The sequence below is a fragment of the Flavobacterium sp. NRK F7 genome (assembly GCF_024054195.1).
In the GTDB taxonomy this organism is placed as follows: domain Bacteria; phylum Bacteroidota; class Bacteroidia; order Flavobacteriales; family Flavobacteriaceae; genus Flavobacterium.
The window spans coordinates 1,079,646-1,194,988 of the sequence record NZ_JAMXLB010000001.1 but is presented as its reverse complement, the minus strand read 5'-3'; the positions used below and the strand labels follow the sequence as shown (position 1 = coordinate 1,194,988).

The following is a 115,343-nucleotide window of genomic DNA, read 5'->3' as shown; positions in this document are numbered from 1 at the left end:
TAACCTTAACTATTAACTACTTTTTTGCTTTATCGTCTTTCTTACTTTGAACTTTTACTTTGTCATTGGTGTTCAAATCTTTCGAAACCATTAAATATGGTCCAGTAATAATTTCTTCTCCTTTTTTCAAGCCTTCCATAATTTCGATATTGGTATCGTCTTGAATTCCTGTTTTCACGACTCTTAATTTAGCCTTATCTCCTACTTTTACAAAAACACATTCAAACTTTTGATCTGGATTATAGGTGCCTTTGTTTTGTTTTTCTTCCTTCTCTAATTCGGCTACTATGTCTTTTTTAGTAGAAGTGGTATCTTCTTTAACTACTACAGCACTAATAGGCACTCCAATTATATTTTGTTTTTTAGTGGTAATAATATCAACCGTAGCAGTCATACCTGGACGAAAAGGAGAATAGTTAGGTGCTTTTCCTTTTAACAAGTCTTCGTAAGATTCTTTTAAAATTCTAACTTTAACTTTAAAATTAGTTACCTGATCTGCTGTTAATGCAGAACTAGCCGAATTAGAAATACTGGTTACAACACCTTTAAATTCTTTCTTTAAATAAGCATCTACTTCAATTTTTGCAGAATCACCCACAGTAACTTTTACAATGTCGTTTTCATTTACATCTACTTCAACCTCCATATTATTTAAATTAGCCACACGAAGAATTTCAGTTCCAGCCATTTGTTGGGTTCCTAAAACACGCTCTCCTAATTCTACTGATAACAAAGAAATAGTTCCATCAGCTGGCGCATAAATGGTAGTTCTACCTAAATTATCACGCGCTTCTGTTAAAGTAGCTGTTGCACTTTGTACATTAAAATAAGCCGATTGTTTATTCGCTTCTGCAACTTCATAAGCCGATACAATTCGATCCCATTCTGATTTTGAAATCACTCCTTTTTCAAATAAAGGTTTGTTTCTATCGTAATTTGCTTTTGCTTCTTTAACTTGTGCTTCTGCTTGGCTATAACCTGCTTTAGTAGTTGATAAACTTGCAGCCGTTCTATTTACTCCAGAAACGTAAATGTCTGGGTTTATTTTTACCAATAAATCTCCTTTTTTAACTTGTTGTCCTTCTTTAATAGGCAATTGAATAATTTCACCCGATACTTCAGAAGAAATTTTTACTTCAATTTCTGGTTGAATTTTTCCTGTAGCAGAAACAGTTTCTACGATGTTCATTTGGTCTACTTTAGCAACTTCAACCTCTTTACTATCATCATTATTACCTATAACGCCTCCTTTTTTTAAGGCAATTAAAAGCACGATTAAACCTACAATGCTTCCTAATAAGATGTATATCGATTTCTTTGACATGGTTTATTGTTTTTGAATTAATGGTATTCCGAAATAAAATTCTAGTATCTTGGTTCTAAAAATATAATCATACTTGGTTCTTAAGACTTCAGATTGTGCATTTTCTAAAGTAATCGAAGACTGAGAAAAATCAAAACCGTTCATTAAGCCTACTTCATATCTTTCTTTTGCAAAATCATAGGCTAATTTTCTAGCTTCTAACGTCTTTTGAGCCGCTTCAAAAGATTTTTGTGCATTGATGACATCATTGTATGCTTGGTACACATTTCTTTCTAAATCTAACTCGGCTTGTTTCAATTGAAACTCAGAACGTTGCAAATTAATTTTAGAACGTTGTACGCGACCTCTAGTTGAAAATCCATTTAAAATAGGCACATTTAACTGTAAACCTATAGCAGTACCATCAAATAAAGACAACTGATCTGAAAAACTTAACACCGCACTTTCTGACCATCTTGTATTATAACCTACAAAACCGGTTAAAGTTGGCAAATAAGAAGATCTGGTAATAGATAAATCTTTTTTTGCTATTGAGACATTAGATTCTGCGATTTTGATATCATTTACCGCCTCTCTAGCTTTCGCTAAAATAGCTTCCTGACTTTCATTTACAATATCGGTCATTGGAATTTCAATTTCTTCATCTGAGATATCAAAAGAGGCATAATTATCTAACAACAACGTTTGACAAAGCGCTATTTTTGAAATTATTAATGCATTTTCTGTACTTATAATTTGTTGTTCTTGAGTGGCATCTGTAGCTCTTAATTCATAAATATCACCAGCTGGAACAGATCCTGCATCAATTAATTCTTGTGTTCTTTTAAGATTGTCTTTGGTAATCAAATTCTGATTCTTTTGAACTTTTAATTGCTCTTTATTGAATAAAATTTGTAAGTAGGAATTTGCAACAGATAAAGCAATATCATCTTTCATTTTATCCAAACGATATGCATTTGCAATCTTATTTAATTTGGCTCTTTGATACGTTTTCCAATTTGCCAGTCCGTTAAAAAGTGTAATATTGGAATTTACAGAAGCGGAAAAAGATTTAAAAGTCTGATTTTCGAATTGGTTAGTCGCAGGATTAATGTTGGCTCCTGTATTAATACTATAATTAGCATTTCCATTCAATGAAGGTAAAAACCCTCCAATTGCCTCTAATTTCTCAACCTCTGTTGTTTTTAAATCGAGTTCCGATTGTTTTACTGAAATATTATTCTCAATCGCATAGTTGACACATTCCTGCAACGTCCATTTTTTTTCTTGTGCAAAAATGGGTATCCCTAGGAGTAAGAAAAAAATAAGTATTCTTTTAGTGATCATTTTAGATGAATTATAAATGAATTTCTTATAAGACCAAAAAAAGAAGTTTTTGTTACACTAATCATATAATATTTTATTTTTGTAATCAAATTCTCTGAAAATGAAATACATCTTTAGTCTTATTCTTTTAGTTTCTATCTTATTTTTGATTGTTTCGTGTAGTTCTGCTCAAAAAATTGAAGCTTTAAAACCACCTTTATCAGATGATAGCCCAATGGTTTTTAAAAATAAAACTTCCTTTATTTCTTTACCAACTGAAATTACCTTAAAAGATATTGAAACACTTTTAAACAAAAATATGGAAGGCTTAATCTATGAGGATAATGAGCTTTCAGATGATAATACTGAGATGAAAATTTGGAAAACAGCCCCTATTCGTTTGACAGAAAAAAACGGTGAGATTCTTTCAGTAATTCCTTTAAAAATTTGGACTAAAGTAAAATACGGAACCAGTTTCATGGCTTTAAACGATACTAAAGAAATCAATTTAAATGGAACTATTACTTTAAATAGTAAAGCGCATTTATACAATTGGAAACTTACCACGCAATCCTCTATCACAAATTTTGAATGGAGTGAAAGTCCAAATATAGTTATTGCAGGTAAAAAAGTACCAATTACCTATCTCATCAATCCGACAATTTCTATTTTTAAAAACAAGATTGCCAAAACGATTGATGAAGCTATTGATACCTCTTGCGATTTTAAACCCATGGTTTTGGATGCGATGGAAAAAATCAGTACACCTGTATTAACTAATGAAGCTTATGAAGCTTGGTTCAAATTAGTTCCCGTAGAATTATATGTGACCGAAGCAGCACTAAAGAATGGTAAAATTACTTTAGACATGGGATTAAAATGCACCATGCAGACGATGATTGGTCAGGAACCTAAAAACACCTTTGATAAAAACAAATTAGTCTTAAAACCTGTTAAAACCATACCTAACGAATTTGAAGTAGCTGTAGCAGCAGTTTCTACTTACGAAAGTGCTTCTAAAGTTATTACAAAGAATTTTCAAGGTCAAGAATTTGGTTCAGGAGGCAAGAAAGTAAGTGTTCAAAAAGTGAATTTATGGCAAAATGAAGGCAAGTTAATTATTGCTTTAGATTTGTTGGGCTCTGTAAATGGCACCATTTATTTATCTGGTTATCCACAATATAATTCAGTTACCAAAGAAATCTTTTTCGACAAACTGGATTATGTTTTAAATACTAAGAGCGTCCTTTTAAAATCGGCCAATTGGTTAGCCCAAGGTACTATTTTAAGAAAAATACAAGAAAACTGTAGGTATTCCATTCAAGAAAATATGGATGAAGGGAAAAAAAGTATGGCTAGTTATTTAAACAATTACTCGCCAATGAAAGGCGTTTTTATTAATGGAAACATGAACGATTTTACTTTTGAAAAAGTAGAATTAACCAATAAAGCTATTATTGCGTTTATTTCTACCAATGGGAAAATGAAAATTACTATTGACGGAATGGAATAACCTAAGGAGTAACTTCTTTTTTCTTAGCAAATTTCAATCGATAGATAGCATAACCTGCCACTGCGACTAAAATATATGGAATAACCATAAGATAGACAATTCCATCGTTGATGGCTTCTGCTTGCACGCCACTTTCTTCACTTTCTAAAGCGGCTCTACACATGGCACATTGTGCTTCTACGAAGAAAGGCAAAAGTAAAAAGATAAAAGAGAAAAGTATTTTTTTTAAAACACCCAACTTTTTACTTTTTACTTTTATTTTTTTACTTTTTATTCTAATTTGCATAATAAGGTGAAATCATAAGATATACTATAACGCCCGTGATAGCAACATATAGCCATATTGGAAATGTAATTTTTGCTATTTTTTTATGCTTATCAAAACGTTGTGCCAAAGCTTTAACATATGTAATTAAAACTAATGGAATAATAGCTATTGATAAAATGATATGCGTAATTAGAATAAACATATACACATAATAAATGAATCCGGTTTCTCCAAATGAAGCAGTCTCAGCAGACATATGATAGGCCACATACATCAACAAAAAAGCAACTGAACAACCAATAGCTGTTTTCATAAGGTTTTCATGCAACTTTCTCTTTCCGTTTTTAATCGCTATTACAGCAATTACTAACAATATTGCAGTAATTCCATTAATCGTCGCATAAATAGGCGGCAAAAAAGTAAATGGTTTTACATCTAATCCTAAACGTTTAAAACTAACTCCAAAAAGAGCTGCAACTGCTAAGGGTATAGCTATTGACAATACCTTTATTAACTTATTATATTTTGTTTCTATTGTAGTATTATTTTCCATTGATGGAATGTTTAAATTGTAAATTTTATTCTTCTAATAATTTCTTGATATCTTCTTGAATGGCAACTACACCCTCATCGGTAGTACCATCATAATACAATATAGGATTACCAAATTCATCTTTTCGACAGCGAATGTTTCCGTCTTTATCTATTAAAGCAAACAAGCCTGAATGTTCAAAACCACCCGCTACTTTTTTATTTTCACCGGTATAAATATTAAATCCCTTATTCGCTAAATTGTAAATATAGTCTTTATCGCCTGTTAACAAATGCCAATTATAATGTTTTACCCCTAGCAAATCGGCATGATCTTTTAAAACTTTAGGCGTATCAAAAGCTGGATTAATAGTAATAGAAGCAATACCAAATTTTGGATTTCCGTAGAATTCCTCTTGTAACTTCAACATATTTTGATTCATGATAGGGCAAATAGTTGGACACGTAGAAAAGAAAAACTCTACTACATACACTTTCCCTAAATAATCTTTATTGGTAATTGTTTTATTGTTTTGATCGGTCAATTCAAATATGGGAACTTCTCCCATTAAAAAAAGACTTTCACTTTTACCTTCTTTCTTATTTAAATTATTATCATAAGTTGTTTCTAAATTACCGTCATCATATCTTTTTTGAAACTCCTTAACTGTCCAAATTCCAAATATCAATATAATTAATGATATCCCTATATACGATTTATTCTTCATTTTTATTACTTTTTATCTTGCGAACTCTTTTCTACACCATCTACAATATGATCTCTAAATTCATCTTTTCGCTTGTTCTTTTTTAAAGCCAGACGGTACTCTCTTAAAATAATCTTGACATCATCTGTCATTTCATTGTGTAAATCGGCTGCTGAAGAAGCGTTATAGCTTTCTCTGTATTCTTCTTCTCCTTTTTTATTCTTACCTTTTCTTCCTCTAAGGTTTTTATTCTTATCCAAAATAAATACTTGAGAAGTTCCTTTGGTTGTATCTAAGGCTGTTTTAAAATTAAAGCCATCATAATAATTTTCAATTTCATCAGGAGTAGCGAAAACAAACTTCCATCCTTTCATATCCTCTGTAATACGATTTAACTCCACTATCATTTTTTCAATTTCGTTTTCCGTTCCACTAGGTGCTATCATTACCATTTGAAAATCCTCAAACCCAAAGTATTTGTGATATATCTTTTGGTTTAAATTAAACATATTGGCTTTAAACTCCTTCATATCGGTACCTGTAAAGCCTAGAATGGTGATTTTATCTTGCAGGTGTACCTTTTCATTTCCTAAAGCAGTCCAATCGGAAGGAATTTCCGAATTATTTTCAGACAAAACAGGTAAAAACAAAGAATTATGCTTAGCAGATGCAAAAATTAAATAGGTAACTATAGGAAAGATGAATAGAATAACAAGGATTATTTTATTTTTCATTAATTATACTTTTTGATCAAATTGAGTAGTACAAAAGTAAAAAAAATCCCGATGAAAATCGGGATTTACTATATCTAAACAAAGGTTAAAATATCCATTTTAAGTGACCGTCTTTAAATACTTCATAAATGTAATCACCTTCTACAAGAACAATAAAACATAGATAAAGAATTAAAAACACTAAAGGAGCTACTACAGACCAACGTAAACTAGCTTTTTCACCTTCTAAGTGCATAAAAGCCCACATAATATAGTATGCTTTTACTAAAGTTAGAATAATAAATATCCAGTTCAATAAACTAGTTGATAATAAATGTCCTCTGAATAAAAAATCAGGTTTAATAATACCTAAAGCAACTTCAACTGTAGTGATAACTGAAAGTAAACCAAAAACGATCCAGATTCTTTTTGTATTTGATTCGTGTGCGTGTGCCATAACTTTTCTTTTTATATAATTATACTAAGTAGAAGAATGTGAATACAAATACCCAAACTAAATCTACAAAGTGCCAATATAATCCAACTTTTTCAACCATCTCATAACTTCTTCTCTTTTCATAGGTTCCTAAAATCACATTGAAGAAAATAATTACATTAATGATTACTCCTGTAAATACGTGGAAACCGTGGAAACCAGTAATAAAGAAGAAGAAGTTAGCGAATAATTTATGACCGTATTCATTTCTAATTAAATTAGCACCTTCAACCACATATTTGGCATCATTTATTCTTTTTAATGATTCTTCTCTTGACAAAGCTACTTTTTCTTTGTCATGAATTTTTTCAGACAAAATAACTAAATCTTTTTGAGTTTTGAATCCTTCGATAACTTCGTTAACTGAGTAAGATGGTAAAGAAGATTCTTCCATAAACCAAAAACCTTTGTTACGTGTTAACTGCTCTCTTTCTTCTGGCAATACCAAAGCAAAATCAGCTAAAGCTACTCTTTCAAAATGACCTTCTTTATCCATTTTACCAAATTGCAGAATAGAACCACCTTTCGTTTCTACAGCTCCATATTCTCCTTTAATGAAGTTTTTCCACTCCCAAGCTTGAGAACCTAAGAATATTAAACCTCCAATAATCGTTAAAAACATATAGAAAGCTACTTTACTTTTCTTTAACTGATGTCCAGCATCAACTGCCAATACCATCGTTACAGAAGAAAAGATAAGGATAAAAGTCATTAATGCCACATAGTACATTGGTGCATCTACACCGTGTAAAAATGGAAAGTGTGTAAACACTTCGTCGGCAATAGGCCAAGTTTCGATAAATTTAAATCTTGAAAAACCGTAAGCTGCAAGGAATCCTGAAAAAGTTAATGCATCTGATAAGATAAAAAACCACATCATTAATTTACCATAGGTTGCTCCCATTGGTCCTGGTCCTCCGTCTAGCAAAGCGTGATCGTCATGTATAGTAACTGTCGCTCCCATAAAAATTTAATTGTTAAAAAGTTCCCAAATTTATTACTTTTTTTCTATTTGAAAAAATAGAAAAATAAAAACAAATATACCCAAATAAAATCCATAAAATGCCAATACATTGCACTTAGTTCAATACCAAGGGTTTGTACCGCATTATACTTTTGTTTATAATGATTATAAATTACCACAATTAAGGAAATAAATCCTCCTAAAAGGTGTGCCAAATGTACTAAAACTACAATATATAAAAAAGAAGTGGTTACATTACTTTGACTTCCCGTAAAAAAATAACCGTTCTCAATAACTTGACCAAATCCTTTAAATTGAAAAAAAACAAACAAACATCCTAAAACAAAAGTAGCCCAAAGCATGATGCTTGTGTTTTTATGATTTCCTTTTTTAATATTACGTTGTGCAAATATAAAGGTAACACTACTACTCAACATCGCTAAAGTACTCCACAAAAAGGCATTTGGCAATTGAAATTCATTCAACCAGTCGGGTCTAGACTTACTTACTACATAAGCACTTGTTAAACCTGCAAAAATCATAATAATGCTAATCATACCAAAAATCATCAACATTTTATAAGTTCTTGATTTCCTAGCATTATATTCTTCTAAAGTCATTTTTGTTTCCATCTTATCTTAAAAATTTATCCAAAATAAATACAATTTGTAATAATGATATATAAGACACACTTACAATCATTAACTTTCGAGCCGCTTTAGCATCCATTTCTTTATACAGTTTTACGGCATAAAACAACATCCATAATCCCAAAATGAATACAATTCCTGCTGAAATTTTAGTTAAGAATAATTTCCCTGTAAAACCAAATGCTGGAAGTACAGAAGCTATAATCATCCAAATGGTATACAAAATGGTTTGCAAAGCTGTTTTCTTATCTCTTTTACCCGTTGGCAACATAAAGAAACCTGCTTTTTTATAATCGTCGTATAAAAACCAGCCAATCGCCCAAAAATGAGGAAATTGCCAAAAAAACTGAATAATAAATAACGTCCCAGCTTCGATTCCAAAATGTCCTGTTGCGGCAACCCATCCCAACATGTAAGGAATAGCACCTGGAAAAGCACCTACAAAAACAGACAATGGAGTGATTGTTTTTAATGGTGTATACAAACTTACATACATAAATATAGAAATCGCACCAAACATAGCAGTTTTAGCATTGACATAATATAAAATTGCCAAACCTAAAACAGTAAGTACCACTCCTAAAATAAAGGCATTTTGTTTGCTAATCGTACCAGCTGGTAGCGGTCGATTTTTAGTCCTATCCATTAAAGCATCTAAATCTTTTTCAATAATTTGATTAAAAACATTAGACGCTCCTACCATACAATAACCGCCTACCATTAAGAACAATAAAGTAATCCAATTTTGACTTGACCAATCAGAAACACCTAATAAATATCCCGCCAAGGTAGAAAAAACTACACTTAAGGCCAATCTAGCTTTGGTAATAGCAACAAAACTTGAAAAAAGTGATGGTTTTGTAATAGTATGATTTAAAGTATCCAAAATGAACAGATATCCTTGTTTAATTGGGCGCAAAGATACAAATAAGATTTTTGATTTATGTGTAATTTTTAAGAGAAAAAAACTTAAAACTGTTAATAATCAAAATACCAATTAAATAAATCACTTCTTAAACCTATTGAAAACCAACTTGTATTTGTTTTTTGAAGTGTTTCAGTTTGAAATTTAGGATTAAAATCTCGAAACATGGCATTCGCAAAAACCTTTAAATTAGAAGCAGGATTAACAACATAACCAATTTGTAATTCCCCAATAATTACTGTTGTTTTATTTCCTTGAGCTATAGCTACACCTGAATCAAAAGGTCTATTTTCATCATAGTTCAAGTAAATATTTCCACCATAATTATAAGTATCTGTTACCGAATTAAAATCAAAACCTCTTTGTCCATAAGTAAATTTAGCTTCTCCAAAATATCTTGTTTTAGCATAACGAGCAATTCCAACTAATTCTCTAAAATTAGCACCCCATGCATGCCCCATACTTTGGTTATTATGTCCATAATTAGTCAGCGGATTACTATGCGAATACACATAAGGTCTCACTTGATTATATTCCAGTTGCAACATGAAGTTTTTTACTCCAAATGCATTATAATATTTAGTTCCAATTTGATATCCAAATTTATTTCTCCAACTCTTATTACCTTCTTTCACATCACCAATTGCAAATTCATCCAATAAGAATTGCCCGTAAAAATTAACACTGTTGCTCCATTTGTATTTAGCTGTTGCTCCCAATACAGCATTTCCGCTTTTAGAAGAAGAAGAAAATTCTACTGCTCTATAAAAAATAATAGGATTCACAAAGTTCACATCAAATCCTCTATCATTTGTATTGGTCCAAACCACATTTTCAAACAAACCTATATTCAATCTTTTAGAAACATTATAACTTAAATAATGACTCGCCATATATTTGGTTGCGTACGTTCCTTCTAAAGTTACTTCAGGCCTTACATCTTTCAACCACATATAGGTATTGGTATATTTAATTTTCCAAAAGGTAGTATTAATTTTAAAATAAGGATACGGACTTGTAGCATCACTCTGTAAAAGCGAACGATAACCATCTCCAATAAAATTTCTTCCATAACCTAATTGCAAATCAATAAATGAATTAGGCTTATACTTTAAATTAGCTTCTGCCATTGGAAAATCAAAAGCATCTTCTTTAAATAACTTTGCAATTCCTACTCCAGGAATGATTGCAGGATTTCCTCCAGAAGGCCTTAAACTCACAGCATACGCATTATAATAATCTGCAAAGCGCCCTTGACTTTCGTAAATAGACGAAGAAAAAGTTAATGTTTCCCCTAAAGCTCCTTGTACCTGCACTCCTCTAGTATTTACAAATGTACTAGACAAATCGCTTCCTGTATCTTTACCAATTCTAAGATCAAAAATTGGATTTACCGTAAACCAATATCCCTCACCTTGAATCGCTACTAAATTTTCATTCCAAAGCTTTCTTCCCCACCAAGATTCTTTTTCTTTAAGCAACTGCTTCTGAGCTGCATCAAAGTCATAATATTTAGCTACCTCGCTGTAAGAATAGGGCTTTGTAGCTGTATGATTATTACTTCCAACTTGATTTAGTACTGCCTCAAAATTGTAATAATTTAAATGGGTAAAAGCGATATTTAAATTACTTCGAAAATTAGGATTATCAAATGGCTTATACGATTTTTCAACGTCCTCAAATTCTGTCAATTCTTTCTCATTATTTGCAACAAGTTTAACTGAATGGCTATTTTCAGCAACAACCAAATCTTCTTGTTTTAGATTGGGATCAACCAAAGGAATTGCAATTTTTAAAGTAAATTTACTGTAGGTTGGCCTTCCTGAATAAGTAGCTGGCTGAATTACAGGTAATTGTTCGAATACATTTTGTGTTTCTTGTCTCAAATCATTGGAAATTGCATCAATATAAAGCGTATTAAATTGACCAATAGTATCCACTTCAAACACCACAATAACATCACCTTTATAATTTTCTTCAACAACCTCGCTTGGAACCTTAAATTTAGTGTAAATAAAATTTTGTAAGGTCACATAAAAACAATTTTCCTGCTTTTCAGGAAGTTCATTTTTACATTCAGAAAAAACGGGAAACGTTTGCTTTTCAACTTGAGCGAATGTTTGAAACCCCATTAAAAAAACAAAAAGACCAATATATATTTTCATTTTTAATACTCTGAATTAGATTCTTTACCTTCCACTATTGCCTTTGCCGCAGAAGTTCCTATTCTTTTTACACCTAACTTAATCATCTCTATAGCTTCTTCATAATTTCGAACACCACCAGCAGCTTTAACAGGCAAAGGAAAGGCATTCTCCAACATTATTTTAATGGTTTCAACAGTAGCTCCATTTGGTAAACCATCCTGCGTTTGATAAAAACCTGTAGAAGATTTTACAAACACATGATCGTAAAAAGATTCTTTAAAATTCGCAATAATCACATTCTTTATCAAAACACATAGTTGAATAATTTGATGATGAGACAAAGCCGCTACTTCAATAATCCACTTTACGACCTTATTGTTCTCAAGAGCCAACTTTGTGCACGTTAAAACCTGCTCTTTTACCATTGTCATTTCACCTCTTTTAAAAGCTTCGTAATCCAACACAAAATCCAATTCATCAGCACCATCTAGAATTGCTTTTTTAGCTTCTACCACTTTAAATTGAGTAGAATTATCTCCTTTTGGAAAGTCGATAACAGTTCCGATACATAATTTGGACTTCGCCTCTACAATCCTCGTTTTAGCTAACGAAACAAATTCAGGTCGAATCATAATCAACTTAAAATCATACTGTATTGCTTCTTGAATATTTTGCTCCACGATGCGTACGTTTTCTTTTTTAGAAATTCCAGCCTGTGCAGCAGTTTTTAAATAAGTCGCATCTAGATATTGTTCGAGAGACATAGCACTTCATTTTGAATATACGGTAAAAATAAAAAATCCCATTGATATGGGATTCTTTTTTTAGTAAATATTCCAATTAATTTAATCGAAAGGTAATTGGAATCGCGTATTTAATTTTAACATTTTTAGTTCCTTGTTTCGCAGGAATTAATTGAGGTATTTTTTTAACTGCTTTTTCTGCTGCTTTTTTCATATCCTCTGTAGCACGATTGTTTTCTAATGGTTTAACATTTGTAATATTCCCGTTTTCATCTATTATAAATTCAATCAGAGCCGTACCTTGTTTTCTATTATCAAAATCCCTTTCTGGGTATACTAAATTTTTAGAAATTGCTTTGGCCAATTGTTCATCAAAACAAGCTTTTTGTTCTGATCTTGCTAGACCTTTACATGCTTTAAACATTGGCAATTGCTCAACAGTAAAAGGATTCATAGGTTCCGTAGTTCCTCCAGTAGTTGTAGCAGTATTTGAAGCAACTGGATTGGTATCAACAGGAGTATTATCAACTTCAGGATCATCTTGAGTACCTAAATCTTGTTTGACAACTTTCTCATTATCATCTTTTACATCAAATTTGTCGACTAATTCCACTTTTGGTCTTGGTTCAACACTAGCTATTTTCTTAGGAGCTATAAGTTTCACTTTTGCAGGAGCTTCAGGTTCTGCTGGATTGTAAACAAAAGTACTATCATAAACAGGTTCCCAAATTGTACCTGTATCCGATTTTTTAATTACCTCTTTGAAATTAGACTCTAAAATAAAAAGGGTAACGACCATGGCTGCGATTAGACCTAATTGAAAATAGATAAAACTATTTTTTGTCTTTCTTTTAAAATCATCTTTTGCTCTCATAATTATATAGTATTTAATGTTAACAGCTTGTTAACAAATACTACACAAATTATATGCCAAAAAAAATTCCAATCTTTTCGATTGGAATTTTATATATAAGAATTACGTAATTACTGTAATTTAAATGTAATTGGTAAACCGTATTTTACTCTTACCGCCTTACCTCTTTGTTTACCCGGAGTAAATTTAGGTAATTTAGAAATAATACGTTGTGCTTCTTGCTCTAACAATTCTGCATCTTGTTTAATACCTCTACCTCTTACTTGAATGTCTTTTACAACACCATCTTTATCAATCATAAATTGAACTGCTACAGATCCTTGAGATCCATTTTCAGCTGCTCTTTCTGGATAACTGAAATATTTTTTGATGTGTGCATTCATTTTTTCGTTAAAGCAATCCATTTGTTTGCTTTTTGCAACACCTTCACATCCAGGGAACATAGGAATTTGCTCAATAATAGCAAATGGCATCTCATCAGGAATATCATCTAAGCTAGGTCCTGTTTCACCTACTTCAGAAGCTTCAACCACAGTTACTGGTTTATTTTCTTCAATCTCAGTAGTTTCGATTTTCTTTTCTTCTAATTTGATTTCATTCTTAACCACTTCAATTACTTCTGGAGCTGGTGGAGGTGGTGGAGGTAGTCTTTGTACTGGAGGCATTGTTAACACAACATCTTCTTCATCCAATACTAAATTATCTGTTAATGCAAATTTTTCGTTTTCAACTCTTGGATCTTCAGATTTCATTTCAATACCCAAGTAGGTAAGTACTAAAACAGCTACAAGTCCTATTTGAAAAAACAGTCCGCTGTTTCTTTTAGGGTCAACATTAGGATTTTTCTTTACTTCCATAATTTTGTTTTTGAGGTCGCTAATATAATTAATAAAAAAATAGTTTTAAAATTTTTTTAAGTTTTATTTATTAACAAATCTTAAAAAAACCAAAGCGGTAACAGCTCCAAGAGCGTTTGCTATAACATCATAGATGTCTGCATGACGATCCTTGGTAAACATCCATTGAAATACTTCAATAATTATGCCATACACCACTAAAATAAGAACTAATTTTAATTGTCTTTTAAATTCATACACATTTAAAGCTTTTTTCCAAAAGTAAAACAATACAAAATAAAATATAAAATGTACTATTTTATCTTTATTAGGTATACTGACTAAAGATGGAGTTCCTTTTATTGACACCAAACACAGGTACAATATAATGACACTCCATAAAACAGCCAAATATAGAAACTTACGCTCCAATAAGTGCTGCGTAATCTTCACTAGATAATAGTTTTTCTAATTCACTAGCATCTGTAAATTTCACTTTTACCATCCAACCTTCTCCATAAGGATCTGAATTTACTTTTTCAGGCTCAGATTCTAAGCTATCGTTAAATTCAATTATTTCACCTGTTAAAGGTAAAAATAAATCTGATACCGTTTTAACTGCTTCAACTGTACCAAAAACTTCATCTTTATCTAAAGTTTGATCCAAAGTTTCTACTTCAACATAAACGATGTCTCCTAATTCTTTTTGTGCAAAATCTGTAATTCCAATAGTTGCTATTTCTCCTTCTACTGCAACCCATTCATGATCTTTAGTGTACTTTAAGTTTGATGGTATGTTCATTTTGTGTTATTTTTTAATCTTTATACAAATGTAGTTTTATTAATTTAATTCTAAAATAAGTTCACAAATATTTTTAAAAGATTCTTTTCCATAAAAAAATCCGCTTGTATTAAGCGGATTTAATTTATAACCGTATTATTATGACTTAATTTCCAAAGTTGTAACGAATAGTAAAACCTGTTCGCACATTTGTAATTGGGAAAGACGTTGAAATTACAGCTTTTGAAAATTGATGATCGTAGAAGAATATTGCCGTTAAATTTTTACTAAACGAATAATCTGCCGATAATTTAATAGACCATAAATTTTGTCCACCAGCTAATTCATTATTATCATAATCCAAATAACGAACAATGGTATTATTCTTACGTAATGAGAAATCTGTCTTAATATTGATATCACTTTTAATTACTCCCGTTGGATTATCTGCCAATTTAGAGTTGATGATTACGTCTTTAATTCGATATCCCAATCCAATTGTATATTCATTACCGCTCACTTCCGTTAAGAGATTATTGTCAAAACTCATATTTAAAGTTCGATCTTTTTTCATTTCGGCCAAAATCTTAATCGAATTTTTCATTTCAAAATCTACGCGAAGTAGTGGATTAAATTGTTCGCTTAAATTCACATTTGAAATAATCGTGCTTGCATAAAAATTTCCATTCGCATCTACTGGGGCTTCATTCAAATTAGATCGGAAAGAATTGACGTTATAACTTGCTCTATACCCATGTTGTAATGAAAAACGCTTGAATTTATCTTTAAACCATTTGTATCTCATTAAACCTGTATATTTTAAATTCCAATTTGGCAAAGGAATATTTTTAAAAACACCTACCGACTCTTTACCTACATCTTTACCAGAATACGCAGCTCTAAACGAAGGTAATAAAACTTGCTGACTATTTTTACCAAAACCTACTGGATAGCCTTCTGCATCTCTAGGATAATTATTTGTTCCATAATGAGCCGTTGCCAATTTATCTGCGACCAAAAGACGATTTGCTCTAAAAGTATTGAATGATTCTGAAAAATTTTCATCACTTTGGCTGAAAGCCGTTTGTATCAATATAGTTGAAATACTGAAATTACCAAAGTTATAAGGAGAACGCGAATTATACTGTCCATTCGTAACATCATATTGTTCTGAATAATTTTCAGCATACATTCGATCCGCTGTTAGATCAATTTTTACATCTGCAAATGGTTCTACTTGAGCTGTGAAATTCATCTGTTTGTTCACTACTTGTGTAAAGTTTTGATTGAAATCAGGGAAAGAGGTCAACCAACCTTGTCTTGCTGCTTCATAACGAACGTCGGATTGGCTTCCAAACACAAACCCTAAAGAAGGTTTTGACGTTCCAAAGAAACCTAATCCTGGTAAATAACCTGGTAAAACCGTACCACTGGTTTGTGTATAATTTGCTTGAATATTTTTAACACTCGTTACAATTCCAATTAATCCGTTTACAAAAATATTGCCTTCGTTTTTAGTTGTTTTTCCTTTTGCAGTAATCTTCTGACCTGGTTTTGGCAAAGTTTCTTTTGTCCCTTTATTTGCATCCTTTTTATTTTTACTCTTACTTTTTTTATTTCCTGTTAAACCAACATAGCGATATAACAAATCCATATTAAAAGTAGTATTGAGTTTATGTGAATTGGCGTTTTGAATCGTGTTTCCTAAATCATACACTTCATTACCTACCTGAAAATCTCTTAAGAAATCAGAAGAACGTTGCCAGTTAAAATCTCCCGTATAACTATAGGTAGACTTTACAAAACTTAAAGCTGGAATTTTATTAATTGGTAAATCATAATTTACAACGATTTGCTGATTATGCTGATTGGATTCCCCAACATTCCAATAGTCGTCCCAAATATCCAAACCATCTACAGGCACATCGTTCTCATCTAAATAGTTTCTAACAATGTTATTCGTAGCCGCGGTATAATTGACGCGTAGTGATTTTGTAATATTATAATTAAATCCATATTGATAATTAAAGAAATAATTTCTTCTATATAATGGATCCAATCCAATACCTTCCACATCAACTAATCTAAATTGTTGTCTATTAAATTGTCTTACAATATTTGAACTAAAAGAAACACTTGCTGGTAAAAAATTAAAATTAAAGTCTTTTAACATCTTATAATAGCCGCTTTTAGCTAATTTATTAGATTTTTTAAATGGCTCAATCGTTAATGGTTTAAAGGCGTATGCATAATCAAGAGAAGTTCTATTTTGCTGATCCACTAAATTTTCAATTTCGTAGTCATGATGTTCTGTTTCATTAAACGAATACGATAAAGTTAAGTTTTCAACATCATAAAAATGTTGTTTTTGTTCTTCACCTCGTTCTTTTCTTACTCCTATAAAATTAATACTTGTTCTTTTTGTATAATCAATAGCTCTATTTTTGATATTCTCTTTTTCAGCTTGATCTTCCGTATTGTCAATTAGTTGTTGTAATTCAATATCCTGATAAAAAGGGTCATATTTTGGTGTAATAGTTTCTTCACCAACTGCATAATTAAATGGCAAGGTGATTCCCCATTTTTTTGGTAATAATTTACCTAAATTCAAATTCGTCACCACGTCGTATTGAAACACATCTTCTCTGCTTCTTTCATTTGGCCCTTGCTCAATTCCTCCAAAACCGATGGTACTCACTCTACTTGTAGCCGATAAAGTGGCAAAATCAGCAACATTAGTATCCATATTTGCAACAGCTGCATACCCTCCTTTATTATCTAAATCAGATAATCGCAATTCATTAAACCAAACTTCTCCTCTAATAATTTGGTTGGTATTGTTTTTAACACCTACCATCAATGTTCTTACCAAACCAAAATTTGGATTTCCTTTTATACCAATAGTAAGTTTATTATCGGAAGAACCTAAATCTTGTTCATTTACAAAACGAATACCGTTCACATCTGGAGTGATAGAGTTCGGATCACTAATTATTTTTGACTTTAACGCAGTTAAAATACTTAACGCCACTTCTATTTCATTTTCGGAAGGCCAAATTGCTTCAGGAGTAGCCGCATTTTGAGCGGAAACTTTTAATGGTATTTCAATTTGATAAAAGTTTTCCGTAAAGTCGTTACCAAAACGAAGAAAGGCTTTCATCTCATTATCTTGTAATGGTTGCGTTTCAGGTGGTGTAGGTAATGATTCTGCATGTAAAAACATACGCAATTTTTTAAACTGCCTCATATCTACACTCACGTTTTTAAATACGGCCCGAGCATCATTTGGTTCTAAACCATCATCATAACCAGAGTCTTTATCATATACACGTAATGACAATGATTGTTCGTTCTGATTAATAACGGTATTATTATTATACAATTGTTCGCGAGTTACCCCTGGAGGTGAAACATAAGGAATAGGAGTTCTACTTCCGTTTTCTTGAATATTTACCGCTACTACATCAAAACCAGTATTATCGTCTGTTGTAACTTGATCGTTAAAATCTAATGAACTTGCATACCTTCTCCATTCCCCTCTCACCAAATCTAAGGAACCAAAACGTAAGGTAATTTCGTCATTAAAGCCCGTCATATACATTCTCATGAAACGAATCGATCTAAAATCAGCTATTGAACCAACTACATTATCATTAGTAAACTCTAAAATAGGAATTTTATATTGAATCCATCTTGCAGAAACATTACTACCATTTGGTACAGATTCACTTACAGTTCTAATGTCTACCACATAATCTTGACCCACTTGAGGAGAGGCATTAATGGGCACTTCAAACTTAAAATAAGCATTAATCGTATTCATTGTTTGATCGCGATTCACATCTTCTACGTCTGGTTTTGTATCATTACCACGATTGGTATCGGTAACATTTACTGGTGAATTACCTTCAAAATTATTGTAATTTTTATAACGATTAATAATATCACCAGAAGCACTCAAGTAAAATTGATAATTATCTGCTGAAGGATCACTATAGCCAGCGTAATCAGTAAATTTTGCAGCCTCACCTGCATCATTTAAACCATCATATCCAACATCTTGAATCGTTCTATTTGCCTCATTAGTATCAAAAGCATACACTAAAGACTGAGCACTGGGAACTTGCCCCCAGTTAGTTTGTAAAGCTGGAATAGTAGCCCCTACTTCTGGCAATCCGTTTTCGAATTGTTTTCTTCCGTCTTTTAAAATATCTTCAGAAATCTCTCCAAGATTAATGACTAGTTTTCCAGCGTTAGCAGGATTAACAACATCTGGAGCGTTTCCATAGTAAGGATCTAGAACCCAAAACTGAACATACTCTACGTTAGATTGTTCAAAATTTGTAGAATTAATAGAACGCATAATCCCAGCCCAATTGTCTGGTGCTTCTGTTGCAGAAAATTGATTTGTTGCAGCTATACTTTGATTGTAATTGTAAGGACCTCTATCTCTTGGGAAATAGGTTAAATCTAAAGTAGTTATCACATTTGTATTCCCTTGAGCAATATCGACATTTGGATACAATTCTCTACTATAAATCCTTCTCGTTCTATTTAATGACAAGTCATCATTATTAATTCCACTTGGTGCTTGTGTATAGAAAATTGGATCTATAGAATACCAAGAAAGTTTCGCTCTTTTATCACCTACTCGCAAATCATTTGAAGAAGGTTCAGTAGTGTCAGGATTCCCGTCAAAATTATATTCTAAAGGAACAGATGCTAAATCCCACGATTGTGGCGAACGCAAATCGATAGAAGACTGAGACCCTTCAAAATCATCTACATAAGTGGTTGCTTCTCCATTAAACTGATCAGCTTTAGAAGCTCCTGGTAACAAGTACGCAATTTCACCTCTAAAAGATAAATTGGAAGGCACGTCAGTATCAATATTTGGTAATTTGTTAACCAAACGCGTTAACAAAGGCACTTCAGTTGAAAAATTAGTATTTAAACCAACAATAGTGTTATTAACAGATTCCTGGCCATAATTTGACTTATTCGTAAAAGGACGTTCTGATAAGTTTAAAATGGTTCCTCCAACAAGAAAGTTTTTATTGAATTGATGCTCTACATTAACACCCCAAAAACGCCTAGTTTGTTGCCCAAAAACAGAATTGTTTTCTACTGAAATTTCTATAGGTGTATTAGAAGCCTGTAAAGAAGGATCTAATAACTGTACTTTTCCCAACTGATAATTTACGGTGTAATCCACTCCCTCGACTAAAACTCTACCTCCCGATTTAACCACAACCGACCCTTGAGGCACGTTGAAAGCACCAATTGAAATGCCATCACCACCCGAAGATTTAAAACGACCTCTTAATAAAAATTTATTTTTTTCACTTTCCTGTAAAGCGGCAGCTTGTGTAGATTTATATAATGTTCTAAAAACATACTTTTCTTGGTTGGCATTATAGGTGTTTTCATCATCATAATCCTCGGTAGCTGATGCATTCAATTTATCAAACAATAATTCTCCAAATGGCTCTTTAGTGGTAAAGATGATTCTGCCATATTGTGGATCAATCGTAATTCCTGAAACATAATCAAAAAAACCATCACCACCTGCCTGTGGATCATTGGTATAATTCAATTTATCAACATTTAATACTTTCAACAAAGGAGTATCTTTCACATTCGCAGGTAAATCCGGACCTCCATCTGCTTTTGTTATATAATTTAGAGGAGATGGATCTGTATATAAAATATTGAATTTAAAATCTTCTTGTTGCAATTGATATCCTCCAGGAATTTGATAAATATTTTTCATCATCAAGTTCCATGTTGGCATAGTCAATTCCTGATTTGGTGTTTTTTGTTTGACCGCTGTTAAATTACTTTTCAACAACTTAACCAATAACGCTTGAGAAGAAGGAATACCTGAATTATCAACTTGAGTTGCCTCTACTCCATCCGTTCCAAATTCTCCTACTTGATACACCTGATCTCCAATAGTATATTGATAGGCAACCCCTAAAACCTCGTCATTTGCTAAACGTTGGTTTAAGGAAATGTAACCCAATTGTGGATGATACGTAAATTCAGACGCCGTTAATTTTCTAGCATTTTCTAATTTAGCATAATCTAAACCTTCATCAACACCAATAGTAAAACCATTATTAGCAGTAGCCACTTCGCGAATGGCTTGTGTTAAAAAACTGGAAGCTGTTCCAATTTTATTCGGATCAAATTTATTGTTTTTATTATCTGAAGGACTATCAGGACTAACTGCATTAAAAAAGTTAGGATTACTTGCTAAATTCACTCCAACCACTTCTTGAGGTGCAACATTCGTTAAAGGTGCTTCCCCAATATCTTGTAGCGCAATTAAATTTCTTAAGTTATTCTCATTTGAATTGATTCGGTTTTGTTTATTGGTCACCCAAACTTCAATCCTTGTAATTTGAACACGACTATTGATATAAGGGTAAGTTTCTAAAGCTGCATCATATTTATCTCTAAAAAATTGAGATAAGAAATAGTGCTTATCAGAATCATATTCTTGAGCAAATAATTGAAAATCTTGTAAGGTACCTCCTCCTTGAGAAGTAACTGTCTTAGTTTGTGATTTTTGTTCGGAAAAAACACCTGTTACCGTTGTTTTCCCAAATTGCAATTGTGCTTTTACTCCAAATAAACTCTGAGAACCTCTAATTAAAGAATTGGAAAGTGGAAAACTCACATTACCAACTTCTAATTTTTGAACGATATCATCTTCTGTAGAACTATATTCTAGTTTGATTAAATTTTGAAAAGCAAAAGTAGATTGGGTATCGTAATTAATATTAACGTTTAATCTTGTTCCTACTTTACCTTGTAATCCTACACTAATACGTTGATCAAAATCGAAGGTAGTAGTAACCCTATTTCTTGGAGAAAAAGCAGGATTATCTTGTTTGGTATAACGAAGTCCTAAGTCAACTTCAACAGAACCTGTTGGCTTTATATCGATAGTATTGCTACCAAAAATACTTTCAAAGAATTTAGAGTTGACATAGTATCTTGGCAACAAATCTTTTTTCTTTTCCTCACTTCCTTCTTTCTTTCCGTCTACTGCTGCTGATTTTTCACGATAATATTTACGCATTTCTTCGCGTAAAACTAATTCTTGATATTGTTGTGGAGTTAATACTAAGGGATAGTTCACATTAAAACCATCAAAAGTATTCGTATAGATATAACGATCTGTGGTAACATCATAAGTATAAGCTTCTACTATGCTTTTAGGATTTGGCACTTTAATTTTACCTAAATCTGCCCCCGTTTGTATAGAGTCATTTTCCTGTGCTTGTCCTTCAATATTTAGGAAAAAAAGAATGCCTACTAATATTCTTTTAACCCCTTTAAATCGCCTACTTAAAATATTCACTTTTAATTTCTTTTCCAAGTCTTATAAGTTTTTTAGTGCTTGTTTAATTAAATTTTCTACACTTGCATTAGGATCTTCTTTGACTATCTTTTCAATTACTTTTTCAGCAGATTTTCTAGCAAAGCCTAACACCTCCAAAGCAGATAACGCTTCTTCTTTATTAGTATTGTTTGAAACCAGAGAAACTTCATCTAAAGCATACACTTTTAACACTTTATCCTTTAAATCAAGGATTACTCTTTGTGCTGTTTTAGCTCCGATTCCCTTAATACTTTGTACAGTCGCTACGTCATTTGATGCGATGGCATGAATAATTTGTTGGGGCGCTAATGAGGATAACATTGTCCTTGCTATACTTGCTCCAATTCCAGAAACAGAAAGTAATAATTTAAACAATTCTCTTTCTTGTTTTTCTACGAATCCATAGAGCGTATGGGCATCTTCTTTTATTTGCAAAAAAGTAAAAAGTTTAATTTTTTCTTCATCTGGTATGAGTGAAAAAGTATGCAAAGATATGTTGACATGATAACCAATTCCGTTACAATCAATTACAACTTCTGTTGGTGTTTTTTCAACTAATCTTCCTTGAATATGAGTTATCATGTTTGTTAATAGTAGTTTATATAATAATTATTTCAATATAGTCTGTTTAAATCTTCTTTCTTTTTCTTGAGCATCAACTACAGACACTGCTGCCATATTCACCATTTCTTCTACGCTCGCTCCTAATTGAAAAATATGAACGGGTTTATCCAATCCTAACATAATAGGCCCAATAGAATCCGATTTATTCAATTCCTTCATTAATTTATAAGTAATATTTGCAGCATCTAAATTTGGAAAAATAAGTGTATTTACTTTTTTATTTGCTAATTTAGAAAAAGGAAATTTACTTTTTAACATTTCTGGATTTAAAGCAAAATCGGTTTGAATCTCACCATCAATTATTAAATCAGGATAATATTTATGCAAATAAGAAACGGCCTCTCTTACTTTCTTTGGGTTTTCGTTTTCAGAAGATCCAAAATTTGAAAAAGAAACCATAGCAATAACAGGTTCCATACCAAACATACGGACGGTTTTGGCTGTCATTAAAGCAATCTTAGCTAAATCTTCTGCTGATGGATTTGGATTGATTGCAGTATCCGAAAGAAAAATAGGTCCTCTGGACGTCATCATCATATTGGTGGTTGCAATTCGGGTTACACCAGGAGCTTTTTCAATTAACTCCATTACTGGTTTTACAACTGTAGGATAACTTCTCGAATATCCAGTCACCATGGTATCTGCTTCACCCGAGTTCACCATCATTAATCCAAAATAATTACGCTCTCTCATCCATTTTTCAGCATCAAGTAAGGTAACCCCTCTTCTTTGTCTTGACTTCCAAAATGCTTTTGCATATTTCTTCCTGCGTTTATCTTCTTCTGCTGTTTTAGGATCAATTATTTCCACATCAGCATCAAAACCGATCTCAACTTTTAATTCTTTTATAATCTCTTGATTACCCAAAAGAATTGGTTCGCCAATACCTTCTTCATGTACAATCTGAGCTGCTTTCAAAACATCTAAGTGATCCGCTTCTGCAAAAACAACGCGTTTTGGATTCGTCTTAGCACGATTTACAAGCATACGAATCATTTTGTTATCAGAACCTAAACGTTCTAATAAATCTAATTCATATTTTTCCCAATCATTAATTTCTATTTGGGCTACACCAGAATCTATTGCCGCTTTTGCTACGGCAGGTGCAACAACACCAATTAATCTAGGATCAAAAGGTTTTGGAATAATATAATCGCGACCAAAATTTAATTTGGTTTCTCCATAAGCTATATTTACTTGTTCTGGCACGGGGCTTTTAGCCAATTCAGCAAGTGCTCTAACCGCAGCCATTTTCATTTCCTCATTAATTTTTTTAGCACGAACATCTAATGCGCCTCTAAAAATATAAGGAAAACCAAGAACATTGTTTACTTGATTAGGATGATCCGAGCGACCAGTTGCCATAATTACATCTTCTCGGGTTGCAATTGCCAAATTATAATCAATTTCTGGAACGGGATTAGCCATAGCAAAAACTATAGGATCATGATTCATAGAAAGCAACATCTCTGGAGTAAAAATATTTCCTACAGACAACCCTAAGAACACATCAGCTCCAACAATCATCTCTTTCAACGATTGAGGCTCACAAGATTTGGCATACACTCTTTGTAAATCCAAGAGATCCTCTCTGCATGTCGTTAACATTCCATCTTTATCGAACATAAAAATATGCTCCACTTTTACGCCTAGTAACACATATAAATTGGCGCAAGCTAATGCCGCTGATCCAGCTCCTGAAACAACCACTTTTACTTTATCGATATCTTTTCCTGCTAATTCTAAAGCATTTAACAAAGCTGCTGAAGAAATAATCGCTGTTCCATGCTGATCATCATGCATGACAGGTATATTTAATTCTTCTACTAATCTTCTTTCAATCTCAAAAGATTCTGGAGCCTTAATATCCTCTAAATTTATTCCACCAAATGTTGGTGCAATATTTTTAACGGTTTGGATAAATTCTTCTATATTTTTAGTCCCAACTTCTATATCAAAAACATCAATATCGGCAAAAATTTTAAATAATAATCCTTTACCCTCCATTACTGGTTTTGATGCTTCTGGACCAATATCGCCTAATCCTAAAACTGCAGTTCCATTAGAAATAACGGCAACTAAGTTTCCTTTAGCGGTATATTTATAGACATTATTGATGTCTTTCGCAATTTCTAAACAGGGCTCGGCTACACCAGGAGAGTAAGCCAATGACAAATCTCTCTGGGTTGCATATTTTTTTGTAGGTACTACCTGAATCTTTCCAGGAGTAGGTTTCGCGTGGTATAATAAAGCTTCTCTTCGTTTTGTATCCTTGTGCATATAATCACTTTTATATGAACTTACAAAGTTAAAATAAGCAATGAAAGAAAAAAATTTTAAGGCTACTCTTTTGTGAAAATGTAAAAAAATATTATTTCTGTTATCTTTTTAATGAAAAATGGCCTTTTTGCACTCTTCCGTCTAACATATTAATCGTATACCAATAATCCGAGGCTGGCATGGCAACATTGTTAAAAGTTCCATCCCAACCTAGAGAAGAAGAAGAGATTTGCTTAATTAATTTTCCATAGCGATCAAAGATGGAAATCGTAGTTTGACTTCCAAAACGACTGTCAAATCCTTTTACATTCCAAAAATCATTGATTCCATCTCCATTTGGAGTAAAAAATTGAGGTATTCCTAAAACACTTATGGATTTATTTGAAATTCCACAACCATTTAAATCATATACATAAACTGTTAGAGTGCCTGGTAGCACATCATAAAAAATAGGACTGTCTTGGTAGTTTTCACCATCAATACTGTATTGATAGTTTCCATCTCCCGTTACTATAACTGTAACGGTGTTGTTTTCTTCTAAATCTACAATAGCAATATCATCAATTATTGCAATATTAGATGGATTTACATGTATTATTCTTGTGCTTGAACATCCAATATTATTTGTAACCTCTACACTATAATCACCAATAGTAGTAGCTTGAAATGTATATAAATTTGCACTAGTAATTGCTTGATTATCTAAATACCATTGGTACGTAAAATCGCTTATAGTTGCTTCATCTACTAGTCCCGCATTTAAAACTACAGAAGAATTTGGAGTATCAGTACAAATCACTTCATCACTACCTTGCGCGTTAATTATTGGTTTTGAATTAACCACAAACGAAAGAACAGTAGTTGCTTCACACTCTGTATTGTTACTATTTGTTAATACAACAAGAACATCTTGTGTACCTGTTTCGTAAGCGCCTATAAAATTAGGAATTGGATCATTATTGGCATCAAAATAAGCAATACTTACGCTTGTTTGGTTGCCAATTATTGTGTTTTCAAAAGATGATGTGTCAAAAATTTCAATACCGTCTTGAGCTAAAGGATCTTCTGTTTCACAAGCGACTAATAAATTTGGATCAATTGGATTAATTATTGGAGTTTCATAAACTACAAACTCTAAAGTTGTCGAAAAAGTACAGGCATTTGGAGTGGTATTCGTTATTGTAACCGTCATGGTTTGCGAACCCGAAGGAAAAGGATTTGGTAAAACAGTATATACCACATTATTAGCATCAGTGTAAGTTATTGCAACATTTGTATTCGATAATTCGCTTAAAAATTGGCTTTCCACAGTTGTAGTATCAAATTCCACAATACCATCATGATCATCGTCACAACCTCGTAATATTTTCTCAGTAACTATTGGTAAAGTCTCTACCTGTAAAGTGACATACTTACCTAGACCCACACAATCGTTATTAATATTACTATCTACTCGCACAAATAGCTCTTGAAAGTTTGGGCTTGAAGAATTGGTATAATTTGAAAGATTTGTAATGGCATTTATCTCAGCCAATGCATCGTCTATATTTTCATAAAAAGTTACTTGAACGATTTGACCTGCAAATAAATTTGAAATTTGGTTGCTTGCATTTACTAAGCTAAATTGAGCTATTCCATCATTATTAGTACCAAAATTATCGTCGCACTCTGTAATGAGGATAGGATTAAAAGAAGCTGGTACTTGAGTGGCTGCGACCGTTAAATTTAATTGACCCGTTCTATAACAACCATTACTGTTGCTCACTCTATAGTAAAGAGTTTGAACATTTACGGTTTGATTAATAAAATTAATGTCATTTAGAATTGGATTTGTATTGTTTTCAGCATCTATTAAATTGAAAAAATAGGTAAAAGTCAAACCAGTAGTGGTATTACTAATTAATTCATTTGCTTCTGTTAAATTAAAAGCACTAAATCCATCAGTATCATCATCGCATTGTTTTAAATTTACCATATTATTTATAATTGGTCTTTCTACTACTTCAATACTTAATTCTGCAATATCAAAACATGTCCCTTTTTCTACTCTTACATAAAACAGATGTGTACCAACACTTAAATTAATATTTTGCCAATTTACAATAGCATTCAATGAGTTTGTTGCCTCACTTAAGGTATTGTAATAACTAAAATTTACAGTTTGTCCACCAGAATATATCTGTGTATCAAGAGTGCTTAAATTATAATCAATTGAAGCCGTTGCGTTACTTTCACAAACAATCGTATCAAAATCATTAGCTGTTATCGCATCAAAAATAACCGTTACAGGTTTTATCTCTGTACATTGTGCTGATACAGAATTAATTCTTGCATAATAAGTTCCCTGACTTATGTTTGTTGAACCAACTAAAGCATTATTGTTTAATGCAGCATCTTGCATTGTTTCAAAATAGGTAATAAAAAAACCTGAAAACCCACTTAGATAAGAAGCATCCAACATAGAAAAATCATACAACTCTATATTATCATTACCTTCATCACATAGAACCACATCAGGAAAAGTTGGAAAATTTAAATTGGCAAAAGGATTTAAAATAGTAGCCGTTCCATTCCAATTTAGAGAAAAAGGAGAACTTCCTACCGGACGATCAATTACAACAAAATAACTTTCTCCAGACAAAACGCTAAGCTCCCTCACAAAGCTATCTCCACTTGGACCTGGTCCTTCGCTTGTATCAAAAGACGAATCATTCAGTCCTGTATGATTATTAGTTAATCCGGCTGCTGCAGGGTTAGTTGTAGAACATCGAATAGGAGCTCCTAAATTTCCACAAGTAGAAGCAGGTCCAAAAACCCAAAAATCATAATCTTCATTAATATTATTACTATCTGGGACAATAGTAAAACCTAATGTACCCGGTTGATCAATAGTAACCCTTAACCACAAAGAATTATTTTCTTGACTACTACAAGAAGGAGGATTAATTTCCTGAACTCCTGCACCTGAGACATCATACGAAACACTTTGATTATCACATGCTTGAATATAATTTTGACAATCATTTGGTAAGTTTTGGGAGAAACCTATCGCTAGAGAAAGTAGGAAAATAGCTAAGAAGTAATTGTTTTTCACGAGTTTATTTAAATTTTGTCAAATATAAATAATTTGCTTCACTATTTCTTCACTTTTTAGTCCTTAAGAAAAGTAATATTCCGTTGAAACCCCTCGAACTTAGTCCTTTTAATAGCAGATTTTTGAAATACTTTAGTAAAAGTTTCTTTTGTAATTTCTTGCCAATCTTTTTTAGTAAAGTTCAAAAGTGATTCATTCGGATGAAAAAGCGGTTCATTGTGAGGCTTTGCAAAGCGATTCCATGGACAAACATCTTGACATACATCACAACCAAAAACCCAATCTTGAAATTTCCCTTTCATATCTACTGGTAAATTATCTTTAAGTTCAATGGTAAAATAAGAAATACATTTACTACCATCTACCACATAAGGGGCAACAATAGCTTCTGTAGGGCAAGCATCGATACAAGCAGTACAGGTTCCACAATGATCCGTAGTAGCGACATCATATTCCAATTCTAAATCAATAATTAATTCTGCAATAAAATAGAATGACCCTACCTTTTGAGTAATTAAATTAGCATTTTTTCCAATCCATCCTAATCCACTTTTTGCAGCCCAAGCCTTGTCTAGAACGGGTGCGGAATCTACAAAAGCTCTACCACTTACTTCTCCAATTTTTTCTTGAATAACACTTAACAATTCGTTTAATTTTCCCTTAATAACAAAATGATAATCTTGACCGTAAGCATATTTAGAAATTTTATATGAATCTTTTTCTTGTTTTTTTGATACTTCTTCAGCAGGATAATAATTAAGCAACAACGAAATTACACTTTTAGCATCATCCACTAATAAGGTTGGATCTAAACGCTTATCAAAGTGATTTTCCATATAAGTCATTTTTCCATGTCTGTTTTGGTTTAACCAATTTTCCAAACGTGGTGCCTCTTGCTCTAAAAAGCCTGCTTTTGAAATTCCGCAAGATAGAAAACCTAGGCGATTTGCTTCCTGTTTAATAAAAGCTGTATATTTCTCTTTGAGGCTCATGCTCTTTTTTTAAATTCTAAAATGGATTCAAAAGGTTTTAAAGTAATTAAAGGTTTTATTTGAATTGGGGATTTTTTCTCCACAATCTCATACCGTTCTACAACACTCAGTATAGCTAAAATCATTTCGTACATAGCAAAATTATTCCCAATACACATGCGTTGTCCTGCTCCAAATGGATAATAATTCTTAGAAAATTTTACAGTTTCATCCGAAAAACGTTCAGGAATAAATGCTTCTGGATTAGTCCAAAAATCAGGGTGACGATGAATTTCATAAACTGAAAACAATAGATTAGATTCTTTAGGTAATACAAGTTCCTGAAAAGAATCTTCTTCTTTGTTCACTCTATCAATAAAATAAGCTGGCGGATATAACCGCATGGCTTCTTGAATAACCCATTTGGTATAAGTTGCATGGCTAATTCTATCCATTAAATCGAATGACTCCTTTTTATTTTTTTGAATTTCCTCCAAAATCTTCAATTGTGCTTGAGGATGTCTCGCTAATAATTCACAAGTAAATGTCAGTGCATTAGAAGTTGTTTCATGTCCTGCAGCAAATAAAATTAAAATCTCATCTAATAATTGAGTTTCTTCCATAGAAGAGCCATCCTCATATCTAGCATCTAAAAGCATGTCTAACAAATCATTATACCTCATTCCACTTTGCTTTCTTTGGGTTACCACTTTATGCAAAATAGCTCTAGATTGATCAATTAAATTAATGTGAAATTTTATTTTCCCTGAGAGTTTGAACCACCAACCTAAATAAGGTTGTCGCAACTCTTTAACTAACATTTTTTGAGTGATTTCAGTTGTATGCTGTAATTGTTTAATAGCTGCATCTTCAATTTCAGAACTAAATAAAGATTTTACAACCGTTTGAAAAGCTAAATCATTAAAGATTGGAAAAATATCAAAAGGTTTATCCGTTTTAATTTGATCTAACTCACTATCTATAGTTCTTTGAATCGTATCTAGCAATTGTATCAATTGGCTTTTATGAAAAGCAGGTTGAATCAGTCTTCTTTGTTTTTGCCATTTTTCACCTTCTGCTGTCAACAGTCCTTTTCCAATATACTTTGCTAAATCTCTAGTTTGAATAGGCGATTTTAGGTAATTCTTTTGATTCTTTTGCAAAACATAACTCAATAATTCTGCATCTCGTGTAAAAATTACCGATTTTCCAAAACCCACATTTAAACGAAATGAATTTCCATATTGATTAAAGTTTGCTCTATGAAAAGGAAGTGGATTTCTTAATATAGAAAGAGAATGCCTAATAAATTTAGGCAAGGATACTTCAGGAATGTTTTTTACAGAACTCATATCAATTTATTATTCAAAAAGACCTCCTTGAATATTGCTTTTTATCTTTCCTAAATGACGATAAGCCTTTTCAGTCACTTCTCTACCTCTAGGTGTTCTCATTATAAACCCTTCTTGTATTAGGAAAGGTTCGTAAACTTCCTCAATTGTTTCACCATTTTCAGAAACTGCTGTCGCTAAAGTGGTTAAACCTACTGGACCTCCTTTAAATTTATCAATAATGGTGGATAGAATTTTATTGTCCATTTCGTCCAAACCATTCGCATCTACATTCAACGCTTTTAAAGCATATTTAGTAATTTCGACATCAATTCTACCATTACCTTTAATCTGAGCAAAATCTCGCACTCTTCTTAATAATGCATTTGCGATACGAGGAGTACCTCGACTTCTACCGGCTATTTCAATAGCTGCGTCCAAATCTATTTCAACACGTAATATGGAAGCACTACGCTCGATAATTGTAGCTAATAATTCTGTATTATAATATTGTAGCCTACTTTGGATACCAAAACGGGCACGCATTGGTGCGGTTAATAAGCCAGAACGTGTAGTAGCACCAACTAATGTAAATGGGTTGAGATTAATTTGAACCGTTCGTGCATTTGGTCCGCTCTCTATCATAATGTCAATTTTGTAATCTTCCATTGCAGAATACAAATATTCTTCAACTATAGGACTCAAACGATGAATTTCATCTATGAACAAAACATCTCTTTCTTCGAGATTGGTTAATAACCCAGCTAAGTCTCCTGGTTTATCTAAAACAGGTCCGGATGTAATTTTAATACCAACCCCTAATTCATTGGCTAATATATTAGCTAAAGTAGTCTTTCCAAGACCTGGAGGACCGTGAAATAACGCGTGATCTAAAGCTTCATTCCTTTGATTAGCCGCCTGAACGAAAACTTTTAAATTTTCCAAAACATGATCCTGACCTGCAAAATCATCAAAAGATAATGGGCGTAATGCTTTTTCAATATCAATTTCCTGTGGAGAAAATCGTTCTTTATTAGGATCTAAATTTTCATTCATATCGCAAAGATAAGCAAAGTTAAAAACAAAAAACCTTTCCAAATTGGAAAGGTTTTTAATTATATCTATAAAATCTTAATGATGTAACTCTTCTTCTCCTTCTTTCATTGGAGTAATTTGAGATACGAAATCTTCATCATGACCTGGTTTGCTATAATCATAAGCCCAACGGTGTACTTCAGGAATTTCACCTGGCCAGTTACCATGAATATGTTCAACAGGTGTAGTCCATTCTAAAGTATTAGATCTCCAAGGGTTTTGAGAGGCTTTTTTACCATAGAAAATACTATAGAAGAAATTCCAGAAGAAAACTACTTGGAATACAGCTCCTACAATAGCAAAAACAGTAATTAAAACATTCACATCTGCTAACTCATCAAATAACGGAAAAGCAGAATTAGTATAATAACGTCTTGGTAAACCAGCCATACCTATAAAATGCATTGGAAAAAACACACCATAAGCACAAACAGCAGTTACCCAAAAGTGAACATATCCTAAAGTTTTGTTCATCATCTTACCAAACATCTTAGGGAACCAATGATATACACCTGCAAAGAAACCATATAATGCAGATATACCCATTACTAAGTGGAAGTGAGCAACTACGAAATAAGTATCATGAACGTTAATGTCTAATGTAGAATCTCCAAGAATAATACCCGTTAAACCACCCGTAATAAAAGTAGAAACCAAACCAATAGAGAACAACATGGCTGGATTAAGCTGTAAATTACCTTTCCATAGTGTGGTAATATAGTTAAATGCTTTAACGGCTGATGGAATGGCAATTAATAAGGTTGTAAATGTAAATACCGATCCTAAAAATGGATTCATACCTGATATAAACATGTGGTGACCCCAAACAATTGTAGATAAGAAAGCAATTGCTAATATAGAAGCTATCATTGCTCTATAACCAAAAATTGGTTTTCTAGAGTTCGTTGCTATAATTTCAGAAGTAATACCCAATGCAGGTAACAATACAATATAAACCTCTGGATGTCCTAAAAACCAGAATAAATGTTCAAACAATACTGGTGAACCTCCTTGATAATGTAACACTTCTCCTTGAATAAAAATATCAGACAAGAAGAAAGAAGTACCAAAGCTTCTATCAAAGATTAATAATAATGCTGCTGAAAAAAGAACGGGGAAAGAGATAATACCAATAATAGCTGTAACGAAAAATGCCCAAACTGTTAGAGGTAATCTTGTCATCGTCATCCCTTTTGTTCTTAAGTTAATTACTGTTACTACATAATTTAATGATCCCATTAAAGAAGAAGCAATAAATATAGCCATAGAAACTAACCATAAAGTCATACCTAATCCTGAACCAGGAATAGCTTGTGGAAGCGCACTTAATGGTGGATAAATTGTCCAACCTGCAGAAGCTGGCCCAGACTCAATAAATAAGGAAGCCAACATAATTACTGAAGAAATGAAAAACATCCAGTAAGAAAGCATGTTCATAAATCCTGACGCCATATCTCTTGCTCCAATTTGCAAAGGAATAAGTAAGTTACTAAATGTACCACTCAATCCAGCAGTTAATACAAAGAAAACCATAATTGTTCCGTGTATTGTAACTAAAGCAAGGTAAATATCGTTACGCATTACACCTCCAGGTGCAAAATTTTCACCTAAAAGAAATTTAAATATACCAAAAGATTGTTCTGGCCAAGCAATTTGCATACGGAACAAAATAGAAAGTAAAACTCCCACAATTCCCATTATTAAACCTGTAATCAGGTATTGCTTAGCAATCATCTTATGATCTAAACTAAAAATATATTTAGTAATAAATGTTTCTTTATGATGACCGTGTTCGTGTGCTGACATAATCTTATATTATTTTAATATCTTAATCTATTTAATAATTTGAGCTACAACTTTTGTAGTATCTATTACAACATCCATAGGCTCTGTTACTTCTACTTCTGGTGTTGGAGCTGGTGCTGGCGCATTTGCTTCAGCCCATTGAGAAGAAAGAGTTGGTTTTTCGCTTAACCATGTTTTAAAATCTTCAGGTGTATCAACTACAATTTTCATTTGCATATTGTAATGAGAAGCCCCACAAATTTTGTTACATAAAAGTAAATAATCAAAAGTATAAGGCTCTAAAGCTTCTTCCCCTTTGGCAACTAAATCGATGCTCTTTTTAGCTCTAATTTTATTTATTTTATCAACCTTTGCAATAATTGCTTCGTCTTCACGCATCTCAGCTGTAGTCATATTAGGAACAAACGCAAACTGAGTTATCATTCCTGGAACACAGTTCATTTGTGCTCTAAAATGAGGCATATAAGCTGAGTGAAGCACGTCTTGAGAACGCATTTTGAAAACAATTTTTTTACCTTTTGGTAAATGCAGTTCATTTACGACTTTATCATCTTGGGCAGCAGGATCAGAAAGATCAACTCCTAAAGTGTTTACCCCTTCAATAAATCTAACATTAGCTTTACCTAGTGTATTATCTTCACCAGAATATCTTACTTCCCAACCAAATTGCTTCGCATATAACTCTACATAAATTACTTCTTCCTCATCGTCATAATACATGATGTTATTCCATGTATATAAACCGTATAAAATTAAACCTGCTAAAACAATCACAGGGATAATTGTCCAAATTGCTTCTAATTTATTATTGTCAGCAAAATATAAAGCTTTTTGACCTTGTTTACCTCTATATTTAAAAGTAAAATAGTGTAATAAAAATTGTGTTATTGTTTGTACAAAGAAAATTAAGTACATTGAAATAGCCATTAGATTATCTACTTCCGCGCCATGTTCTGATGCAGGTGTACCTAATACTAAATCACTCCATTTTACCAATGAATAAATAGTAAAGATGTAGATAAAACCAACAAAAGCAAACATTAAGTATCCATTAATACTATTATCTTTATCGTTTGCAACTTCAGAATCACCTGAATTTGAACCTACTTGAGTTAAATCGAATATTTTAGTCAATTGCCAAATAGCAATTCCAATTAAAACTAAAACAAAGAATATCAATAAACTTGTCATTTGTTTATTTCTTTAAATATTAATAATGAAAATGTTTGCTTTCTTCCATCAAAGGATTACCCTTCGCTATTAAAGACTCTTTAGATAAAGTAGTAAATACTACAAAAATAAACAACCCTAAAAAGAAAGCTATTGAACCTAATTCAGAAACTCCGATAAACCATTGATCACCTACAGTAGCTGGCATAATCATATTATAAAAATCAATGTAATGTCCACAAAGAATTACAATTCCTGCCATTACCACAATCCATGATAAACGCTTGAAATCTGTATTAATTAAAATTAATAATGGGAATACAAAATTCATAACAAGCATACCAAAAAATGGTAGTTTATAGTTTTCAATTCTAAATACGAAATAAGTAACCTCCTCAGGAATATCAGAATACCAAATTAACATAAATTGAGAAAACCATAAATACGTCCAGAATATACTAATACCAAACATGAATTTAGCTAAATCATGAATATGACTTGTATTTACATATTCTAAATATCCTTTAGATTTTAAATATAAAGTAATTAAAGCAATCGTTGTAATTCCACTTACGAAGAAACTTGCGAATACATACCATCCGAATAATGTACTATACCAATGTGGATCAACAGACATAATCCAATCCCAAGACATAATAGATTCAGATACTATAAAGAAAACTAGGAATCCAGCTGCCCATTTAAAGTTCTTTTTATAATTGCTAATATCATTAGATTCATCTTGAGCAAGAGAGTTTTTTCTTGAAACATATCTGTAAAGATTCCAACCTCCTAAAAAGATAACTGCTCTTATTAAAAAGAAAGGAACATTTAAATATCCAGCTTTAGCCTGTAATAAATGATCTTTTGCAACTACTGATTCATCCATCCATACAAATAAATGATTCATATGAAAACCAGAAAGAAGTAATACTACGAAAAATATGATAGAACCTGGTAATAGGTAACCAGTAATACCCTCCATTACTCTGAATAAAATAGGAGACCAACCTGCTTGAGCTGCTTGTTGAATAGCATAAAAAGCAAGAACTCCAACTGTTAACAACATGAAAAAGATACAAGCAACATAAAACGCAGACCACGGCTTATTTTGTTGTTGATGCAAAACATGGTCAATATGAGCATCGTGCTCATTTGTTTCGTGTTTCACCTCAGATTTATGTGTATCATGAGAAGCTGGAGCTACCTCATGATGTGTTGCATGTGAATCATGAGCTGTTGCTTTTCCATGATGACCATCATGAGCATTTTCTATCATTTCTTTAACTTCTTCTTTATTTGGCACAGTCATAAAACCAATACCAATTCCTATGATTCCTAAAACCATTAGGACAATTGAAAAAGTTTTTAATTTACTTGAAAACGTATACATATTAATAATTTTCAAAAAAGTGTTTTACAATTATAATTCGGACTTCAGTTTTAAAACGTAATCAGCAACTTGCCATCTCTCTTCTTGCGTTAATTGATTAGCATGTGAACCCATAGAATTTAATCCATAAGTTACTACGTGATAAATACTTCCTTCTGTTATTTCTCTATCTTTATAGCTAGGAACCCCTAAGAATTTCTCTCTTTTTACTAAATTTCCTTTACCATCTCCTTTTTCTCCATGACAAATAGCACAATAAATATTGAATAATGCTTTTCCATTTTCAGGATTACGAGATAAAGAATCTAATGGCGATTTTAAAGTTTCCTTAGCCAAAGCATAACCTTCAGTTGTATTAGGAATTTCGTAAGTAACAAACCCTCTTTTTATGGTACCTGGTGCAGGCAACTGTCCTTCTTTACCATTTTTAAACACTTCATGCTCAGAATACGTTTCATAAGGAACGGCTTCATACATATTTGGAAAAAACTGATAGTTAGGCTTTGCATCATCATGGCAAGAAGTTACCATGAAAGAGAAACCTGCTATTGCTACTATTTTATATAAGCTTTTCATATCTTGTATTAATGCTTTTCAATTACTTTAACTTCTACAGCTCCAGTTGATTTAAAAAACGAAACCATATCATCTTCGTTTCCGTGAACACCAACTTCCATTAAAAAATGATCATCTGTAGTTCTTACATCTGGATTTTCAGCTTTTTTGAAAGGCCATAATTTACTTCTCATATAAAAAGTAATTACCATTAAGTGAGCTGCAAAAAACACCGTCATCTCAAACATAATTGGAACAAATGCTGGCATATTATCGATGTAACTAAAACTTGGTTTACCTCCAATATCTTGAGGCCAATCTACAATCATGATGAAACGCATCATAGTAGTTGCGATTGATAAACCAACTAATCCATACAAAAATGAAGCTATTGCAATTCTTGTTGGAGCTAATCCCATAGCTTTATCCAATCCATGTACTGGAAAAGGTGTGTAAACTTCTTCAATATGATGATGTGCTGCTCTTGTTTGTTTAACAGCATCCATTAAAACATCATCATCATTATATATAGCGTGTATAACTTTATTACTCATGATATTAATGATTGTCTGAATGATTATGTCCGTGTTCTTCTCTTTCTCTCTTGTAATTATCACCAGATGATTTTAAGATAGTCTTAACTTCAGCTTGAGCAATAACAGGGAAACTTCTAGAGTATAATAAAAACAATACAAAGAAGAAACCAATAGTTCCAATAAAAATTCCTGCATCTACAAATGTAGGCTGAAACATTGTCCAAGATGATGGTAAATAATCTCTATGTAATGAAGTAACGATAATTACGAATCGTTCAAACCACATTCCTACGTTTACAACAATTGAAATAATAAATGAGAAAGCAATACTAGTTCTTAATTTCTTAGACCACATAAATTGTGGTGAGAAAACATTACAAGTCATCATTAAGAAATAAGACCACCAGTAAGGTCCCGTAGCTCTATTCAAGAAAGCATATTGTTCATATTCTACACCTGAATACCAAGCAATAAATAACTCTGTTATATATGCACAACCCACGATTGAACCTGTAATCATAATAATGATATTCATTAATTCAATATGTTGAATGGTAATGTATTCTTCTAGATTCGATACTTTTCTCATGATAATCAATAACGTATTTACCATTGCGAATCCTGAGAAAATTGCTCCAGCTACGAAGTAAGGAGGAAGGATTGTTGTATGCCAACCAGGAATTACTGAAGTTGCGAAGTCAAAAGATACAATTGTATGTACAGAAAGTACAAGAGGTGTAGCTAAACCTGCTAAAACTAATGATACTTCTTCAAAACGTTGCCAATCTTTTGCTCTACCACTCCATCCAAAAGACAAAGTTGAGTAGATTCTTTTTGTAAATGGTGTAATAGCTCTATCACGTAACATAGCAAAGTCAGGCAATAAACCAGTCCACCAGAAAACTAATGAAACTGATAAATACGTTGAAATTGCAAATACGTCCCAAAGTAAGGGAGAGTTAAAGTTAACCCATAACGATCCAAATTGATTTGGAATAGGTAATACCCAATAACCTAACCATGGACGTCCCATGTGAATGATTGGGAATAAACCTGCTTGCATTACCGAGAAAATAGTCATAGCTTCCGCTGAACGGTTAATCGCCATTCTCCATTTTTGACGGAATAATAATAATACAGCTGAGATTAAGGTTCCAGCATGACCGATACCAACCCACCAAACAAAGTTAGTGATATCCCATGCCCAACCAACAGTTTTATTTAATCCCCAAGTACCAATCCCTGTAGAGATGGTATAAATCATACAACCTAATCCATAAAGGAAAGCGGTTAAGGCAATTGAAAATACAATCCACCATTGTTTATTCGCTCTTCCTTCTACAGGTCTAGCTACATCAACAGTAACATCGTGGTAAGATTTATTTCCTACTACTAAAGGTTTTCTAATGGGTGCTTCGTAATGAGACGACATAATCCTTTATATTGTTTCTTTAATTAATACTTATTTAACGTTTCTTACTTTAACGTGATAGAATACATTTGGTTTTGTACCAATATGCTCTAGTAAATGATACATTCTTTCGTCTTCAGCTAATTTAGCCACTTGACTCTCTTTATCATTTACATCACCAAATACCATTGCTCCACTAGTACAAGCAGCAGAACAAGCCGTTTGGAATTCACCATCTTTTACTAATCTACCTTCACGTTTTGCTTGAAGTTTTGTTGCCTGTGTTTTTTGAATACACATCGAACATTTTTCCATTACCCCACGAGAACGTACGTTTACATCAGGGTTTAATACCATACGACCTAAATCATTGTTCATGTGGTAATCAAACTCACTGTTTTTATTATATAAGAACCAGTTAAAACGTCTTACTTTATACGGACAGTTATTCGCACAATATCGCGTTCCAACACATCTATTGTAAGCCATATGGTTTTGACCTTCTTTTCCGTGAGAAGTTGCTGCAACTGGACAAACTGTTTCACAAGGTGCGTGATTACAGTGTTGACACATTACAGGTTGGAAAGCCACTTGGGGATTTTCTGAAGGGTCTTCCATCTCTGAAAGTGTGCTTACAGAATTTAATAAACCAGAAGTACCTTCTTTTAATTCAACATCACCACTGAATGTCTCTTCATGAGAATAATATCTATCGATACGCAACCAATGCATATCTCTACTTCTTCTCACTTCAGATTTACCTACAACAGGAACATTATTTTCAGCATGACATGCAATCACACATGCTCCACATCCTGTACATGCATTTAAATCAATAGACAAGTTAAAATGGTGACCAATAGTTCTATCAAAAGAAGTCCATAAATCTACTTCAGTAGTAGGTGTTTCTTGATGATCTAGAGACACCATTGGAACAGGATTCCAAACTTCAGCGTCTTTTGTATTAAATATTTCAAGAGTCGTTTCTTTGATAATATCACCACGACCCATTAATGTTTTTTGCAATTGAACACAAGCAAATTCATGCTCACCAGCTTCTTTCGAAATAGAAACAATTTGATTTGCTGTTAAGTTTTTATACAAACTATAAGCATTCACTCCTACTTGCATTTCTTGTTTTAAGGCTGCTTTTTTACCATAACCAAAAGCCAAACCTAAAGTACCAACTGCTTGTCCTGGTTGAACCACCACAGGTACATTATTCAAGGTTACATTACCCACTTTTAAAGTAACGTAATTTCCGTTCATTCCTCCGTTAGCTACATTCCAGTTTTTCAAATCATAGCGTTCCGCATCCTTTTTAGAAATGGTAACATAATTATCCCAAGAAACTCTTGTGATTGGATCTGGAAACTCTTGTAACCAAGGGTTGTTTGCTTGTTGACCATCTCCCATTCCAGTTTTAGTATATAACACTAAATCTAAACCTGCATTTTTAGCTTTTGCTAATTGAGAGGCTGCAACAGAAAAATCAACAGTATTAGCCACTAATGGTAAAGCTTCAGTCATTACAAAACCATCATGAACCATTTGATTCCATGATTTTCCACTTACATTTGAAGAAGCAAATCCTTTTAAATAATCATAATAACTAGCACTATTTTCAGTCCAAGTTAATAAAGCTTCTTGGAATTGTTTCGTATCAAACAATGGACGAATTGTTGGCTGAGCCACACTATAATGTCCTCTTTCAATAGTTACATCTGACCATGACTCCAAATAATGAGGAGCTGCAGCTGCAATAGTTGTTATTGAAGCAGTTTCATCTTCTTTCATTGAAAACGAAACTGATAATTTTACTTTTTTAAGTGCTTCAGAAAAGTCTTTTGCATTTGGTAAAGTATAAACAGGATTTACACCACTCATTATTAAAGTATGTACTTTTCCTGCTTTCATATAATCCACTAACTGACTTACTTCTTTAGCATTTCCTTTTCTTACTAATTTAGCATTTGTTGGATTAAATGCTTCAGAAGCAATAGCAGTATTAATAGCTAAAACTACTAATTGCGCATTCACATCATCCAAACCAGTAACTACTACACCTTTAGATTTAGCAGATTTTAACTGATTCACAACTTTAGCTATTTCAGCATTTTTAGGAGTTGCACCATTAACTACAGCATTGTAAATATCAGCCAAAGCCGATTTTTGTTGAGAAATGGTCATTGGCATTCTCTTATCAGCATTTGCCCCTGCAAGAGACATATTTGCTTCAATTTGAATATGCTTGGACATTTTTCCGTTTTTAGGAACTCTTCCTTTAGCATAGCCTGCATCATATCCACCACCTTGCCAATCTCCTAAAATATCAGCACCAACAGAAACAATAACATCTGCTTTAGAAAAATCATAATTTGCTAAAGCACGAACACCGTATACTTGCTCAAAAGCATCTAATGCATTTGAATCCGATACTGCATCGTAAATAATATGCTTAACTGTAGGATATTTTGCTTTTAACTCATCAATTAAAGCATCTGTTGAAGGACTTGCCATTGTATTTGTTAAAAGAACCACAGCACCACCTTGTGTATTAGCTTCTTCTAAACCAGCCTTAACTTTTGCGTTTACTTCACCCCAAGTTGCGTTATTACCAGCAATTTTTGGTTGTTTTAAACGAAGACTGTCATACAATGAAAGTACAGAAGCATGCACTCTTGCATTCGCACCTGTTCTTGCTCCTTCTAAATTATTATTCTCAACTTTAATTGGACGACCTTCACGTGTTTTTATAAGAATATTTGCAAAATCATAACCATCTGCAATAGTAGTTGCATAAAAATCAGCTACTCCAGGAATAATTTCTTCTGGTTGCACTACGTAAGGTATTGATTTCACAACTGGACCTTCACAAGCCGCTAAAGATGCAGCAGCTGTACTAAATCCAACGTATTTTAAAAAGTCACGACGAGATGTTGCACTACTTGATAAAGCTTCTTTGTCTCCTAAAAACTCATCAACAGGAATTTGTTCAACAAACTCATTGTTTCTTAGCGTCTCAACAATAGAACTATTTTCGTTTAGTTCCTCAACACTTTTCCAGTATTTTTTGTTTGATGCCATATTGTATATTGATATTAGCTTCTTAAATTATATTAATTAATAGTGGCATTTACCACACTCTAAACCTCCCATTTGTGCTGCAGTCAACTTTTCAACTCCATACTTTTTAGAAAGTTCTTCATGAATTTTTGCATAATATGCATTATCTTCAACCTTAACATTTGTCTCTCTGTGACAGTTAATACACCATCCCATAGTTAAAGAAGAATGCTGTCTCATGATTTCCATTTCTTCTACTGGGCCATGACACGTTTGACATTCTACCCCAGCAACTGTTACGTGTTGTGAGTGGTTGAAATACACAAAATCAGGTAAATTATGAATTCTAATCCATTTTACTGGCTCTGTTTTACCTGTATAGGTTTGAGTAGTTTTATCCCAACCTACAGCATTGTATAACTTTTGAATTTCGTTATTATAATTTACACCATATTCGTTTCCTTCTGCTAAAGTCTCTTCTGCTACTTCAGAAATATTTTTATGACAGTTCATACAAACATTTAAAGAAGGAATATTAGAGTGTTTACCAACACGAGCTGCAGAGTGACAATATTTACAATCTATACCATTATCTCCAGCATGAATTCTGTGCGAATAATGAATTGGTTGAATTGGCTCATATCCTTGATCCACACCTACTTGCATTAAATATCCATAAGCAAAATATGCTGCAAATAATAAGAATAAAATAGCCGTAACAACTAATAAGAATTGGTTTTTAATAAACGCTTTCCAAATTGGTAACGACTTACTATCTTTTTGAACCTCAATACCATTTGCTTTAGCAATCTTTGTTAATACGTTATTCACTAAGAACAACATTACGATTAACATTGTCAATACTAATGCTAATGCTCCAAGAATTACATTGTTAGAAATTCCTGAATCATTTGAAGTAGCTCCGCCACCACCTGTAGGAGTTGTAGTTACTACTGGTTCTGGCTTAGGCTGTGAAGTATACGCTAAAATGTTATCAATATCTGTATTAGATAATTGAGGAAAAATAGTCATTGCTTTTTGACCATTTTCATTGTAAATTTTTAACGCAGTTGGATCACCAGCTTTAATAAGTTCTGTGTTGTTTTTGATCCACTTGTAAAGAAATTCTTTGTCATACTTGTCAGCGACACCTCTTAAAGCTGGCCCTGTCATTACTTTATCTAAAGCATGACAAGCAGCACAATTAGCATTAAATAGCGCTTTACCTGCGTCTGCATTACCACCTGTAGCAGGTGCAGCAGCAACATCTACTGACGTTGAATCTTGAGAAAAAACAGATAAAGAAAAAGATAGCGTTAAAGCTAAACTGAAGAAAATCCTTGAAAACGATTTATGGTTACCCACCTTTTTCATATTTAATTAATGATTATCGACTAGATTTGGTACGATTTTAGATATATAACTTACACCTTAAAAGCATACATTATTTTAAACTCCGACAAAAATACGATATTAGAACTATTCTAAAAACCTTAATTTTATCTTAAAATGTAATTTATATTTATTCTAAATAATTTATCCTATTTTGTTTCGTTTAGATTATTGTACTTTTGCTTTAAATTTTATTCATTATGAGAAAATTAACTTCAATAAATTATTTTTACATCGCTATCATTAGCTTATTTATTACTTCTAAAAGTTTTTCACAAGATGACAAAACAACTGTAATTCAAGATCCAAGATTTAGTAAATTGTTAAAAGAAAAGCAACTTTTAAACGCTTCTAATGATTCGGATGACAATTACGCTATCCAAATTTTTTATGGTGATAAAGAAGCTGCAAAAAAGACTTTGGTAAACTTCAAAAAAGACTTTAAAGACATAGATGCTACCTATTTATACACGAATCCAACTTATAAAGTATGGGTAGGCAAATACAAATTAAGAATTAACGCAGAAAAAGACTTGGTAGAAATTAAAAAGAAATACCCAATGGCTTTCTTAATTAAACCCAATCGTTAAACTGCTAATGAAAAAAATTTTGTTTACTGGTATTCTCTTTACCAGCATTTTAAGCTATTCTCAAACTACAAAAGACTCCATAAACACAAAAAGTCTTGAAGAAGTTATTGTGACTTCAAATAAGGTTTCAAAAAACAAAAAAATTCTACCCATTCAAGTAGAATCCATTTCTAAAAAACAAATTGAATTTCAAAACTTTCAGTCCACTGCTGAGATGTTATCCAATTCGGGCTCTTTGTTTGTGCAAAAATCACAACAAGGAGGTGGAAGCCCTGCAATTAGAGGATTTGAAGCGAGTCGTGTGTTACTTTTAGTAGATGGTTTCAGAATGAATAATTTGATTTTCAGAACAGGTCATTTACAAAATGTAATCACTATTGACGAAAACATGTTAGAAAATGTAGACATTTTTTACGGTCCAACTTCGACTCTTTTCGGGAGTGATGCTTTAGGAGGAACTGTAAATATGACTACCAAAAAAACGTCATTTTCTGACACATCTAACAAAACGATTTGGGGTCAAATCAACACCCGTTACGGAAGTGTCAACAAAGAAAAGTCGGTTTCTTTTGACTTCAATTACGCTACAAAAAACTTTGCTTCTTTAACTATTTTCTCTTATAATGATTTTGGAGATTTAAAAATGGGGAAAAGAAAAAACCCACATGGAAATTATTTTGGAGAAAGACCTTTTTACGTAGCTACAATAAGTGGTGTGGATCAATTAGTAGCTAATGATGACAAATATGTACAAAAGTTTTCGGGTTACACCCAATATAATGCCTTACAAAAATTGAGTTATAAAACCGAATCAGGTTACTTACACGGGTTAAATTTACAATTTTCAACTACAAGTAACATTCCAAGATACGATCGTTTAACTGACCCTTCCTCTTCAACAGGTCTACGAAACGCAGTTTGGTATTATGGTCCGCAACAACGCATACTAACGGCTTATACATTAGAAAAACAAAAGGCCTTTTTAGGTAGCGATTTAACGCTTGCATTAGCTTTCCAAAACATGAAAGAAAGTCGTCATAACCGACGTTTTTCCAATTATAATTTACAACATAGAGAAGAAAACGTAAACCTATACTCCTTTTCTACTGATCTTAGTAAAAAATTCACCAAAGGAGAGTTATTTTATGGTTTTGAATCTTATTTTGAAACTTTACAATCGACTGCTTATGCTCAAAATAGCAATACAGGTGAACAAAATGGTATAGACTCGCGCTATCCTAATGGCGACAATCATATGTTTCGAAATGATTTGTATGTTTCCTACACTGAAAAAACAACCCCTAAAACAGCTTGGTCTGCTGGTGGACGTTTAGGCTACACTACTTTAAATAGTAACATTGCAGATGACATCTATTTTCCACTACCTTTTTCTAAAATCAAACAAGGTAATTTCACCTACAGTGGTTCGCTAGGTATTGTACACAACACTTCACAAAATGTGGCATTAAAAGCGAATATCTCCTCTGGATTTCGAGTACCCAATATAGATGATTTTGGCAAAATATTTGAATCAGGTGGTGGTTTTTTGATTGTCCCTAATGAAGATTTGAGTCCGGAAAAAACCATTACGGGTGATTTAGGATTCGTAATTCAATCGAATAACAAGCGTTTCAAATTGGAACATACCTATTTCTACACGCGTATGTACGACGCCATTGTGACGGATACTTTTACTTATCAAGGTCAGAATACTATCGATTACAACGGCGAAACCAGTATCGTTTTAGCAAATCAAAACAAAGGAAAAGCATATATTACAGGAATTTCAACTTTAATCAAAGGCTATCTTATAGAAAATTTACAATTCAATGCAACTTTCAATTATACTTATGGAAGAATCGTAGAAGAACAAGAACGTCCTTTAGATCATATTTCACCCTATTTTGGTAAATTAGGATTGCAGTATGAAAAAAGAAAATGGCAAGCAGAAGCTTATGTGCTGTATAATGGTAAAAAACACAGTAAAGATTATTTCCCAAATGGAGAAGATAATGAACAATATGCTCCTGAAGGCGGAATGCCAGCTTGGGAAACCTATAATTTAAAGGCCAGCTATACTATTTTAAAAAATGCTACATTATATGCAGGTGTAGAAAATATTCTAGATACGCAGTACCGTGTTTTTGCATCTGGCATCAATGCTCCAGGTCGTAATATATATGGCGGTTTAAAATATACTTTTTAATCATTTGGGAGCACAAAAAAAATAGTTCGTTTTAAATCCCTCCTGCTATCCGCTAAATCTGTCATTGTACCACATTTACATTGATATAAAGAATCGCTTACAATGACAGGATATCGCTTCTATCAGGGCTCTATTGAAAAACCTACTCTATTACCTACTCTTCAATACCATCAAATAAAAAAACCAAGCTAAAATCGCTTGGTTTTTTATATCAAATGAAATTTCTTATTTCAATTTTTTCTTCACTTCTACTTCTTGGAAAGCTTCAATTAAGTCTAGCTCTTTAAGATCGTTGTAGTTTTTAATCTGCATACCACAATCATATCCTTTTGACACTTCCTTAACATCATCTTTAAAACGTTTTAAAGTAGCTAATTCCCCCGTGTAGATAACCACCCCTTCTCGAATCAAACGGATTTGTGAATTTCGGTAAATCTTACCATCAGTAACCATACATCCAGCAATAGTTCCCACTTTAGAAATTTTGAATAACTCACGAATTTCAGCAGTACCTGTAATTTCTTCTTTTAATTCTGGTGAAAGCATTCCTTCCATGGCATCTTTTAAATCATCGATAGCTGCATAAATAATAGAATAATTACGGATATCAATTTCTTCTTTCTCAGCCAATGCTTTAGCATTTCCTTGCGGACGCACGTTAAACCCAATAATAATTGCATCAGAAGCAGACGCTAATAATACATCCGATTCAGTGATGGCACCAACACCTTTGTGAATAATATTAATTTGAATTTCTTCGGTAGACAATTTAGAGAAGGAATCCGATAACGCTTCTACCGATCCATCTACGTCTCCTTTTAAAATTATGTTTAATTCTTTAAACTGACCTAAAGCAATACGACGACCAATTTCTGCTAATGTAATGTGCTTTTGCGTACGAACCGATTGCTCACGTTGCAATTGCGTTCTTTTTGCAGCAATTTGTTTCGCCTCTCTTTCATCATCATATACATTGAATTTATCACCGGCAGTAGGAGCTCCATCCAAACCTAAAATTGATACCGGTGTTGAAGGTCCAGCTTCTGTAACATTATGTCCACGCTCATCAAACATAGCTTTAATCTTACCATGATTTTTACCTGCCAACATATAATCTCCAATTTTCAAAGTACCCGCTTGTACTAAAATGGTAGTTACATAACCACGTCCTTTATCTAATTGCGCTTCTACAACCGTTCCTAGAGCATTTCTATTTGGATTCGCTTTTAATTCTAGAACTTCAGCTTCTAACAATACTTTTTCTAATAATTCTTTTACTCCTAAACCTGTTTTAGCAGAAATATCATGAGATTGGTATTTACCACCCCAATCTTCTACTAACAGATTCATTCCTGCTAATTTTTCTTTAATTTTTTCTGGATTTGCGGTTGGCTTATCCACTTTATTAATGGCAAAAATCATGGGTACTCCAGCAGCTTGTGCATGACTAATCGCCTCTTTCGTTTGTGGCATGATATCGTCGTCAGCAGCAATTACTATAATAGCAATATCTGTAACTTGAGCACCACGAGCACGCATTGCCGTAAAGGCTTCGTGACCAGGAGTATCTAAGAAAGCAATTTTTTGTCCGTTATCTAATTCTACACCATAAGCACCAATATGTTGGGTAATTCCACCAGACTCCCCAGCGATAACATTTTCTTTACGAATATAATCCAATAAAGATGTTTTACCATGATCTACGTGGCCCATTACCGTTACGATTGGAGCCCTATGTACTAAATCTTCTGGATTATCTACAATAACTTCTGCAGCTTCTTCAATATCCGTTGTAATAAACTCTACTTCATAACCAAATTCATCCGCAACAATTGATAATGTTTCAGCATCTAATCGTTGATTCATGGTAACCATAATTCCAAGTGACATACACGTTCCAATCACTTTTGTAATTGGCACATCCATTAAAGAGGCAATCTCACCTACAGTTACAAACTCGGTTACTTTTAAGATTTTACTTTCTAAGTCCTGTTGTTGTAACTCATCATCAACACGCTGACGGTGTGATTCTCTTTTATCTTTTCTATATTTAGCCGCTTTAGAACCTTTTTTACCTTTCCCTTGAAGTCTTTCAAGAGTTTCTTTAATTTGGTTTTTTACTTCTTCTTCAGTTGGTTCCGTTTTTTGAACAACAACTTTTTTACCTTTATTAAAACGATCTTTAGAGAAATCTTTTTTAACGCCTCCACCAGCTTGGGGTCCTGTAGCGTTATTATTATTTGCACCAGGAACTGGTTTTGTTATTCTCTTTCTCTTATTCTTATTCGAATTGTTATTATTATTGCTGCTATTTGCTCCACCTACATTAGGTCCTTTAGCATCCCCTGGTTTTTTAATATCTTTACGTGGTTCAATTTTCTTTTTAGGCTTATTGAACTGACTTAAATCAATTTTTTGTCCAGTAAAAGTAGCTCCAGAAAGTTTTTGATAATTGGTTGCAATTTTATCATCCTCAGTAGATTCTTGAGTTGGATTGTTTTTCTCAACAGAAGAATTAGTAACCACTTTAGGTTGCTCAGCCTTTTCAACCGCTTTTTCAACTGTCTTCAAAACTGGTTTTTCAGGCGCTACTTTAGGCTGCTCTTCAGCCACCACTTTTGGTTCTTCTTTTTGTTCTTCAACAACGACAGGTTTTTCCTCAACAACGGGAGTTTCTTGTTTAGGTTCTACCTTTTTTGGATTTAAATCGATTTTTCCAACCGCTTTAGGACCTGCTAAAGAAGCTCTTGCTTTAATTACTTCTTGTTTTTGCAGTTCTTCATGCTGACGTTTAATTTCAACCTCTTTTTCTAGCTCTTTTTTAAGCGCTTCTTTCTCTTTTTTCTTTTCTTCACTTACTTCAAGAGAGGCTACTTTCTTGCCTTTATCGGCAGAAAATTGACTGCATAAGACATCGTATTCCTCTTGAGATATTTTAGCATTTGGACTTGCTTCAATTTCATGATCCTTTTCTTTTAAAAAGTCCACAGCTCTATCTAGAGAAATGTTTAACTCCCTTAAAACTTTATTGATTCTTATAACTCTTTTGTCAGACATATAATCTTTTTTCTAATTCTTTTTGTTTTGTGTGTTGTTGTCCAATTTTTAAGAATTAATCTTCTAATTCTTCTTTTAAAATTCGAATAACATCTAATATTGTTTCTTCTTCTAAATCAGTTCTTCTTACTAAATCTTCTACATCCTGACCTAAAACACTTCTTGCTGTATCTAAACCAATCTTTTCAAATTCTTCAATTACCCAAGCATCAATTTCATCTGAAAACTCTCTTAATTCTACGTCGTCAACTTCAACAACACCTTCTCTAATAACATCCAACTCATAACCCGTTAATAAACTTGCTAATTTGATATTATATCCTCCACGACCAATGGCTTTAGAAACTTCTTCAACTTTTAAAAATACTTCTGCTTTTTTAGTTTCTTCATCAATTTTAACGGAAGAAACTTTAGCAGGACTTAATGCTCTTGTAATATACAATTGAACATTGTTGGTATAATTAATTACATCAATATTTTCATTTCCTAACTCACGAACGATACCATGAATTCGAGAACCTTTCATTCCCACACAAGCTCCTACTGGATCAATTCTATCATCATAAGAATCCACAGCTACTTTTGCTTTTTCACCAGGAATTCTCACCACCTTCTTAACATTGATTAAACCATCAAAGACCTCAGGTATTTCTTGTTCAAATAATTTCTCAAGAAATTCAGGAGCGGTTCTCGACATCATAATTTGAGGCTTGTTTCCTTTTAGTTCAACACTCTCAATGATTCCCCTTACATTATCTCCTTTTTTGAAATAATCATTTGGAATTTGTTTTTCTTTAGGCAATACTATTTCATTCCCATCATCATCCATCAAAACAACCATTTTTGGTCTAACATGATGCACTTCTGCAGTATAAATATCGCCAACCAAATCTTTAAATTGTTTATATAGATTGGTATTATCATGTTCATGAATCTTGGATATCAAGTTTTGACGAAGTGCTAAAATAGCTCTTCTTCCTAATTGAAACAACTTCACTTCTTCAGATACCTCTTCACCAACTTCAAAATCGGGCTCAATTTTTCTTGCATCTGCTAATGAAATCTCAGAGTTTTCATCTTCAACCTCTCCATTTTCAACAACAGTTCTATTTCTCCAAATCTCCATATCTCCTTTATCAGGATTGATAATAATATCGAAATTATCGTCTGAACCGTATTTTTTCTTCAATGCATTTCTAAACACATCTTCTAAAATTGCCATTAAGGTAACTCTATCTATGAGCTTATCGTCTTTAAATTCTGAAAACGATTCTATTAACGCAATATTTTCCATGTCAACTCTTTATTTAAAATAATACTATTACTGTAGCTTCTTTAATTTCAGAATAAGGCAAATTTACAGATTTTTCTACTGTTTCTTTCCCTTTTCCGATTTTTTTTGGTTCTCTTGCTTTCCATTCTAATGTAATACCATTATCATCGGCAGCAGTAAGTAAGGCTTCAATTTCTTCAGAAGAAGTTGTTTTTACTTTTAAATTACGACCAATATTCTTTTTATACTGCCTCACCAACTTTAGCGGACTCGAAAGTCCTGCTGAAGCCACTTCAATACTAAAATCATATTTTTCGGCATCTAAACTAGCATCTATAGCACGATTCACATCGATACAATCTTGCAAAGTAACTCCTTTATCGCCATCTAAAATAATATTAATTTTATAGGCATCATCTACTTTTAAATCAATCAAAAAAAGCGAAGGGCGCTCTTCAAGCGCTTTGTGCAACAATTGATTTACTTCCTCTTTAAATGTCATATTTTTATAAAAAGAGGCACGCGTTGCGTGCCTCATTATTTAACTACTATATAAATAATCGATGCAAATATACATAATATTTTTTTTAATTTAAAATAATTGTTTAATTAGAATATAATCAGTAACTTTATGATGTAAACTTTTACAATTCAAACTAAAAAATATATTTTATGAAAAAAATTTTAGTACCCACAGATTTTTCCAAACATGCCGAATATGCCTTAAAAGTTGCTGCTCAAATTGCCAAAAAAGACGATAGTGAAATTATACTTATTCACATGTTAGAACTTCCTACTACCGGAAATGACGCTATAACTTCTTCACACGAAATACCCGAACTAATGCTTTTTAAAAATGCTGCAATTGCCAAATTAGACAATTTGATGAACGCTCCTTATTTACAAGGCATAAAAACTACAAAAGTAATTCAGTTTGAAATTGCATTTGACGGTATCATGAGCAATCAAAAAACACACAATGCCGATTTAATTGTAATGGGATCTCACGGAGCAAGTGGTTTTCAAGAAATGTTCATTGGCTCAAATACCGAAAAAGTAGTTCGAAATGCCGAAATACCCGTTTTAGTTATCAAAAGAGAAGAAACCGACTTTAGTGCCAAAGATTTTGTATTTGCTTCCGATTTTTCAGACGAAATAAAAAGTCCGTTTGAAAAAGTAGTGGATTTCGCTAATAAATTTAATTCTCACATTCATTTGGTAAACATAAACACCCCAAACAATTTCAAATCAACTCGTGTAGCGCAAAAAATCATGGATGATTTTGTTTCACATTTCAACATCAATAGCTTTTCAACACACATTTATAACGACATCAATGTAGAGAAAGGAATCCTTCATTTCGCTAAAAGCATTGATGCAGATATTATTGGAATGAGCACACATGGAAGAAAAGGGCTTTCACACTTCTTTAATGGAAGTATTAGTGAAGATCTTGTAAATCATGCTAAAAGACCTGTTATTACCTTCAAAATATAACTTAAAAAAACATAAAAAAAAGCCTCTCAAATGAGAGGCTTTTTTTGTTGGCCCACAAGGACTCGAACCTTGAATGACGGTACCAAAAACCGGAGTGTTACCATTACACCATGGGCCATATTTCCTGAATGCGAGTGCAAATTTAAAACATATTTTTTAATCTGCAAGTTTTTCTAAAAAAAATATTAAAATTTATTTTAAATCTTTTCTACTAACAAAAAAGTAGTTTCTTTGTATTACAAATTAAAAAAGACAAATATACATTTTATGACTGCATTTAATTTTAAAAAATGGAATACGATTATTGGATGGCTCACTTTTGCAATTGCTTTGGTAACTTTCTCTTTAACCGTTGAACCTACAATGAGTTTTTGGGATTGTGGTGAATATATTGCTACTTCTGCCAATCTCGAAATCGGACATCCTCCAGGTGCTCCCTTATTCCAAATGTTAGGTGCTTTCTTCGCCATGTTTGCAACCAGTACCTCAAAAATTGCTTTAATGGTAAATATGATGTCGGTATTCTCAAGTGCTTTTACCATACTGTTCATGTTTTGGTCACTGACACTTTTAATGAGAAGAATTTTTATAAAAGAAGAAAATGCCTCAACAGAGAACGCTATTATGATTTTAGGTAGCGCCTTTGTAGCTTCATTAGCATTTACGTTTTCAGATAGTTTTTGGTTCAATGCCGTTGAAGCAGAAGTATACGCAATGGCTTCATTCTTAATTGCAATCTTATTTTGGTTAGGCTTACGATGGGAACAAGACATGGATAAGCCCAAAGGAAATAAATGGCTTTTAATTATATCCTTAGTAATTGGATTATCATTTGGAGTTCACTTTATGACATTATTAACTTTACCTGCCATTGGTTTTCTTTATTTTTTCAAGAAATATAAAAATATTACTTTAAAAAGTTTCCTCATTGCTAATGTGGTCATAGTTGCAATTTTGCTTTTTATTTTTAAATTATTACTTCCCTATACTTTAGCTTTTTTTGGAAAAACAGAAATCTTTGCAGTAAATAACTTAGGACTACCTTTTAATTCAGGAACTATAATTGCTTTCCTTGTATTATTATCTTTATTTTATTTTGGTTTGCGATATACAAAAGCGAAAGGTCATGTGTTTTACAATACCATTATTTTATCCGTTTTATTCATATTAATTGGATTCTCAACATGGTTAATGCTCCCCATTAGAGCCAATGCAAATCCTCCTATAAATGAAAATAAACCTTCTGATGCAGCTGAAGTCTTAGCCTATTACAACAGAGAACAATATGGAGAACAGCATCTTTTTTATGGCCCTCAATTTTCTGATAGTTATTCTGGATTAGACGAAAATAATCCTTATACAGATGGAAAACCAAATTATGAAAGAGATTACAAATCTGGAAAATATATAATTACTAATAATTATAAAAACGCCAATCAAAATACTGACGACAACCACAAAGCTTTTTTGCCTAGAATGTGGAGTAGCGATCATAGTGAAAATTACATGCTATTTACAGAACCGTTAGATTTCAGAATTAAGCCGGAATATGCAGACGAACAAGAATTGATTCAAATAGTTGCTGAATTTAGAAGTGCATTTAACAGCCACCGTTTAGATTATGAAGATTATGATAAATTTTTAAAAGGATATGGAGACTATTTAATCGTTGAAAAACCAAGCTTCTTTAACAATATGAAATTCATGTTTGAATACCAATTTGGCTATATGTATTGGAGGTACTTAATGTGGAATTTCACTGGAAGACAAAGCGACAATCAATGGAAAGGAGACAATACAGATGGAAACTGGATTAGCGGTATCAAACCCTTAGATGCTATACGTTTAGGCTCTCAAGACAATTTAACTTCTGACATGTTGAACAACAAAGGAAGAAATACCTACTTCTTTTTACCTTTTATTTTAGCAGTAATTGGTATCATATATCATGCAAAAAAAGACATTAAAAGTTTTTACGTTTTACTTGTTCTATTTTTATTTACAGGTTTAGCACTAAAAGTATATTTGAATGAACGCCCATTTGAACCTAGAGAAAGAGACTATGCTTTAGTTGGATCTTTCTATATTTTTGCAATGTGGATTGCTTTTGGAGTCTATTCTTTATATGATGGAATAAAAAAATACCTGAGCCCAAAGCTTACGATTCCTATTGTTTTAGGATTAACTTTATTAGCTGCACCTGTGCTTATGGCTTCTCAAAATTGGGATGATCATTCTCGTGCTAACAAATACACTGCATTAGCAAACGCAAAAGCGTATTTAGATTCTTGTGATGAAAATGCCATTCTATTTACGATAGGCGACAACGACACTTTCCCTTTATGGTATGCACAAGAAATTGAAGGTTATCGTACGGATGTTCGAATTGTAAATACGAGTTTATTTATGACCGATTGGTACATTGATCAAATGAGGAGAAAAGCGTATGAATCTGATCCGATTCCACTGACTATGTCTCGCGACTTGTATAAAGGTAGTAATAGAGATTATAGTTTCTTTATTGAAAAAACGAAAGACTCTATACTCTTACAAGATCTAATTCGTTTTCTATCTTTAGAAGATGAAAGAGCCAAAATCGAACTACGAAGTGGTCAATCTGTAAATTATTTCCCATCGAATAAAATTATCATTCCGATTGATAAAGAAACCATTATAAAAAACAAAGTTGTTTCACCAAAATATTACGATTCAATTGTACCGTACATCGAATTCAAAATCAAAGGAGATGCTTTGTACAAAAACAGATTAATGATGTTAGATATTATTAACGCAAATAATTGGGAAAGACCTATTTATTTCACTGGTGGTAGCTTTGGAGATGATGATTATTTATGGATGAAAGATTATCTGGAATTAGATGCTATGTGTTTTAAATTGGTTCCGATTAAAACCAAAAAGAATAATGACGGTCCAAATCCATTAGAAATGGGATTCATTGACTCCGACAAAATGTACAACATTATTCGCAAATGGGATTGGGGCAATAGCGGAAACACAAATATGTATTATGATCCAGAAACGCGTAAAAACGGGATAACCTATAGAACGAATTTAGCTCGTTTAATGGAAACTTTAATTAATGAAGGCAAAATGAATCAGGCAGAAAAGATAATTGATTTGGCGATGGAAAAAATGCCAATTGATTATTTTGAGTACTATACTCTAGTAGACCCATTTGCAGAAGGCTATTATGAAGTTGGAAAAAAAGAAAAGGCACAAGCAATCATTAAAAAGCTAATTACGAAGTACCAAGAAGAATTAACCTATTACAAAGGCTTAAATAAAGCAAATATGGAAAGAGATGATATGATGGTCATCATTTCAAATATTGAGCGCTACAGAAGTCTCTTAAAAATTATGAAACGAGCGAATGACACCTCTTTTTATAATGAAGAAAAAGTTAAATTCAATAATTACAACAAGATGTTTCCTGAGTTTGACAGAGATATGGAATAAAACTAAACATACCTCATCATCCTAAATAAAAAAGTGAGATCTTATTTACAGGTCTCACTTTTTTATTTTTACATTTACAAAATGAACCGATTTTGGATTAAAACACCCTTTTTTTTTGAATATGTATTTCCTAAATACCATTGGAAAATTAAAAATACGTCACGAAAAATTTTTCTAACTTTTGATGACGGACCTATTCCTGAAGTTACCGAATGGGTATTGGATATATTAAAAAAGGAAAATATAAAAGCTACGTTTTTTTGTATTGGGGAAAACATATCAAAACACTCCGATATATTTCTTCGTATAATAAAAGAAGGGCATAGTATTGGCAACCATACTTTTAATCATCTTAATGGTTGGAAAACGAATTCAAAAGAATATATTACAAATACAGATTATTGCCAGGAAGCAATTAAAGATCAATTTAAAATTTTAAAAAAAGAATATGATACTTCTTTTCTATTTCGTCCCCCATATGGCAAAATAAAAAACAAACAAGCAAATAGACTTAGAGAAAAAGGATTTAAAATAATAATGTGGGATGTTTTAAGCTATGACTTTGATCAAAGTACTAGTCCTGAAAAATGTTTAGACCATGTTTTAAAAAACACTACAACTGGAAGTATTATTGTTTTTCACGACAGCTTAAAAGCTAGAAAAAACGTAGAGTACGCTTTACCTAAAGCAATACAAAAATTAAAAGAAAAAGGGTTTACGTTTGAAACGCTTGATTAGGCTTGCTCTTGAACAAGAGCAATTAAAGTATTTGCATCCATTTCACCGCTTTGTCTCCAAACCATTTGACCTTCTTTATAAATCATCAGTGTAGGCAAACCTTTTACTCGTAAAGCTTCCGCAAGCTCTCGATTTTTATCCACATCAATTTTTATTACTCTAGCTTTATCTCCTAAAGCCGCAGCAACATCACGAATTACTTCATTCATAGCAACAGAAGGTTCATTCCATTCTGTAAAAAAATCTATCAATACAGGTACACGTGCATCGATAAGTTCACCAAATTTTGACATAAATCGAAATTTTTAAGCAAAAATAATATACAAATGTAGCATTTTTACTGAATTAAGCCACATTTTAACCTTTTTTTAGTTCTATTACAGTTATTTCAGGCATAATTCCTACTCGACCTGGATAGGCATGAAATCCAAAACCCCTATTCACATAAATATATTTTCCTGTATTTTCATATAAACCTGCCCATTGCTTGTATACATATTGTACAGGACTCCATTTAATCCAACCTGGAATTTCAATTCCAAACTGAAACCCATGGGTATGGCCAGAAAGTGTTAGATGATAATGATCTTCATGATGTTGAACCTCAGCATCCCAATGACTAGGATCGTGACTCATTAAAATTTTAAAATCTTCTTTTTTCACATCTTTTGAAGCCACTTTTAAATCTCCAGCTTTTTTAAAATGCCTTCCCCAATTTTCAACACCTATTAATTTTATGCTATCATTTCCTTTGGTAATCGTTACATTTCTATTCAACAATAAATCAAAATTAATTTGACGATGCAGATCTTTGATAGCATCGAAATTTTGTTGTTTCGCTTCATTAGAATCCCAATCAAAATATTCTCCATAATCATGGTTCCCTAAAACAGAATATTTTCCCAATTTTGGATTATGAATTTTTTTAAAGGTATCAATCCAAGGTTCCATTTCTTTCGCATGGGTGTTTACAATATCTCCCGTAAACAAAACCAAGTCCGATTGCTGTTGATTAATCAAATCAATAGCATATTCAATTTTTTCTTTATCATCAAAGCTTCCACTATGAATATCAGATATTTGTGTAATCGTAGTACCATCAAATGACTCTGGTAAATCTGAAAAATACAATGTTTTTTTTCTAACTTTAAAATTATATTTTCCTATTGTCATCCCATATAACAATGACCCAAAAGGAATTGCAGCTAAACTAAGTGCAATTTGACTAACAAATTTTCGCCTTTGCGGGAAAAAATAATCGCTATTATTATTTCCAATAAAATAATTCAAACAGCCCGCCAGTAATCTGTAAATGTCTTCTCCTAAGAGAATGACTGTTATAAAAATTTTTGGCAAAAAAGTAATCAAAAACAAACCAACAGTAAACAAAGATTGCTTATTTTGACCCGATCCTCTATCGTGAGTTAAAAAGAAATAGGTTATATATAGGATAACACTTAAAGAAAGTAAAAGATAAATTCCAAGTACCCATTTTGACTTTATTACTGTTTTTACAGCCTGAAAAGAATAAAACTCTAATAAAGAAATTAATAACAGCGGTATTAACCAACGAAGCATTTTCTATTTTTTAGACAAAGTAACGAATAATCAAGCAGTAGCAAGTAGGAATTATTAAAACTTTAACGAACGTAAAAAAAGCACTACCCTTTCGAATAATGCTTTCTATTTTTAAACTTTAAAAAAGTCTTTTTTAGTACACGAGTAAGTTTAGCGATACAATAAAGATACTTCCGCTACCTCCTCCATATTTTTCAGCATAAACTTCTAAATAGTCATTCGGACTTAATTCTGTAATCGCATTAATTGGAGTTGCAAGAATATCTGAAGTTGAATTCGCTTTTACATATACTTTAGATTTATTAATTACTGTTCCATTTTTTGCGATATAAAGTATATAGACAATACCATTTGTAGAAGATTGAAATGAAACTGATCCACTAACTTTAAAAAACCGCTTTGCTTTCCCTAAATATTGCAATCTATTGTCTGTTCCACCCCTTGAAAAACGAAAAAGATTATCTGATGTAGTCGTACCAGCTAATTTCGCAGGACTCCCTGAAACCGTAGTTGATACTCCAGAACCTACAGGATAATCGTAATTGATATCTCCCACTGCAACCCTATCTCCTTCAAAAGGGATTCCTGAACAATTCACATTCCAAGTATTATTAAAATTAAAACCGGTATAAGAACCTGTCGTATACCCTTTCACATACAAACCAGTAGATAAAGTTCCTGCAAAATTTACGCCATATAACGTTCCATCTGATGAAACCGTTGGGTTTGAAGACATGTCCATACCAATAGCTGTTCCATTTACATCCATAAAACCGCCTTGCTTTTGAATAGAGGTAAAAGTTCCCTCATATTTTTCAAAAGTACCTAGGTTATTACCAAACCAAGCTTGGTTATCCAATAGCAATTTTCCAATATTCCTATAAATTAAACCGTTAGAATTGCTTACAAATTGAATCACACTTCCAAAAACTAAAGTAAAACTTTGCAAAACACCTACATTACTTGAATTTGCAATAACACAGTCCCTGAATATCATCGACTGCGTTCCTCCTCCATTTATATTAAAAACATTACCAGCCGAAGCTACTAGTGTAAGCACTTTGATTGTACCTCCTGTACTTCCTGTAAACAAATCTCCTGTTGCTTTTACTAATTTATCATCACCAGCATCTAAACCAACTAAATACGCATTATTTAATTCTATTGGCAAATTAACTAAAACAGTACCATTAATTTCATATAACGTTTGTGAGTCTAACAAATACTTAGTTCCTCCTCCAGCAGCTAACTCTGCAGCCAAAACGGTTGCCAAAACATCCGTTGATTTAATACGCTTAAATTTAGACCTTCCTTGTTTAATGTTTATCCAAGTACTAGCTGAAGCATCGTAGTAACTATATTCTTTAGTATCTGTATCAAATACCATCAAACCATTAGCAGGTGAGGTAATTGCATTCTTTTGTGCTGTTGTCATTCTTGGAGTTAAAAATCCTTTGGAATTTGAATTTACTTCAAGTACTGATGAAGCATCTGGAGAAGTGGTGTTAATCCCTACTTGAGCAACAGAGTACTGCATTAAAAAACTCATGCATGTTACCAAAAAAAACAATTTAAAATGGGGCCATTTTTTTTTCATAATCTTCTATTATTTTTAGATTAAAAGTAATCAAAAGACTTATTAAAGGCATTGATTATCAAAAGTTTAACTTTAATTACATTTTTTCTATAGTTTATGTTAATTATATTTTACAATGAAAAAAGGAATAAATGTTTTAAAGAATTGTATTTTTACATTTCGAATTAAAAAATAATTTCATGTCACAAAAACGATTATTCCTACTCGATGCTTATGCGTTAATTTTTAGAGGTTATTATGCTTTTATTAAAAATCCAAGAATTAATTCTAAAGGAATGGACACTTCTGCTATAATGGGATTTATGAATTCCTTAATGGATGTTATAAAAAGAGAGAAACCAGACCATCTAGCCGTAGCATTTGACAAAGGAGGAAGTGATTTTCGTTTAGAAATGTTTCAAGAATACAAAGCAAACCGAGATGAAACTCCAGAAGCAATAAAAATTGCCGTTCCTTACATTCAAGAATTACTAAAAGCCATGCATATACCAATTATGGAAAAAGCAGGTTTTGAAGCGGATGATTTAATTGGAACCTTAGCCAAACAAGCTGAAAAAGAAGGGTACCAAGTTTTTATGGTTACTCCAGATAAAGATTTTGCGCAATTAGTTTCTGAAAATATTTTCATGTATCGTCCTGCAAGAATGGGGAATGGAATTGAAATTTGGGGTATTCCTGAAGTACAGGAAAAATTTGAAGTAGAACGTCCTGAACAGGTTATTGACTTTTTAGGAATGATGGGAGATGCTGTAGACAATATTCCTGGATTACCTGGCGTAGGCGAAAAAACTGCTAAGAAATTTTTAGCAGAGTATGGTTCGATGGAAAATTTATTAGCCAACACGCATCAGTTAAAGGGAAAAATGAAAGAAAATATTGAAGCTAATAAAGAAAAAGGATTGCTGTCTAAAAAATTAGCCACTATACTTTTAGATTGCCCAGTGGAATTTAATGAAAAGGATTTTGAACTTTCGCATCCTGATGTTGAAAAAACAGATGCTATTTTTCAAGAGTTAGAGTTCCGTCAAATGAAAGCACAATTTGACAAACTTTTTGGTGCTAATGGAAATTCAAATGAGGAAGACACACCTTTAAACCAGAGTGGAGCAAAGAAAAGTCCCGTTAAAAAAACAGCAGAAAATCAAATGGATTTATTTGGCTTTTCAGACGATCCTTCTGAAGAAAGCACTACAAATTCATACTACAATACATTAGAAAATACCGAGCATTTCTATCAAATTGTTCAAGGGGATTTAGCTCTAAAATTACTATTACAAAATTTACAAAAGCAAACTTCCGTTTGTTTTGATACAGAAACTACAGGTTTAGATGCTTTGCATGCAGAATTAGTAGGTATCGCATTTTCATGGGAAAAAGGAAAAGGTTTCTATGTTCCGTTTCCTGAGAATCAAGAAGAAGCAAAAGCTTTAGCTGAAAAACTACTTCCTTTCTTTGAGAACGAGCAAATTGAAAAAATTGGCCAAAATTTAAAATACGATTTAAAAATTTTAGCAAATTATGGCATTACTGTAAAAGGAAAGTTTTTTGATACCATGATTGCACACTATTTAATCAATCCTGATATGCGACATAATATGGATGTATTATCAGAAACGTATTTAAAATATGCTCCAAAGTCAATTGAAACATTAATTGGCAAGAAAGGGAAAAATCAAAAATCGATGCGAGAAGTTGCTATTGAAGAGGTTAAAGAATATGCTGTTGAAGATGCAGATATTACTTTTCAATTAAAAGAACACTTCCAACCTATATTAGAAAGAGTAGGAACCAAAAAATTATTTGACGAAATAGAAATTCCGTTACTTGAAGTACTTGCAGCTATGGAAAGTGAAGGAATAAATTTAGATGTTGATTTCTTACAAAAAATGTCGAAAGACATGCAAATTGAAATAGACACTTTCGAACAAAAAATATATGAGCTAGCTGGTGAAACCTTTAATTTAGCTTCTCCAAAGCAGTTAGGGGATATTTTGTTTGATAAGCTAAAAATTGGCGGTACCAAGCAAAAGAAAACCAAAACTGGTCAATATGCAACTGGGGAAGAAATTCTAAGTTACTTAGCCAAAGACCACGAAATTGTGCGTCATATTTTAGAATGGAGACAACTTGTTAAATTAAAAAGCACTTATGTTGATGCGCTTCCAAACCAAGTAGATCCTAAAACGCATCGTGTACATACCGATTACATGCAAACGGTTGCTGCTACAGGTCGTTTAAGTTCTAACAATCCAAATTTACAAAACATTCCTATTCGTACAGAACGTGGAAGACAAATTAGAAAAGCATTTATTGCAAGAGATGAAAATCACACCTTATTAGCAGCCGATTATTCACAAATTGAATTACGAATTATTGCTGCTTTATCTGGCGAAACAACCATGATAGAAGCTTTTCAAAAAGGAGAAGACATTCACCGTTCCACAGCCTCTAAAGTATTCAATGTACCTTTAGAAGAGGTAACCAAAGAACAACGTAGCAATGCTAAAACCGTAAACTTTGGTATTATATATGGCGTTTCCGCTTTTGGATTAAGTAATCAAACCGATTTAACACGTAGCGAAAGTGCTGAATTAATAGATGCCTATTACAAAACATATCCTAAATTAAAGGCTTACATACATGATCAAATCGATACGGCAAGAGAAAAAGGATATGTAGAAACTGTTTTAGGTAGAAGACGTTACTTAAAAGACATTAATTCGGCTAATGCTGTGGTAAGAGGTGGTGCAGAACGAAATGCAGTTAATGCTCCCATTCAAGGAAGTGCTGCAGATATTATCAAATTAGCTATGATTAATATTCATAACCGTTTAAAAAAAGAAAATTGGCAATCAAAAATGTTATTACAAGTGCATGACGAATTGGTATTTGATGTACACAACAGTGAGCTAGAAAAAATCCAACCCATGATCAAACAAGAAATGGAAAATGCTTTTACATTATCAGTTCCACTTACTGTTGATTTAGGTTTGGGAAGAGACTGGCTAGAAGCACATTAATACGATTTTTAAGCTATTTACGCAACCTAATTGAAGGGAACCCATCTTAATAAAAAAAATAGCTATGAAAAAGATTTTAAATGTATTTGTGATATGTCTACTACTTCAAAGTTTTCAATGTGAAAAACCTATAGTAGAAAAAAGTAGAAATGATTACAGTAATGAATTACGTAATAACAAACAGGTCATTTTAGATTATATTGCTTCATTTCCCTGTGACGAAACTACAGGTTGCAATTTCATTGCTTTTGGTTCAAAACCATGTGGCGGTCCTTGGGAATATTTAATTTATTCTAATGCTGTAGATGAAGCTTATTTAACTGAAATGGTAAATACTTACAATCAACTAGAAAACTCCTACAATAGTGAATTCGAAATTTTTTCTGATTGTGCGATAGTTAATCCACCTGAGCAGGTGGGTTGTATTAACGGAATTTGTACAATAATTAATTAATAAAATCGTTTTATTTAACAAGAGAAATTAAAATGATTTCTCTTCTTACATTTGGATAGTATTACACACAAATAGCATATAAACTTACACATGAAAATGACTTTTAAAATACTATTCTTTTTACTAGTTCCAATTCTAAATTTCTCTCAAAACACTTATTATTTAGAGGGAAAATTAGGGAAATCTGTTATTTTCATGGAAATATCAGAATACGATAACAACTACCTTGAGGGAAATTATTTTTATGAAAAATCATTAAAAGATATTCGTTTAAATGGAAAATTTAAGGAACAATCTTACAACCTATATTTTGGTAATGATTATGAAGAGACTGACTTTGAAGAAAAATTTGAATTAACTAAAGTAAATTCAGACTTTATAGGGCAATGGAAAAATAAAGCAGGCAAAAATATAACAGTTACCTTAAAAAAAATTGAGTTTTCAAAATACCCTAAATTTGAATTTGATGAAGAAACAGATCGTAATTTAGATGCTGTTAAAACAAATTATATTCATTTTTCTCAAGATTCTATTGCCAGTTATAAGAACCAAGAAATTATTTGGTTTACTGAAAAGCATTGTGCTACACCCTTTTTTAGATTAGGAAATACTTTTCCAGAAGAAACAAGAAACATGATAAATTCTATTCTGGAAAAGAAACACATTGAAATGACTTTAAACCAATTAAGTTGTTCTTCTCCATTTAGCTACAATACAGGTGGAGGTATTGAATACAACATAACCATCACATATTTAGACAATAATCTTTTAGGATATCATATTTTCCTTTCTTATTATTGTGGCGGTGCACATCCTGATTTTGGTGGTGAAGGAAATGTAATCGACTTACATTCTGGAAAAAAGTATGAAATTGATGATATTTTAGCCTTTGACAAATCCGTTACGTCTTATAATCATGAAAATTTTATGCAGTTTTCAGATTACAGGACGAATTACTTTGGACCAAAAGTATTTGAATTAATCAATCAAAATGAAAAATTTGAAACTCCTACCTATCAAGAGGATTATTGCGATTATAAAGACTTAAGCATTTGGACGTTCCCACAATGGAACTTTACAGAACAAGGTATAGAATTTACACCAACATTTGCTCGGGTTATTAGAAGTTGTGAAACTAGTTTTTTAATTCCATTTACCAAGCTACACGAATATAAAAATGTAGAATTTCCATATGATTTTAAAACAAATTAATATCTTATGTTAATATTTCAGTTTCCTTATCTTTACAACTGTTGATTTAATAAATTTGAAAAACAAAACAAACATCTATAAACAAAAAAACTTGAAAATTTTAAAGCCAATATTGTATTTTTCAATATTTAACCACCCATTAAAAGAGGAGGAAATTTACCAATATTCTCCTCATAGGGAATTACGTATCGTACACGAAGAATTAAAGACTGCTCTTTCAAAGGGAATTATTGAAAAAACAGAAGATTTTTACCATACTCATCTTTCAAGTGACTGCATCGAAAAAAGAAAAAAAGGAAATCAAAATGCTGCAATTGCATTAATTAAAGCTAAAAAAAGAGCCCAATTTATATCGCGTTGTTTTCCATTTATAGAAGGGATAGCCATTTCAGGCTCCTTATCCAAAGGCTATTTTGATAAAAATAGTGATGTGGATTATTTCATTATTACAAAACCCAATCATCTTTGGACTTGTAGAACTTTTTTAATTTTATTTAAAAAAATTTTTCTTTTGAATTCCAGAAAATATTTCTGCATGAATTATTTTATAACCTCTGAATATTTAGAAATAGAAGAAAAAAATATTTTTACTGCTACAGAAATCGCAACTCTGATTCCTTTATATGGAGATACTATTTTTAAAGAATTTTTTAAAAAAAATGAATGGTATAAAGATTTCATCCCCAATAAAAAAACCAATATTGAAACCGTTTTACCACTAAATAAAAATAGTTTTACACGATTATCTGAAAAAACTTTTTCTAGTTCTCTTGGCAACATTTTAGAAAAAACTGCTTTTAAAACGACTCTCTTTTTTTGGAAAAAGAAATTCAAACATAAAATGCTTCCCGAAGATTTTGAATTAGCTTTCAAATCTTCTAAAAAAGTATCGAAACATCACCCCTCCAATTTTCAGAAAAGAGTGATTGATACACTCAATAAAAAATATGATTTTATTAAAGAAAACTTTCAAATAGATATCCCTAAAGAACATGTCTAATATCCTTTTCTCTCATTCCTATTATTACAAATTAGATCCTAAACAATGGAAAAACAAAATGCCTTTTCCTCCTTTAGGAACAATCTATGCGGCAGCTTTGATGAGAAATAAAGGGTATCAAGTACGTTTATTTGACACCAATTTATTAGATTCTCCAAAAGAAGTGGAAACTCTTATTAAAAAAGAGGCATTTAATTATTTGGTAATTTATGATGACGGTTTTAATTATTTGACCAAAATGTGCCTGACCAATATGAGAGAAGCTTGTTTTGAGATGATTCAGATTGGTAAAAGAAATCATTGTTGTGTAATCGTTTGCAGTTCTGATGCTACAGATCATTATGAAGAATATTTAGAAAAAGGTGCTGATTATATTATTCAAGGGGAAGGAGAAATAACCTTAGAAGAATTGATTGCAACTTTAGAAAAAGGAAACTCAGTAGAACACATCAAAGGAATTGCTTATAAAAAAGACAAGAAAACACAAGTAAACCCAGCTCGTGCAGTGCTTCAAAACCTTGACGAATTACCTTTCCCAGCATGGGATTTAATAAATATAGATTCCTATCGTAACATTTGGAAACAAAGCGGTCAAGAATTTACTTTAAACATTGCAACTACTAGAGGTTGTCCTTACAAATGTAACTGGTGTGCTAAGCCAATTTACGGCAATCGCTATAATGCACATTCTCCAGAATATATTGTTAAAGAAATTGCGTATTTAAAAGAAAATTTTGGAGTAAAACGATTTTGGATGTGTGATGATATTTTTGGTTTAAAAACAAATTGGGTTCAAGAATTTAATATAGAATTACAAAATAGAAATCTCCAAATAAGCTATTTCATTCAAAGCAGAGTGGATTTATTATTAAAAGAAGATACTATTAATGCATTAGCTGCCTCAGGACTAGAGGAAGTTTGGGTAGGTGCAGAAAGTGCCTCTCAAAAAATTTTGGATGCTATGGATAAAGGTACCCAAGTGTCAGAAATTTATGAAGCCACCCATTTACTAAAGCAAAAAAATATAAAAGTAGCCTTCTTTTTACAGTTTGGGTATTTAACAGAAACTCAAGAAGACATTCAAAAAACCATACAAATGGTAAAGGAACTTTTACCCGATAATATAGGTATTTCGGTATCCTATCCTTTACCTGGAACTAAATTTTATGATAAAGTTAAAGACGACTTACAATTAAAAGCCAATTGGAAAGATTCAGATGATTTAGATTTGATGTTCCATGGTACATATTCCTCTAACTATTATCGAAAATTACAACGGTTTGTTCATAAAGAATATCGAAAAAGTCAGGGATTTTATTATTTAAAACATCTGTTCAATTCTCAAATTAGCAGCAATAAATTGAAAGCCATTCTAAAACTGATGTATTACATTCCGAGTGCTTATTGGGATAAAATTAAACTCAAAACATTAGAAAATGAAAGCTAGTTTTGATAGTGCTGCTGCTACTTATGACCAATCGTTTACACAAACTGTTATTGGTAAATCACAACGAGAAACTGTCTACAACATTTTATCACAGCATTTACTAACTGTTAAAACTATTTTTGAAATCAATTGTGGTACAGGTGAAGATGCCCTTTGGTTGGCTTCACAAAATTTCGATGTAATGGCTACCGATATTTCAGAAAAGATGATTGCCATTGGTAAAGCAAAAAATCAACATCAAAATCTTACTTTTTCAACCTTAGACATCACCCGTCTTTCTTCCTTTCAAAAAGAAGAAAAATACGATTTATTGTTTTCTAATTTTGGAGGTTTAAACTGTTTGTCACCAGAAGAATTATCTTTGTTTTTTAAAACAGCACCTCATTTTTTAAAAGAAAAAGGTAAAATGGTTTTGGTACTAATGCCTAAAAACACGATTTGGGAACAATTTTATTTTTTAACCAAAGGCAAATGGAACAAAGCTTTCAGAAGAAAAAAAAAGCTTGTTTTAGCAAATGTCGATGGAGAAAAAATACCTACCTACTATTATAATCCAAAAGAAATAGTACATTTAACAGAAGAAAAACTGGAGTGTATAGAATATAAACCTATTGGTTTTTTTATTCCTCCTTCTTATTTAGAACCTTTTTTTACTAATAAAAAAGGCTTTTTAAAGCTTTTAAAAAAATTGGAATTGCGAATTCGAAATTTTTCGTTTCTTTCTAAGTATGCCGATCATTACGCTATAATTTTACAGAAAAAATGAGTATTTTATTCACACATGCCTATTATTTATCTGACGACCCAAAAGAACTGAAGATAATGAAACCTTATCCTCCGTTAGGCTTATTGTATGTATCTGCTTATTTAAAAAGTAAAAATTTAGACAATTTAGTTTTTGATACTACGTTCACTTCACAAGAAGAACAATTACAGTATCTCTTGGGACAGCAACCTAAAATCATTTGTATTTATACCAACTTGATGACTAAAGTAGAAGTCATTAAACTTATTAAGATTTTAAAAACGGAACCATTTGGTTTTCCCAAAATAATCCTTGGTGGTCCGGATGTTTCCTACAATATTGAAAATTATTTAAAATCAGGCGCCGATTTTTTGGTGATTGGTGAAGGAGAAGAAACAACTTATGAGTTATGCAATGCTATACTTCAAAATATCGTGTACACAACAATTGATGGAATCGCATTTCTAGAAGAAGGCAATCTGGTCCAAACCCCAAGTCGAAAAAAGTTTAAAGAGTTAGACGAATTACCCTTACCCAATAGAGAAGCAATAGACATGCAAATCTATTTGGATACTTGGAAACAAAATCACGGTCAAAGTTCCATGACAATTTCCACGCAGAGAGGATGTCCTTATACATGTAAATGGTGCAGTACAGCAGTTTATGGTCAAAGCTATAGAAGAAGACCTGCCCATCAAGTGGCTGCTGAAATGAAACAGCTAAAAAACAAGTTTAATCCTGATGCCATTTGGTTTGTGGATGATGTTTTTACAGTTAGCCATAAATGGTTGCTTGCTTTTAAAGAAGAAGTAGTACAACAAGACGCTATAATTCCATTTGAATGTATTACAAGAGCCGAACGATTAAATGATGAAATATTAAAGGTATTAAAAGAAGTAGGCTGCTTTCGAATTTGGATTGGTGCAGAAAGTGGTTCTCAAAAAATAATTGACTTGATGGATCGTCGCGTAGATGTAAATGTGGTTAAAGAAGCGATTCAAAAAACCAATGCTTTAGGCATTGAAACAGGCACCTTTATTATGCTGGGTTATCCTGGAGAAACAGAAAAGGACATCACCGAAACCATACATTATTTAAAAGATGCCAACCCAACGCATTACACTATCACCATTGCTTATCCAATAAAAGGAACTTCACTTTATAATGAAATAGAAAATAAAATAACAAAAGCTCCTGATTGGGAAACCTCAACCGACAGAGATATTGATTTTGAGCGTACCTATTCTAGAAAATATTATAATTATGCGGTTTCTAAAGTCGTGAATGAAGTTGAATTTTATAAAAAGAAAAATACTAATGTAATACAAGCTTTAAAACACAAGGTAAAAGCTGTTTTAGCGAATGGATTGATGCTATTAAACCGATAAAAATGCATTTAGAATACTTATATATCCAAAAAAACGTTTGTTATCTTTCAGAAAAAAAGATTGAAAAAGAAACTGCATATATTGCTGTTCGTGCAAAAGAAAATAGAATTTTAACCGATAATGAAGTTGCTCAATTACCTTTTCTAAAAACAAAAGAATGGCCTACTAGAACCAAATCTTGTTCTCGATTTATTTCGTATCTCACCACAAAAAACAACAACTTAAACATACTAGATTTAGGCTGTGGGAATGGATGGTTTTCCAACCAATTAGCTTCTGTTTCTCCTAATCACTTTGTTATAGGACTTGATGTTAATTCTTTAGAATTAGAACAAGCAACACGAGTTTTTAAAAAGAAAAACCTACAATTTGTTTATGGTGATATTTTCAAAATACCTCATTCCTTTTTAGAAAAATTTGACATAATCGTACTGAATGGTGTAATTCAATATTTTTCCGATTTTGATATTGTAATATCTACCTTACAATCTTTTTTAAAACCAAATGGAGAAATTCATATCATAGATAGTCCCTTTTACGAAAAAGAAGAAATTCAAGATGCAAAAAAAAGAACTCGAGATTACTATACTAATTTAGGCTTTCCAGAAATGGCAAATCACTATTTTCATCACACATATCCAAAAATCAGTACTTATAAAATCTTGTACAAACCTAAAAAATCAATTTACAATCTCATTTTTAACAGAAACGACTCTCCTTTTCTTTGGATTGCTATTTTCAAGAATGATTAGGATAACTTTTCCTTCTTAAAGAACATTTCAAAAAGTTTCTTTTCTATAGAAAATTTAAAAAAATTAGCCCCACATCTAAATCTTGCTATATATTGAATTGGTTTGAAAACCAGCTTTTGATTGGTATAGGCTAACTTCAAATAAAACTTAAAATTTTCGAAAAAATCATATTTCTCTTTACTAACCCAAGGACCTGAAGAACCAATATAATCAAAGTCTGACCATTCTTGAATCGTTTGAGGTAATGTATATCCTTTTTTAACTACTTCATCTGTAATTGTAGAACCTGGGTAAGGTTTAAAATAAAATATGGGTGTTGAAAAACTAGGATGCATTTGATTTAATTCATTAACCATATTTATTGTTGCTGTAACACTTTGGGCACTTTCTTCTGGAAAACCAACAATAAATGGAAAAATAACAGCAATATTGTGTTTCTTACATCTTTCAGCGCAGAGATACACCTGCTCCATTTTGATATCTTTCTTTAACCAATCCATCATCTCTTGTGAGCCCGACTCTACTCCAATTAATAATCTTCTTAATCCTGAAGCAACACATGTTTCAAAATCTGTATCACTCAATCTCGCTCCTTGATCGGCTCGCATAGTTGCAGCCCAAGAAAATTTTAAGTTTTTATCAATAATTCGCTGAGCAATTTCTACTACTCTATTTCTAAAGGTAAAGTAAGTTTCATCTTGTAAATTTACATCAGTAAAGCTATATTTTTTTTGTAGTTGTTCCAATTTATCCACCATGAATTCAGCTGAAATTGCGGTCCATTTTCTTTCATAAACAAAAGGATCAGCACAAAAAGTACATCTAAAATGGCAACCTGTTGAAGAAATGTAATCGAGTTGACGTTTACCTTTTTTTTGAAAATATTTTTCTACATCTATTAAGTCATAATTTACATCCGCAAAAGTATCCATTGGAACAATTGTCCTTGGAGGATTTCTAACAATTTGATTGATCTCATTACGATAACAAATTCCTTTAACTGACGATAAGGATTGATTGTTGCTAATGATTTCAACTAATTCTTTAAAAGTTTGTTCTCCTTGTCCTTGTACCGTTATATCTATATTTTTCTCATCTCTAAGAGTTTGTTCTGAAAAAAGGGATGTATGCCATCCACCCCAAATTACGGGTAGCTTTGAATGCATCTTTTTAACTTCCCCAGTAACATACAACGCATCTTTAATAGGACTTCCTGTTAAAACTGTTACTCCAAAACAAACTGCGTTTACAAGATACTCTTTAATTTTTTCAATAGGTCTTTCCTCTATTCGCCCATCAATAATGATGACTTCATATTTTTCAGAATCTAAAACAGAACCAATGGCTAACAAAGCCAATGGCATGTCAAAAAAGACTGCTTTCGGGTTATATAATAAAACTGTTTTTTTCAAAAATAATTGTATCTTTATTTATCCAAAAATAAGTAATGTTTAGCTATAAATCCACCCTAATTACAATAAGTTTCATTTTAGTTTTATTTATTGTGATTCATTTTATTCTTGACTTTGATGGATTATATGGCCAAGATTCGTATGAATACCTGAGATACACTAAAGCATTACATACGTATTTAATATCAGGAAAACCACCAGGCAGCTTTTTTTGGCCTCTTTATTACCCTATTACAGGTTCTATTGTAAGCTTACTATTTGCCCCTCCAATAGCGCTTCAATTGATTAGCATAGCCGCTTTAGTGATAAGTGGTTATTTTATTTCAAAAACCATTCTACTCTTATATCCTAGAACAAATTATATTTCTTTGTATGTTTTAGCAACCTTTGTATTTTCTCCATTGGTATTCCGTCTTGGCATTACCAATATGTCAGATATGTTTTGTACTGCATTAATAGTGCTTAGCTTTTACCATGGATTTAGTTATTACAAAAAAGAAACCATCAAACATCTATATTTAGTAGTAGTGTTTAGTATTTGTGCCGTAATGACTCGTTATGTAGCATTTGTAGTTTTATCTCCTTTAGCTGTAACTATTTGTTATTCCTTTTTTAAAACAAAAAAACACTTTCTTCACCTACCTGTACTAGTACTAGTTGGTGTAGTTCTTTTATTGCCACACGTTTTTATTCAAAAGAACGCAATAGGCTTTTTGAACCACAACGCCTTAACATTATGGTCAGTTATTAATTTTTTTAAACTATCTTTTACGACTAGTGAAGGAGTAAATAATTATAATTTTCCTAATATAATTTATGCCTTTTCCTCTTTATTTCATCCAAGATTTCTATTTTTTGGAATTGTTTTAGTATTACTTTATTTCAAGACCAAAATAATAACAACAGAAATAAAAATAGTACTTTTTTCGTTGCTAACCTATAGTTTGTTTTTAGCAGGAATTCCATATCAAAACAATCGTTTTTTATTACTTTCTTATCCATTAGGAATAATTGTTTTATATCCTAGTTATCTTTATTTAGTAGATAAAATGGAAACTTATAAAATGGAAAAATTTTTGATTTTAACTTTATTATTCCTTCAAGTATGCTTGAGTTATTTGAGTTTGAAACCTATTTTGAACCGAAATATTTTAGAAAAAACAATCGCTAAAGAATTGCACAATTATAAAAAAAATACTTTATATAGTTTTGATATCGATGTTGCATTACAAGGAAGAGGATTAGATTTTGATTATAAAAATTTATGGGTTATTGAATATGCTACTTTTGAAAAAGATGCATTGGTACTTTTCCATCCAACAAAATTTCAAAAACAATGGGAAGGTCAAAATCCTTTACTTAATTGGAATAAATTAAATAATGAATACAATTTAATTTGTTTAAAAGAATTTCCTGATGGCTGGATGCTATATAAAATAAAACCATTGAAGAATGAGTAAGTATTGGATAAAGATCAACTATCTTTTTTGGCTGACACTACATACCGTTTTTATCAAATTAAAGCTTCAAAAACACCTATTTAAGAATAGATATGGTGAGCGAATTTTAGTATTTCACGGCATTAATCAAAATGAAAAAAATATATTTAATAGTAAATTTATATCCGTTTCTTATTTTGAAAAAATAATACAATATCTAACGACTCATTTTAATGTTATCTCTTTAGACGATTTTTATAACAAAAAATTTAAAAAAAACACTTTAAATATTGCTATTACATTTGATGATGGTTATGCAAATAACTATAAATATGCAATCCCCATTTTAGAAAAGTATGAAATTCCTGCTCATTTTTTTATAACTACAATTCATCAGAACAATGACTATCTTTGGGCTGATTTTATTGATCTAGTTTCTTATTTTACCTCAAAAACAAAAATTATTTTTGATGGAATAACGTATACCAAAAGCAAAAATGATTTTTTGTCAAATGGAATGACTTTAAAAACAGTTTTAAAAAGTCATTCATTTGATAAAATAAAAGAAATTTATACTGTTTTTGAAGAAGACTGGAAGGATATACAACAAAAAGATTTAAATGATTATTGGCAACTAATGTCATTGGAGCAAATCCAATCCATCCATAAAAATGCACTTTTTAGCTTTGGATCTCACAGTCATACCCACGCTAATTTATGTACAATCCCTTTGGATGAAGCAAAAAAAGAAATTGTAATAAGTAAATTCATCCTTGAAGAAATTTGTAAAACAAATATTAAAACATTTGCATTCCCTTTTGGTTATTACAGTGATGAATTATTGGCATATTGTACTTCAATAGGGTTTGAAAAAATTCTTTTAGTTGATTATACAACAACTTATGGAAAAAATAATCCCTACACTCAAAGTCGATTCGTAATAAATCCTTATATTTCATTAGAAAATCAAATTGCTTTTTTATTAAAAGGTTCCTATTTCTAATTATAATGAGTATACCAAAAAACTATTTAATAAAACGTTTAGAAGAAAAAGATTTTTTCGCTGTAAAAACTCTTTTCTTTAAGGTATTCAATAAAAAAGTTTCCATAAACTATCTAAAGAATAAATATGACACATCATATCTTGGAATACAAAACATATGTAGTATTGCATATTTCGAAAATTTACCCGTAGCTTTTTATGGAGCCTTACCGCAACAGTTTGCTAATAAAGAGAAAACTATTTTTGTGGCTCATGCCTGTGATTCGTTTACATTAAAAGAATATCAAGGTCAAGGATTACACTTTCAATTAGCAAAGTTTTCTTACGAGATAATGAAACAAGAGAATATAAAATTTGTATATGCTTTTCATAGTGAGAACACCTATCATAGTACAAAAAAATTAGATTGGAAAGAGCATCTACCTATGCAGCGCTATCATATAAAAATTCCCACCATCCCTTTTGCAAAAATGGTGAACAAATTGCATTTTAATTTTATTTATTCCTACTTTTTTAAACAAAAACCTCCTATTGGAAGTCTTGAAAAAATAAACACAAATGAAACAAAACAGTTTCAACAAGTCTTTAATGATAAATTTATATCATATAAAAACAAAATACAACCCCATTATTTTATGGAAGATGAGGGTTGCTTAATTTGGTTTAAAATTGAAGCCATTATACATGTTGGGATTTTTTATGCACCTTCTGAATTTGCCTTAAAAAAAACCATACAAAAATTAAAAACAAAAGCTTTTTTTCTAGGCATAAATGAAATTCTTTTTCAGGTAGATTCCTTATCAAAAATGGCTTTACAATTAAATAATTTTAATTCGTCAAAAGAATCATGGTTAATAGGTTATTTAAACTTTGATTCTGAAATAGAAATTAAAAATTTCACCTTTAGTTATTCTAATTTAGATACTTATTAAAAAACATAAGTAGAGAAAAATAATGCAAAACAGCAATACACATCTTGTTTTTTTAACACCCGGCTTCCCTGAATGTGAAGAGGATTCTACAGCAATTCCTGCCTTACAAGTTTATTTGAAAGCCTTAGTTACTTTTGCACCATATTTGAAAATAACCATAATCACTTTCCAATATCCATTTACAAAACAAAAATACTATTGGAATGGAATCCTTGTTGTCCCTCTAAATGGAGAGAACAGTAAGTTTAAAAAAATTATAATTTGGAAAAAAGCGTATTCTTTACTTAAAAAAATGCATTTTCAGCAACCTATAACGGCACTACATAGTTTTTGGATAGGAGAATGCTCTTTTATTGGAGAACTATTTTCAAAAAAATACAATATAAAACATATTGTAACTGCTATGGGACAAGATGTTTATAAAAAAAACAAATATGCATATCATTTAAAAAAATCGAACGCTACGCTTGTTACCTTATCACATCATCATCAAACTGCTTTATTTACAAATCATACTATAAATTCTCAAATTATTCCTTGGGTTTTAGACGAGAACAATTTCCCTAACTTAAAAGAAAATAAAATTGATATTTTGGGAGTAGGTTCTTTAACTTCGATTAAAAATTATACCTTATTTGTTGAAATCATTAAAAATTTAGTTGAAATAAAACCTAACATTAAAGTTGAAATCATAGGCAATGGAACCGAATATGCAAAAATCAATCAATTAATTGAAACTTATAATTTAAAAAATACCATTCAATTAAAAGGCAAACTTTCAAGAAAAAAGGTTTTGGAAAAAATGAGTATTTCCAATATCTTATTACACACTAGCAGCTATGAATCATTTGGATTTGTTTTTTTAGAAGCACTCTATTCTGGAATGAAACTAGTTTCTTTTGATGTAGGTTTTAGCACTGCTATTCCAGAATGGAAAATAGGTGATTCTAAAGAAAATTTAATAATGAATTGTCTTTTATTGTTAGACCAAAAAAGTAATACAAAACAACGCAAGCTTTTATTTAATCTAGAGTCTGTTTTAATTGACTATCTAACTTTATACCATGGAGAGATTAATTAAAATTTGTACTAATATCATACGTGGTTTTACTATTCCCTTATTAAATTTTATAATTATAATTTTTGGTATACAACATTTTGGAAAACAAAATTGGGGAGAATATATCAGTATTCAAATATGGATTTCACTTTTTGTTTTCATACTTAACTGGGGTAATAAAGAATATTTAATACGAATCTATAGTCATCAACCATCAAAAGTCTATTTTCATTTTTTTTCTAATTTTTTCACAAGGAGTCTTTTAATTTTTACGACCAGTATTCTTTTTTTCTTTTTCCCAATAAAAATTTCATTAAGTGCTATTCTAATTATATTTCTGATGCACACCTATAATTCTTTTGAAAGTTTGATTATCTATCAACAGAAATTTGCGCAGCAACTTTTCATAGAAATTCTTGGCTTTTTGATTTTTTTTATCGCCTTAAATTATCAAGAAAAATTCGATTTAGAATTTATTTTAGGAATATATAGCTTAAGTATTTTAGTTAAAGTAGTATCCAGTATAATTTTATTTAAAATTTGGAAAGAAAAATTAAGCTTTCAAATTTCATCTCAACAATTATTGTTTAGCTTATTCTTTTTCATTTTAGGGTTTAGCGGAATGATAAACTCTAAAATAGATTTATATTTGGTGAACTTATTTTTATCTAAGGAAATTATTTCTAGTTATCAAACGATTACGACAGCGTTTTTAATGCTTCAATCTATGGCATTTTTGATTACCGCACCTATCAATAAATCATTATATCGATCCAATAAACAGGTATTTGATAAACTAATGAAAATAGCTGGAAAAATTGCTATTCCTATGGCACTTTTAGGGTCTTTTTGCATTTGGTTATTCTTAGAAAAATATGTCAAGTTAGGTTTAGAATGGCCCGTTTATATAATTTGTTTCTTTTCCACCTTACCTTCATTTTACTATATTATACCTATTTATAGCTTGTATAAAAAACATCTTGAAAAAAAAGTACTATATTCTAATCTTTTTGCTACATTAATTAACTTTATACTTGGTTTTGTATTATTAAAAAAACTAGGGGTTGTAGGTATTTTTATTAGTGTTTGCATCACACAGTGGATTTATTTAATCATAATAAAAAAATATGAAAGTTCGTCATCCTGATTTTAAGGAAGCTCAAGATTTAAATGATTTAAAACAGTATCAGCTGGAGGGCGTTTATGATTTTATTCCAAATGAAAAAAAAGAGCAACTTGATCGTTTTTTAAATTGCTTTACAGATTTCAGAGAACAAAGAGGGGAAAGAATAAAGGATACCGCTTTATATGAAAATTTACCCTTTTCAATACATGATAATTCTTGGAAATCAAAAAGAAAGGATTTAAAAATAATCGAAAACAAAATTAAAGACAGAAAAAACTTACATATTCTAGATTATGGTGGATGGAATGGGTGGTTAAGCAATTACTTGTCCCAAAAAGGACATCAATTAGTTACTACTGACCTCTTTATTGATGAATTTGATGGCCTAAAAGCAAGGAAATATTACAAGAACAATTTTATAGCCATACAACTTTTACCAACAGATATTTGGAGAATAGAAGCAACTTTTGATGTAATTATTTTTAATAGAAACTGGGCTTATCTTGAAAATAAAGAAGAGATACTAAATCATGCTAAAAGGCTTCTAAAAAAAGATGGAATTATTATTATCACTGGTTTGGCGGTTTATACTTTTCCAGAAAAAATAAATTTAGCTTTTAAAAAAATACAAGAAGATTTTTTCAAACTGTATTCAATACCTCTTCTTATTTATCAAACTAAAGGGTATTTAGAAACCGAAGATTTAAAGTTTCTAAAAAAGAATGCTTTTAAAAATTATAAGTATGGACCATTTAAGTTTCTAATTAAACGTATTCTCAATCGAAAAAGCTTTAACTCTTATTATAGCATTTATAAAAAACAATCTATTTAAATAATTAGTATTTATTTATTACAGTAAGTATATTTGCTTGTAATAGTTTGATTTTATTATATAAAAAACTTGTATGAATAACTTTTTTTCCAATTTTTGCCTTTTATTAGTACTGCTTTTTATGGTATCTTCTTGTTCAGAAGATGATGGAATAATTAATAATGAAATCACCTCTATTACAATTTCTACAGGTGAAATATATCCAGCATTTAATACCGAGGTAACGGATTATTACATTACTTCTTTAAATACTTTAAAAAATATAGAAATAACTCTTGAAAACTATAATTCCTCTAAAACATTTTTTATAAACAATCAAAGGGTTACTAATAAAATCACCACTTTGAAACTCAGTCCAGGTAATGATATTACAATTAAAACAGGATTACCAACAAATAAAACCTACACCATTCATTATCTACCAACGGATCTTCCGAAAACAAATTTAATTACTAAAAACAACCCTTCTGATGGATATATTCTTATAAATCTTTTTGATTTTTCTCTATCTTCTACATTAGACTATTCTTACGTGGCTATCTTAAACAATGATGGTTTTCCAGTATATTACAAACGTATTCCTTATAAAGGAGTAATCAATTTCAAATCATTTGAAACACCTTCAGGAAGACGCTATTCGTATAGTGTTACTGAACTTAATAAAGTAGTTATATTGAATGAAAATTTTGAAGAAATAAATCAAATTGATTTAATTCAAACGAATAGTTCATACATTTATAATGTTGAAAATCATGATTTCATATACTTAAATGACAATCATTACATTGTACCTGGAGTATATGTTAGAGAAAATGTAGATATGACTTCCTATGGAGGAAGTAACTCGGTTAAACTAGTTGAATTAGTTTTTCAAGAAATTGTAAACAATCAAGTTGTTTTTGAATGGAATTCCGCAGAACATCCTGAATTACTTGGCGCTACAGACACTATCTATTACGAGCAATATGCGACTAGTGAAAGAGTCGATTATTTTCATTTTAATTCTTTAAGCATTGACCCAAATGATCAGAATTTTATTCTTTCTGCTAGACATACCAATCAAATTTATAAAATAGATCGAACAACTGGAACTATCATTTGGCGTTTTGGTGGCAATAATGATGATTTTAATTTATCTGGTAATCAAATTATTTCACATCCTCATCATGCTACCATTTTAAATAATGGAAATTTACTTCTCTTTGACAATGGTGTAACTAAAACTCCTCAAGAAAGTAGAATAGCTGAATTTAATTTAGATGAAACAAATTTAACCGCTAACTTAGTATACGAATATCATGAAAATGGTCGTTATTCTGATATTATGGGATCCGTACAAAAGCTAAATAACAATTATTTCATTGGTTGGGGAGGAAACGTTTATTCACAAATCAATGCCAATAAATCGGATATTACAGAAATTGACTTTAACGGAAATATTCAATTGGACATCAGTTTTACCAATAACCCAAACCGATTTACCTATTCTTATAGAGCCTTAAAATACAACATCAATTTCTAATGAATAACAAAATCATCATATTCAATCCTAGGAGTGCCAATGGCAAACATAGAATTCCGAATTCTATTCTACAAGTAGGCGCATCAATTCATGGTAAATATGAGTATGTATTTGTAGATGGAAATTTAGAGAAAGACCCATGGCAAACCATTGAAGATTACTTAAAAACGGGTGAATTTAAATATTTTGGTTCTACCGTTATGCCTGGTCCGCAATTACGTCAGGCAATTCCTTTTACAAAAAAAATCAAACAACAATTTCCTCACATTATTACGGTTTGGGGAGGCTATTTTGCGTCCAACCAGTATAAAGTATGTTTACATTCTGGATACGTAGATTATGTAATTAATGGCCCTGGTGATAATACTTTCCCTGAATTAATTCAGGCACTAGAAACCAATCAAAAGGAAAATTTAATCCTCATTAAAAACTTAATTTTTAAAGATGAGAAAGGTGAAATCATAAAGACTGCTGTTGAAGCATTATTAGACCAAGATACGTTACCAAAATTACCTTACGCACACTTAAACAGCTTTTATCCTGTTAAAAATTATTTGGCAAAAACGTTCATGGGAAACAAAACATTATCGTATCATTCTAGTATGGGATGCCCTTTTTCCTGTTCTTTTTGTGCCGTTGTACCTATATATAATGCCAAATGGAAAGGAATGTCTGCTCAAAGAATTTATGAAGACATACAATATTTTAAAGAAAAATATGATATTGATGCCATTGAATTTCATGACAATAATTTCTTCACTTCAAAAAAAAGAGTCTTAGAGTTTTCCGAATTAGTTTTAAATGATAACATTAGTTATTGGGGAGAAGGTAGAATTGATACCATCAATATGTATAGTGATGATGACCTAAAGCTGATGCGAAAAGCCGGTTGTAAAATGATTTTTTTAGGAGCGGAAACAGGTAATGACAAGGTATTAAAACAAATGAATAAAGGTGGCACACAAACGGGACAAATGATTAAAGATTTTGTACTTCGTATGAAACATGCCGATATTATTCCGGAACTTTCTTTTGTATTAGGTATGCCAGCCAAAACTGAGAAAGAAGTGTATGAACAAATTTTATGGGATATTAATTTTATTAAAGAGATTAAAGAAATTAACCCTAATGCAGAAATAATCATTTATTTGTTCAGTCCAGTTCCTACTGAAGGTTCTGAATTATACCAACAAATTTTAGATGCTGGATTTTCGTTTCCAGAACAATTAGAAGACTGGATTTCACCAAGTTGGGAAAATTTTGATTTAAGAAAAAACCCTTTAACTCCTTGGCTAAAACCTTATATGATTGATACTATAAAGAACTTTGAAATTGTATTAAATGGCTATTATCCCACAACTTCCGATTTTAGAATTAAAGGTTATAAAAAACTACTACTAAAATTGGTTTCTGGGATTCGCTATAAAACAGGAATGTATCAGTACCCATATGAAATAAAAGCATTGCATAAACTATGGAAATATCGCCAACCAGAAATTGAAGGTTTTTATTCGGAATAGAATGAATATGAGAGGTTTCTTTAAAAAAATAGTGCATCCTTTTCTTAAAATTGGTTTAAAATTGTATTATTCTAAACCTAGAAAGTATTGTTACAACTCTATTTGTATTCAAGTTCATCCAAAAGTTTTCCCACCCCATTTAACATTTAGTACTAAAATACTATTAGATTTTATTCAAACGCTAGATTTAAAAAGCAAGACCTTTTTAGAATTAGGCTGTGGAAGTGGTATTATTGCTCTGTTCGCAGCAAAAAAAGGAGCTTTAGTTACTGCATCAGATATTAATCCAATTGCAATCGATTTTTTGAATAAAAATGCTGGAAAGAACTATCTCTCAGTAACCAGTGTAAGATCTGATTTATTTGATTCTATAGAAGAAAAATCATTTGATTATATCATTATAAATCCGCCTTACTATCCTAAAAATCCTAAAAACACTTCAGAAAAAGCTTGGTTCTGTGGAGCCAATTTTGAATACTTTGAAAAACTATTTTATCAATTAAAACATGAAGTTAATTTCCAAAATACGTTTATGATTTTGTCAGAAGACTGTGCTATTGAAAGGATAAAAAATATTGCAACAAAAAACAGACTAACTTTTGAACTCATTATTAGTAAAACGGTTTTTAATGAAAAAAGTTATATTTTTTCGATAAATTAAGAATATATTTGAGTGTAAAAAATATCGCTATTAAATAACGCACAACAATAAAAGCAAACTAAAAAACATGAAAAAAATAGCACTACTTTTTCTCTTTATTGGAGTTACTGCATCCGCTCAAATAGAACCTAGATTACAACGTATAGACAGTTTATTACAATACTTAGAAAGTAATAACAAATTTATGGGTTCGTTAGCAATTCGCGAAGGAGAAAAGTTGGTTTTTTCTAAAGCCTATGGCCTTCGCAATGTAGCTACAAAAGAAAAAGCGGACTCAAATACCAAATACAAAATTGGCTCTATTAGTAAAACTTTTACAGCCATTATCATTATGCAACTTATAGAAGAAAAAAAGTTACAATTAGAAACACCATTAGCTACCTTTTTTCCCAAAGTAAAAAATGCAGAACAAATTACAATCTCTCAATTATTACATCAACGTACGGGTATTCCTGATTATATCAATCAAGATTCCTTAACGAAAGAAGAGTTAAATGCTCCTAATATTAAAGAAGCTATCTATACTAAAATCGCAAATTATGACTCTTTGTTTGAACCTGACAGCAAATTTCAATACAGCAATTCCAATTACTATCTCTTAGGAGGTATTATTGAAAGGATAACCAAAATGACATACGGCGAAAACATTGAAAAAAGAATTTGCCGTAAAATAGGTTTAAAAAACACCTATTATCCAACAGAAAAAGTACAAACTAAAAACAACGAATGTTATTCCTATATTTTTAAAGATAACCAATGGGAAAAAGTAGAAGAATGGGATTTTGATACCGCTTTTGCAGCAGGAGCTCTCATTTCAACTCCAAATGATTTAACTTCATTCATGGAAGCCTTATTTCAAGGTAAATTAGTCAAGAAAACAAGTTTAGACGCTATGACTACTATTAAAGAAGGCTATGGAAAAGCGTTATTCCAATTCCCTTTTGGAGAAAGACGTTTTTACGGTCATACTGGAGGCATCGAAAGCTATCGATCTCAAGCAGCTTATTATCCAACTGAAAAATTAGGTATTTCCTTAATTGTAAATGGAGATAATTATAGTATCAATGATATGATGATTGGTATTTTAAGCATCTATTACAAAATACCGTATCCCTTTCCTAGTTTTGAAAAAATCAATCAAACGCTCATAGATAAATATTCTGGAACCTATGCTTCCAAAGATATTCCGTTAAAAATTACCATTTTTGAAAAAGAGGGAGAACTATTCGCACAAGCTACCGGACAAAGTTCGTTTCCGCTTACACTAAAAGACGAAAAAACGTTTATTTTTGCACAAGCTGGAATAGAAATCATTTTCGGTGAAAACACGCTTGAGTTACATCAAGGTGGTGGAAAATTCAACTTTATTAAAGAATAATGTCGCTACTTACATCAATAAAAAGCATTACTAATAGTAAATATTTAGATATTATTGGTGTCTTACTAGTCATAAGTGTTTCTGTTTATTTAGAATATTACAAAACCACATTTACATTTCACATCAACAATAAAGAGTATATCTTTTATTTGGGTTATTTTTCTATTTTAAACACGTGTTTGTCCATGACTGCTACACGTTTAGTAACTAAAAAAAATAATTTTGGAAATTTAATTAGCACTTGCAATACGCTTCTAAGTGGCGCTATTGATTATCTTTTAGGAAATGTAGGTGCTATTTTAACGTATCCTATCTCCTTTTTAGGAAATTATATTGCTTTCAAAATTTGGAAGAAAAAAAAATACCTAAACAGCATCGATTTTATTTTCTTCAAAAATATGTTTTTAGGGTTATTCCTTTCTTTACTTCTAAATTACATCGCCTTTGCCTACCTATCTGATAAAGCTATCGATTGGAAATTATTTTTCGCTATAGCTATTCCAGCAGGAATCAGTTTTGGAGGGACATTTAATTTAGGACGCATGTATCCTGATAATTGGATTAATTGGCAAGCCTATAATGTTTTTAAAATTATTCAAAACCTAATGTTATTAAATATTGCCAATACCGTAAAATATGTCTTCTACTTATTTAATGCAACTCTTGGCTATATTACATGGCGTGATGACAAAGCCAAGCAATTATAATTTTCTAGTGGAATCTCTTTGACGTAGTTCGGTTTTAATAACTACTGTTTTGTATTCTAAACTTTCTTCTTTCTTAGCCAATAACCGATCAATTAATAAATTAGCAGATTTTTCACCTATTTCAGGTGCATGCTGACTTACTGTAGAAAGACTAGGGGTCAATCTACGTGACCAAGCTCCATCAGCAAAACCAATTATGTTTAATTCTTTTGGAATTTGATATCCTTTTTGTAAAGCTAATTTCATTGCTTTGGTAGCCGAATGCTCATCTACTGCAAAAATACCATCCACTTTTTTAGCTTTTAAAAGTTTTTCAATTTTTAAATCAAAAGCTTCATCTTCTTCTCCAATTAATATTAAATCCATGTCCAAAACCATTTTATTTAACTCTAACGCTTTTTTGTAACCTTCAAAACGCAGCTTTCCTACGCTTAAGTTATCAATAGTTGAAAGCAAGGCAATATGTTTACACCCTATATTAATTAAATGCTGAGTAGCATCAAAAGCAGAGTCTAAATCGTCAACAATTACTTTATCTGATTTTACTAAATCGGTAATTCGATCAAACATAACAATTGGAGTACCACTTTTTATGATGGAATTATAATGTTGAAAATTTTTAGTCATTTGAGTTTCTTCCGCTATAGATAGAATAAAGCCATCTACTGCACCATTGTTTAGCATCTCCATTAATTGCTTTTCTCTTTCTAGCGATTCATTAGAAATTGCAGTAACTATATTGTAACCTCTTTTTCTAGCAGCGTCTTCAATACCACTAAACACTTTTGCAAAAAAAGAATTTAATATATTGGGTATAATAACACCAATGGTATTCGTTTTTTGATATTTTAAGTTTTTAGCCATCAAGTTGGGCTTGTAATTTTTTAAAGCAGCAAATTCTTTGATTTTATCTTTAGTCGCTTGACTGATTTCTTGACTATCACTCAATGCTTTAGAAACTGTTGAAACAGAAACTCCTAATTCTTTAGCAATTTGTTTTAAGGTTGCTTTGGCTTTCATATGCTTTCAAATTTGTTTGTAATGAATTCTACAACTCCTATTTAGTATCTGCAACTATTAAAAATTTTAGCAAATAGGTGGTTTATAATAAAAATTCAATGCGTAAAAATAATAATTTATCTGAAGTTTACATGATAATACACATTCAATTCCTAAAACTATTTACTATCAATCTATTATGTAAATCAACAAAATAAAAATATTATAGCATGAGCATTTGTATTTATAATAAATAATTGTACTTTTGCACTCCCTTAATTGGGAATGGAATGTTTAATTTAAATAAATTATTGTGAACACATTAAGCTACAAGACAGTATCGGCTAATAAAGCAACTGCTCAAAAAGAGTGGATTGTTGTTGATGCTGAAGGTCATAACTTAGGTCGCTTTGCTTCAAAAGTAGCTATGCTATTAAGAGGTAAATACAAGACAAGTTATACCCCACACGTTGATTGTGGTGATAACGTAATTGTTATCAACGCAGAAAAAATCAACCTTACTGGTAACAAGCTTGACGACAAAATCTACATGCGTCATACAGGTTACCCAGGAGGTCAAAGAACTTTAACTGCTAAAGTACAGCAACAAAAAAACCCAGCTGTATTAGTAGAGAAGGCTGTAAAAGGAATGTTACCTAAAAACAAATTAGGTGCTGAATTATTCCGAAATTTAAATGTATATGTAGGTACTGAGCACAAACATGAGGCTCAAAAACCTAAAACCGTAAACCTAAACGATCTTAAGTAATGGCAGTTATTCACAAAATCGGTAGAAGAAAATGTGCTGTTGCACGTGTTTATGTTACAGAAGGAACAGGAAAAATTACTGTAAACAAAAGAGAATTTACAACTTACTTCCCAACTGCAACTTTACAATACAAAGTAATGCAACCTTTAGCTATGACTGAAAATGCAGAAAACTTTGATGTAAAAGTAAATGTATATGGAGGAGGAACTACAGGACAAGCAGAAGCTGTGAGAATGGCTTTAGCGAGAGTAATGTGTGAAGTTGAAGCTGAAAACAGAGCTATTTTAAAACCAGAAGGATTATTAACAAGAGATCCTAGAATGGTTGAGCGTAAGAAATTTGGTCAGAAAAAAGCACGTAAGAGATTCCAATTCTCGAAACGTTAATATTCGAATATTTTCCGAGTATTTTTTCAACAAATTATTACAATTAAAATTGAATTTAAAAACAAGTTGTCGATATTCCTTATTAAAAAGGGAATTAGTTTAGCATCTAAATGAAGCCCAAAGCCTAAAGTCAAAAGCTTAAAGCCAAACGGAACATTGCTATAACACGGAACGTAAACTATTACACAATGGCAAACAAAATTGACGTTAAAGAATTATTAGAAGCAGGTGTACACTTTGGACACATGACTCGTAAATGGGACCCAAACATGGCTCCTTACATTTATATGGAACGTAATGGTATTCACATTATTAATCTATATAAAACTGCAGCAAAAATCGAAGAAGCTAACGAAGCTTTGAAAAAAATCGCTGCATCAGGAAGAAAAATATTATTCGTAGCTACTAAAAAACAAGCTAAAGATATCGTTGCTGAAAAAGCAGCAGCTTGTAACATGCCTTACATCACTGAAAGATGGCCAGGTGGTATGCTAACCAACTTCATTACTATTCGTAAAGCGGTTAAGAAAATGGCTTCTATCGATAGAATGAAAAAAGATGGTACTTTTAATACACTTTCTAAAAAAGAAAAATTACAAGTAGATCGTCTACGTGCTAAATTAGAGAAAAACTTAGGTTCTATTGCAGATATGTCTAGACTACCTGCTGCTCTATTTGTTGTAGACGTTAAAGCTGAACACATCGCAATAAAAGAAGCTCAAAAATTAAACATTCCAGTTTTTGCAATGGTTGATACAAACTCGGATCCACGTCCTATTGATTTTGTTATTCCTGCAAATGATGATGCTTCTAAATCAATTGAAAAAGTTCTAGGTTTAGTATCTAGCGCTATCATTGAAGGTCTTTCTGATAGAAAGTCTGATAAAGATGAAGAGCAACCAGTTAAAGAAGTAGAAGCGGTACAAGCGCCTCAAACTGAAACTGAAGAATAAATACTATAAATTCCAATATCAAGATTCCAAATTCCAAAAAAATCAGAAACAATTGTTGATGATTTGATAAAGTTGGAATTTGGGTTTTGAGATTGGAATTTCTTTTTTTTACAAAAAATTTAATCTTAAAATAAAAAACATATGGCAACAATTACTGCTGCAGACGTAAATAAATTAAGAACTATTACAGGTGCTGGTATGATGGATTGCAAAAAAGCACTTGTTGAAGCAGACGGAGATTTTGATTTAGCAATCGAAAACCTTCGTAAAAAAGGACAAAAAGTAGCTGCAAACCGTTCTGATAGAGAATCTACAGAAGGTGCTGCAATTGCTGTTGTAAATGCTGACAAAACTGCTGGTGTAGTAATCACATTAAACTGTGAAACTGATTTCGTAGGCAAAAATGAAAGCTTCGTAAAATTAGCTACAGATTTAGCAAACCAAGCTTTAAATTACGCAACTAAAGAAGAATTATTAGCTTCTGATTTCAACGGAATCACTGTTGCTGAAAAATTAATTGAGCAAACTGGTGTAATTGGAGAAAAAATCGAAATCGGTTCTTTCGAAAGATTAGAAGGTGCTTTCGTAGGTTCTTATATCCACGCTGGTAACAAAATTGCGGTTTTAACTTCTTTATCTGCTAATGTAGAAGGTGCTGAAGAAGCGGCAAGAAATGTTTCTATGCAAGCTGCTGCAATGAACCCAATCGCTTTAAATGAGGCTGGTGTTGATGCTGCTATCATCGAAAAAGAAATTGAAATCGCTAAAGAACAATTAAGAGCTGAAGGAAAACCAGAAGCAATGTTAGATAACATTTCTAAAGGTAAAATCCAACGTTTTTACAAAGATAACACCTTAGTAAACCAAGATTATATTAAAGATGGTTCTATGAATGTGGCTTCTTATGTAAAATCAGTAAATGCTGATTTAACTGTTACAGGATTCAAAAGAGTTGCTTTAGGTTAATCCTCTAGTTACCAAAATTATATACAAAACCTCAATCAGAGTTCTGATTGAGGTTTTTTTATAATATATTTGTTATAAAAAGATATTATTTTGAAAAAAACTGCCCTTACCTTTACCCTACTATTTTATACTTTTCTTTTTTCACAAACTGAAAACAGTATGCTTTGGGAAATTAGCGGAAATGGTTTACAAAAAAAATCGTACCTCTATGGAACCATGCATGTGAGTGATAAAGTATCCTACAACTTATCCGATTCTTTTTTTGATGCCTTGCTAAACGCAGATATCGTAGCTAACGAAAGTAACCCAGAAACTTGGGGAACTGTTTCCGATTTAATGAAAGAAAAAGAATACCTCCATTCAGCACAACTATATCAATCCTTCTATATTAAACCTATTACAAAAAAAGAAGTGACGGCTTTGTTTACCAATAAAAGTCATTTTTTCTACAATTATCTATCGCTTTCCGATAATAAAAATGCAGATTACGAAGAAAATGCAGTATTAGATATGTTCATCAGCCAGGCAGGAAGAAAATACGGTAAAGAAATTACAGGTTTGGAAGATGCTGTTGAATCAATGATCCCTATTCTACAAATTAATGCTACTGATGCCACTCCAAAAGAGGAAAACATTCAATTACTTTATAAAATTTTAAAAAGAAAATCGTTCGGAGAAGCAACTGTTGATTATTACAGGGAAAAAAACATTACTATCCTAGACTCCATCTACAAACTCGCCTTTTCTAAAAAAGCACATGATGCACTAATTATAAATAGAAACAAAGTAATGACAGATAGCATTGCTTCCATTTCTAAAAGAGGTAGTCTTTTTGCTGCTGTGGGTGCCGCTCATTTAGCAGGAAAAGAAGGAATTATTAATTTATTAATTCAAAAAGGCTATACCGTTAAACCTGTTTTCAGCCAATTAACCGAAAAAGGTGAAAAACAAAAAAAGGAGATTGAAACGTATTTCAAAACCCCTCGCTTCTCTCCTTATATTACATCGGATAAAATGATTGAAATTCCTTTACTAGCAAATGAAATTACTGAAGAAGGAGTCATTGGTTCACCAGATTATGCAAATGGTGGACTTATTCGAGTAATCCGAACCAATCATAATTACTTTATCAATCCAAACACCAATCTTTATAATCCTAAGTCATTAGACAGCTTATTTTATGAAAATATTCCAGGTACGATTTTACAAAAAGACTTTTTTGAAAAAGACGGTATTGCGTACTATGACATTAAAAATAAAACAAAAACAGGTAACAATCAAAGATATCGTTTCTACATTACGCCTCTTGAAATTATTATGATTTCCATGTCGGGATTAAATAATTACACTACCTTGTTTGAAAATGAAGTATTTGAAAAAATTAAATTAAAGAAAACCCAATCCAATTGGGAAAAACTTCAAGCAGAAAACGCTTCTTTTAGCATTACATTACCAAATTTCTATACCATTCGTGAAAACGATAACAACAAAAACAATAGTCATACCATTCAATCTTATTTAGCTGATGACAATAGTTTTTATTTTGTTATGGAACGCAATTTAGAAGACAATAGGACTTTAGAGAATGCTAAATTTGAACACAAACAAATTCATTATCAATTTTATTTACAACACGACATCGATTCAACACATACTTTTTTTGACAAGGAAGCATTTGTCTCTGAATCTAAAATTGGCAATAAAGCCATCCAATTAAAATCATTCATTTCTGGAAATAAATACTATCTATTAGGCACCATAAATGCATCAGAAAAAAACAAAAAAACTTTTTTTGATTCCTTTGAATTGAAAACAACTTCTTCTAAAGAGACTTTTGTAACCTACACCGATACTCTTGCTCATTTTAGAATTGATATTCCAGAAATCCAAAACAAAAAACTTTTTCTAAATATCAAAAAAGATAGTTACACAACAACTAAAAACAATTTATTAGCGAAGTATAAAGATTACACCTTTAAGTCGAAAAGCGGCAAGACGGTATCTCTAGAATATCACAAATTTCACGAATACGAATCCATTCAAAATCTGGATTCTATCAAACGATTTTTCAAAGATTATGTATTAGATTTAAGAGACAACATGTATCAATTTAACAGAACTGGTGACTATGATGGCTATGATTATGATGATTATGCAACAAATGATACTTCCATGCTGAATTCCTATATGTATTCCAAAAAAGGATTGGGCCTAACTGAATGGTTCAATTTGTTTCAAAAAGAAGAGGAAGATCCTAAAATACTTTTAGAAGAAAAGGAAAGCGAAACAATGAACACCTATACTTACGAAGCCTTAGTTTCTACTAAAAAAGCTTCTCAAGCGGTAAAATACAAACTCCAGTTTAATACAAACCAATACTATATTTTACAATCTTTAGTCCCTAAAGAGTACAAACACAATGACACTTTTATTGAAAATGCATTTACAAGTTTTGAACCATTCGAAAGTAAAGAATCAAATTCCATCTTTGATACTAAAATCCAACGCTTCATAGAAGATGCTTCTAGCACTAACGACACCTTACGTAAAAATACTTTTGGCTCTATTTACAAATTAAATTTTACCGAAAAGGATTTTGAAAGCATCACTTCTTTTATAGACAACTATCCTTTCAAAAAAAGTGAATTGTTTGCAAAAAATAATTTGATTAAGAAAATCGGATACCTTAAAAACAATTCCGTTATTCCTTATTTGGAAAAAACATACAAAGCGGAAACTTCTAATTCTGAAACTCAAATTAACACACTCATTGCTTTATCCAATCATAATTCAAAAGAAAGCTATCAAAAAATAATTCAATTGCTAGAATATGATTTACCGCTTTCCGATAATAGATATGATATCGCAAATATGTTTAATAATTTCAGTAAAAATGCCGAAAATGCGAAAGAATTATTTCCTAATATTTTTCAATTCTACAGTATTAAAGAATATCAAAATCCATTACTCAACTTTTGTTCTGATTTACTTGAAAAAGATTTAATCTCTATTAAAAAATTCAAGACCTATCAAAAAATGATTCTAACCAATGCAAAACTAGAATACAAAAGAATTAAAAGCTGGAAAACCAACAATATCTTAGAAGAAGACGAAAAAGATCCAGAGGATTATTATGAAGAAAATGCACCTGTTGAAGATATTATTACCTTCTTAAACATCATTTATAAATATCCAAAAAATAAAGATAGAGATGATTTTATTGCAAAAATAAAAGCATTAAACATACCCGAATTAAATATTGAAATACTACGTTTGGACTTTGTCACTAAAACCTACACAACCAAAGCAGTGAATAACGCTTTAAAGGATAAAAAGACCGCTTTTATAACCATGCAATTGTTGGCACACAAAAGCGTACCACTTGAAATAGAAAATGACAGTATCGCTTTGGCTGCACTTTATAATTTCTACACAATCAAGTCTACAGATTCGGTAGCTTTCATTGAAAAAAAGATGGTGGATTATCATAAAGAACAAATTGTTTTCTATTTTTATTCGGTTAAAGAGAAAGACAACGCTACTTTTTCAAAAAGTATCCATACGATAGCCTTCTTTATGAATGGAAAAAAAATCAATCCTAAAGCGTATACCACATTTTATGCAAGAACAATTAATGAAGAAGAAGATGTGGAAGCAAAACTAGAAGCAATTATCAAAGAATCGCTTAATAACAATCATTTTAGAGCGAGTTACGAAAAAGAAGACGAAGAAGATTATCTTCCTAATTACTTATACGACGATTATTAATGAAAACAAGATGCGCTTGGTGTGAAAAAGACGATTTATATCGCGCTTATCACGATAACGAATGGGGAAAACCAGTGTATGACGACCCTACACTATTTGAATTTTTAATTTTGGAAACCTTTCAAGCCGGCTTAAGTTGGTACACCGTCCTAGCCAAACGTGAAAATTTCAGAAAGGCTTTTGACCATTTTGATCTTACCAAAGTTGCGCAATATGATGAAGCAAAAATTGAAGCGCTTTGCCAAGACACAGGTATCATTAGAAACAAATTAAAAATTAAAGCAGCTGTTACCAATGCACAAGCTTTTATAAAAATTCAAGAGGAGTTTGGTAGTTTTTCCAAATACATTTGGGGCTTTGTGGATGGAAAGCCCATCGACAACAAACCGCAAACCTTAAAAGAGGTTCCAGCTACTACTCCCTTATCGGATGCGCTAAGTAAGGATTTGAAGAAAAGAGGCTTCAAGTTTGTAGGTTCTACTGTAGTGTACGCCCACATGCAAGCGACTGGTATGGTAAATGATCATATAGCAGATTGCTTTACCAGAGCCTAGTTGTAAACTGTAACATGGGTATTCTTAATTTATCTTAGCACAAAAAACAATGAGTAACGATCCTTTACACGGAAAAACTTTACAAACCATCGTAGAACAATTAGTCGATTTCTACGGTTTTGATACTTTAGGCGAACTCGTTAAAATTAAATGTTTTAATGAAAATCCTTCTGTAAAATCAAGTTTAACTTTCTTACGAAAAACAGATTGGGCCCGAAAAAAAGTGGAAGACTTATATATTAAAACCTTACCAAAATTTCCTTAAAAAACTTTTACAAACACTACAACATGATTTTAAATAAAAAATATCATCATTTCTAGTGATGTGGACACTTCATGGGTAAATTAAATTTGTTTCCTAATTAGAAACAAATAGTTATCATGAAAAAACTAAAGATCAAAATTTTTAAAAAAACAAATTATACCTTTCTCCTTTTAGTAAGTTGTTTTTTCAGTCCTATTTCCGAAATAGCAGCTCAAAATCAATTGTATCCTGCAACTTTCAACCTCAACTCGTTAAATGGCAGTAATGGCTTTGAAGTTAGTGGCCTTCCAACCGATTTACAATTTGGCGCGGAAAGTCAATTTATAGGAGATATCAACAACGATGGATTAGAAGACATGGCTTTTGGCTCTGAAATTGCAACTGCAAATGGCTTACAATATGCAGGTGCTGCTTATATTATTTTTGGATCGAGTACTCCTTATCCTAATCCATTTGATTTAACTACTTTAGACGGAACGAATGGATTTATAGTTAAGGGTATTGCCTATGATGAAAGACGTGGGGCAACAATAGCAGGACCAGGTGACATTAATGGAGATGGAATTGATGATCTAATAATTGGTTCGAGTAGTACTTCTCCAGACGATATGGTCATTTATGGAAAACCATCTTTTCCTGCGGTACTTACTATTAATGACATTAATGGTACTAATGGCTTTTTAATCGACACCCCTGGAAGTAATCAAATTGCGGGTTTAGGTGATGTGAATGGAGATGGAATTAACGATTTTATTATTGCTACACCACATTGGTCTGGACAAGCTTGGATTCTTTTTGGTCGTTCCAGTAACTTCCCCGCTTCTATTGATGCTTCTTGGTTGGATGGTACCAAAGGGTTTAAAACAAGTAGTTTTCCAGGCGATAGACCTTCATACAATGTTGGTGCTGCTGGTGACATCAACAATGACGGTTATCAAGACATTCTTATTGGCAATTGGGATTCCAGCAATCCTGCTGTGAGCTATTGCCTTTTTGGTAAAGGATCTCCTTTTTCTCCTTTAGTAGACCTCATCTCTTTAAATGGAACCGATGGATTTAGTATTGATAATAATGGCGGTAATTTTTTAACCTTCGTAGGCTCTTTAGGTGATATTAATAATGACGGAATTGATGATTTTTTCTCAGAAACAAATGCAATATTCGGAAGGACTACCCCTTTCCCATCTCATTTTCCTCAAAGTAGTCTGAATGGAACTGAGGGTTTCACCCTTCCAGGAACATTAGCATCTGCTGGCATAGGTGACATCAATTTAGATGGTATTGACGATTTCATTTCTGTATATGGAAATAACGGTAAAGCTTATATTGTTTTTGGTACTGCCAACGGTTTTCCAAATCCAATGAACGAATCTACTTTAAATGGAATAAATGGGTTTATTATTAATGGATTAAACCCGAGTAATATTGCGCGTCCTGCTAGTGGAAATGGAGATGTCAATGGAGATGGAATCTCGGATTTTGTTGTAGGTAGCCCTTATACTCCAACCACAGAAATAGGAAAATCCTATGTAATTTTCGGAGGAGATCATTATATTAAGCCTTTAAATTCAGGCTATCCTCAAACAGAAAACGGGACGCCTACTTCAATTAATTTAGTCGTAAATGGTCCAGAAGCGGGAACCATTCATTATGCAGTTTTTCCATGGTATCACAGTTCACCATCCGTTAACTACAACACTATCCTTACTGGAACTGGAGCCGTTACAAGTGGTAACTTTGCCATGAATATTCAAAATACAAACGTTACCCATAGCATCTCTCCTTTATCTGAAAACACCCCTTTTGACATCTATTTGTTTCTGGAAGATGCCGCTGGCAATCGAACCCAAATATATGGCCTAAATGATGTTTTAGAGCTGGAAGATCCTATCCTATCGAATACAGGTATATATCCGAATCCAACTTCCGATATTCTTAACGTAGATCTTACTACTGAGGCAATCTATGAACTCATAACGGTAAACGGACAAGTAATTCAAAAGGGAACATTCGTAAAGGGAAAGAATATAGTAGATATAACTAATTTAGCAAAAGGAATGTACTTTTTAACTATTGCAACAGACTTAGGCAACACCTCTAAAAAAATAATTAAAAACTAAAAGAAATACAATAACTTATATACCCTAAAAGCGATAACAAAAGTCACTTCATTGTGACTTTTGTTGTTTAAAAAACAATCTTACGAACACATTTTAAAGTTAATTTTTTTATCCATATACTATAGTAATTTACGCTACTACACTTATAACTACTATCACATACAATTGTAACCTGCTCTACTACACTTGTAATTAGTATCACATACAGTTGCAACCTAAATTAATACACTTGTAATTAGTATCACATACAGTTGCAACCTACATTAATACACTTGTAATTAGTATCACATACAGTTGCAACCTACATTAATACACTTGTAATTAGTATCACATACAGTTGTAACCTACATTAATACACTTGCAATTAGTATCACTTACTATAGGAGGATGCTCTATTGCACTTGTATATTTCAAAAATACTGTAGGAATATGCTCTATTACACTTGTATATTTGAAAAATACTGCAGGAGGATGCCTTGTTGCACTTGTAATTCTATAAAAAATTAAAATTAATGCTTACAAAACAAATAAAACCTCTTGCTGCTATTTTGTTATTTTATTTTGTTTTCCAGTTTTTTTTCATTTCATTTTACTACATTTGTTTCACACTTTAGGGGTGTCTGTAATGTTACAGGCTGAGATTTTACCCTCTGAACCTGATCTAGTTCATACTAGCGTAGGGAAAAGTAAGATGACTTCTTGGTACTTATTAGTACCGTTACAGCCATTCCTAAAGTATACCTATATACTAAAATCACTCAGGAATGGAATTAAAAATCAACGACAAAAACAAGACCTTCGATCGCCCATCGATTACTATTCAACAATTAATCGATGTCGAACTTCCTACGAAACAAAACGGCATTGCTATTGCCGTAAACGAAATGGTGGTACCCAAAAATCAATGGGAACATTATTTTCTTTCTCCAACAGATACAATACTAATTATTACTGCTACTCAAGGTGGTTAATAGGGTTATTTTAATCTTTCAATCTTTCAACTAAATAAATTATGACAAACGAAGAAAAAATATCACGTACTCCTTTTCCCAACTCTAAAAAAGTATACATCGAGGGACAATTATATCCTATAAAAGTTGCCATGCGCGAAATCACCTTGTCTGATACCAAATTAGCCAAAGGTGGTGTGGAAAAAAACCCGCCTATTACTGTTTATGATACTTCGGGTCCTTATACCGATACCAATGTAGCAATCGATGTTAAAAAAGGACTGCCTCGTTTACGCGAACAATGGATTTTAGACCGTGGTGATGTGGAAGAATTAGCCGAAATTTCTTCTGAATATGGTAAAGAACGCTTATATAACCCAGAACTAGACCATTTGCGTTTCGAGTTCTTACACAAACCCATGCGTGCCAAAAAAGGAGCCAATGTAACCCAACTGTATTATGCTAAAAAAGGCATCATTACTCCAGAAATGGAATATATTGCGATTCGCGAAAACCAACGTATTGAACAACAAGAAACCCAAATCAAAGCAATGCAATGCCAACATGCAGGCGAAAGTTTTGGTGCCAATACGCCTAAAAGCAAAATTACTCCCGAATTTGTACGCAGTGAAGTAGCCGCTGGTCGTGCCATTATTCCAAACAATATCAATCACCCTGAAAGTGAACCCATGATTATCGGAAGAAACTTTTTGGTGAAAATTAACGCTAATATTGGAAACAGTGCAGTCACTTCAAGTATTGAAGAAGAAGTTGAAAAAGCCGTTTGGGCATGTCGTTGGGGTGCTGATACTATTATGGATCTTTCCACAGGTAAAAACATTCATGAAACCAGAGAATGGATTATTCGTAATTCCCCAGTACCTATCGGAACAGTACCTATTTATCAAGCCTTAGAAAAAGTAAAAGGCGTGGCTGAAGATTTAACTTGGGAAATATTTAGAGATACTTTGATTGAGCAAGCGGAACAAGGTGTTTCCTATTTTACCATTCATGCAGGTGTGTTATTACGCTATATTCATCTTACTGCAAATCGGGTGACGGGCATTGTTTCTCGTGGAGGTTCTATCATGGCAAAATGGTGTTTGTACCATCATAAAGAAAACTTTTTATATACCCATTTTGAAGAAATTTGTGAAATCATGAAACAATATGATGTTGCGTTTTCTTTGGGAGATGGTTTACGTCCGGGTTCAATTGCTGATGCTAATGATGCCGCTCAATTTGCTGAATTAGAAACGTTAGGCGAATTGACTAAAATAGCTTGGAAACATGATGTTCAAGTCTTTATTGAAGGCCCTGGTCACGTACCCATGCATATGATAAAAGAAAATATGGACAAACAATTAGAGCATTGTTCCGAAGCTCCTTTCTACACTTTAGGCCCCTTAACAACCGATATTGCACCTGGTTATGATCATATTACTTCAGCGATTGGAGCCGCTATGATTGGTTGGTATGGTTGTGCCATGCTGTGTTATGTAACACCTAAAGAGCATTTGGGTTTACCCAATAAAAAAGACGTTAAAGATGGTGTAATTACCTATAAAATTGCCGCTCATGCAGCCGATTTAGCGAAAGGACATCCAGGAGCGCAATATAGAGATAATGTTTTGAGTAAAGCCCGATTTGAATTTCGTTGGGAAGACCAATTTAACTTGGCACTTGACCCAGACACCGCTAGAGAATTTCATGATGAAACCTTACCTGCAGATGGTGCCAAAGTAGCCCATTTTTGTTCGATGTGTGGTCCCAAATTTTGTTCTATGAAGATTTCTCAAGAAATTAGAGATACCGCAGCAGCTGAAAAAGGCATGCAAGAAATGTCGGAAGAATTTATCGAAAACGGAAAAGAACTTTATTTGTAGAAATCGTCAGTTCGAGTGATTTTATGGAGAGAAACGGAATAAAAAATGTATCGAGAACTTAGATTTCATAAAAGAAAAATCATGATAGTAATTTCAAATCCAACGGAAATAGTAAACGAACACCAAATAATCCAAGCGCTTTTTGAAGAAGGTTTGGAGTTGTTTCATATTCGTAAACCAGATGCATCCGAAGAAGAATTACGGTTCTATATAAATGCTATTGATCCAAAATACCATTCTAAATTGGTATTGCATCAACAGCATCATTTAGTGGAAGAATTTCAGTTGGAAAGGCTACATTTTACAGAAAAAGTAAGGCGCTCTATTCCTGATGACTTTCAAAAACCAGTTCCGTTTTTATCAACTTCTGTTCATACAATAGTTGATTTTAACTTTTTATCCGAACGATACGATGCTGCTTTTATAAGTCCGATTTATCCTAGTATTTCTAAAGTAGATTATAAGCCTACACAAAACCTCTTAGAACAAACAAAAGAACGAACCAACTGGAAAACTAAATGGATTGCTTTAGGAGGAATTTCAGCCGAAAATATAGCAGCAACTCTAACAGAGGGCTTCGATGACGTGGCTTTGCTTGGCTCCATTTGGAACAGTACCAACCCTATTAAAAATTTTAAAAAATGTCAAAAAATCGTCCATACCTACTTACCATAGCTGGTTTAGATCCTTCTGGAGGTGCTGGTGTTTTAGCAGACATTAAAACATTGGAACAACTTCAAGTATATGGTTTATCCGTTTTAACTGCAAATACGATTCAAACCGAAAGTACCTTTGTAAAAACAACATGGATACCCCTTGACTTTGTTTTGGAATCTATACATGTACTTTTAGAAACTTATCCTGTTTCAGTGGTTAAAATTGGTATTGTGCCTTCTTTAGACTATTTAGAAAAAGTGATTTTTGCTTGCAAAAAATGGGCTCCAGAAGTAAAAATCGTTTGGGATACAGTTTTGCGCTCCAGTACAGCTTTCGACTTTTTAAAGATTGAAAACCAAATGCAATTGTACCATATACTCAAACAAGTAGATATAATTACACCGAATTATCAAGAGATTGTAAAATTAATTCCGTTGGGTTACAGTATCGAAAACGGAGCTTTAGCCCTATCCGACTATTGTGCTGTACTTTTAAAAGGAGGTCACAACAAAGCAAACACTGGTACAGATGATTTATTCATTGCAAATAAAAAAACAAGTATACCACCAACCCATAAGGTTCTGTATCCAAAACACGGTTCAGGATGTGTCTTAGCGACTGCTATTGCCGCACATCTTGCTTTAGGAGAAGATGTATACTTTTCCTGTAAAAAAGCCAAATTATATATTGAAAACTATCTCAATTCCAATCCCACTTTATTAGGATATCATTATGCATAACAAACTACAGTATATTTCACAAGGAAACACCATAGAAGAACAACTTTCAAACATTAAAAATGTTTTGGATCATGGTTGTAAATGGATTCAATTGCGTTTTAAAAATGCCAATGCACAAGATTTTTATACCGTTGCAGAACAAACCAAAGCTCTTTGTCAATCGTATGAAGCTACTTTCATTATTAATGACAAGGTAGACTTGGCTTATCAACTAGATGCAGACGGTGTGCACTTAGGACTAGAAGATATGCCTATTAAAGCCGCAAGGAATATTTTAGGCAACCAAAAAATTATTGGTGGAACAGCAAATACATGGGAACATATAGTACAAAGAACACACGAAAACTGTACTTATATTGGTCTTGGCCCTTTCCGTTTTACTAATACCAAACAAAAACTAAGTCCTATTCTAGGATTAGAAGGTTACCAGACATTGCTTCAGAGAATGAAACAAGAAAACATTTTTATACCAGTAATAGCCATTGGAGGTATTACTTTAGAAGATATCGATTTACTAATTGAGACTGGTCTTTATGGGGTGGCAATCTCTAGTCTACTTACCCAAAACCCATCACTTATAACAACACTAAACGAAAAAATACATGTCACCATTTAAAATAGGAACAACTTCCTTCACTTCTCGATTATTTTTAGGAACGGGTAAATTTGGTTCCAACCAACAAATGGAAGAAGCTATTTTGGCTTCAGAAAGTGAATTAGTCACTGTAGCTTTAAAAAGAGTCGATTTTGAAACTGAAACTGATAGCATTCTGTCTCATCTGAATCATAAACATATTCATTTGTTACCCAATACTTCTGGTGCGCGGAATGCTAAAGAGGCAGTTCTTGCCGCTCAATTGGCCAGAGATGCATTTGAAACCTCAATCTTAAAATTAGAAATTCATCCCGACCCTAAATACCTATTACCTGACCCTATTGAAACCCTAAAAGCTACTGAAGTTTTGGCAAAAGAAGGTTTTATTGTCTTACCTTATATTCATGCAGATCCCGTTTTATGCAAACTTTTAGAAAATGCTGGCACGGCTGCAGTTATGCCTTTAGGTTCGCCTATTGGGAGTAATAAAGGATTAAAAACAATCGACTTTTTAGAAATTATTATAGAGCAAAGCAAAGTACCCGTAATAGTTGATGCTGGTATTGGCGCCCCATCTGATGCGGCAAAAGCAATGGAAATAGGAGCCGATGCTGTTTTGGTAAATACAGCAATTGCCGTTTCACAAAACCCAAAATTAATGGCAGAAGCTTTTAAAGAAGCCGTATTTGCTGGAAGAAAAGCGTATGAGGCGCAGTTAGGTCAGGTATCTGATTTAGCACAAGCTTCTAGCCCTTTAACCGCTTTTTTAAATGAATAAAGACATTCTTAATTAGTCCTTTTTTCTAAACCAAAACAGATGAGCACCTTTAACGAAATATTCAAACAATATGATTGGGCAACCATTCAAAAAAAAATATATCAAACTACAGCAGCAGATGTGGAAAAAAGCCTTTCGAAAGAGAAATGCACGTTAACAGATTTCTTGCATCTTATTGCGCCCGTAGCTTCTGAATATTTAGAAATTATGGCACAAAAATGTCATTTGCTAACGAAACAACGCTTTGGAAAAACCATACAAATGTATGCTCCATTATATTTAAGCAACGAATGCCAAAATATATGTACCTATTGTGGTTTCAGTTTAGACAATAAGATAAAAAGAAAAACACTAACAGATACGGAAATAAAAGCAGAAATTGAAGTGTTAAAAAAAGCTGGGTTTAATCATGTTTTATTGGTTACAGGAGAAGCCAATTATACCGTTAACATCAACTATTTTTTAAATACCATAGAAATCATAAAAAAACATTTTGCTACTATTTCAGTAGAAGTACAGCCACTTAGTGAATCTGAATATATCAGTTTGCATCAAGCGGGTGTACATACCGTTTTGGTTTACCAAGAAACCTATCATCAAGAAGTCTACAAGCACTATCATCCAAAAGGGAAAAAGTCAAATTTTGAATTTCGTTTAGAAACACCAGATCGCATTGGAAAAGCGGGTATTCATAAAATAGGTTTGGGCGTATTATTAGGTTTGGAAGATTGGCGAACCGATAGTTTCTTTAATGCCTTACATATCGATTATTTACAGAAAAACTATTGGCAAACTAAATATTCGGTATCCTTTCCTAGACTTAGACCAGCAGAAGGCATAATAGAGCCTAACTTTATTATGCACGATAAAGACCTTACACAATTAATTTGTGCTTATCGCATTTGGAATCCCGATTTAGAAATTTCGATTTCAACTCGAGAAAATGAGAATTTCAGAAATCATATTATTCCTATTGGAACAACTACCATGAGCGCAGGTTCAAAGACCAATCCTGGTGGTTATAGTGTAGACAAACAATCTTTGGAACAATTTGAAACTAGTGACGAACGTTCGGCTGATGTAATCGCTGCAATCATCAAACAACAAGGATACGAACCAGTATGGAAAGATTGGGATGCAAATTATAATTCTTAAAAACTATGCTTGAAATTGAAGATTATTTACGTTACACAAAACCCATGTTACTTCCTGAAATAGGAAACGAAGGTCAAGAAAAAATTAAAAAGGCTAAAGTAGTAGTAATTGGAGCTGGTGGTTTAGGTTGTCCTATTTTACAATATTTAGCAGCATCAGGTGTAGGGACAATTGGTATTGTTGATTTTGATGTAATTGAATTATCCAATTTACACCGTCAAATTTTATATCGCGAAAATCAGATTGGTTCCCCAAAAGCTACTATTGCCTTAGAACTATTGAAAGAGTTAAATCCGAACCTAAATTATAGTGTCTTTAATGAAAAAATTACAACTGCTACTTGTGAGTCTATTCTTGCTTCTTTTGACATTGTGATTGATGGTTGTGACAATTTTACGACGCGTTATTTGGTAAACGATACTTGTGTAAAACTAGGAAAGCCATTAGTTTATGGTAGTATTTTAAAATTTGAAGGACAAGTTGCTGTGTTCAATCATAAAGGAAGTAAAAATCTTAGAGATATTTTTCCAGAACCACCGAATCCAGAAGACGTTCCTAATTGTAGCTTGAACGGTGTTTTAGGTACTTTACCAGGTATTATTGGTACAATGATGGCTCATGAAACCTTAAAAGTAATTACCGATTTACCTTGTTTAACTAATGAACTGATTGTGTTGAATACTTTGGAATGGCAATTTAGGAAGCTACGTTTTTAAATTGGATATACCATGTTGCAAAACCATCATAAAATCATCTCTATCAATTTCCACACAACCTAATGAGGCTAAATGATCATTATAGACTTGGCAATCCAAAATGCGATAGTTGTTTTGTTCCAAAAATTTTACCAAATGAATAAATGCGACTTTACTTGCATTGGAAACTTTGGAAAACATACTTTCACCACAAAAGATATGACCTAAATCGACACCATATAAGCCACCTACTAATTCATTATTTAACCAGACTTCCACACTTTTAGCCACTCCTATTTCATGTAGTTTACAATAGGCTTCCACCATCTCATTGGTAATCCAAGTGCCCGGTTGGTCTTTTCTAACTATTTTTTTGCAATGGGAAATCACTTCTTTAAAAGCCGTATTAAATGTGACTTTAAATTTATTTTGATTGAGTACGTTTCGCATACTTTTTGAAATTTTCAAATCTTCAAAAAACAATACCATACGTTCCTCAGGTGCCCACCAAAGAATAGGTTCATCCTCTTCAAACCAAGGAAAAATACCACTTTTATAAGCTAGCAAAAGACGCTCTATGGATAAATCACCACCTACAGCCAATATACCTTCAGGTGAAGCTTCCTCCACTGGTGGAAAATAAATGTCTTTTGTTAAAAAATGCATGTTATAAAATTCGAAATTAAAAATTTGGTATTAAAAAAGTCAGAAATTATAGTGTTCACTAAAACTTCTGACTTGTACTTGATATTGTATTGTTTTTAAAAAGGAAGATCGTCGTGTTCTTCTTCATTAAAATTAGTTGCTGGTTCAAAAGCATCTGCAGCTGGCATTGGAGGCATTTGCCCAGTTACTGGTGCTTCAGGTTGTAATTTTTCAATTCTCCAACCTTGAATAGAATTAAAATATTTAGTTTCACCTTGTGGGTTTACCCATTCTCTTCCTCTTAAATTAATAGAAACTTTAACTTGTTCCCCAGGTGTATAATTATTTAATAAATCTGTTTTATCTTGAGTAAACTCAATCATAATATGTTGTGGATATTGTTCTTCTGTGGTAACCACTAACTCTCTTTTCTTAAATGTTGCACTAACCTGTTGTACTGGGTTAATCACTTTTACTCTTCCTGTTACTTCCATTTCTTATAATTTTATTTATTTGCTAATAATACTTTCCAAGCGTTTAAAACCTCATTTTTATCAATATACTGCTTGGCAAGTTCGTGTTTTTTGATTTCGTCATCACTGCTCAAAACGGCTTTTACTCCAAAATTTTCGTTTACAAAGATAGTAATTTCTTCTTCGTTTGGAATACTTTCGACATTTCCTAAAATTCCTAAATCATTTCCAGAGAAAACCGTACTTTTCTTAATAAATTCGGGAATAGCATCTACCCCAATTCCCATAGTTGAAAGCGGTTTTTCAACTTCAAATAAACCGCTATTGGCTCTAGAATACCAATTCCCACCACAACGCGCTACCAAATCAATCTTATGCTGATCGATACCTCCATTTGCATCTAAAACGGATTCCGCAATATGTATTTTTACCACTTCACAAATCACTAAATTTCCAGCTCCACCTTCATTTCCTAATGCTATAATTTCATTTATTTTGCATTCAAATTGCACGGGACTTTCTGCTACTCGAAAAGGCTTTACTATATCTGATTGAAGCATTGTTAAACCCGCTTTTTCAAATTCATTCACACCATCAGGATATTCGGTGCTAGAAAGTGACATTTGCTGCACTATATCATAATTTACCACATTAATCACTACTTCTTTTGTACTATGTGCATTAATTAGAGTATGTTTAATCGTATTATCCCGTACTCTTCTTGCTGGTGAAAAAATTAATATCGGTGGATTGGCACTAAAAACATTAAAAAAACTAAATGGTGATAAATTTGGATTTCCATTTTCATCAATAGTACTTGCAAACGCAATAGGTCTAGGTGCTACAGCTCCTTGCAAATAGCCTTGTAATTTAGCTGGTGTAACGTCTTTTGGATTAATAGATATCATTCGTAAATAAGATTTTTACAAATTTACATATTTTTAAGACCAACCCAAATGGATTTCGGAGAATATCTTTAACAAGAAGCTCTTTATAAAATATCTAAATCTATTTTACGTTTTATCTATAGACCATTATCATCTTGATTGGGATTTTACTATTTTTACTTACAAATATTAAATATGCAATTTTCTGAAAAAAGAAATATAACCCGTTGGTTTATCATTTTAGCCTCCTTCTTAATCGTTATTGTCATTTTATGGAACACCTATGTTTTTTTTCAAATCTTCAAGAATGATGAAAGAAAAAAAATGGAACTTTGGGTTGCAGCCCAAAAAACCTTAGCGAATGCTGATGGGGATACCGACGTTGGTTTGCCTTTTAAAATTATACAAGCAAATGGTTCCAATCCAATGATAGAAGTGAACAATGAGGGTATGATTTTAAACAGTAATAATTTAGATCCCGAAATCGAAAATGACAGTATTCAAGTAAAAAAGCTCTTTGAAAAAATAAAATCGGAGAATCAACCGATTAAAATGGATCTTTCTAATGATGATTATCGCTTAATTTACTATGGAAATTCGGCCTTATTAAACAAGTTAAAATATTATCCGATTGCGTTAGTTTTAATTATCATTTTATTTGGAGCCGTTGTTTATAATTTTTATAGAGCCACTAAAATGGCCACACAAAATAAACTTTGGGCAGGTATGGCAAAAGAAACCGCACATCAAATTGGAACGCCACTATCTTCTTTAATTGGTTGGTTAGAAATTTTAAAATTAGATAATGTCGAGCCTTCAACCATTTTAGAAATTGAGAAAGATATTAATCGACTACAAACAATTACAGATCGTTTTTCAAAAATTGGTAGTGAACCCGTCTTAGAATTGGTAGACATTGTAGAAGAAACTAAAAATTCGTTTGAATATTTAAAATCACGATCTTCGAATCATGTGGTTTTCCAATTTACCGCACCTAAACATCCTATTGAAATTTCAATAAATCCTATTTTACACAGTTGGACCATTGAAAATTTAGTCAAAAATGCTATTGATGCTATGAAAGGTAAAGGAAAATTAGATATTTCTATTACAGAGGATAAAAACAAAGTACGAATTAGAGTAACCGATACCGGAAAAGGTATTCCTAAAAATCAATTTTCAAAAATATTCGAACCAGGCTTTACTACTAAAAAAAGAGGTTGGGGTTTAGGATTATCCTTAACGAAAAGAATTGTACAAGAATATCATAAAGGCAACATCAGAGTGGTACACTCAGAAATTGGAAAAGGAACCACCATACAGGTGAGTTATTTTAAAACCAATCACTAATAAAAAAATCCCGAATAAATCGGGATTTTTTTATTATAAATTAGCTGCTATAGCTTGTGCAACACTTTCAAATTCAGCTTTTTCAAGGCTTACTTTTCTTTGAAAACGCATATCATCCATATCTTGTAAAGGAATTAAATGTACGTGAACATGAGGTACTTCTAAACCTACGACTGCAACACCTACCCTTTTACATTCTATTGTTTTTTCTATGGCTTTGGCTACTTTTCTAGAAAAAGACATTAATTGCAGATATAAATCTTCTTCCATGTCAAAAATCTTATTGATTTCTTGCTTTGGCACACATAATGTATGTCCTTTCGCATTCGGGTTCACATCTAAAAAAGCAATATAATTTTCATCTTCTGCAATTTTATAACAGGGGATTTCTCCTTCAATAATTTTTGTAAAAATAGAAGCCATATTTTAGTCTCTTGTAATTTCTAAAACTTCAAAATTCAAGGTTCCATTTGGTACTTTTATTTCGGCAATTTCACCTACTTTTTTACCTAACAAACCTTTCCCAATTGGAGATGTTACAGAAATTTTTCCAGACTTTAAATCTGCTTCACTTTCTGCAACTAAAGTATATTTCATCTCCATACCGTTCGTTTGGTTTTTAATTTTAACGGTAGATAACACCAAAGCTTTGGAAACATCCAATTGAGACTCGTCAATTAAACGAGCATTTGCCACTAATTCTTCCATTTTTGCAATTTTCATTTCTAAAAGACCTTGTGCTTCTTTTGCGGCATCGTATTCCGCATTTTCAGACAAATCTCCTTTATCTCTCGCTTCCGCAATTGCTTGTGATGCTTTTGGACGTTCTATACTTTTTAATTGATCTAATTCTTCTCTTAGTTTTTTTAATCCTTCTGCTGTGTAATAAGATACTGTGCTCATAACTTCATCGTTTATATAAATAGAAAGAATCCCATTTGATGGGATTCCTTTACGCAAAGGTAATAATTATTTTTTTTAAAATTAATTTATGACGGTTTTTTAGTGAGTCAAAATTAAATAAATTAAATTTGAAATTTAAAATCCATCCTAAAAAATGAAAAGACACTTGATTTTCTCTTTATTTATCGCACTTTTTTTAAGTTGCAGTAAAGACAATGGAATAAACAATAACAATCCTTATTTACCAAATTATCCGGTTGATTTAACTATCAATCTGAATTTACCAGAATATAATAATTTACAATTTGTAAGTAATTCGGTTTATATCAATAATGGCGCTGCTGGAATCAGAGGCGTATTTGTTTTTAATGCAGGAAGTAATAATTATGTGGCATTTGATGCGGCTTGCCCAAACCAACCTTTAAGCACATGTTCTACCATGACTATTAATGGTATCAAAGCAGTTTGTGCTTGTGATGATGCTGAATATAGTTTTTTTACGGGTCAGGCCCAAGGTAAGCAATATCCGATGAAACAATATCGAGTGCAACAAGTAAACTCAAGCACTTTACGCGTATACAATTAATCGATATATTCCTCAGAAAAAAGTATGAATATAAGCAAAGAGCAAGATACTTTACTTAAAATTATTTTTGGGATTATTATCTTTATACTATTTGTGTACGCTTTATCATATCAAGCTTATAATCAATTTAGTCTCAAACAGAATAGTATCAAAACTTATGGCGTAGTGACTAGAGTAACAGTAGAAGCAAGCAGAAAAAGTTATCTGTATTACAATTATATTGTTGGGAATGACACTTTAGAAGGAAGAGTTGGAGTTGATTTTATTGGATCAAAATCGCTTAAATTGAAATATTTAAATAAAAAATTTAAGGTTTATTATTCTGTTAAAAATCCAAAAAATAGTATGATAGATCTAGGAAAATATAACGAATGTAAAACAACTGTTGTGTTTTTTAAACCGTATTGATCAGTTTAAAGTAAATAGACTAAACAGCTCTGATTTATTTACGCCATTAGAGAAATTATCAAGGATTTAATCCGTACTGAATTCAAATAAAATAATAATACAACTACTCCCAATAACCCCATTTTTTTTCAAATATTGACGCAAAAGTTTACTTTATATTTGTAATAACACTAAATTTAGAAGCACGGATTATAAATCCGCGCTATCGGGAGTGTCAATCAAGATGAAAATCCAGCTTTACCAAGCCCTTTTGTCAATTTAAAACCTATTGAGGTTCTTCCAAAAGATTGGGATAAAGATTTTCAACAAGAAATAATATTTAAAGAAGAAACAAATGAAAAGAAATAAATACTACATTCATTTTTTAGGTTTATTACTGTTTATCTTATTAAGTTGCAAAAAGGAAAATAATGAAAGTGCTATTAAGGGTAGAATTAACGAAATTATTATAGATTTTGTAAAATTAAAAAGAGATTGGTGTCGATTTTCAAAGATAACTTTTAAAGCAGAAATATTAAATAAATCAAAAGATACCTTACATTTAAATGATTATGGTGAGATTGATTTTTGTGATTTAACAGAATCTAAATGCGGCTATATCACTGGAATAGATAATAGTAAAAGACCTGAAATCTGGAACATATCAAATGCTAATCAAACTGTTCATGTTACACTCTTAAAAAAACCAAAGTTAATTTTACCCTTTCAATGTGCTGATTTAGAATTTTCAATTTCAGAAAAAATAATGGGTTTATCTTTAAAAGAAATTAATAAAAATTATGAATGGATTTTAAAATCGGATTTCAAAATAATTTGTGATAGTCTTTTTTCTAATAACCATCATCAAATTACTTTTATTAAAAAAGACAATATTTCCAAAATAGAATTTATTGATGATATACCCCGATAGCGCGGAAATGTTTTCCGTGCCCGCAAAGTATACAAAAACAAAAAGCCACATCACTGTGGCTTTTGTTATTTTAAAAGAGTCATCAACACCTAATCTAAAGGTAAATGGTTTTTAAGACACATACTACTGTAACCTACTCTAATACACTTGTCACTAATGTCACTTACAGTAGGAATATGCCTTGTTGCACTTGTAAATTTTAAAAATACTGTAGGAGTATACTCTCTTGCACTTGTAAATTTTAAAAATACTGCAGGAGTATACCTTCTTGCACTTGTATATTTGAAAAATACTGCAGGAGTATGCTTTCTTGCACTTGTAAACAACGTCACATACTGTAGTAGTCTAACTGTTGTACCGCTACTTCACGAAATCGAAGACTCAGAGTAGGGAATCTTTGAATTGGAAAAGAGAAATAACACACTTTATATACCAGTTTCACTACACAAATAAAGTAAGGAACAAGACAACTTGTATATGTTTGTTTATAATTACAATCAAACCATAGCATTATTTGTTATTTAAAAGCGATTGTAAGCCGTTTTAATTCTTTTTGGAACAATGATGAATTCAAAGATAAAACAACGATTCAATTGAAACTATTGAGACATAAAAAAAGCCCTTACAGATTGTAAGGGCTTTTGTATGTAAGAAATAGATCTTTATTAGTATTTACCTCTGTTATCGGTAATATCTGCTTTGTCTTTTAACGCTTGATACGCTCTTTGTTGTGCTGAATTTGCTTCTTGCATTTGTTTTTGGCTTACCAAGTTAGAGAAATCTTTAGTTTCAGGAGCGTTGGTTACTTTTTTAGTTTTTACCATGAATACACCACTGTTACCTACTACTAATCCAGAAGTTTTACCAGCTTCTAAATCAAAAGCAGTACCTACAACTTTTGGCTCAGCACCAATATTCATAATAGTTGGATTTCCTAAAGCTACATCGGTTGCCGTATTTACTGAACCTCCTGTTGCTTTCGCTACATTTTCTAATGTAGTTCCGTTCATTTTCTTTTTAATCGCTTCTGCTTTTTTCTCATTTCTTAAGATAGATCCTACAGATTGTCTTGCAATTTCCATGCTTAATAAACCTGTTTCATTCTTATCTTTTAACGTAGCAACCACAAAACCTTTAGGTGTTTCAAAACGTTTGATATCTCCTTTGTTTGTTTCGTCATTAAATGCCCAACGTACAATTTCTCTTTGAGCGCCTAAACCTTGTACATATTCGTCAGATGGTCTTAAGTTGTTTGCTGGTACAATGGTTGCTTTCGCATTTTTAGCAACTTCTTCAAAGTTTTTGTCAGCCGCATCCGACTCAAATTTACTTGCCATATTGTAGTTGTCATCGATAGTTTTATCAGAAGGCTCTACTTTTTTAGTAATAGTAGCTAATTGAACCGCATCGTATTTTGCTAATACTTTAATTACGTGGAAACCAAAATCTGTTTCAACTACTCCTAAACTTCCTACAGGATTGTTGAATACAAAGTCGTTGAAAGTGGGTACCATTTGACCTGGAGTAATATTGTCATATTCACCACCATTATTTTTTGACCCTGGATCATCAGAGTTTGCTAAAGCCAATGCTGCAAAACTGTTTGGATCTGCTTTTACTTGAGCCATCAAAGAATTAGCTAAAGCTTGTGCTTCTTCTTTTGTTCTCGTTGCAGAAGAGCTTTGTGCTCCTTCGTAAGCCAATAAAATATGACTTGCTTTAGCACTAGCATTTGATTTTCTTCCCATCATTCTTGATAAAGACTGCGTTCCATTATTTACATAAGGACCAAAAACTTCACCTGTAGATAAGTTAAATAACTGCTCTTGGAATTCAATTGGAAGATTGTTTTTTGTTACATATGTGGAATCAAATGGCGTTTCAGATTCTTTATTTACAAAAGCGGCAACATTTTCTACTTTCACATTTTTGAAACTTGGAATAGTATCTGTACCATCCACACTTCCATTAATATAACCATAGAATTGTGTTTCTAAATCTTTCTCGTCTTGTTGAGAAGGTTTGTTTTCAAAAAATACATAATCAATGTTTCTTGTTGGATCAGATTTGTATTTTTTAGGATTTTTCTTCATGTAAGCCATTATTTCATCATCAGAAACTTTAACTTCATCATCATTTACTGTTGAGAAAGCTACCGTTACATAATCGAAATCTACTTTTTTAGTATCTAAAACATGTTTGAATTTACCTTCTGCTTGTGTTGTATAGATTCCACCTTTAAGCATATTGTAATACAATTGCTCTACAGCTGATTTTTCAACTTGATCTTCAAATTCTTGCCATTGTACCCAACGGTCTTGATTAGGATCATTTTGAATAGATTTTACAAATTCTTTGAATTTATTTTCATCAAAAGTTCCTGCTTCATTTAAAAACTGTGGATTTTGAGCGAAATATGGGTTGGCTTTAATTACATTAATTAATTGCTCTTTCCCAATTCCTAATCCTATTTTTTCAATTTGCTCCTCTACAATGATACTTCTTACTTCTTGTTCCCAAACAGAGTTCATTGCTTGTGTAGCACTCATTTGCCCTTGTTGACTTTGTTTTTCAAGTTGAGCTGTTTTCTTCATAAACTCTTGACCATTGATGTCAGTCCCATTTACTTCACCAATGTTGTTACTATTTATGCTAAAACCACTTTTAAATAACTCTGGAATTAAGAATGCAAATAATGCAAAACCAATAATAATGATAAGTAATCCAGAACGTTTTCTAATATTATTTAAAACTGCCATTTTGTATATTAATTTAATTCAGTGGGCGAAAATACAATTATCTATTTAATAATAAAACAGAAAAGTTATAATTTCTATTAATTTTTTACGATTTCTTTATTGTTTTTCTTCTAAGATGGAAAGTCGCACCAATTCTATCTTTTTATTTGACGCAGAATGGATAGTAATTTCAAAGTTTTCAATCTTTATTTTTTCTTTATTTTGAGGGATTTCTTTGGTATTATGCACAATAAAACCACCTAAAGTACTATACGAATCATTTTCAGGAATATCTAAATTGTATTTTTGATTGATGAACTCTACATCTAATCTTGCAGAGAACAAATACACATCCTCTTCAATTTTTTCATCAATTAATTCCTCGTCTAAATCATGTTCGTCTTCAATTTCACCAAAAAGTTCTTCAATAATGTCTTCTACTGTTATAATTCCTGAAGTACCACCGTATTCATCCAAAATAACAGCCATACTTTTTCGTTTTTTTGTTAAGATGTCTAATAAATCTTTGATATAGATAGTTTCAGGTACATATTCAATAGGAATCATGACTGATTTTATCGTTTTTGGTTTTTTAAATAATTCAAAAGAATGCACATAACCTAAAATATCATCTATGGAATTTTGGTATACCACAATCTTAGAATAACCGGTACTAACAAATAATTCTTTCAATTCAGTAACGGTATCCAAAATATCCAAACCAGCTATTTCTGTACGAGGCGTCATGATATCTCTCGCTTTTAAGTCAGAAAATTCAAGTGCGTTTTGAAAAATTTGTATTTCAGAATCAATTTCATCTTCATCTGAAATACTGTTCATTTGTTCACTAATGTAATTTCCTAGTTCAACTTTACTAAAGTAATCTTGCACTTGATCACCATCTGTTTTAAAAAATCTTTTTAAAATAAAATCAGAAATCCAAATAATGAATTTGGAAACCCAATAAAACAATTGATAAAACAAATAGGCTGGTGCAGCAAACAATTTGATAAAAGAATTGGCATAAATTTGAAAAAAAACCTTTGGTAGAAATTCCGCTGTCATTAGAATAACAGCAGTAGATAAAAGTGTTTGCAACAATAAACTAGCAAAAGGGGAGAAATGATAACTTAACGAATTAATCCAATGCATTAACAAATCTCCAGAATAAATTCCATAAATTACTAAAACCACATTATTACCCACCAACATAGCGGTTATAAACTGGGAAGGCTTTTCAGTTAGTTTTGATAGAATTTTTGCATTGAAGTTGTTTTGTTTCTTTTCAATAGATAAGAAAACTTTGTTGGAAGAAACATAAGCGATTTCCATACCTGAAAAAAAGGCTGATAAAAGTAAGCAAATAACAATGATGGCTATTTCCATACTTATTTTTGACCGTTTTTATATTTGTTGTAAAATCTCCTTTTAAAGAAGAACATAAAAGTGGCTAAAAGCGCAAATAGAATACTAATTATGAAGCTTTGATTGTTTTGATATCTTACAAATGCATCATAGATAAAAAACACAGCAAATAGAATGTACACGTATTGAATATACTTGGTATATTTCATTTTAATTAATTTTCACCAAAAATAATAAATAAATTCGATACTATAACTATTGTTATTCTTCTACGTTATTTATTTCTCCATTAGTGGTTTGCATGTTGAAAATCTTGAAATCTTTACTAAAATCTACTCCAGGACCTTGAAGATAACCACCTGTTCCATCAGAGTATTTGAAGTGTTTCTCTGTGAAGAACCATTCGTTTTTTTGGTCGAAATACAATTGTTGTGTTTCTAATTTTTTACCATCATGAGAGGTGATAGTTACATTACCTTGTAGGTCGATAATGTCTGTTTTTTTATAAGAAATAGCATAATCCGACTCTATAATGGTTGTTTGATTTTTTTCATCAAACATGGTTACCACAACACCTTGTGGAAATTCAGTAAAAGCATTCGTAATATTACTGTAATCTAACATTTTTTTACTTCTAAGAATCGATTTTACCTTTCCAGAATCGGTGTATTTTAAATTAATAGAATCTGCTTCACCTGATGGAAAAAAAGAGGAGCGATTGAATTTTTGCACATCTTTTAAAGAGCCTTCACATGAAAAAAATATAGTCATGATACTTAGTATCATGACTATATTCAATATATTTCTATTTTTTTTATTCATTTTATAAGGTAGGAACCGTTATACTTTCACCAACCCAGCAGTCAAAAGCAATTCTTTTTCCTGACATATTTCCTTTTGGGTGACTGAAAATTTCAGTTTTAGATGGAGCTGCTGCTCTATAACCCGCTGCCATTTTAGCCGCTGTAGCTTTTAATGAAGAATCAGCTGCAGCTGCTTTATCACAATAGTTAGCAGCTAACCAGTACATCGCTCTTTTTTCGAATTGGTCAGAACCACAATCATTAATACTGCTTCCGTATAGTTGCGCAATTAATAAATAAGCTTTACCATAAGAAGGCTTAACTGCTAATGCTTTTTTAGCGTAGTTACGAGATTGGCTTTTGTTTGATTTAGAATAAATCGAAGCAATCTTCATGTAAACATTCGCTTTTTTAGAATTGTCAGTATACATTTCAGCCGCTTTGTTTAAATACTCCACAGCTTTTGAAATATTTTTCTTTTGGTACTCTACAATTCCTTGTTTTTCATATGCAGGAGCACTTGGATCTACTTTTAACAAAGCTTCAGAAATTTTTGAGAACAATGGGTCTCCATCACATTCTTTTGCTTCTAAACGATCAGCTGCTCTTAACAACCATACTTTATTTGTTTTGTTTTGCTCAAAAGATTTTTGATAGAATGGAATTAACTTATCACAAGTTGATAATTGAACAATAATAGCATCCATACTAGAAGTTACGGTTGCAATATCTTCTAAATTCCCTTCGTATCTGCTTTTTGCTTTAGCTTCTTTACTGTCTAATTGTTGTCCTGATTCTTCTTTAGAAATTAAAACATCTTTAGCATCAGAGAACTCTTTTTCTAATCCGTTTAATTTTTCTAAGATATCATCATATTTATCAAAAACTTGTTGCAATTCAATTCCTTTATTTCCTGCTTCATAATCTTTAACAAAGATTTCAAAGTAAGCATAAAGTGCTCTTGTTGAATCAAAATTTGCTTTATCTGAAGTAAATGCTTTATCAAAAAGACTAAAAACTTCTTCTTTTGTACCTACTTTATAATTAAATAACGCAAGTCCTTTTTTCATATCTACACCAGCACCTTCACTTGGAAAATATTTATAATTTTCATCATAAAATTTCATTAAATCACGAACATACTTTTCTTTTTCAGCTCCAGATGCTTGATCTATTTTTTGTTTGATTGCAAACTCTCCATAAGAATAAACTCTTTTATCAAAAGAAGGACAATCTTTTCTTAAAGTTGTTAAATAATCATATCCAGCTGGATCCTTAGCTTTAACAGAAGAAGCCATTAAGCTTAATGTTTCTGTACATGCCTCATTGTTTTGTGCTTGTGCAAAAAATCCTGCTGCAATTACAAATAATAAAGATAATTTAGTTTTCATTTTATTACTATTCTAAAAAATTACTAATCAATTTTACGTTTCTTAAACCATTTATCGCTTAATGATAAGCCAACACTTATGTTGAAATAGTTTTCTCTAATTAAGTTATAATACTTAGTTCCTCTAACACCGTATTCAAAGCCTAAATCGATTTTAGAAAACCCAAGTGGTAATCCAAGTCCAAAAGTCATGCCATAATCTTGGATGCTTTTATCTTTAATGACTAAGCCAACATTTTCATATCTAAATCCTGCTCTATAAACTACTCTGTTTAAATAACTTGTGTAGGAATCAAATTTAGGAATATAATAACCTCCTATAACATATTTTTGCGAATCTTCATAGGTTCCCCCAGTAAAATCATCAAATCGATTGACTAATTTACTATTATTTTGAAAGGTAACTTCAGTTCCTACCATCCATTTATTTCTTTCTCCAATACCAAGACCAACCGCTAATTTAGAAGGAATAACCATATCAGTATTATTAACTGGAACATCTTCTGAGTCATTTACTACTTCTGTACCATTTGCAGTATACGTTACTGTTGCAAGATTTCTTTCATTTTCCGAATTTAATTTCGCTTCTGGTGCATAGGTTAAACTGGCATACAAAGAGTGTTTGTCTGTAATTTTTCTATTATATAAGGCTCCAAAATTCAAAGACATTCCTGTTATTCTAGAAGAATTCAATTCTCTAGATTGCAACTGAATATTTGAAATTCTTTCATTAGATTTCGTTTCAATTGCACCAAAATTATATTGTATATCGGCACCTACGCTTAGGTTTTTATTGAACATATAAGAACCACCTATAAAAAAACGGTTTATATTTCCCACACCAGAGGCTGTTTTAATAGTTTGGATTCCAAATTCATCCTCTTCAGTGTTTGAAATATTATAACCCACAGCACTAAATGGCATCAATCCGAAGGATGCACCAAATTTTCCCATAGGAATTCCAACTGCCAAATAATCCAACCCTGTATTTTTAGCATTTTCACTAGTGCTTTCATTGTAGAAATTAGCAAAAGTAGTTGTTCCTCCAATTCCAAGAGTAGTTAATTTTAAATGAGAATAAGAAGCTGGATTTAATAAATTTAAACTCACACTATCACCTTCAATACCAAGCCCTCCCATGGCTCTAGAACTTTGTGTGCCTTTAAATTTTATCTCACCCAAACCATAAAATGAATATGGCGAAGAAGTATTTCTTTGAGAAAAAGCAATAGTACTAACAAGAAGCACTAAACAAATTATACAATTTTTAATCATTTTGTGTTTGTACATAATTAAATAATAAATTCAAACTTTCTAGTAAAAAATTTGAATTGGCAAATATGGTGCTTTTTAATCTTTTAGCCAAAAAATCTGCATCGCCTCCTGTTAAAATTATTGTTAAATGTTGATATTTAAGAAAATATTGTGAAATAAACCCTTCTATTTCATGGACAATTCCATTAATTATTCCCGAATGTATGGACTCATTTGTGTTTTGACCAATAAAAAAATCTATAGTTTCTTTTTCTAATAACGGTAATTTTTCGGTGTAATTGTGTAAAGATTTATATCTAAGTTGCAACCCAGGTGAAATAGCTCCACCAAAATACTGTCCTTTATCATTTAAAAAGTCATAAGTAATACAAGTTCCTGCATCTATAATTAAACAATTCGTATTCGGAAATGATAAACTAGCTCCTGAAGCTAACACCATTCGATCAATTCCCAAAGTAGTAGGTGTTTTATACAAATTCTCAAATGGAAAGGAAAATTGATGCGTAATTACTAATAACTTAGAATGCTTTTCTACATAACTAAGACACTCTTTTTCTAATTTCCCTACAGAAGAAGCTATAGAAAAACGAATTGTATTAAATTTTTTAAAAATTTTTTTAAAAAAATTTAAAGCTTCATTTTGGTCAAATATAAATTTATCTAAAAGTGTATTTTGCTCAAATACAGCACATTTAATTTTAGTATTTCCGACATCAATAGTTAAAAGCATCTTTTATTTTTTGAGCTGACAAATATACAAATTGATTTTTTTAAAAAAATGTTTTGGAAATTACAAAAAGGGTTCTATATTTGCACCCGCATTCAGCAAGCAACCTTTCTGAATCTGGAAGGTACCT

96 protein-coding genes, 1 tRNA gene and 1 riboswitch are annotated in these 115,343 nt (G+C 31.9%); of the genes, 46 read left to right on the top strand and 51 right to left on the bottom strand.

From position 1 onward, the window contains the following. Positions 1-16: 16 nt before the first annotated feature. Together NHF47_RS05045 and NHF47_RS05040 are read right to left on the bottom strand one after the other, a co-directional pair. Positions 17-1,324: an efflux RND transporter periplasmic adaptor subunit gene (locus NHF47_RS05045; RefSeq protein ID WP_252763911.1), complete on the bottom strand. Its 1,308-nt coding sequence runs from the start codon at positions 1,322-1,324 to the stop codon at positions 17-19. A 3-nt stretch (positions 1,325-1,327) separates the two neighbouring features. Beyond that, a complete protein-coding gene (locus tag NHF47_RS05040; RefSeq protein WP_252763910.1) occupies positions 1,328-2,650 on the bottom strand; it encodes a TolC family protein in 1,323 nt (440 codons plus the stop codon). Between the two features lie 100 nt (positions 2,651-2,750). Between NHF47_RS05040 and NHF47_RS05035 the strand changes: the two genes are divergently transcribed. Then, on the top strand, positions 2,751-4,142 hold the full coding sequence (locus tag NHF47_RS05035; protein ID WP_252763909.1) for a DUF4403 family protein: 1,392 nt from the start codon (positions 2,751-2,753) through the stop codon (positions 4,140-4,142). A gap of 1 nt (position 4,143) precedes the next feature. On the opposite strand, the gene NHF47_RS05030 is transcribed toward NHF47_RS05035, so the two are convergent. The 29 genes from NHF47_RS05030 to NHF47_RS04890 all read right to left on the bottom strand — a co-directional run bounded on the left by NHF47_RS05030 (position 4,144) and on the right by NHF47_RS04890 (position 42,876). After that, a complete protein-coding gene (locus tag NHF47_RS05030) occupies positions 4,144-4,428 on the bottom strand; it encodes a hypothetical protein (protein WP_252763908.1) in 285 nt (94 codons plus the stop codon). Then, the gene (locus tag NHF47_RS05025) at positions 4,418-4,963 is read right to left on the bottom strand and encodes a DUF420 domain-containing protein (protein ID WP_252763907.1); all 546 of its coding nucleotides are present in this window, start codon (positions 4,961-4,963) and stop codon (positions 4,418-4,420) included. The genes NHF47_RS05030 and NHF47_RS05025 overlap by 11 nt, the downstream gene beginning before the upstream one ends. Before the next feature lie 25 nt (positions 4,964-4,988). Beyond that, a complete protein-coding gene (locus NHF47_RS05020) occupies positions 4,989-5,669 on the bottom strand; it encodes an SCO family protein (RefSeq protein ID WP_252763906.1) in 681 nt (226 codons plus the stop codon). A 5-nt stretch (positions 5,670-5,674) separates the two neighbouring features. Further along, complete coding sequence (locus tag NHF47_RS05015; protein WP_252763905.1) at positions 5,675-6,382, bottom strand: hypothetical protein; 708 nt, start codon at positions 6,380-6,382, stop codon at positions 5,675-5,677. Positions 6,383-6,467: 85 nt separating this feature from the next. Next, a complete protein-coding gene (locus tag NHF47_RS05010; protein WP_252763904.1) occupies positions 6,468-6,818 on the bottom strand; it encodes a cytochrome C oxidase subunit IV family protein in 351 nt (116 codons plus the stop codon). 19 nt (positions 6,819-6,837) lie between these two features. Then, positions 6,838-7,821: a cytochrome c oxidase subunit 3 gene (locus NHF47_RS05005; protein WP_252763903.1), complete on the bottom strand. Its 984-nt coding sequence runs from the start codon at positions 7,819-7,821 to the stop codon at positions 6,838-6,840. 44 nt (positions 7,822-7,865) lie between these two features. After that, positions 7,866-8,453 carry a cytochrome c oxidase subunit 3 gene (locus NHF47_RS05000; RefSeq protein ID WP_252763902.1) on the bottom strand — a complete coding sequence of 196 codons (588 nt, stop codon included), beginning with the start codon at positions 8,451-8,453 and terminating at the stop codon, positions 7,866-7,868. A gap of 1 nt (position 8,454) precedes the next feature. After that, entirely contained in the window at positions 8,455-9,357 is a 903-nt protein-coding gene (gene cyoE / locus NHF47_RS04995) for a heme o synthase (protein WP_252766059.1), read from the bottom strand. A 92-nt stretch (positions 9,358-9,449) separates the two neighbouring features. Further along, entirely contained in the window at positions 9,450-11,561 is a 2,112-nt protein-coding gene (locus tag NHF47_RS04990) for a gliding motility protein RemB (RefSeq protein ID WP_252763901.1), read from the bottom strand. A gap of 2 nt (positions 11,562-11,563) precedes the next feature. Beyond that, positions 11,564-12,307, bottom strand: coding sequence for a deoxyribose-phosphate aldolase (deoC, locus tag NHF47_RS04985; RefSeq protein ID WP_252763900.1), 744 nt, complete (start codon positions 12,305-12,307; stop codon positions 11,564-11,566). 76 nt (positions 12,308-12,383) lie between these two features. Beyond that, on the bottom strand, positions 12,384-13,160 hold the full coding sequence (locus NHF47_RS04980) for a TonB family protein (protein ID WP_252763899.1): 777 nt from the start codon (positions 13,158-13,160) through the stop codon (positions 12,384-12,386). Positions 13,161-13,270: 110 nt separating this feature from the next. Then, the gene (locus tag NHF47_RS04975; protein ID WP_252763898.1) at positions 13,271-14,017 is read right to left on the bottom strand and encodes an energy transducer TonB; all 747 of its coding nucleotides are present in this window, start codon (positions 14,015-14,017) and stop codon (positions 13,271-13,273) included. Between the two features lie 63 nt (positions 14,018-14,080). Beyond that, positions 14,081-14,449, bottom strand: coding sequence for a VanZ family protein (locus NHF47_RS17220; RefSeq protein WP_252763897.1), 369 nt, complete (start codon positions 14,447-14,449; stop codon positions 14,081-14,083). Then, on the bottom strand, positions 14,418-14,798 hold the full coding sequence (gene gcvH, locus NHF47_RS04965; RefSeq protein ID WP_140997228.1) for a glycine cleavage system protein GcvH: 381 nt from the start codon (positions 14,796-14,798) through the stop codon (positions 14,418-14,420). Before gcvH ends, NHF47_RS17220 begins: the two co-directional genes overlap by 32 nt. 145 nt (positions 14,799-14,943) lie before the next feature. Then, positions 14,944-22,167 (bottom strand): cell surface protein SprA, encoded by a 7,224-nt coding sequence (gene sprA, locus NHF47_RS04960; protein ID WP_254005708.1) that lies wholly within the window; start codon positions 22,165-22,167, stop codon positions 14,944-14,946. A gap of 3 nt (positions 22,168-22,170) precedes the next feature. Next, positions 22,171-22,752 (bottom strand): Holliday junction branch migration protein RuvA, encoded by a 582-nt coding sequence (gene ruvA / locus NHF47_RS04955; protein ID WP_252763896.1) that lies wholly within the window; start codon positions 22,750-22,752, stop codon positions 22,171-22,173. A gap of 27 nt (positions 22,753-22,779) precedes the next feature. Further along, positions 22,780-25,074: an NADP-dependent malic enzyme gene (locus tag NHF47_RS04950; RefSeq protein WP_252763895.1), complete on the bottom strand. Its 2,295-nt coding sequence runs from the start codon at positions 25,072-25,074 to the stop codon at positions 22,780-22,782. Between the two features lie 100 nt (positions 25,075-25,174). Continuing rightward, positions 25,175-28,168, bottom strand: coding sequence for a T9SS type B sorting domain-containing protein (locus NHF47_RS17275; protein ID WP_252763894.1), 2,994 nt, complete (start codon positions 28,166-28,168; stop codon positions 25,175-25,177). Between the two features lie 56 nt (positions 28,169-28,224). Further along, a complete protein-coding gene (gene queG / locus NHF47_RS04940) occupies positions 28,225-29,160 on the bottom strand; it encodes a tRNA epoxyqueuosine(34) reductase QueG (protein ID WP_252763893.1) in 936 nt (311 codons plus the stop codon). After that, a complete protein-coding gene (locus NHF47_RS04935; protein WP_252763892.1) occupies positions 29,157-30,491 on the bottom strand; it encodes a cytochrome P450 in 1,335 nt (444 codons plus the stop codon). Before NHF47_RS04935 ends, queG begins: the two co-directional genes overlap by 4 nt. A gap of 9 nt (positions 30,492-30,500) precedes the next feature. Then, positions 30,501-31,526 carry a Holliday junction branch migration DNA helicase RuvB gene (ruvB, locus tag NHF47_RS04930; protein WP_252763891.1) on the bottom strand — a complete coding sequence of 342 codons (1,026 nt, stop codon included), beginning with the start codon at positions 31,524-31,526 and terminating at the stop codon, positions 30,501-30,503. Between the two features lie 75 nt (positions 31,527-31,601). Beyond that, a complete protein-coding gene (locus tag NHF47_RS04925) occupies positions 31,602-33,371 on the bottom strand; it encodes a cbb3-type cytochrome c oxidase subunit I (RefSeq protein ID WP_252763890.1) in 1,770 nt (589 codons plus the stop codon). Between the two features lie 27 nt (positions 33,372-33,398). After that, positions 33,399-34,562 (bottom strand): cytochrome c oxidase subunit II, encoded by a 1,164-nt coding sequence (locus NHF47_RS04920; RefSeq protein WP_252763889.1) that lies wholly within the window; start codon positions 34,560-34,562, stop codon positions 33,399-33,401. 19 nt (positions 34,563-34,581) lie between these two features. Further along, positions 34,582-35,934, bottom strand: a complete 1,353-nt coding sequence (locus NHF47_RS04915) for a quinol:cytochrome C oxidoreductase (protein WP_252763888.1) — start codon at positions 35,932-35,934, stop codon at positions 34,582-34,584. 30 nt (positions 35,935-35,964) lie between these two features. Further along, positions 35,965-36,510: a cytochrome c gene (locus NHF47_RS04910; RefSeq protein ID WP_252763887.1), complete on the bottom strand. Its 546-nt coding sequence runs from the start codon at positions 36,508-36,510 to the stop codon at positions 35,965-35,967. 8 nt (positions 36,511-36,518) lie between these two features. Continuing rightward, entirely contained in the window at positions 36,519-37,043 is a 525-nt protein-coding gene (locus NHF47_RS04905; RefSeq protein ID WP_252763886.1) for a DUF3341 domain-containing protein, read from the bottom strand. A gap of 4 nt (positions 37,044-37,047) precedes the next feature. Beyond that, positions 37,048-38,457, bottom strand: a complete 1,410-nt coding sequence (gene nrfD / locus NHF47_RS04900; protein ID WP_140997241.1) for an NrfD/PsrC family molybdoenzyme membrane anchor subunit — start codon at positions 38,455-38,457, stop codon at positions 37,048-37,050. Positions 38,458-38,487: 30 nt separating this feature from the next. Continuing rightward, a complete protein-coding gene (locus NHF47_RS04895; RefSeq protein WP_252763885.1) occupies positions 38,488-41,523 on the bottom strand; it encodes a TAT-variant-translocated molybdopterin oxidoreductase in 3,036 nt (1,011 codons plus the stop codon). A 36-nt stretch (positions 41,524-41,559) separates the two neighbouring features. Next, the gene (locus NHF47_RS04890; RefSeq protein WP_252763884.1) at positions 41,560-42,876 is read right to left on the bottom strand and encodes a c-type cytochrome; all 1,317 of its coding nucleotides are present in this window, start codon (positions 42,874-42,876) and stop codon (positions 41,560-41,562) included. A 218-nt stretch (positions 42,877-43,094) separates the two neighbouring features. Between NHF47_RS04890 and NHF47_RS04885 the strand changes: the two genes are divergently transcribed. Together NHF47_RS04885 and NHF47_RS04880 are read left to right on the top strand one after the other, a co-directional pair. Then, on the top strand, positions 43,095-43,484 hold the full coding sequence (locus NHF47_RS04885) for an SPOR domain-containing protein (RefSeq protein ID WP_252763883.1): 390 nt from the start codon (positions 43,095-43,097) through the stop codon (positions 43,482-43,484). A 7-nt stretch (positions 43,485-43,491) separates the two neighbouring features. Continuing rightward, positions 43,492-45,690, top strand: coding sequence for a TonB-dependent siderophore receptor (locus NHF47_RS04880; RefSeq protein ID WP_252763882.1), 2,199 nt, complete (start codon positions 43,492-43,494; stop codon positions 45,688-45,690). Between the two features lie 225 nt (positions 45,691-45,915). Here NHF47_RS04880 and infB read toward each other — a convergent pair whose 3' ends face one another. The 3 genes from infB to rimP are packed head-to-tail and all read right to left on the bottom strand — an operon-like array spanning position 45,916 to position 50,522. Continuing rightward, entirely contained in the window at positions 45,916-48,747 is a 2,832-nt protein-coding gene (gene infB / locus NHF47_RS04875) for a translation initiation factor IF-2 (protein WP_252763881.1), read from the bottom strand. Between the two features lie 55 nt (positions 48,748-48,802). Continuing rightward, positions 48,803-50,041, bottom strand: coding sequence for a transcription termination factor NusA (gene nusA, locus NHF47_RS04870; protein ID WP_252763880.1), 1,239 nt, complete (start codon positions 50,039-50,041; stop codon positions 48,803-48,805). A 13-nt stretch (positions 50,042-50,054) separates the two neighbouring features. Then, positions 50,055-50,522, bottom strand: coding sequence for a ribosome assembly cofactor RimP (gene rimP, locus NHF47_RS04865; RefSeq protein ID WP_252766057.1), 468 nt, complete (start codon positions 50,520-50,522; stop codon positions 50,055-50,057). Between the two features lie 170 nt (positions 50,523-50,692). On the opposite strand from rimP, the gene NHF47_RS04860 reads away from it, so the two are divergent. After that, positions 50,693-51,517, top strand: a complete 825-nt coding sequence (locus tag NHF47_RS04860) for a universal stress protein (RefSeq protein WP_252763879.1) — start codon at positions 50,693-50,695, stop codon at positions 51,515-51,517. Positions 51,518-51,564: 47 nt separating this feature from the next. On the opposite strand, the gene NHF47_RS04855 is transcribed toward NHF47_RS04860, so the two are convergent. Continuing rightward, positions 51,565-51,635: transfer RNA gene (locus tag NHF47_RS04855), tRNA-Gln, on the bottom strand. Between the two features lie 149 nt (positions 51,636-51,784). Between NHF47_RS04855 and NHF47_RS04850 the strand changes: the two genes are divergently transcribed. Together NHF47_RS04850 and NHF47_RS04845 are read left to right on the top strand one after the other, a co-directional pair. Beyond that, on the top strand, positions 51,785-54,994 hold the full coding sequence (locus NHF47_RS04850) for a DUF2723 domain-containing protein (RefSeq protein WP_252763878.1): 3,210 nt from the start codon (positions 51,785-51,787) through the stop codon (positions 54,992-54,994). A gap of 81 nt (positions 54,995-55,075) precedes the next feature. Beyond that, complete coding sequence (locus NHF47_RS04845) at positions 55,076-55,732, top strand: polysaccharide deacetylase family protein (protein ID WP_252763877.1); 657 nt, start codon at positions 55,076-55,078, stop codon at positions 55,730-55,732. On the opposite strand, the gene NHF47_RS04840 is transcribed toward NHF47_RS04845, so the two are convergent. The 3 genes from NHF47_RS04840 to NHF47_RS04830 all read right to left on the bottom strand — a co-directional run bounded on the left by NHF47_RS04840 (position 55,729) and on the right by NHF47_RS04830 (position 58,907). Beyond that, complete coding sequence (locus tag NHF47_RS04840; protein ID WP_140999224.1) at positions 55,729-56,025, bottom strand: co-chaperone YbbN; 297 nt, start codon at positions 56,023-56,025, stop codon at positions 55,729-55,731. The two genes, NHF47_RS04845 and NHF47_RS04840, sit on opposite strands and share 4 nt — an antisense overlap. 64 nt (positions 56,026-56,089) lie before the next feature. Next, positions 56,090-57,310 carry a metallophosphoesterase gene (locus NHF47_RS04835; protein ID WP_252763876.1) on the bottom strand — a complete coding sequence of 407 codons (1,221 nt, stop codon included), beginning with the start codon at positions 57,308-57,310 and terminating at the stop codon, positions 56,090-56,092. 133 nt (positions 57,311-57,443) lie between these two features. Beyond that, entirely contained in the window at positions 57,444-58,907 is a 1,464-nt protein-coding gene (locus NHF47_RS04830; RefSeq protein ID WP_252763875.1) for a hypothetical protein, read from the bottom strand. Between the two features lie 179 nt (positions 58,908-59,086). Between NHF47_RS04830 and polA the strand changes: the two genes are divergently transcribed. The 8 genes from polA to NHF47_RS04790 all read left to right on the top strand — a co-directional run bounded on the left by polA (position 59,087) and on the right by NHF47_RS04790 (position 68,925). Further along, positions 59,087-61,927, top strand: a complete 2,841-nt coding sequence (gene polA / locus NHF47_RS04825; protein WP_252763874.1) for a DNA polymerase I — start codon at positions 59,087-59,089, stop codon at positions 61,925-61,927. Positions 61,928-61,991: 64 nt separating this feature from the next. Then, positions 61,992-62,381 carry a hypothetical protein gene (locus NHF47_RS04820; protein ID WP_252763873.1) on the top strand — a complete coding sequence of 130 codons (390 nt, stop codon included), beginning with the start codon at positions 61,992-61,994 and terminating at the stop codon, positions 62,379-62,381. Positions 62,382-62,471: 90 nt separating this feature from the next. Then, positions 62,472-63,593, top strand: a complete 1,122-nt coding sequence (locus NHF47_RS04815) for a hypothetical protein (protein WP_252763872.1) — start codon at positions 62,472-62,474, stop codon at positions 63,591-63,593. 91 nt (positions 63,594-63,684) lie between these two features. Further along, a complete protein-coding gene (locus tag NHF47_RS04810; RefSeq protein ID WP_252763871.1) occupies positions 63,685-64,593 on the top strand; it encodes a nucleotidyltransferase domain-containing protein in 909 nt (302 codons plus the stop codon). After that, complete coding sequence (locus NHF47_RS04805; RefSeq protein WP_252763870.1) at positions 64,586-66,040, top strand: radical SAM protein; 1,455 nt, start codon at positions 64,586-64,588, stop codon at positions 66,038-66,040. The genes NHF47_RS04810 and NHF47_RS04805 overlap by 8 nt, the downstream gene beginning before the upstream one ends. After that, positions 66,030-66,806 (top strand): bifunctional 2-polyprenyl-6-hydroxyphenol methylase/3-demethylubiquinol 3-O-methyltransferase UbiG, encoded by a 777-nt coding sequence (locus NHF47_RS04800; RefSeq protein WP_252763869.1) that lies wholly within the window; start codon positions 66,030-66,032, stop codon positions 66,804-66,806. The genes NHF47_RS04805 and NHF47_RS04800 overlap by 11 nt, the downstream gene beginning before the upstream one ends. Further along, a complete protein-coding gene (locus tag NHF47_RS04795; RefSeq protein ID WP_252763868.1) occupies positions 66,803-68,173 on the top strand; it encodes a B12-binding domain-containing radical SAM protein in 1,371 nt (456 codons plus the stop codon). Before NHF47_RS04800 ends, NHF47_RS04795 begins: the two co-directional genes overlap by 4 nt. A 2-nt stretch (positions 68,174-68,175) precedes the next feature. Next, positions 68,176-68,925 (top strand): class I SAM-dependent methyltransferase, encoded by a 750-nt coding sequence (locus tag NHF47_RS04790; protein WP_252763867.1) that lies wholly within the window; start codon positions 68,176-68,178, stop codon positions 68,923-68,925. Here the strand turns inward: NHF47_RS04790 and NHF47_RS04785 are convergent. Next, positions 68,922-70,337: a B12-binding domain-containing radical SAM protein gene (locus NHF47_RS04785; RefSeq protein ID WP_252763866.1), complete on the bottom strand. Its 1,416-nt coding sequence runs from the start codon at positions 70,335-70,337 to the stop codon at positions 68,922-68,924. The two genes, NHF47_RS04790 and NHF47_RS04785, sit on opposite strands and share 4 nt — an antisense overlap. Before the next feature lie 35 nt (positions 70,338-70,372). On the opposite strand from NHF47_RS04785, the gene NHF47_RS04780 reads away from it, so the two are divergent. The 11 genes from NHF47_RS04780 (at position 70,373) to NHF47_RS04730 (ending at position 82,517) form a co-directional block, all read left to right on the top strand. After that, positions 70,373-71,797 carry a glycosyltransferase family 39 protein gene (locus NHF47_RS04780; protein WP_252763865.1) on the top strand — a complete coding sequence of 475 codons (1,425 nt, stop codon included), beginning with the start codon at positions 70,373-70,375 and terminating at the stop codon, positions 71,795-71,797. Continuing rightward, positions 71,790-72,779: a polysaccharide deacetylase family protein gene (locus NHF47_RS04775; RefSeq protein WP_252763864.1), complete on the top strand. Its 990-nt coding sequence runs from the start codon at positions 71,790-71,792 to the stop codon at positions 72,777-72,779. Before NHF47_RS04780 ends, NHF47_RS04775 begins: the two co-directional genes overlap by 8 nt. Before the next feature lie 5 nt (positions 72,780-72,784). After that, a complete protein-coding gene (locus NHF47_RS04770; protein WP_252763863.1) occupies positions 72,785-73,711 on the top strand; it encodes a GNAT family N-acetyltransferase in 927 nt (308 codons plus the stop codon). A 22-nt stretch (positions 73,712-73,733) separates the two neighbouring features. Then, on the top strand, positions 73,734-74,792 hold the full coding sequence (locus tag NHF47_RS04765) for a glycosyltransferase (protein ID WP_252763862.1): 1,059 nt from the start codon (positions 73,734-73,736) through the stop codon (positions 74,790-74,792). Between the two features lie 319 nt (positions 74,793-75,111). Next, positions 75,112-75,918 carry a hypothetical protein gene (locus tag NHF47_RS04760; RefSeq protein WP_252763861.1) on the top strand — a complete coding sequence of 269 codons (807 nt, stop codon included), beginning with the start codon at positions 75,112-75,114 and terminating at the stop codon, positions 75,916-75,918. Beyond that, positions 75,899-76,729 (top strand): bifunctional 2-polyprenyl-6-hydroxyphenol methylase/3-demethylubiquinol 3-O-methyltransferase UbiG, encoded by an 831-nt coding sequence (locus tag NHF47_RS04755; RefSeq protein WP_252763860.1) that lies wholly within the window; start codon positions 75,899-75,901, stop codon positions 76,727-76,729. The genes NHF47_RS04760 and NHF47_RS04755 overlap by 20 nt, the downstream gene beginning before the upstream one ends. 73 nt (positions 76,730-76,802) lie before the next feature. Continuing rightward, complete coding sequence (locus NHF47_RS04750; RefSeq protein ID WP_252763859.1) at positions 76,803-78,251, top strand: aryl-sulfate sulfotransferase; 1,449 nt, start codon at positions 76,803-76,805, stop codon at positions 78,249-78,251. Then, on the top strand, positions 78,251-79,771 hold the full coding sequence (locus NHF47_RS04745) for a B12-binding domain-containing radical SAM protein (protein WP_252763858.1): 1,521 nt from the start codon (positions 78,251-78,253) through the stop codon (positions 79,769-79,771). The genes NHF47_RS04750 and NHF47_RS04745 overlap by 1 nt, the downstream gene beginning before the upstream one ends. A 1-nt stretch (position 79,772) precedes the next feature. Beyond that, positions 79,773-80,432, top strand: coding sequence for a methyltransferase (locus NHF47_RS04740; protein ID WP_252763857.1), 660 nt, complete (start codon positions 79,773-79,775; stop codon positions 80,430-80,432). 67 nt (positions 80,433-80,499) lie between these two features. Next, positions 80,500-81,810 (top strand): serine hydrolase, encoded by a 1,311-nt coding sequence (locus tag NHF47_RS04735; RefSeq protein WP_252763856.1) that lies wholly within the window; start codon positions 80,500-80,502, stop codon positions 81,808-81,810. Beyond that, positions 81,810-82,517: a nicotinamide mononucleotide transporter family protein gene (locus tag NHF47_RS04730; protein ID WP_252763855.1), complete on the top strand. Its 708-nt coding sequence runs from the start codon at positions 81,810-81,812 to the stop codon at positions 82,515-82,517. Before NHF47_RS04735 ends, NHF47_RS04730 begins: the two co-directional genes overlap by 1 nt. Here NHF47_RS04730 and NHF47_RS04725 read toward each other — a convergent pair. Beyond that, positions 82,512-83,537, bottom strand: a complete 1,026-nt coding sequence (locus NHF47_RS04725; RefSeq protein WP_252763854.1) for a LacI family DNA-binding transcriptional regulator — start codon at positions 83,535-83,537, stop codon at positions 82,512-82,514. The two genes, NHF47_RS04730 and NHF47_RS04725, sit on opposite strands and share 6 nt — an antisense overlap. Positions 83,538-83,829: 292 nt before the next feature. Here NHF47_RS04725 and rplM point away from each other — a divergent pair, with 292 nt between their 5' ends. The 16 genes from rplM (at position 83,830) to NHF47_RS04645 (ending at position 100,774) form a co-directional block, all read left to right on the top strand. After that, positions 83,830-84,285, top strand: a complete 456-nt coding sequence (rplM, locus tag NHF47_RS04720; RefSeq protein ID WP_130733470.1) for a 50S ribosomal protein L13 — start codon at positions 83,830-83,832, stop codon at positions 84,283-84,285. After that, on the top strand, positions 84,285-84,671 hold the full coding sequence (gene rpsI, locus NHF47_RS04715; RefSeq protein WP_130733469.1) for a 30S ribosomal protein S9: 387 nt from the start codon (positions 84,285-84,287) through the stop codon (positions 84,669-84,671). The genes rplM and rpsI overlap by 1 nt, the downstream gene beginning before the upstream one ends. Positions 84,672-84,859: 188 nt before the next feature. After that, positions 84,860-85,624: a 30S ribosomal protein S2 gene (rpsB, locus tag NHF47_RS04710; RefSeq protein WP_140999204.1), complete on the top strand. Its 765-nt coding sequence runs from the start codon at positions 84,860-84,862 to the stop codon at positions 85,622-85,624. Positions 85,625-85,765: 141 nt separating this feature from the next. After that, the gene (gene tsf, locus NHF47_RS04705; RefSeq protein ID WP_252763853.1) at positions 85,766-86,590 is read left to right on the top strand and encodes a translation elongation factor Ts; all 825 of its coding nucleotides are present in this window, start codon (positions 85,766-85,768) and stop codon (positions 86,588-86,590) included. 90 nt (positions 86,591-86,680) lie between these two features. Next, positions 86,681-90,358 (top strand): TraB/GumN family protein, encoded by a 3,678-nt coding sequence (locus NHF47_RS04700; protein WP_252763852.1) that lies wholly within the window; start codon positions 86,681-86,683, stop codon positions 90,356-90,358. Further along, positions 90,358-90,912 carry a DNA-3-methyladenine glycosylase I gene (locus NHF47_RS04695; RefSeq protein WP_252763851.1) on the top strand — a complete coding sequence of 185 codons (555 nt, stop codon included), beginning with the start codon at positions 90,358-90,360 and terminating at the stop codon, positions 90,910-90,912. The genes NHF47_RS04700 and NHF47_RS04695 overlap by 1 nt, the downstream gene beginning before the upstream one ends. A 49-nt stretch (positions 90,913-90,961) precedes the next feature. Next, positions 90,962-91,177, top strand: a complete 216-nt coding sequence (locus NHF47_RS04690; RefSeq protein WP_252763850.1) for a VF530 family DNA-binding protein — start codon at positions 90,962-90,964, stop codon at positions 91,175-91,177. A 116-nt stretch (positions 91,178-91,293) separates the two neighbouring features. Continuing rightward, positions 91,294-93,297 carry a T9SS type A sorting domain-containing protein gene (locus tag NHF47_RS04685; RefSeq protein WP_252763849.1) on the top strand — a complete coding sequence of 668 codons (2,004 nt, stop codon included), beginning with the start codon at positions 91,294-91,296 and terminating at the stop codon, positions 93,295-93,297. 602 nt (positions 93,298-93,899) lie between these two features. Further along, positions 93,900-93,997: riboswitch (TPP riboswitch) on the top strand. A 64-nt stretch (positions 93,998-94,061) separates the two neighbouring features. After that, entirely contained in the window at positions 94,062-94,268 is a 207-nt protein-coding gene (gene thiS, locus NHF47_RS04680; RefSeq protein WP_252763848.1) for a sulfur carrier protein ThiS, read from the top strand. A 41-nt stretch (positions 94,269-94,309) separates the two neighbouring features. Next, the gene (thiC, locus tag NHF47_RS04675) at positions 94,310-96,133 is read left to right on the top strand and encodes a phosphomethylpyrimidine synthase ThiC (protein ID WP_252763847.1); all 1,824 of its coding nucleotides are present in this window, start codon (positions 94,310-94,312) and stop codon (positions 96,131-96,133) included. An 81-nt stretch (positions 96,134-96,214) separates the two neighbouring features. Continuing rightward, on the top strand, positions 96,215-96,808 hold the full coding sequence (locus NHF47_RS04670) for a thiamine phosphate synthase (RefSeq protein ID WP_252763846.1): 594 nt from the start codon (positions 96,215-96,217) through the stop codon (positions 96,806-96,808). Then, positions 96,775-97,530, top strand: a complete 756-nt coding sequence (locus NHF47_RS04665; RefSeq protein WP_252763845.1) for a hydroxymethylpyrimidine/phosphomethylpyrimidine kinase — start codon at positions 96,775-96,777, stop codon at positions 97,528-97,530. Before NHF47_RS04670 ends, NHF47_RS04665 begins: the two co-directional genes overlap by 34 nt. Then, a complete protein-coding gene (locus NHF47_RS04660) occupies positions 97,523-98,146 on the top strand; it encodes a thiamine phosphate synthase (protein WP_252763844.1) in 624 nt (207 codons plus the stop codon). The genes NHF47_RS04665 and NHF47_RS04660 overlap by 8 nt, the downstream gene beginning before the upstream one ends. After that, positions 98,133-98,903 carry a thiazole synthase gene (locus NHF47_RS04655; protein ID WP_252763843.1) on the top strand — a complete coding sequence of 257 codons (771 nt, stop codon included), beginning with the start codon at positions 98,133-98,135 and terminating at the stop codon, positions 98,901-98,903. The genes NHF47_RS04660 and NHF47_RS04655 overlap by 14 nt, the downstream gene beginning before the upstream one ends. 39 nt (positions 98,904-98,942) lie before the next feature. Next, positions 98,943-100,058: a 2-iminoacetate synthase ThiH gene (gene thiH, locus NHF47_RS04650; protein ID WP_252763842.1), complete on the top strand. Its 1,116-nt coding sequence runs from the start codon at positions 98,943-98,945 to the stop codon at positions 100,056-100,058. A 5-nt stretch (positions 100,059-100,063) separates the two neighbouring features. Further along, entirely contained in the window at positions 100,064-100,774 is a 711-nt protein-coding gene (locus NHF47_RS04645; RefSeq protein WP_252763841.1) for a HesA/MoeB/ThiF family protein, read from the top strand. Here the strand turns inward: NHF47_RS04645 and aat are convergent. The 3 genes from aat to NHF47_RS04630 form a co-directional block, all read right to left on the bottom strand. Next, positions 100,763-101,419, bottom strand: a complete 657-nt coding sequence (aat, locus tag NHF47_RS04640; protein WP_252763840.1) for a leucyl/phenylalanyl-tRNA--protein transferase — start codon at positions 101,417-101,419, stop codon at positions 100,763-100,765. The two genes, NHF47_RS04645 and aat, sit on opposite strands and share 12 nt — an antisense overlap. Positions 101,420-101,514: 95 nt before the next feature. Then, a complete protein-coding gene (locus NHF47_RS04635; RefSeq protein ID WP_252763839.1) occupies positions 101,515-101,892 on the bottom strand; it encodes a DUF3127 domain-containing protein in 378 nt (125 codons plus the stop codon). A gap of 11 nt (positions 101,893-101,903) precedes the next feature. Then, complete coding sequence (locus NHF47_RS04630; protein WP_252763838.1) at positions 101,904-102,779, bottom strand: flavin reductase family protein; 876 nt, start codon at positions 102,777-102,779, stop codon at positions 101,904-101,906. 174 nt (positions 102,780-102,953) lie between these two features. On the opposite strand from NHF47_RS04630, the gene NHF47_RS04625 reads away from it, so the two are divergent. After that, a complete protein-coding gene (locus NHF47_RS04625) occupies positions 102,954-104,108 on the top strand; it encodes a PAS domain-containing sensor histidine kinase (RefSeq protein WP_252763837.1) in 1,155 nt (384 codons plus the stop codon). A gap of 33 nt (positions 104,109-104,141) precedes the next feature. On the opposite strand, the gene NHF47_RS04620 is transcribed toward NHF47_RS04625, so the two are convergent. Further along, positions 104,142-104,531 carry an HIT family protein gene (locus NHF47_RS04620; protein WP_252763836.1) on the bottom strand — a complete coding sequence of 130 codons (390 nt, stop codon included), beginning with the start codon at positions 104,529-104,531 and terminating at the stop codon, positions 104,142-104,144. A 3-nt stretch (positions 104,532-104,534) separates the two neighbouring features. Beyond that, positions 104,535-105,011 (bottom strand): transcription elongation factor GreA, encoded by a 477-nt coding sequence (gene greA, locus NHF47_RS04615; RefSeq protein ID WP_140999184.1) that lies wholly within the window; start codon positions 105,009-105,011, stop codon positions 104,535-104,537. Between the two features lie 154 nt (positions 105,012-105,165). Between greA and NHF47_RS04610 the strand changes: the two genes are divergently transcribed. The 4 genes from NHF47_RS04610 to NHF47_RS04595 all read left to right on the top strand — a co-directional run bounded on the left by NHF47_RS04610 (position 105,166) and on the right by NHF47_RS04595 (position 107,305). After that, complete coding sequence (locus tag NHF47_RS04610) at positions 105,166-105,597, top strand: hypothetical protein (RefSeq protein WP_252763835.1); 432 nt, start codon at positions 105,166-105,168, stop codon at positions 105,595-105,597. Positions 105,598-105,621: 24 nt separating this feature from the next. After that, positions 105,622-106,005, top strand: coding sequence for a hypothetical protein (locus NHF47_RS04605; protein WP_252763834.1), 384 nt, complete (start codon positions 105,622-105,624; stop codon positions 106,003-106,005). 334 nt (positions 106,006-106,339) lie between these two features. Continuing rightward, on the top strand, positions 106,340-106,915 hold the full coding sequence (locus tag NHF47_RS04600; RefSeq protein ID WP_252763833.1) for a hypothetical protein: 576 nt from the start codon (positions 106,340-106,342) through the stop codon (positions 106,913-106,915). A 156-nt stretch (positions 106,916-107,071) separates the two neighbouring features. Beyond that, positions 107,072-107,305: a hypothetical protein gene (locus NHF47_RS04595; RefSeq protein ID WP_252763832.1), complete on the top strand. Its 234-nt coding sequence runs from the start codon at positions 107,072-107,074 to the stop codon at positions 107,303-107,305. A gap of 275 nt (positions 107,306-107,580) precedes the next feature. On the opposite strand, the gene NHF47_RS04590 is transcribed toward NHF47_RS04595, so the two are convergent. The 6 genes from NHF47_RS04590 to NHF47_RS04565 form a co-directional block, all read right to left on the bottom strand. Beyond that, on the bottom strand, positions 107,581-109,674 hold the full coding sequence (locus NHF47_RS04590; protein ID WP_252763831.1) for a peptidylprolyl isomerase: 2,094 nt from the start codon (positions 109,672-109,674) through the stop codon (positions 107,581-107,583). A gap of 96 nt (positions 109,675-109,770) precedes the next feature. Then, positions 109,771-111,039, bottom strand: coding sequence for a hemolysin family protein (locus tag NHF47_RS04585; protein WP_252763830.1), 1,269 nt, complete (start codon positions 111,037-111,039; stop codon positions 109,771-109,773). A gap of 240 nt (positions 111,040-111,279) precedes the next feature. Beyond that, positions 111,280-111,840 (bottom strand): LPS export ABC transporter periplasmic protein LptC, encoded by a 561-nt coding sequence (gene lptC / locus NHF47_RS04580; RefSeq protein ID WP_252763829.1) that lies wholly within the window; start codon positions 111,838-111,840, stop codon positions 111,280-111,282. Position 111,841: 1 nt separating this feature from the next. Next, positions 111,842-113,212, bottom strand: coding sequence for a lipopolysaccharide assembly protein LapB (locus tag NHF47_RS04575; RefSeq protein WP_252763828.1), 1,371 nt, complete (start codon positions 113,210-113,212; stop codon positions 111,842-111,844). A 23-nt stretch (positions 113,213-113,235) separates the two neighbouring features. After that, positions 113,236-114,486 (bottom strand): hypothetical protein, encoded by a 1,251-nt coding sequence (locus NHF47_RS04570; protein WP_252763827.1) that lies wholly within the window; start codon positions 114,484-114,486, stop codon positions 113,236-113,238. Next, positions 114,479-115,216 (bottom strand): type III pantothenate kinase, encoded by a 738-nt coding sequence (locus NHF47_RS04565; protein WP_252763826.1) that lies wholly within the window; start codon positions 115,214-115,216, stop codon positions 114,479-114,481. Before NHF47_RS04565 ends, NHF47_RS04570 begins: the two co-directional genes overlap by 8 nt. Positions 115,217-115,343: the final 127 nt, after the last annotated feature.

Coding starts and splice junctions, on each gene's coding strand:
- deoC (WP_252763900.1), bottom strand. CDS start 12,307: ATGTCTCTCGAACAATATCTAGATGCGACTTATTTAAAAACTGCTGCA.
- ruvB (WP_252763891.1), bottom strand. CDS start 31,526: ATGAATGAAAATTTAGATCCTAATAAAGAACGATTTTCTCCACAGGAA.
- NHF47_RS04860 (WP_252763879.1), top strand. CDS start 50,693: ATGAAAAAAATTTTAGTACCCACAGATTTTTCCAAACATGCCGAATAT.
- NHF47_RS04750 (WP_252763859.1), top strand. CDS start 76,803: ATGAATAACTTTTTTTCCAATTTTTGCCTTTTATTAGTACTGCTTTTT.
- NHF47_RS04575 (WP_252763828.1), bottom strand. CDS start 113,212: ATGAAAACTAAATTATCTTTATTATTTGTAATTGCAGCAGGATTTTTT.
- polA (WP_252763874.1), top strand. CDS start 59,087: ATGTCACAAAAACGATTATTCCTACTCGATGCTTATGCGTTAATTTTT.
- NHF47_RS04920 (WP_252763889.1), bottom strand. CDS start 34,562: ATGACAAGTTTATTGATATTCTTTGTTTTAGTTTTAATTGGAATTGCT.
- NHF47_RS04660 (WP_252763844.1), top strand. CDS start 97,523: ATGCATAACAAACTACAGTATATTTCACAAGGAAACACCATAGAAGAA.
- NHF47_RS04670 (WP_252763846.1), top strand. CDS start 96,215: ATGATAGTAATTTCAAATCCAACGGAAATAGTAAACGAACACCAAATA.
- NHF47_RS04800 (WP_252763869.1), top strand. CDS start 66,030: ATGAAAGCTAGTTTTGATAGTGCTGCTGCTACTTATGACCAATCGTTT.
- NHF47_RS04685 (WP_252763849.1), top strand. CDS start 91,294: ATGAAAAAACTAAAGATCAAAATTTTTAAAAAAACAAATTATACCTTT.
- NHF47_RS05015 (WP_252763905.1), bottom strand. CDS start 6,382: ATGAAAAATAAAATAATCCTTGTTATTCTATTCATCTTTCCTATAGTT.
- NHF47_RS04835 (WP_252763876.1), bottom strand. CDS start 57,310: ATGCTTCGTTGGTTAATACCGCTGTTATTAATTTCTTTATTAGAGTTT.
- gcvH (WP_140997228.1), bottom strand. CDS start 14,798: ATGAACATACCATCAAACTTAAAGTACACTAAAGATCATGAATGGGTT.
- NHF47_RS04910 (WP_252763887.1), bottom strand. CDS start 36,510: ATGAAAAGCTTATATAAAATAGTAGCAATAGCAGGTTTCTCTTTCATG.
- NHF47_RS04925 (WP_252763890.1), bottom strand. CDS start 33,371: ATGTCAGCACACGAACACGGTCATCATAAAGAAACATTTATTACTAAA.
- rpsB (WP_140999204.1), top strand. CDS start 84,860: ATGGCAAACAAAATTGACGTTAAAGAATTATTAGAAGCAGGTGTACAC.
- NHF47_RS04895 (WP_252763885.1), bottom strand. CDS start 41,523: ATGGCATCAAACAAAAAATACTGGAAAAGTGTTGAGGAACTAAACGAA.
- rimP (WP_252766057.1), bottom strand. CDS start 50,522: ATGACATTTAAAGAGGAAGTAAATCAATTGTTGCACAAAGCGCTTGAA.
- NHF47_RS05030 (WP_252763908.1), bottom strand. CDS start 4,428: ATGCAAATTAGAATAAAAAGTAAAAAAATAAAAGTAAAAAGTAAAAAG.
- NHF47_RS04805 (WP_252763870.1), top strand. CDS start 64,586: ATGTCTAATATCCTTTTCTCTCATTCCTATTATTACAAATTAGATCCT.
- NHF47_RS04570 (WP_252763827.1), bottom strand. CDS start 114,486: ATGATTAAAAATTGTATAATTTGTTTAGTGCTTCTTGTTAGTACTATT.
- NHF47_RS04775 (WP_252763864.1), top strand. CDS start 71,790: ATGAGTAAGTATTGGATAAAGATCAACTATCTTTTTTGGCTGACACTA.
- queG (WP_252763893.1), bottom strand. CDS start 29,160: ATGAGCCTCAAAGAGAAATATACAGCTTTTATTAAACAGGAAGCAAAT.
- nusA (WP_252763880.1), bottom strand. CDS start 50,041: ATGGAAAATATTGCGTTAATAGAATCGTTTTCAGAATTTAAAGACGAT.
- NHF47_RS04600 (WP_252763833.1), top strand. CDS start 106,340: ATGAAAAGAAATAAATACTACATTCATTTTTTAGGTTTATTACTGTTT.
- NHF47_RS04760 (WP_252763861.1), top strand. CDS start 75,112: ATGCACACCTATAATTCTTTTGAAAGTTTGATTATCTATCAACAGAAA.
- NHF47_RS04610 (WP_252763835.1), top strand. CDS start 105,166: ATGAAAAGACACTTGATTTTCTCTTTATTTATCGCACTTTTTTTAAGT.
- NHF47_RS04990 (WP_252763901.1), bottom strand. CDS start 11,561: ATGAAAATATATATTGGTCTTTTTGTTTTTTTAATGGGGTTTCAAACA.
- thiH (WP_252763842.1), top strand. CDS start 98,943: ATGAGCACCTTTAACGAAATATTCAAACAATATGATTGGGCAACCATT.
- thiS (WP_252763848.1), top strand. CDS start 94,062: ATGGAATTAAAAATCAACGACAAAAACAAGACCTTCGATCGCCCATCG.
- NHF47_RS04725 (WP_252763854.1), bottom strand. CDS start 83,537: ATGAAAGCCAAAGCAACCTTAAAACAAATTGCTAAAGAATTAGGAGTT.
- NHF47_RS05020 (WP_252763906.1), bottom strand. CDS start 5,669: ATGAAGAATAAATCGTATATAGGGATATCATTAATTATATTGATATTT.
- NHF47_RS04735 (WP_252763856.1), top strand. CDS start 80,500: ATGAAAAAAATAGCACTACTTTTTCTCTTTATTGGAGTTACTGCATCC.
- NHF47_RS04885 (WP_252763883.1), top strand. CDS start 43,095: ATGAGAAAATTAACTTCAATAAATTATTTTTACATCGCTATCATTAGC.
- NHF47_RS04765 (WP_252763862.1), top strand. CDS start 73,734: ATGCAAAACAGCAATACACATCTTGTTTTTTTAACACCCGGCTTCCCT.
- NHF47_RS04890 (WP_252763884.1), bottom strand. CDS start 42,876: ATGAAAAAGGTGGGTAACCATAAATCGTTTTCAAGGATTTTCTTCAGT.
- NHF47_RS05025 (WP_252763907.1), bottom strand. CDS start 4,963: ATGGAAAATAATACTACAATAGAAACAAAATATAATAAGTTAATAAAG.
- NHF47_RS04850 (WP_252763878.1), top strand. CDS start 51,785: ATGACTGCATTTAATTTTAAAAAATGGAATACGATTATTGGATGGCTC.
- NHF47_RS04635 (WP_252763839.1), bottom strand. CDS start 101,892: ATGGAAGTAACAGGAAGAGTAAAAGTGATTAACCCAGTACAACAGGTT.
- rpsI (WP_130733469.1), top strand. CDS start 84,285: ATGGCAGTTATTCACAAAATCGGTAGAAGAAAATGTGCTGTTGCACGT.
- NHF47_RS04695 (WP_252763851.1), top strand. CDS start 90,358: ATGAAAACAAGATGCGCTTGGTGTGAAAAAGACGATTTATATCGCGCT.
- NHF47_RS04790 (WP_252763867.1), top strand. CDS start 68,176: ATGCATTTAGAATACTTATATATCCAAAAAAACGTTTGTTATCTTTCA.
- NHF47_RS05005 (WP_252763903.1), bottom strand. CDS start 7,821: ATGGGAGCGACAGTTACTATACATGACGATCACGCTTTGCTAGACGGA.
- NHF47_RS04795 (WP_252763868.1), top strand. CDS start 66,803: ATGAGTATTTTATTCACACATGCCTATTATTTATCTGACGACCCAAAA.
- NHF47_RS04690 (WP_252763850.1), top strand. CDS start 90,962: ATGAGTAACGATCCTTTACACGGAAAAACTTTACAAACCATCGTAGAA.
- NHF47_RS04830 (WP_252763875.1), bottom strand. CDS start 58,907: ATGAAAAAAAAATGGCCCCATTTTAAATTGTTTTTTTTGGTAACATGC.
- NHF47_RS04565 (WP_252763826.1), bottom strand. CDS start 115,216: ATGCTTTTAACTATTGATGTCGGAAATACTAAAATTAAATGTGCTGTA.
- NHF47_RS04770 (WP_252763863.1), top strand. CDS start 72,785: ATGAGTATACCAAAAAACTATTTAATAAAACGTTTAGAAGAAAAAGAT.
- NHF47_RS04625 (WP_252763837.1), top strand. CDS start 102,954: ATGCAATTTTCTGAAAAAAGAAATATAACCCGTTGGTTTATCATTTTA.
- NHF47_RS04745 (WP_252763858.1), top strand. CDS start 78,251: ATGAATAACAAAATCATCATATTCAATCCTAGGAGTGCCAATGGCAAA.
- NHF47_RS04755 (WP_252763860.1), top strand. CDS start 75,899: ATGAAAGTTCGTCATCCTGATTTTAAGGAAGCTCAAGATTTAAATGAT.
- tsf (WP_252763853.1), top strand. CDS start 85,766: ATGGCAACAATTACTGCTGCAGACGTAAATAAATTAAGAACTATTACA.
- NHF47_RS04975 (WP_252763898.1), bottom strand. CDS start 14,017: ATGGAAGTAAAGAAAAATCCTAATGTTGACCCTAAAAGAAACAGCGGA.
- NHF47_RS04665 (WP_252763845.1), top strand. CDS start 96,775: ATGTCAAAAAATCGTCCATACCTACTTACCATAGCTGGTTTAGATCCT.
- NHF47_RS05040 (WP_252763910.1), bottom strand. CDS start 2,650: ATGATCACTAAAAGAATACTTATTTTTTTCTTACTCCTAGGGATACCC.
- NHF47_RS04820 (WP_252763873.1), top strand. CDS start 61,992: ATGAAAAAGATTTTAAATGTATTTGTGATATGTCTACTACTTCAAAGT.
- NHF47_RS04780 (WP_252763865.1), top strand. CDS start 70,373: ATGTTTAGCTATAAATCCACCCTAATTACAATAAGTTTCATTTTAGTT.
- NHF47_RS04630 (WP_252763838.1), bottom strand. CDS start 102,779: ATGATATCTATTAATCCAAAAGACGTTACACCAGCTAAATTACAAGGC.
- NHF47_RS04935 (WP_252763892.1), bottom strand. CDS start 30,491: ATGAGTTCTGTAAAAAACATTCCTGAAGTATCCTTGCCTAAATTTATT.
- nrfD (WP_140997241.1), bottom strand. CDS start 38,457: ATGTCGTCTCATTACGAAGCACCCATTAGAAAACCTTTAGTAGTAGGA.
- NHF47_RS04815 (WP_252763872.1), top strand. CDS start 62,472: ATGAAAATGACTTTTAAAATACTATTCTTTTTACTAGTTCCAATTCTA.
- NHF47_RS04740 (WP_252763857.1), top strand. CDS start 79,773: ATGAATATGAGAGGTTTCTTTAAAAAAATAGTGCATCCTTTTCTTAAA.
- thiC (WP_252763847.1), top strand. CDS start 94,310: ATGACAAACGAAGAAAAAATATCACGTACTCCTTTTCCCAACTCTAAA.
- lptC (WP_252763829.1), bottom strand. CDS start 111,840: ATGAATAAAAAAAATAGAAATATATTGAATATAGTCATGATACTAAGT.
- ruvA (WP_252763896.1), bottom strand. CDS start 22,752: ATGATAACTCATATTCAAGGAAGATTAGTTGAAAAAACACCAACAGAA.
- aat (WP_252763840.1), bottom strand. CDS start 101,419: ATGCATTTTTTAACAAAAGACATTTATTTTCCACCAGTGGAGGAAGCT.
- infB (WP_252763881.1), bottom strand. CDS start 48,747: ATGTCTGACAAAAGAGTTATAAGAATCAATAAAGTTTTAAGGGAGTTA.
- NHF47_RS05010 (WP_252763904.1), bottom strand. CDS start 6,818: ATGGCACACGCACACGAATCAAATACAAAAAGAATCTGGATCGTTTTT.
- NHF47_RS04590 (WP_252763831.1), bottom strand. CDS start 109,674: ATGGCAGTTTTAAATAATATTAGAAAACGTTCTGGATTACTTATCATT.
- NHF47_RS05000 (WP_252763902.1), bottom strand. CDS start 8,453: ATGGAAACAAAAATGACTTTAGAAGAATATAATGCTAGGAAATCAAGA.
- NHF47_RS04655 (WP_252763843.1), top strand. CDS start 98,133: ATGTCACCATTTAAAATAGGAACAACTTCCTTCACTTCTCGATTATTT.
- NHF47_RS04980 (WP_252763899.1), bottom strand. CDS start 13,160: ATGAGAGCAAAAGATGATTTTAAAAGAAAGACAAAAAATAGTTTTATC.
- NHF47_RS04595 (WP_252763832.1), top strand. CDS start 107,072: ATGTCACTTACAGTAGGAATATGCCTTGTTGCACTTGTAAATTTTAAA.
- NHF47_RS04585 (WP_252763830.1), bottom strand. CDS start 111,039: ATGGAAATAGCCATCATTGTTATTTGCTTACTTTTATCAGCCTTTTTT.
- greA (WP_140999184.1), bottom strand. CDS start 105,011: ATGAGCACAGTATCTTATTACACAGCAGAAGGATTAAAAAAACTAAGA.
- NHF47_RS04605 (WP_252763834.1), top strand. CDS start 105,622: ATGAATATAAGCAAAGAGCAAGATACTTTACTTAAAATTATTTTTGGG.
- NHF47_RS04845 (WP_252763877.1), top strand. CDS start 55,076: ATGAACCGATTTTGGATTAAAACACCCTTTTTTTTTGAATATGTATTT.
- NHF47_RS04645 (WP_252763841.1), top strand. CDS start 100,064: ATGCTTGAAATTGAAGATTATTTACGTTACACAAAACCCATGTTACTT.
- NHF47_RS04950 (WP_252763895.1), bottom strand. CDS start 25,074: ATGCACAAGGATACAAAACGAAGAGAAGCTTTATTATACCACGCGAAA.
- NHF47_RS05045 (WP_252763911.1), bottom strand. CDS start 1,324: ATGTCAAAGAAATCGATATACATCTTATTAGGAAGCATTGTAGGTTTA.
- NHF47_RS04880 (WP_252763882.1), top strand. CDS start 43,492: ATGAAAAAAATTTTGTTTACTGGTATTCTCTTTACCAGCATTTTAAGC.
- NHF47_RS04915 (WP_252763888.1), bottom strand. CDS start 35,934: ATGTATACGTTTTCAAGTAAATTAAAAACTTTTTCAATTGTCCTAATG.
- NHF47_RS04620 (WP_252763836.1), bottom strand. CDS start 104,531: ATGGCTTCTATTTTTACAAAAATTATTGAAGGAGAAATCCCCTGTTAT.
- NHF47_RS05035 (WP_252763909.1), top strand. CDS start 2,751: ATGAAATACATCTTTAGTCTTATTCTTTTAGTTTCTATCTTATTTTTG.
- NHF47_RS04905 (WP_252763886.1), bottom strand. CDS start 37,043: ATGAGTAATAAAGTTATACACGCTATATATAATGATGATGATGTTTTA.
- NHF47_RS04840 (WP_140999224.1), bottom strand. CDS start 56,025: ATGTCAAAATTTGGTGAACTTATCGATGCACGTGTACCTGTATTGATA.
- NHF47_RS04730 (WP_252763855.1), top strand. CDS start 81,810: ATGTCGCTACTTACATCAATAAAAAGCATTACTAATAGTAAATATTTA.